The sequence below is a fragment of the Janthinobacterium fluminis genome, assembly GCF_028595325.1.
In the GTDB taxonomy this organism is placed as follows: Bacteria; Pseudomonadota; Gammaproteobacteria; order Burkholderiales; family Burkholderiaceae_D; genus Janthinobacterium; species Janthinobacterium fluminis.
On sequence record NZ_JAQQXR010000003.1, the window covers coordinates 340837 to 456179 of the forward strand.

The window sequence follows — 115343 nt, forward strand, 5'->3', positions numbered from 1 at the left end:
CAGCGTGTGCAGCGAACCGTCCCAGTCGTTCTTCGGCTGGTGCGGGTAGATCACGGCCGTGTCGACGACCTTGCCGGTGGCGTCGACGACGGCCACCTTGACGCCGGTGCGCAGGCCGGGGTCGAGGCCCATGGTGGCGCGCTGGCCGGCCGGCGCGGCCAGCAGCAGCGCCTTCAGGTTGGTGGCGAAGACGTTGATCGCGTCCAGCTCGGCGCGTTCGCGCAGCGCGCCCATCAGTTCGGTTTCCAGGTGCATGAAGCTCTTCACGCGCCAGGTCCAGCGGGCCGTGTCGGCCAGCCACTTGTCGGCCGGGCGGCCCTGGTTCTTGATGCCGAAACGGGCGGCGATGCGGCCTTCGCAGGGGTTGTGCGGCGCGTCCCATTTCGGCTTCTCGGCCTCCGTGTCGAGGCGCAGCGTGACGTCGAGGATCTGCTCGCGGCGGCCGCGCAGCAGGGCCAGGGCGCGGTGCGAGGGCACGGTGCCGATGGTTTCCGAGTAGTCGAAGTAGTCGGCGAATTTTTCGCCCTCGTCCTGCTTGCCCTCGACCACTTTCGATTCGACGATGCCGTGCTCCTGCACGTACTCGCGCAGCGCCTGCAGCAGCGTGGCGTCCTCGGCGAAGCGCTCCATGAGGATCTGGCGGGCGCCGTCCAGCGCCGCCTTGGTGTCGGCCACGCCGGGGTTGTTGCCGTCGGCCGAGGTGAAGGCTTCGCGCAGGAACTTGGCGGCCTCCACTTCCGGCTGCTGCCCGGGGTCGGCCAGCAGGCCCTCGGCCAGCGGCGCCAGGCCCGCCTCGATGGCGATCTGCGCCTTGGTGCGGCGCTTCTGCTTGTAGGGCAGGTACAGGTCTTCCAGGCGGGTCTTGTCTTCGGCGTGCATGACGGCGTCGAGCAGCTCCGGCGTCATCTTGTTCTGTTCGGTGATCGAGGCGACGATGGCGGCGCGGCGCTCTTCCAGCTCGCGTAGGTAGCGCAGGCGCTCTTCCAGCAGGCGCAGCTGGATGTCGTCCAGGCCGCCGGTGGCTTCCTTGCGGTAGCGGGCGATGAAGGGCACGGTGGCGCCCTCGTCGAGCAGGGCGATGGCGGCGGCGACTTGCACCGGCTTGGCGGCAAGTTCAAGGGCGAGACGTTGTTCGATAGAGGGCAGCATGGCGTTTTCCAAAGCGGTCAAGCGTGGAATGATACGCAATCGGCGCGAATGCGCCAGTCTTGACAGCGCAATAGGACTGTGGTTCCGCCGCCCGCCCGGCGGTTTACGGCCGCCGCGGCAGCACCGGCGCGGCCGGCGGCGGCGCCGGCCGCTGCGCCTGCACCGAGGTGCCGAACGTGTTGCCCATGCGGTGGCTGGTGGCCGACCAGTTGAACAGGCCCAGCTGGTTCGACGGCCGCTGCGCGATCGCCTCCGCCGCCATGCCGGCTTGCGGCGGCGCCGGCCGGGCCTTGGCCGGCGCCGGCAGCAGCTTTTCGCTCAGGCAGGACAGCGACTGCGTGCGCACGCCGTTGACTTCGACCTCGACGCAGCCGGCGCCCGGCTCGGGCGCGGGCGGCGGTTCCGGCGCGGCGGCGGCCAGATGGGCGGCGGCGGCGAGCACGGCAAACAATGGCCAGTGGCGCATGGAGGGCTCCTGTCGGTGGGGTGGCGTAACGCTTCAGTGTAGCAAATCTTTATGTCGCGAACATGACATAAAGTAAACCTTGCATGTCATACAGCCGTCATGTGGCGGCGCTACTATCCGGCCTTGCGACACCACGTCCGCATCGCAGCACGCGGCGCGTCTGGCTATTCACGTTCTCCCCCGTTGATCCCCTGGAAAATGACACGAACGACACGAACAAGGGCAAGCTGCGCCGCGGTGGCAATGTCGGCACGCCTGCTGATGGGCTCTTTGATGGCGGTGGCGCAACTGGTGTATGCCGGCCCCGCCGACGGGCCGGAAGCGGCGCCGGCGCAGCGCTTCGATCTGCCGGCGCAAGGGCTGGACGCGGCGCTGGTGGCCTTCGGCGAGTTGACCGGCTATTCCGTGCTGGTCAGCAGCACGCTGGCGGCCGGCCGCCAGTCGGCCGCCGTGCACGGCCAGTTCGCGCCGCGCGAAGCGTTGCAGCGCCTGCTGGCCGGCACCGAGCTGGACACCCGCTACGCCGGCGCGAAGGCGTTCACGCTGGCGCCCGCCGCGCCCGCGTCCGCGCCGGCCGCCGCCGGCCAGCCCCGCGCCGGCCTGGGCGCGTATGCGGCCGTGCTGCAAACGTCGATCACGCGCGCCCTGTGCCGGCTGCAGCCGGAAGCCTTCGGCCGCTACCGCGTCGCCTTCCAGCTGTGGCTGGACGAGGCCGGCCTGGTGCGCGACGCCCGCCTGCTCGAATCGAGCGGCGTGCCGCAGCGCGACGGCGCCCTGCTGCAGCGCATGCGCGCGCTGCTCATGGACGCGGCGCCGCCGCCCGGCCTGGCGCAGCCGCTGACGATCTTGCTGACGCCGCGCCCGGACCCGGGCGCCGACTGCCGGCCCTTCCTGCCGGCGACGGGCTGAGACGATGCCGGATTCGCTGAAAGCCTCGCTGCGCGCGCTGTTCCTGGAGCGCTACGCCCAGTTCCGCAGGCATTTGCAGGTGCGCCTGGGCTCGGAAGACCTGGCCAACGACGCGCTGCATGAAACCTATCTGCGCGTCGAGCGCATGAGCGCGCCGGAAAGCATCAGCTACCCGTCGGCCTACCTGTTGCGCATCGCCCTCAACATCGCCGAGGACCAGCGCCGCGACCAGGCGCGCCTGCTCAGCGTGCCCGATATCGAGGAGTTGTACGAACTGGCCGACGAGCTGGCCGACCCGGCCCGCACCGTCGCCGCCCGCGCCGAACTGGCGGCGCTCGAGCAGGCGCTGCAGGAACTGCCGCGGCGCCGCCGCGCCATCGTCGTGCTGGCCCGCGTCGACGAGATGGCGCACCGCGACATCGCCGCCCGCTTCGGCGTCTCGCTGCGCACCGTCGAGAAGGAATTGCGCGCCGGCCTGGAACACTGCTGCGCGCGGCTGGGGCGGGATTTCATCCAGCGCTTCGGTCCCGGCGCCGCAAAACCGTCTAAGCAACATGACTGAGAAATTCAAGGTGGATCCCGCTATGCGCGCAATTGAACGGCAGGCCCAGGCCTGGGTGGTGCGGCTCGACTCCGGCCAGGCGACGGAGGATGACGCGCGCGCGTTCCGGCGCTGGTGCGCGCACAGCCGCGCGCACGCGTCGGCCTTCGGCCGCGCCCGCGCCGTGTGGACGGCGATGGCGCCGGCGGCGCGCGCCGTCGCGCAGCGCGAACGCCGCGCCGAGGCGGCGGCGTCGGCCAAGCCCGGCCGCCGCGCCTTCCTCGGCGGCGCCGTCGCCGCCTCGCTGGCCTACCTGGTGGCGCGCCCGCCGCTGCAGCTGTGGCCGTCCGCGGCGGAGTGGGCGGCTGACTACCGCACCGGCACCGGCGAGCAGCGCGAGGTGGCGCTGGCCGACGGCGTGCTGGTGCAGATGAACACCCAGACGCGCCTGGACGTCGGCGCCCGCCGCGACGGTCGGGCGGCGCTGGAGCTGCTGGCCGGCGAGGCCGAGTTCCAGGCCGGCCTGCGCGGCGCCACCGGGGTGCGCGTGGCCGCCGGCGGCGGCGCCGTGACGGCCGCCAGCGCCCGCTTCAACATCCGCCACACGGGCGCCGCCGTGTGCGTCACCTGCCTGGCCGGGCGGCTGCGCGTGGCGCGGGCCGGCGACGACGCCGAGCTGGGCGCCGGCCAGCAGCTCAGCTACGGCCCGGACGGCTTCGGCATGACGCTGGCGGCCGACGCCGCCGCCGTCAGCGCCTGGCGCCAGCGCGTGCTGGTGTTCCGCCAGGCGACGCTGGCCGAGGTCGTGGCCGAGGTCAACCGCTACCGGCCCGGCAAGCTGATCTTGCGCCGCGACGCGCTGGCCGGCCACCGGGTGCAGGCCCGCGTCTCGCTCGACCGCCTCGACGACGTCATCGGCCTGATCCGCGACGCCTACGGCGCCGCCGTCACGCGCCTGCCGGGCGGCATCGTGCTGCTCGGCTGACGGGCTGGCGCCGCCCTCGCCCGCGGCAATTTTATGACATTTTGATGACCTCCTGCAGTCCCGCCCCGCCACTTCCGTCAAAGCAGCCGGAAGCCGCGCCAGGCCGCTTCGCGGTGCGCCGTTGCGGCCGCCGCGGCGCCGCGCGATATCGGTCAGCAGAACATCACAAGGAAATGTCTCCATGCAGCGAAGCAAGTCGGTCAAGATGCACCACACCTCCTCCGTCCCATGTGAACGGGATGCCGCGCCGGCGCGGACGCCGCGCCTGAAACCGCTGGCGCTGGCCGCCGCGCTGCTGCTGGCCAGCGGCGGCGGCCAGGCCCAGCAGGCGTTCAGCAGCGCCTGGTTCGCCGGCAAGGGCGTGCAACAGGGCGCCGCCGCCAGCAGCGGCCGCCTGCCGAACGGCCAGCCGGCGGCGGCGCTGAACAATCCGCAGGCGCAGCAGCAGCGCGCCAACGGCCAGTTGCAGCAGTCGCTGAACAATCTGCTGCTGGCCGCGCGCGGCATCGCCGCCGAACAGGCCGTGCAGGCGGCCGCGCGGCAGGCGGCGCCGGCCGGCGCCGGCGCGCCCGACGGCCTGGTCCAGGGCGGCTTGCGGGTCGACACGAACAGCCTGACGGCGGGCTGGCTCAACGCCAAGGCGCCGGTGCAGACCGAGGCCGGCGGCAAGACCGTCGTCAGCGTCGCGCAGACGGCCGAGAAGGCGATACTGAACTGGGAAAGCTTCAACGTCGGCAAGAACACGACGCTGCAGTTCGAGCAGAAGTCGAACTGGGCCGTGCTGAACCGCGTCAACGACCCGCTGGCCCGCCCCAGCCAGATCCAGGGCCAGATCAAGGCCGACGGCACGGTGATGATCGTCAACCGCAACGGCATCGTGTTTGCCGGCGGCAGCCAGGTCGACACGCGCAACCTGGCGGCCGCCGCGATGGGCATGAGCGACAGCCAGTTCGACGCCGGCCTGTACGGCAAGGCGCTGGGCAACGGCACCGTGCCGACCTTCGCCAACGCGCTGGCGCTGGCCGCCAAGGACTACAGCTACGGCAAGGCCGAGGCCGACGTCGTCGTCGCGGCCGGCGCCCGCATCGACACGCGCAAGCCGCAAACGGTGACGGAGGGCGGCGGCTATGTGCTGCTGGCCGGACGCGCCGTCGAGAACGCCGGCGCGATCAGCACGCCGAACGGCCAGACCACGCTGGCGGCCGGCGACGCCCTCATCGTGCGCAAGGGCATGGGCACGGAGACGAACCAGTATTCGAGCACGCGCGGCAACGAGGTGGCGCCGCTGCTGAAGGCCGGCGGCGCCGCCGGCGCCGTCGTCAACAGCGGCTTGATCCAGGCCGGCGGCGGCGACATCACCTTGAGCGGCAACGCCGTGCGCCAGGACGGCGTGCTCGTTTCGAGCAGCTCCGTGAACGGCCGCGGCAGCATCCACCTGGCCGGCGCCGGCGCCGACGCCAGCGTCACGCTGGGGCGCGGCAGCGTCAGCGCCGTGGTCCTCGACGACAACGGCGCCAGCGCCCTCGACGTCCAGCGCGAGACGCTGCTCAAGGAGTCCGCCAAGAGCGCCGAGGGGATACTGGAGCGGCGCGACCGCTCGCTGCTGCGCATCGCCTCGGCCGGCGACGTCGTCTTCGACGGCGACTCGCTGACGCTGGCCACGGGCGGCCAGGTGCTGGTCGACGCCGGCCGCCGCAGCCACGTGGCGCGCGGCGCCGTCATCGACGTCGCCGGCGCCGTCGGCGTCCGGGTGGCGATGGCGGCCAACAATGTGCTGGTCAACGTGCAGGGCAACGAGCAGCGCGACGCGCCCGGCAGCCGCGACGCCAAGTACCTGAACAACAGCGACGTCTGGGTCGACCGCCGCGAGCTGGTGCTGGTGCCGGCCGGCAGCAACGGCTATCCGACGGACCGCTGGTACACGGCCGGCGGCCTGCTCGAAGTGAGCGGCTACCTGAACACCAGCGGCCACGGCATCGGCGAATGGGCGGCCCAGGGCGGCACCGTCGCCTTCGGCGGCGCGGAACTGGTGACGCAGGCCGGTTCGCGCATCAACGTCGCCGGCGGTTCGCTGGACGTGCAGACGGGCCTGGTCAAGCAGACCTGGCTGAAGGGCGCCGACGGCCAGACCTACAAGCTGGGCACGGCGCCCGGCGACAATCTGTACACGGGCTTGTACCGGGGCTTCGAGAGCGCCCACGCGCGCTGGGGCGCGAACACGACGGAGGTCTACGCCAACCCCCTGGTGGCGCCGCGCGAACGCCTGGAGAACGGCTACACGGTGGGCCGCGACGCCGGCCGCGTCGTCGTCGCCACCGGCGCCGCCGTGCTGGAGGGCGACATCGACACGGCCGTGTTCCAGGGCGAGCGCCAGCAGCGCAAGCGCGACGCCGGCCAGGACGGCTACCGGCAGGCGCAGACGGCCGCCGCCCGCGCCGGCCAACTGCTCATCGGCAAGATCACGCCCATCTTCGACCCCAAGGCCGGCCTGCTGCGCGACAGCGTCGAAGCCGTGCTGAAGGAGGTCGAGATCGGCAAGGTGGCGGCGCTGGCGGACGGCTTGCTGCTGGCCGAGGCGCTGCCGGCGGAACGGCGCGGCGCGCTGCGGCTGGACGCGGGCTGGTTGAACGGCCTGCAGCTGGGCGCGCTCGCCGTCTACGCCTCCGAGCGCCTCGGCGTCGGCGCCGCGCTGCGCGTGGCCGACGGCGGCGCCATCGCGCTGCACGCCGGCGACGTGGCGCTGGACGCCGACCTGGTGGCGCGCGGCGGCGGCATCGCCGCCGGCAACCTGGCGCCGCGCTACAACCCGGCCGGCGCCGGCGTCTGGACCGACACGCCGGTGGCGCCGGCCGGCCCGGCCGGCGTGCGCGTGGCGCCCGGCGTGCGCCTGGACGCGCGCGGCGTGTGGAGCAACCTGGCGCTGGAGCCCGGCGCCGGCGCCGGCTTGCCGTATGTGGACGGCGGCGCCGTCAGCCTGCTCAGTTCGGGCAACATCACGCTGGCCGCCGGCAGCGTCATCGACGTCTCGTCCGGCGCCGCGCTGATGGGCAACGGCGCGCTGCAGGGCGGGCGCGGCGGCGACATCACGCTGGCCGTCGACATGCCGCGCGACAAGGCGCCGACGGGCGCCACGCTCAAGCTCGACGGCGAGCTGCGCGGCCACGGCGTCAAGGGCGGCGGCCGCCTCGTCATCGAGAACGGCAGCGCCGTCAGCGTCGGCGGCAAGCTGCTCGGCGGCGGCAACGTGCTGGCCGCCGGCGCCAGCGCCGGCGTCAATTTGCGCCTGGCCGACGAGCTGCTGATCGCCAAGGGCGAGAAAATCCCCTTCGACTTCGCGCTGACCGTCACGGTCATCAAGCCGGGCCTGACGCTGGGCGGCCCGCTGGAGGCGGACGTGACGCCGCAAAAGCCGCTGACGCTGGGCGCGCCCCTGCTGCTGCCGGCGGGCGCCTATGTATCGCTGGGCAACAACGGCTATTTCCAGGAGGGCGAGGTGGTGCCGGCCGGCAGCGTGGTGACGCAGATGGGCGGCCTGGGCGCCGGCTTCCTGGTCAGCGCCGAGGTCTTCCCGGGAGGCATTCCGGTGGCGCCGCTGACGACGCGCTACGCGGCCGGCGGCATCGCCGCCGACGATCTCCGCCTGCCGGCCGGCAGCGTGATGCCGGCCGGCGCGACGCTGCCGCGCGCCGTCGCCGTCCAGCCCCTGCTGGCGCTGGACGCCGGGCTGTTCCAGAGCGGCTTCGCCGGCTACGCCGTGACGGGCCGCGACGGCCTCGCCGTCGTCGACGGCGCCCGCATCGCCGTGGCGATGCCGCTGCTGCGCCTGAACGGCGCGGCCGGCCGCGCCCTTGCCGGCGGCGCCGAGCCGGGCGCCGCGCTGGAATTGTGGATGCCCGAGCTGTACCAGCACGACCCGCGCAAGGGCCGCCTGGCGCAGCGCGCCGGCGCCGACCTGGCGCTGACGGCCGGCAGCCCGCTGTCGCAGGCGCCGCTGGCGCTGGGCGGCGCGGCCGTCGTCGGCGTCGACCCGGGCCGCCAGATCACGCTGACGGGCACCGGCCAGATCAGCATCGACGGCCGGCTCGACGCCTGGGGCGGCAAGATCGCCGTGTTGCCCGGCACCCTGGGCGCGGGCATCGACGTCAACCTGCCGAACGGCAAGGGGCAGGCGACCTCGATCTGGATCGGCGCCGGCGCCGTGCTCGACGTGGCCGGCCGCGCCAGCGTCGCCCTGGACGCCCGCGGCGGCCGCTACGGCCGCGCCGACGGCGGCGGCAGCATCGAGATCGGCGCCCGCTACAAGGCCGACGCCGCCAGCGTCGACGCCGCCGACGCCTTTGTCGTGGTGCGCCCCGGCGCCCGCCTCGACGCCAGCGGCGCGGCGGCGACGCTGGACCTGGCCGGCCTGGGCGCCACGGCCGTCGCCGGCAACGGCGGCTTGATCGCCCTCAGCTCCTACAACGGCATCTTCGCCGACGGCAGCCTGCGCGCCGCCGCCGGCGGCGCCGGCGCGGCCGGCGGCACGCTGGCGCTGGCGCTGGACACGCCGAACTACGGCCAGGTGACGCGCTACACGATGGAGGGCGAGGCCGTCGACAACGCCGTGCGCCTGCCGCGCGAACTGCGGCTGGTCCAGGCGCAGGGCGACAGCGCCCTGCCTGCCGGCCTGCGCGCGGGCCAGGGGGACGCGGCGCTGCGCTACGGCAGCGCGCGGCTGGGCGCCGACCGGGTCCAGGCCGGCGGCTTCGACAACCTGGCCCTGCACGTCAACGGCCTGATCAGCTTCGACGGCGACCTCAGCCTGTCGCTCGGCCAGAGCCTGCGCCTGAACGCCAGCGCGCTGGCGCTGGCGCCGCGCGGCGCCGCGGCCGGCCGCGCCAGCCAGATCCATCTGGCGGCGCCGTATGTGCGCCTGGGCGGCGCCGTCCGCCACCAGAAGGAGGACTACATCGTGCCGAACCCGGTGAACGGCTCGAAGAACGCCGGCAGCGGCGGTGGCACGCTGGGCGTGCCGCTGGTGGCGGCCGGCTCGCTGCTGCAGGTCGACGCCGCCATGATCGACGTCGCCGGCGTCGTCAACACGGGCGTGCGCGGCGAGATCGTCCACAACGGCGGCAAGCCGCTGGCCGTCGAGCGCGAAGCCTTCGAGCAGCTGACGCTGCGCAGCAGCGGCGACTTGCGCCTGTCGGGCAAGGCGGCCCTGTACGCGCCCGGCAACCTGACGCTGGCGGCCGCGCAAATCTACCCGGCCGCCGGCGACAGCGGCACGGTCAGCGTCGGCAAGATCAGCAGCGTCGGCCCCGGCGGCAATGTGCGCGTCACGCTCGACCCGCTGCGCACGCTCAGCATCGAGCGCAGCGGCACGGCCACGCCGGCGCAACCGTATTCCGCGTTCGGCAGCCTGACCCTGGTGGCGCCGACCATCAACCAGGGCGGCGTGCTGCGCGCGCCGCTGGGCCAGATCACGCTCGGCAGCGAGTTCTGGGAAGCCTACACGGGCCACGTCAATCTGCTGCCCGGCAGCCTGACCTCGGTCAGCGCGCAGGGCTTGCTGATGCCCTACGGCGGCACGCTGGACGGCCTGAGCTATCTGTACAACGGCCTCGACGTCGCCTTCAAGGGCGCCGGCAGCGGCCCCGACATCGCCCTGGTGGGCGCCGCCATCGACGTGCGCCGCGGCGCCGTGCTTGACCTGTCGGGCGGCGGCGCGCTGGCCGGCGCCGCCTTCCTGGCAGGGCGCGGCGGCTCCACGGACGCGCGCCTGAACCCGCTGGTGCAATTGCAGCCGAACGGCGGTTTCACGCTGCCCGGCCTGGCCAGCAACCCCGTCTACGCCATCGTTCCCGGCGCGCAGCCGGGCGCCGCGCCGCTGCTGGCGGAAAACGGCGCCGGCGACCCCGCCGTGGGGCGCCAGATCAGCATCGGCGCCGGCGTGCCCGGGCTGGCGGCCGGCACCTACACGCTGCTGCCGTCGAGCTTCGCGCTGCTGCCGGGCGCCTTCCGGGTCGAGCTGAACGGCCTGGCCGGCGCCGTCGCGGCCGGCACCACCGTGGCCATGCGCAACGGCTCCTTCGCCACGGCGGCGCAGACCGGCGTGGCCGGCACGGCCATCCGCGACGCCGTGCCCGGCCAGGCCATCCTGACGCCGGCCGCCGTGCTGCGCAGCTATTCGCAATACAATGAAATGGATTACGCCGCGTTCGCGCTGGCCCAGGCCGGCCGCGACGGCGTGCCGCGCGCCGCGCTGGAGCGCGACGCCAAGGACTTGCGCGTGCAACTGGTCGCCCCGGCGCTGCTCAGCGTCAAGGACAACGCCATGCCGCTGCGCATGGACGGCAGCACCCTGTACGCGCCGGTCGAGGGCGGCTACGGCGGCGGGCTGCTGCTGGGCAGCGGCGGCAACGAATCGACGCAGTACCACGTGCTGGCCGACGGCGCGGCGCCGCAGCGCGACTTCGCCGGCGTGTCTGTGCACGCCTCCCAGTTGAACGCCTTCGGCGCCCAGCGCATCGGCATCGGCGGCCTGCCGCGCGTCGCCTACAACGAATACCGGACCGGCAGCAACCAGCGCGCCAACGTCGCCCAGTTTGTCGGCTCGGCCGGCAAGATCGTGCTGCGCGGCGGCGCCGTGCTGAAGGCGGCCGAGGTGTTCCTGGCGACGGGGCGGGCGAACGGCGGCATCGTCGTCGAGCAGGGCGCCGGCATCAATACCCTGGGCCGCGGCAAGGCGGCCTGGGATTCCCGCGACGGCTATGTCTACCAGCCCAGCGGCAGCGTGCTGGCCGTCTCCAACGGCTGGCTGGATATGCTGGCGGCGCTGCCGCCCGTCAGCTCGTCCGACGGCCCGGGCGTCATCGACATCGGCGCCTGCGCGGCGCCCGGCGGCTGCGCCGGCGCGACCCAGTTGTATTCCGATGGCAGCATCGCCGCCATCACGGACCGCAGTTTCACGCTGCGCGACAATGTGCGCTACGGCACCCGCAACCTGGTGCTGGCGATGAGCGCGATCAACATCGGCGGCGAGGCGGCCCTGGCGGCGGCCGCCGCCCGCGGCGCCCTGCCGGACGGCCTGGCGCTGGACCAGGGCTTGCTCGACCGCCTGCTGCACGGCGACACCGGCAGCGGCGCGCCGGCGCTGGAAAACCTGGCGCTGACGGCGCGCAACTCCTTCAACTTCTACGACTCGGCGCAGCTGTCGACGATAGACCCGGCCACCGGCAAGTCCTCGCTGGCGCGCCTGGTGCTGAACACGCCGGCCATCTACGGCTACGGCGGCGCCGACGCGCTGGCGCGCATCCACACGGATACGCTGGTGTGGCAGGGCGCCAGCAACGCGGCCGGCGCCGTCGCCCGCGACGGCGCCGGCACCGGCAGCGGCCGCCTGCAGGTCGACGCCAGGCGCATCGAGTTCGGCTTCACGCCGGACAGCCGGCCCGACACCGTCCACAGCATGGAGCGGCTGGTGCTGGGCTTCGGCCAGGTGGCCTTGAACGCCAGCGAGCGCGTCACGGCCAACAACAAGGGCGCGCTGAACGTCTACCAGGTCCAGGGGCCGTGGGATGCGGCGCTGAAGGATTTCACCTATAGCGGCGGCGAGCTGCGCATCGATACGCCGCTGCTGACGGGGGCGGCCGGTTCCGTGAACCGCATCACGGCCGGCGGCGCCATCACTGTCGGCGCGCCGGCCGGCGCCGCCGCGCCGGCGCCGGACAATGCGGCGCTGGCCGGCGCGCTGGGCGCCGAACTGCTCCTGGCCGGCCGCAGCGTGGCGCTGGACACGGCCGTGGTGCTGCCCAGCGGCAAACTGACGCTGTCGGCCGAGCGCGACGTGCTGCTCGGCGGCGCCGCCAGGCTGGACCTGGCGGGCCGCAAGATCGATTTCTACGACACCAGCAAATACAGCTGGGGCGGCGACGTGGTCCTCGCCAGCCGGGCCGGCGACGTGCGCCAGGCGGCCGGCTCGACGCTCGACCTGTCGGCCGTGAACAACCGCGCCGGCAAGCTCAGCGTCACGGCCACGGGCGCGGGCGCCGGCAACGTCGACCTGCGCGGCACGCTGGCCGGCGGCGCCAGCGGCCACTACGACGCCGGCGGCACGGCGCTGCCCTTCGCCGCCGGCGGCGCCGACATCCGCGCCCAGCGCGTCGGCGACTTCGCCGACTTGAACCAGCGCCTCAACAGCGGCAAGCTGTTCGGCAGCCGCAGCTTCCAGCTCAAGCAGGGCGACCTGCGCATCGGCGACGAAGTGAAGGCGCGCGAAGTGAGCGTCTCCGTCGACGCCGGCCATTTGACGGTGGCCGGGCGCATCGACGCCAGCGGCGAGCAGGTCGGCAGCATCCGCCTGGCCGGCCGCGACGGCGTCACCATCAAGGCCGGCGCCGTGCTGGACGCTCACGGCAGCGTGCTGCGCACCGACAGCTACGGCCAGGTGATCGAGGCGCCGAACCGCGCCGTCGTCGACCTCAGCGCCGGCAACGGCCGCCTGACGCTGGAGGGCGGCGCCCGCCTGGACTTGCGCAGCGGCGAACAGGGCGGCCGCTACGGCAGCGTCGACCTGAACGCGCGCCGCCTCGGCGGCGACGACGTCGACATCGACGCCGGCGCCGCCCTGCGCATCGACGGCGCCCGCCACGTCAACGTCAACGCCTTCCGCCAGTACCGCGACGCGCCGGCCGGCGCCGCCGTGGACGCGGCCGGCCGCGCCTACCAAAGCATCGACCAGGCCTACCTGGACGCCCGGCACGCCGACAGCACGGCCTTCATCGGCAAGGCGCTGGCCAACGCCGGCCTGATGGACGGCAAGCTGAAGGGCTTGCGCGGCGACGCCGCCGCCTTCCACCTGCGCCCCGGCGTCGAGATCGTCAGCGCGGCGCCGGACGGCGACCTGCACATCGACGGCGACGTCGACCTGTCCGGCCAGCGCTACGCCGGCGTCAACCCGCAGGCGCAGCTGGGGGCCGCGCACGGCTCCGGCGAGGCGGGCGTGCTGCTGGTGCGCGCCGGCGGCAAGCTCAGCGTCTTCGGCAGCGTCAACGACGGCTTCGACGGCGCCGCCCTGCCGGCCACGCCGGACGACGTCGGCTGGGTGCTGCACAAGGGCCGCCTGCCCTGGGGCGGCGACCTCGTCGTGCCCCAGGCCGGCATGGTGACGCTGGCGCCGGGCACTTACTTCAAGTCCGGCCGGGCCCTCAATTACGACTTGCCGATGCGGCCCATGAAGCTGCGCGGCGGCACGCTGCTGGCGGTCCGCGCGACGCTGACGGCGCCGCTGACGCTGCCGGCCGGCAGCGTGCTGGGCGGCGCCGTGCGCCGGGCCGACGGCAGCGTGCTGCACGCGGCCGGCAGCGTCGTCGGCCAGGCGCTGACGCTGGCCGCCGGCACGCAGCTCGACGCCGGCCTGCGCCTGCCCGGCGCCGCCGGCGTGGCGGCGATGCTGTGGCCGGCCGGCGTCGCGCTGCCCTTCCCCGAGGGCCAGCCGCGCGACTGGTCGGACGGCCAGAACAAGCTCAACGGCGTGTTCCTGGCGTACGCCCTGGCGCTGGACAAGGGCGCCCTGCTGCCCAGCGAAACCTCGGTCAAGCTGCCCGGCGACGCCGCGCTGGTGCGGCTGCGCCCGGCCGACGGCGCCGGCCGCCAGGGCCGCAACTGGGCGCTGGCGCCCATGCTGGCCCAGGGTTCGCAGTCCTGGTCGCTGCGCCTCGTCAGCGGCGCCGACACGGCCGCCGCCGACCCGCGGGCGCTGCGCCCGCAGGCCCGCGACGCCCACCTGCAACTGGCCGACACCCACTACGGCATGGGTTTCGAGCGCACGCTGGTGCCCGGCACGGGCTTGCCGGGCCAGTATGTGTGGAACGAGCTGGCGACGGCCGAGGGCTTTGTGCCGGGCCAGTCCGTCAATCTGGACGACATCGGCGGCGAGGCCGAGGCCGAGCAGGGCTACTACGCGCGCATGCTGGACAAGGTCGGCGCCGAGTACAGCTATGAGGCCAAGCCGGTGCGGCAACAGCTGTTCAGCGTGCTGCGCACCGGCACCGGCGACCTCGACCTGCTGGCCGGCGGCGATTTCGACATGCGCTCGCTGTACGGCGTCTACACGGCCGGCAGCCAGTCCGCCGCGCCGCCGGGTGAGGCCGCGCAACGCTTCGACCTGCCGCGCGCGCGCCCCTGGGTCGGCGCGCTGGAGGGCCTGGGCTTGAGCGTGCTGGGCGGCTATGGCGGCAATTTCGAGCACCTCGTCAGCGGCGCCCAGAGCCTGTACCGGGCCTGGTATCCCGAGCACGGCGGCAACCTGCTGCTGCGCGCCCAGGGCGCCGTCAAGGGCGACACCCTGGGCGACAAGGCCGGCGGGCGCCGCGCCGAAGCCTTCGGCTACCTGCGCGACCACCTCGACAGCAGCGCCATCGGCAGCTGGTTGTGGCGCCAGGGCTCGGGCAGCACGGGCGGCGGCGTGCCGACGGCCTGGTGGATCAACTTCGGCACCTATGTGCCTAGCACCGACAGCAACAATCTGTACAGCGGGACGCCCTTCCTGACGGGCTTCACCGGCATCGGCACCCTGGGCGGCGGCAACCTGCTGCTGCAGGCCGGCGGCGACGCCGGCATGCTGGAGTCGCGCGCCGACCCGGCCGGCAGCAACGCCCTGCGCAGCCAGGGTTTGAACGTGGCCGTCGCCAGCACCGGCCGGGTGACGCCGGACGGCACGCTGTGGCTGACGGGCGGCGGCGACCTCGACATCCGCGTCGGCGGCGCCCTCAACCCGGTGGCCGAGGTGCGCATGTTCGCCGCCGACTCCGACGCCGGCAACGCGCGTCTGCGCATGGATAGCCAGAAACTCAGCCTGAACGGCACCTTCACCAATCTGCGCGGCGCGCTGCGCCTGGAGGCCGGCGCCGTCGGCGGCGTCGAGCTGCGCTTCGACCGGGCCGACCCGAAGGAGTCGCGCCCGTATGCGACGTACACGGCGACGACGGCGATCGCCGGCGGCGGCCCCATGCTGGTGCCGGGCGACAGCGGCGTGCGCCTGGACGCCCGCGGCGACCTGGTGCTGGGCGGCGCCGCCGACGCCGGCCGCGTGCACCTGTATAACAACGGCACGCCCTTCAGCTACCGCGGCCAGGATTACGGCGGCGAGGGCTGGAGCTGGTTCTCGCTGTGGACGCCGGCCACGGCGATCGACCTGTTCAGCGCCGGCGGCCACCTGACGCCGACCTCGGCCTGGAGCGGCAATCAGCCGAGCAGCAACGCGGCGGCCTCGGACGGCCGCTTCCTGATGCCGTCCGTGCTGCGCGCCGTCGCCGCCAGCGGCAATCTGTACTATGGCAACGCCAGCCTGGGCATCTTGAACAACTCGGCCGTGGCCGTGGTCAGCAACGGCGTGACGCTGGCGCCGGCGCCGGTGGCGCCGCAATTCGTGCGCGCCGGCACCGGCCAGCTGGAAATGCTGGCGGCCGGCTCGATCTACGCGGCTGGCCTGCCGATCACCCAGTCGGGCGCCGACCCGCGGCGCCTGCCCAGCCCCTTCAATCCGGGCTTCCTCGGCGCCCTCGGCAAGACTTGGTTCGGCCCCCTGCCCCTGCACAATCTGCACCCCGACGCGCTGGCGCCGGCCGCGCTGTACAACTTCGCCTTGAACGGCGGCGGCGGCGCCATCGGCCAGACCTATCCGCTGTTCAGCATGACGCCGCCGACGGCCTCGGACTACGCGCCGGCCGGCCAGCCGCCGGCGCGCTTCTACGCGGTCGGCGGCGACATCGTCGGCCTGCGCACGGGCAGCATCGTCTACCGCGGCGACTTGCCGGGCCGCCCGGCCGCGCGCGGCCTCTGGTACGAGGGCGGCGGCGCCGTCGCCGTGCGCGCCGGCCGCGACATCGTCAACGCCGGCAGCACCCTGGGCGAGCTGGAAGACGGGCCGGCGGAGGCCGGAGGCTGGGTCAACGTCGCCCTGTTCGGCAGGCCGGACCAGCCGCCCAAGCCCGTCAAGGACAACGGCATCTCGGCCCGCGGCAACCTGATCGTCCACCGCCACGCCGACGACGTCTCCGTCGTCAGCGCCGGACGCGACATCCGCTACAGCAGCTTCTACGTGGCCGGCCCCGGCCAGCTCGACGTCAGCGCCGGGCGCGACCTGTACATGGCCGACAAGGCCGAGCTGCGCAGCCTGGGCGCCATCGTCAACGTCGGCCCGGGCGGGCGCGACAGCGGCGCCGGCATCGCCGTGGCCGCCGGCGTCGGCCGCCACGGCCCCGATTACGCGGCCTTCGCGGCCCGCTACCTGGACCCGGCCAGGCTGGCCGACCCGGGCCGGCCGCTGGCCGGGCAGGCCGGCAGCGCCGTCTACGTGTACGGCGGCGAGCTGACGCTGGCCGGCTGGCTGCGCGGCCAGTTCGGCTACGCCGGCGACGCGGCCGGCGCGCCGGCCTTCCTGCAGGGCAAGCAGGGCGAGCTGGAGCAAGCCGGCCGGCAGAGCGGCGCCGTGCGGCGCGACCTGGCGCGCGAGTACCACCAGGCCAGCCAGTTGCACCTGGTGAACTGGCTGGGCGCCCGTTTCGGCGCCGGCAACGGCCTGGGCCTGCGCTACGACGGCGCCACGGACGCCCGCGCCTTCTTCGCCGCGCTGCCGGCCGAGCAGCAGCACGTGTATCTGCGCCAGCTCTATTACGCCGAGCTGAAGGCGGCCGGGCGCGAGTACAACGACCCGGACGGCGCGCGCCGCGGCAGTTATCTGCGCGGCCGCGAAGCCATCGCCACGCTGTTCCCGGCCCAGGACAGGCAGGGCGGCAAGCTCGACTACCGGGGCGATTTGACGATGTTCAGCAGCGCCCTGTACACCACCGGCATCGGCGAAAGCGCTTACACCAAGCGGCCGCTGCCGGGCGTGCGCTACCTCAGCCCGCAGGAATGGGCCGAGGCCGGCTATCCGACCTACGAGGTGGCCCGCGCCGTCGTCAACGACGCCGGCATCCACAGCGACTTCGGCGGCGACATCGGCGCGCTGGCGCCGGGCGGGCGCCTGCTCGTCGGCGTCGACGGCGGCTATCCGCCGGGCGAGGGCTCGGGCATCCTGACCCAGGGCAGCGGCGAGGTGCAGCTGTACGCCCAGGGCAGCATCCTGCTGGGCCAGAGCCGCATCTTCACCACCTTCGGCGGCAACATCCTGGCCTGGTCGGCCGGCGGCGACATCAACGCCGGCCGCGGCGTCAAGTCCACCGTCGTCTACACGCCGCAGCGCCGCCTGTACAACGACATCGGCCTGGTCAGCCTGTCGCCCAGCGCGCCGACGACGGGGGCCGGCATCGCCACGCTGAACCCGATCCCGGAGGTGCCGCCCGGCGACATCGACCTGATCGCCCCGCTCGGCACCATCGACGCCGGCGAGGCCGGCATCCGCGTCTCGGGCAACGTCAACCTGGCGGCGCTGCGGGTGGTCAACGCGGAAAACATCCAGGTGCAGGGCAAGGCCGCCGGCATGCCCGTCGTCGCCGCCGTCAACGTGGCCGCGCTCAGCAACGCCAGCGCGGCCGCCGGCCAAGCCGCCGGCGCGGCCCAGGAGGCGCTGCAGCGCGAACGGGCGGCCACGCGCCAGGCGCAGCCCTCGGTGTTCACGGTGCGGGTGCTGGGCTTCGGCGCCGAGGCCGGCGCCGAAGCCGACGCCGCGCTGCGCGGCGGCGAGCCGCAGGCCTCGCTCTACCGGCCGAAGGGCGTGGTGCAGGTGCTGGGCGCCGGCGAGCTGGCGGCGCCGCAGCTGCAGGCCCTGACGCCGGGCGAGCGGCGCGGTTTGCAGCCGTGAGGGGGGCGGGCGCGGGAGATTTATGAAGATTTGATGACAAACGACGGTCGCGGCGCGCGCCGGCCGTCTAGTCATGTGTACGCGGCGGCCGCAGGTGCGGTTGCCGTCGCGCCCTTGGGCGCAACGCCTTGATTTCGACGTGAGTGGACGATATGCATGATTTGAAGAAGCATTCGAAGGGCCGGGCCGGCAGCGCCCCGGCAGCGGGATTGAGCGCCCTGTGCCTGGCGCTGCTGGGCCTGCACGGCGGCGCGGCCGCCCAGGAGGCCGCGGCCGCCGATGCGGCGCGCAAGGTCGACATCAGCGAATACCTGGTGCGCGGCAACACCGTGCTGGACGCGGCCACCATCGAGCAAGCCGTCACGCCCTTCCTCGGGCCGGGGCGCACGCTCAAGGACGTCGAGGGCGCCCGCGACGCGCTGCTGGCGGCCTACCAGGCCAAGGGCTACCAATCCGTGTATGTCGACCTGCCCGAGCAGCAGGTCGAGCAGGGCCTGGTCTTGCTGCAGGTCAGCGAAACCAAGGTCGGGCGGGTGCGCGTCGTCGGCGCCCAGTACCACTCGCCGCTGGACGTGCGCCGCCAGGTGCCGGCCCTGCGGGAGGGCCAGGTGCCGGACTTCGCCCAGGCCCAGGTGGAACTGGGGGCGCTGAACCGCAACCCGAAGCGCCAGGTGATGCCGCTGGTGCGCCAGGGCGCGCTGCCGGGCAGCATGGACGTCGACTTGAAGGTGGACGACAGTAGCCCGTGGCGCGCCAGCGCCGGCCTGAACAACGACTACAGCGCCGACACGAAGAAGTTGCGCGCCTCGGCCTCCGTCGGCCACGACAATCTGTGGCAGCTGGGCCACAGCGCCTCGCTGAGCTTCTTCGGCACGCCCGGCGATTTGAACCAGACCCGGGTGTTTTCCGCCTCCTACTCTGCGCCCGTCGGCAAGGGCGGCTGGAGCGTCGAGGCGAACGCCTATGTCTCGAACAGCAACGTCGCCAGCACGGGCGGCACGGCCGTCGTCGGCCGCGGCCACGCGCTGGGCCTGAAGGCCAACTACACGGTGCCGGACACGGGCAGCTGGTGGCACAGCTTCAGCGCCGGCGTCGACTTCAAGGACAACCGCGAGGCCTTGACGCTGAACGGCAGCGGCACCAAGGTGCCGCTGAAGTATGTGCCGTTCACGCTGGCCTACACGGCTTACCGGCAGGCCGAGCGCGGCAACTACGGCTTCGGCCTGTCGCTGGTGACGGGCACGCGGGCTTCCTTCGGCTACGCCAGCGGCTGGCAGGAATTCGACGACAAGCGCTACAAGGCTTCGCCCAGCTTCCTCGTGCTCAAGGGCGACGCCAACGCCAGCTACAACTTCGACAACGGCGTCCAGCTGGGCGGCCGGGCCGCCTGGCAGATGGCCGACGCGCCGCTGGTGTCGGGCGAGCAGATGGCCGCCGGCGGCAGCAACACGGTGCGCGGCTACCTGTCGGCCGAGGCCACCGGCGACTACGGCGCCAGCGCCGCGCTGGAAGTGCGCAGCAAGCCGCTCGACTACCTCGGCTCCTGGGTCGAGAACTGGCGCGTCTACGCCTTCGCCGACGGCGCCCGCCTGCGCCTGCGCGACCCGATGGTCGAGCAGCACGACTTGTTCATGCTGGCCTCGGTCGGCGTGGGCAGCCATTTCCAGCTGGCGCGCTACCTGAACGGGCGCATCGATTTCGGCTACCCGCTGAAGCAGGGGCCGCGCACCAAGCGCCACGAGCGGCGCATCAATTTCAGCCTGACGGCCACGTACTGAGCCGACCTTTTCACCTGACTCATTTTTTCTAGACGATCTTTCGGAGAACCCCTGTTATGCGACGCATTCTTTACCTGCTCACCCTTCTGGGCGCGTTTTTGCCCGGCCTGGCCCACGCGTGGTGGCAGCCCGACTGGGCCTACCGCAAGCCCGTCACCGTCGATGCCGGCCCGAAGGCCGGCGCCGTCGGCGGCGACCCGGGGCGCATCCCCGTGCTGCTGCGCCTGCATTCGGGCAATTTCAATTTTGACGGCGTCAGCGACAGCGGCGCCGACCTGCGCTTCGTCGGCGCCGACGACAAGACGGTGCTGAACCACCACATCGAGCAATTCAATCCGCTGCTGGGCATCGCCCTGATCTGGATCGACGTGCCGGCCCTGACGGCGGCCGCGCCGCAGCAGTTGTGGATGTACTACGGCAATCCGAAGGCGCCCGCGTCCGGCAACGGCCAGCGCAGCTTCGACCCCGACTACACCCTGGTCTACCATTTCGCCGAGGCGGGCGTGCCGGCGCGCGACAGCACGGCCTACGGCAACAACAGCCAGAGCGCCGTCGCCGGCGCCGACACGGCCGTCATCGGCAAGGGCGCCAAGCTGGGCGGCGCGCCGCTGATGCTGCCGGCCTCGCCGTCGCTGGCGCTGGCCGCCGGCGCGCCGTTCACGCTGTCCGTCTGGGTCAAGCCGGACGCCCTGGGCGCCCAGCAGATCGTCTACGCGCGCCGCGACGGCGCCGCTGAATTCTTGGTCGGCATGGACCAGGGCGTGCCCTTCGTCCAGGTGAACGGCCAGCGCAGCAAGCCGGGCCAGCCGGTCCAGGCCGGCCAGTGGTCGCACCTGGCCGTGAAGGCCGACAAGAGCAGCGTCACGCTGTATGTGGCCGGCCGTCCGGCCGCGTCGCTGGCGACCGGCTTGCCGGCGTTGAACACGGCGGCCGCGCTGGGCGCCGACGTCGCCGCGACGGCCGCCGCGGCCGCCGCCGCGCCGCTGGCGCCGTTCGCCGGCGCCATCGACGAGCTGCGCCTGTCGCGCAGCGCCCGTCCCGACGCCCTGCTGCTGGCCGACGCCAGCGCCCAGGGTTCCGATTCGCGCCTGGCCGTGTTCGGCGCCGACGAGCAGCAAGCCGGCAAGAGCCATTTCGGCTTCATCATCGCCGCCATGCCGCTGGACGCCTGGGTCGTGGTGGTGCTGCTGGGCCTGATGATGGCGATCTCCTGGACCATCATGATCGGCAAGAGCCGCAGCTACGGCGCCATCGCCCGCGCCAACGGCGCCTTCATGCTGGCCTTCCGCGAGGCGGCCGGCGCGCCCCTCGACCAGCTGGCCCGCAGCAACAAGGTGGCCGCCGGCGTGCGCGCCGATTCCTCGCTGTGGCGCCTGTATGACGTGGCCATCGACGAAATGCGCCGCCGCCACGAGCGCGGCTACGACTTGAACGCCGTCTCCAACGCCACCATCAACGCCATCCGCGCGGCCATGGACGGGGTCATGGTGCGCGAGAGCGAGCGCATGTCCAAGCGCATGATCTGGCTGTCGACGACCATCGAGGGCGCGCCCTACGTCGGCCTGTTCGGCACCGTGATCGGCATCATGCTGGTGTTCGTCGTCGCGGCGATGGCCGGCGCCGTCGACATCAACTCGGTGGCGCCGGGCATGGCGGCGGCGCTGCTGTGCACCGCCGCCGGCCTCGGCGTGGCGATCCCGGCGCTGTTCGGCTACAACTGGCTGAGCTCCCGTTCCGACGCGATCCTCGCCGATATGGCCGTCTTCGTCGACGAATTCGCCACCCGGCTGGCCGAAGAACAGGGTGACGGCCGGCAGTTGCGCGCCGTCGCCCAGCACGCTTGAAAGGCGGATGACCATGGCAAACGCAGCCAAGTTCGGCCCGCGCAAGCGTAGCGGCGGCATCAACATCACGCCCTTCGTCGACGTGCTGCTGGTGGTGCTGGTGATTTTCATCCTCACCAGCAACGCCAGCATCCCCGGCATCAAGGTCGACCTGCCCAAGGCCAGCTCGGCGATGGCGCTGGAAAAACCGAAGACCAAGGCGATCACCATCGACAACGCCGGCCAGGTCTTCCTGGACGCCTATCCGGTCACGCTGGCGGAGCTGGAAGAGCGCCTGCGCACGGAAAAGGCGCTGACGCCGGACTTCCCGGTGATCGTGCGCGGCGACGCGGCGGTGCAGTACGCCAAGGTCGTCGAGGTGCTCGACCTGTTGCGGCGCATCGAGCTGAACCAGGTCGGCCTGGTGACCGGCAAGCCGGCATGAGGGGGGCAGCGTGAACCTTGAGTCGACGATTTCCGCCGGCGCGCCGGACGCGCGGCAATGGTGGCGCCGCTGGGGCGGCGCGGCCACCGGCATGGTCCTGGCCGGCGCGCTCGGCGCGCTGCTGTGGTACGCGCTGTCGGACACGGCCGCCACGCGCCGCGAAGTGGCCGTGCCGCCGATGCTGATGCTGCCGCCGCCGCCACCGCCGCCGCCCGAGCCGGAAAAACTGCCCGAGCCGACGCCGGAGAAGGCCGTGCCGGAAGTGGCCGAGCCGCAGCCCAGCCCGGTCGAGCGGCCGGCCGAAGACAGCCCGCCCAGCCCGCAGCAAGAGGCGGGCGACCCGGTGACCATGGACGGCGCCGCCCAGGCCGGCTCGGACGCCTTCGGCATCCAGGCCGGGCGCGGCGGCGGCATGACGGGCGGCGGCGGCGGGGGCGGCCTGGGCGGCGCCACCTACGGCCGCTATGTCGCCAACGCGCTGCAGCAGGCGTTCGCGCGCGACCCGCGCACCCGCCAGCTGGCCTTCAACGAGCTGCGCGTCGACCTGTGGCTGGACGCCGACGGCAAGACGGCGCGGGTGCAACTGGTGCAGGGCACCGGCAACGCCCAGACCGACGAGCTGGTGCTGGCGATGGTGCGCGACTTCCGCGCCGACGAGCGGCCGCCGGCCTCGCTGCGCTTTCCGGCGCGCACCTCGATCAAGGGGCGGCGGCCGTGAGCGGCGCCACCCCGGTTTCCGAATCATTTAAATTATTGGACAAAGCGATGAACTCTTTACCCCTCCCCCCACACCGTCCGCGCCGCTTTGCCGCGCTGGCCGTTGCGTCGGCGCTGGCCCTGATGGCGGCGGGCGGCGCCGCCCATGCGCAAACGGCCGCGCCGGCCGAGAGCGCCATGGTGCAATTGATCCGCGGCCTGATCCAGAGCGGCGCCCTGGCCAAGGACGCCGGCGCGGCCCTGCTGGCGCAAGCCCAGACGGAGGCGCTGGCGGCGCAGCAGGCGCAGCGCCAGACGGCCGCCGCCGCGGCGCCGGGCGCCGTCAAGGCCCAGGCCGGCGACGTGCGCGTGCCGTATATTTCCGAGACGGTGCGCGGCCAGATCCGCGACGAGATCAAGGGCGAGGTGATGGCCCAGGCCCGCGCCGAGGGCTGGGCGGCGCCCAACGAGACGCCGGAATGGACCAAGCGCATCCGCGTCGAGGGCGACGTGCGGGCGCGCAGCGAATCGCGCTTCTATGCCGGCAACAACAGCGACATCGAGATCGACTGGCGCTCCCTGAACGCGGGCAGCGGCTACGACGTCAACCAGAATTCCAACCTGGCCCTGCCGGCCCTGCTGAACACCCGCCAGGACCGCAAGAACCTGCTGCGCGCGCGCGCCCGCCTGGGCGTGCTGGCCGACATTTCCCCGCGCACCCACGCCGGCATCCGCCTGGCCACGGGCAGCGACGACAGCGCCGTGTCGACCACGCAGACGCTGGGCGGCGGCCTGGGCAAGAAAAACATCTGGCTCGACCAGGCCTGGTTGTCCTACCAGGCGGCCGACTGGCTGAAGCTGACGGCGGGCCGTTTCGACAGCCCCTTCGTGGCCAGCGACGTGCTGTTTTCCGGCGACCTGAACTTCGACGGCGTGGCCGCCCGCGCCGAGCACAAGCTGGCGGGGCAGGACGTCAAGCTGTTCGGCACGCTGGGCTTGATCCCCCTCGAATACTCGTCCGACAGCGCGCCCAGCCGCAGCCGCAGCAAGCTGTCCAGCCAGAACAAATGGCTGCTCGGCGCGCAACTGGGCGCCCAGTGGAAGATCAACGCCGAGCACACGCTGCGCGCGGCGCTGGCCTATTACGACTTCAAGAACGTCAGCGGTGAATACTCGCTGCCGTGCGCGCTGTACGCGGGCGCCGACGGTTGCAGCACGGACTGGTCGCGCCCCGTGACCATGCAGAAGGGCAATTCGCTGATGTTGTTGCGGAATATCGCGCTGAACCCGCTCGACCCGGCGTCCACGCCGCAGCCGCAGTACACGGGGCTGGCGTCGAAGTTCCAGTTGCTCGACGTGAACCTGCGCTGGGACGGCAAGGTGGCCGGCGGCACCGACCTGCGCGTCGACGCCGACTACGTCTACAACCGCCGCTACAACAAGACCGACATGTGGGCGCGCGCGCCCGGCGGCATCATGAACAACTTTAACGGCACCGGCGGCGTCACGCAGGCCGACTTCCGCAGCGGCGGCAGGGCTTACATGGTGCAGGCGACGCTGGGCAAGGCCAGCCCGGCGCAGCGCGGCGACTGGAACGTGCTGGCCGGCTACAAGCGCATCGAACCGGACGCGCTGCCGGACGCCTACAACGATTCCACCTTCCACGGCGGCGGCACGAACGCGCGCGGCTACTACGTGGGCGGCGCCTATGCGCTCGACAAGAACACCTGGTTCGGCGGGCGCTGGATGGCGACGCGGGAAGTGTTCGGCCCGGCCCATTCGATCGACACGCTGCAGCTTGAGCTGAACACGCGCTTCTAAGGGGAACAGCATGCCGACACGATTGCTTAGCCCTATCGCCGTGGCCGCCGCCCTGCTGCTGGCGGCGCCGGCCCAGGCCCAGAAAGGCCCCAGCATGGAGGAGCGCCTGCGCGCCGAGCTGCGCAACACCATGGCCCAGTTGCAACAGGCGCAAAACCAGCTGGCCGAGCGCAAGGCGCCGGCGCCGGCCGCCGGCCCGTCGCAGGGCGAACTGGCCGGATTGAAGAAGGAACTGGCCCGCAGCCAGGCGCAACTGGCGCAGGAGCGCAAGGGCCGCGGCCAGCAGGACGAGGAGCGGCAGCGCGCCCAGGCGGCGGCCCAGGAGGCGGCCGCGCAGATCGCCCAGTACCGCGCGGCCCAGGAGGGCGCGCTGAAGCAGGCCAGGGCGGCCGAGGCCGAGCGCCAGCGCCTCGACGCCGACGCCGTGGCCCGGCGCGACGTGGTGGCGCGCTGCGAGGCGCAGAACGCGCGGCTGTACGCGGCCGGGCAGGACATCCTGCGCGCCTACGAAAGCCTGGACCTGCTCAGCGTGGCGAGGGCGCGCCAGCCCTTCGCCGCGCAAAGCCGGGTGCGCCTTGAGCAGATCGCCCAGCAGTACGGCGACCGCCTGTACGAAGGCCGTTTCGACGCCCGCGCCGGCGCGCCGGCGGCCCAGCCGGCGGCCCAGCCGGCGGCCCAGTAAGCCGGCATGCCGGCGGCGCGGCCGCCGGCAGTTTTTTTTATACGCACACAGATGAAAGAGAGCATTTCCATGACATTCCACGCGAAAACCCTGGCGCTGGCCGTGAGCGCCCTGTTCGCCTGCGCGGCGCACGCCGCGCCGGCCGCCGACCCGGTGCTGGCCAGCCTCGGGCCGGTGACGATAGGACAGGGCGAGATGGCGCAACTGCTGCAGGGCCTGTCCGACGCCGAGCGCGCCGCCATCAAGGCCGACCGCGCCGGCGTCGAAGCGTGGCTGCGCCAGCGCCTGACGGCTGAGGCGCTGCTGCGCGAAGCGCGCGCCAAGGGCTGGGGCGAGCGCCCCGAGATCAAGGCGCGCGTCGACAGCGCCACGCGCGAGCTGAGCGCCCGCCTGCTCGGCACCAGCTACCTGGAATCGGTGGCGGCGGTCGACGCCGCCTATCCGCCGGACGCCGAACTGGCCGCCGCCTATGAACAGGGCAAGGCCGACTTCGCGCTGCCGGCGCGCTACCGCGTCGCGCAAATCTTCCTGGCCGCGCCCGACGCGGGCGCGCAGGCGAAGCAGCGCGAGGCGGCGAAAAAGCTCGCCGCGCAAGCCCGCTCCGGCGATTTCGCGGCGCTGGCGCGCAGCCAGTCGCAGGAGGCGCGCAGCGCCGCCCAGGGCGGCGAAGTCGGCATGCTGCCGCTGGAGAGCCTGCTGCCGGAATTGCGCGACGGCGTGGCCAAGATGAAGGTCGGCCAGGTCGCCGAGCCGGTGCAGTCGCCGGCCGGCTTCCACATCGTCAAGCTGCTCGGCGTCGAGCCGGCGCGCACCGCGACGCTGGCGGAAATGACGCCGCGTCTGCGCGCGGCCCTGCGCCAGCAACGCCAGCAGCAACTGGCGCAAGCCTACCTGGCCAATCTGGCGCCGGCCGCCAGCCTGACGATAGACGGCGCCGCCCTCGACGCGGCCCTGCAGAAATTGAATTGACGGCGGCCGCACGCCGACGGCGCCCCTTTTTTACCCACCCCCACGACACTGAAAGATGGATATGGAACACACTACACACAGCACCGCCGCCGCCCCAGCCGACCTGTTGACGACGCTGAACGCGGACCAGGTGTCCGACGCGATCAAGGCGGCCGGCTGCGCCGTCACGCGCATCGAACAGGACGGCGTCGTGCACCTGCACAGCGCCAGCCACGGCGTCGGCTTCCAAGTACTGTGGGGCAACGTCGCGGTGCCTGGCCAGTACGCCGACCTGACGCTGAGCTGCCCGCTGCGCGTGCAGGGCGGCGAGCTGCCCGATGGCATCCTCGCCGAATGGCACCGCAGCAAGCGCTTCGCCCGCGTCGCCCAGCACGGCGACTTCCTCGTGCTGGAGATGGACGTGCTGGCGGCGGGCGGCGTCAGCCCGGCCTACCTGGACATCAGCCTGCAGCTGTGGACGCAGATGATGGGCCAGTTCTTCCTGCACCTGCGCAACTTCAGCGCCGCCGCGCCGGCCCCGGCCGCCGCCGCTGAAACGGCCGAAGCCCTGGCCGAAGCCGTTTAATTTCCTTCTGTAAGGCGGCTTGCCGGCCGCCGTCCGGCCTCCCCCCCGGCCCGGCCCGGGGGGCCGGGCCCGGCTTTTCCCCCCTTCTCCCCCCTCCAGCGGCGGCTTGCGAGCGGCCTGTGCGCCACGATCTTGCCAGAATTACATAAAAAACATCGCGCGAACGCGTTTGGATCAAACCAGGAAGTCCGTGATGGCGGATAATATTGCCTGTTGCCGATTTGGATACGACCTTTACACGATAATGCGCCCCATGGATTTGACCCGCGACGAGATCAGTGAACCCACCACCGCCCCGGCCAGCGTGCCGGCGCCGCCCCTGCCGTATGCGCTGGCCAACTGGCTGCAGCGGCTCGACGCGGCCGCGCACCCGAAAGCGCTGCTGACGGCCAGCGAGCCTGACCCCAAGCTGAGCCAGCACCGCCTGATCTATGTGCTGGCGCCGACCAGCGGCGGGCGCCATGTCGCGCTGTGCCTGTACAAGGCGCGTCTGCGGGCGAACGGCGACGTCGCCGCCGCCAGCCCCGTCAGCGAAGTGTTTTCGCTGCTGTCGGCGCCGCCCAGCTTTTTGCTGCCCGGCGACGAAGACCTGGTGCGCTTCTTCGTGGCGATGCGCAGCGGCCAGAATTCCCAGACCGGCAGCGCCACCGAGCCGAAGGGCAAGGTCGGCGCCGCCCTGCTGCAGATGCTGGCCGAGCAGGGCAAGTTGTTGTGGGCCAATTCCTGGGCGGACGTCGGCAACGGCCTCGTCTACCCGCTGCAGGGCGGGCCGCTGCGCCACGCCACGCTGGTGTGGCGCGACGAGGGCAAGCAGATGCGCCTGGGCTGGCAGGTCGAGCCGCCCGAGGGCGTCAAGCACCACGGCGCCGACCAGGTCGACTACATGCTGCCGACCGACCCGCCCTGGTATATCGACAATCTGTCCTGCGGCGTGCTGGCGCTGAACCGCGGCGGCGCCGACATCGCGCTGGCGGAGCTGCAGGCGCTGGTGGCGCAGGCGCCCTTGCTGAACGGCAACGACAAGGTGCGCGTGTCGCAATTGCTGCTGGCGCATGGCTTGCAGCACCTGATGCCGCTGCCGCAGCCGCTGCCGCAGCGCCTGCGCCAGGACGTGCCGGCGCGGCCGGTGCTGGCGCTCGACAGCGCCCTGCTGGCCGACGGCAGCCTGCAGCGCTGGCACGACTTCGCCGTGCTGTCCTACGATTACGACGGCGAGCGCGTCTCGTTCGACCCCTCGCAGCGCGTGGTGCGGCAAATCGGCAATGTCACGGAAATCATCCAGCGCAACGTCGCCGAGGAGGCGGCGGCGCTGGCGGCGCTGGCGGCGCGCGGCTTCGCCAAGCCGGCGGCCTTGCCGCTGAGCGCGCTGAAGGGGGCGCAACTGCTGGCCAGCCAGGCGGCCTGGCTGCGCTTCGCCGACGGCGGCATCGCCGCCCTGCAGGCCGAGGGCTGGCTGGTCGAGAAAAGCGCGAAGTACCGCTACGACGTCAGCGCCGTCGACGACTGGTACGCCGACATCGAGGCGCAGCCGGCCGACAGCGGCAACGCCTGGTTCGAGCTGGAGCTGGGCATCGTCGTCAACCAGAAGCGCGTGCCGCTGCTGCCCGTCCTGGTGCAATTGATACGCAACGCGCCCAACGATTTCAATCCGAAGACCCTGGAGGCGCACGGCGACGCCGACCAGATGCTGGCCACGCTGCCCGACGGCACCCGCGTCGCGCTGCCCTGGGGCCGCGTCAAGCCCATCCTGGCCACGCTGGGCGAATTGTATTTCAGCGACAAGATCAAGACCTCGGTGCGCATGTCGACGCTGGACGCGGCCCGCCTCGACGAGCTGGCGCGCGGGCTGGCGCTGCGCTGGAGCGGCGGCGAGCAGTTGCGCGAAATGGGCCGCAAGCTCAACCAGTTCGGCTCCGTGCAGAAGGTGGCGGCCCCGGCCGGCCTGCAGGCCACGCTGCGCGACTACCAGGCCGACGGCCTGGCATGGATGCAATTCCTGCGCCACTATGATCTGGCCGGCATCCTGGCCGACGACATGGGCCTGGGCAAGACGGTGCAGACGCTGGCCCACATCCTCGTCGAGAAGGAGGCCGGGCGCCTGACGAATCCGGCGCTGGTGATCGCGCCGACCAGCCTGATGGGCAACTGGCAGGACGAGGCGGCCCGCTTCGCCCCCGGCCTGCGCGTGTTGCTGCTGCAGGGCAAGGACCGTATGCAGCAGTTCGACCAGATCGCCGACTGCGACCTGGTGCTGACCACCTACGCGCTGCTGCCGCGCGACGAGGAAAAGCTGCGCGAGCACGACTTCCACCTGGTGATCCTGGACGAGTCGCACTACATCAAGAACACCCGCTCGAAGGCGGCGCAAAGCGCCGGCCTGCTGCGCGCGCGGCACCGCCTCTGCCTGTCCGGCACGCCGCTGGAAAACCACCTGGGCGAGCTGTGGTCGCAGTTCCACTTCCTGCTGCCCGGCCTGCTGGGCGACGAAAAAAGCTTCAACGGCCAGTTCCGCCACCCGATCGAGCGCCAGGACGACCCGCTGCGGCGGCAGTTGCTGAACCGCCGCATCAAGCCCTTCCTGCTGCGCCGCACCAAGGACAATGTCGCCAAGGAATTGCCGCCGAAGACGGAAATGGTGCGCAAGGTCGAACTGACGGGGCCGCAGCGCGACCTGTACGAGACGGTGCGGCTGGCGATGGACCAGAAGGTCCGCGAGGAAATCGACAAGAAGGGTGTGGCGCGCAGCCAGATCGTCATCCTGGAGGCGCTGCTGAAGCTGCGCCAGGTCTGTTGCGACCCGCGTCTGGTGAAGTCGCTGCCGTCGAAAAAGCAGACGGCCGGCTCGGCCAAGCTGATCGACCTGATGCAGATGGTCGAGGATTTGCTCGATGAAAACCGCAAGATCCTGGTCTTCTCGCAATTCACCAGCATGCTGGAATTGATAGAGGAAGAGCTGGACGCGCGCGACATCCCCTACGCCCTGCTGACCGGCGACACCAAGGACCGTTCGGCCCAGGTGGCGGCGTTCCAGCAGGGCGCCGTGCCGATCTTCCTGATCAGCCTGAAGGCGGGCGGCGTCGGCCTGAACTTGACGGCGGCCGACACCGTCATCCACTACGACCCGTGGTGGAACCCGGCGGCCGAGAACCAGGCCACCGACCGCGCCTGGCGCATCGGCCAGGACAAGCCCGTGTTCGTCTATAAGCTGATCGCCAAGGGCACGCTGGAAGAGAAGATACAGTTGCTGCAGCAAAAGAAATCGGAACTGGCGCAATCCATCCTGGTCGAGGGCGAAGCGCAGAAAATGGCCTTGACCCAGGAAGACTTGCAGCAAATTTTTGCGCCCCTGTCCGATTAACGGCTATGCTGGGGGGCGGCCGCGACAATAAGAGGCCGCCGGCGCCTCGACAAGCGGCCTGCGGAACGGGCCGGCGACTGCGGCGCCGGCCGCCGCATCCGGTTGCGGCGCGCCGTCCCTATCATGAAAGCGAATGCCCATGCCCTATTTGATCTTGTTGGCCGGTGCCGTCGCCCTGTTGCTGTGGCGCCTGGTGCAACTGCGCGCGGCGCTGCTGCGCGCGCGCGCCGGCGAGGCCCGTTTCCGCCTGCTGGCCGAGCATAGCGTCGACGCCGGCTGGATACTCGACTGCGCCAGCGCCGAGCTGCTGTACATCGGCCCGGCGGCGCAGCGCCTGCTCGGCTACGACGCCGGCGAACTGTCGGCGCTGGCGCGGCAGCTGGCCGCCGACCTGCCCGAGCGCATCCGACGCCTGGACGGCGGCGACGCCAGCCGCCGGCAATTGCTGCGCCGCCTGGAACAGGCGCACAAGGACGGCCATATGATGGCGCTGGAAGTGACGTCGACGCTGGTCGACGACGCGGCCGGCCGGCCCGCCACCCTGGTCGGCGTGATCCGCGACGCCAGCGCCGCGCGCGCCCAGGAGCAGGCCCAGCAACGCTTCGCCGCGATGCTGTCGCACGAGTTCCGCACGCCGCTGGCGACCATCGACGGCGCCATCCAGCGCCTGGAAATGAGCGCGGCCGCGGCCGACGAGCCCACCCGCAAGCGCTACCGCAAGATCCAGACGGCCGTCGAGCGCCTGCTGGCGCTGATCGACGAATACCTGTCGCCGGAGCGCATGGCCAGCATCGGCCGCCAGCGCCAGGCCGACAGCGTCGCGCCGCAGGCGCTGCTGGAGGCCGCCGCCGCCCAGTTCAACTCGGCGGCGCACCCGGTCACGCTGCGCACGGCCGGGCTGCCGGCCTTCCTGCGCTGCGACCCCGAAGGCATGCGCCTGTGCCTGAAAATTTTGCTCGACAATGCCTGCGCCTACACGCCGGCCGGTACGCCGGTCGAGCTGACGGGCCGGCCGGCGGCCGAGGGCGGCCTCGAATTCTGCGTGCTCGACAGCGGCCCCGGCGTGCCCGAGGACGAATTGGCGCGCATCTTCGACAAGGGTTTCCGCGGCAGCGGGGCCGGCGCGCGGCAAGGTTCCGGGCTGGGCCTGTATATGGCGCGGGCCGTGTTGGACGTGCATGGAGGCAATTTAACCGTACAGAACCGACCCGAAGGGGGCGCCGCTTTCCGTATTTGGCTGCCCTTCTCCAGCGATACCGGGAAAAACCTTGCGTCGGCCGATTGCAACAGTGATAATTCCTTGACGCAAACAGAGGCCGGCATCCATCAGAGCTGAGGCGGTTTGCTCACTAACCGAAAAATGGCGCAGCAATGACGAAAATATTGATCGTCGAAGACAATCTGGACTATGCCGAAGACATGGCAGAGTTTTTGACGGAGCTCGAACACGAAGTCCATATCACCAGCTCGGCCGGGGATATGTGGGCGGCCTTGAGCCAGGGCAATGTCGGTGTCGTCGTGCTCGATCTTGGCTTGCCCGACGAGGACGGCTTCAACGTGATTCCGCGCATGCGCCAACTGTATCCGCAGATCGGCGTGCTGGTGCTGACGGGCCGGGTGGCGTTCGACAGCCGCATCCTCGGCCTGCGTTTGGGCGCCGACCATTATCTGACCAAGCCGATCAAGTTCCCCGAGCTGGCCGCCCATATCGAGGCGCTGGACCGCCGCGTCGGGCCGCAAGACCCCCTGCCGATGCCGGGCAAGTGGACGCTGAAAGTGAGCGCGCGCCAGCTTGAGCTGATGGGGGCCGTCATCGCCCTGACGGAAAAAGAGTTCAACTTCCTGCACTTGCTGACGATTAATACCCGTCCCGTGCCGCGCGACGTCATCGTCGCCGGCATGGGCGGCGACGACCCGGACGCGGGGCGCCGCGTCGACATGCTGGTGTACCGGCTGCGCAAGAAGGCGCGCAGCGGGCTGGGCCAGGACTTGCCGCTGCGCAGCGCGTATGGCGAGGGCTACAGCCTGTCGACCAGCTTCAATCTGTCGTAGGCCAAAGGCGCAAGGCCGGCGGCCGGCGTCGTTTTCATGCCGCCGCCGTAAAAAGGGACAGAGTCGCGGCGTTTTTCCCCATCTGCAAATAAAATAGGGACAGAGTCGCATTTGTGCGTAAAATTGTGCCATCCACCGCTCATTTTTTACGCATATGGCCCGCCTTCCCCGCCTCATCCTGCCTGCCCAGCCGCATTACGTCGTACAACGCGGCAACAATGGCCAGTTCATCTTCTACGACGCCGCCGACTACGTCGCCTTCCTCGGCTGGCTGCGCACGGCCGCGAAAACCTTCAAGGTCGCCGTCCACGCCTATGTCTTGATGCCGGAACAGCTGCATTTGCTGGTGTCACCGGCCGACGCGGGCGGACTGGGCCAGATGATGCAGTGGCTGGGGCGCTATTACGTGCCCTACTTCAACCAGAAATACCAACGCAGCGGCACCCTGTGGCAGGGGCGCTATAAAACCTCGCTGATCGACCCGGAAAACTACCTGCTGAGCTGCAGCCGCTACCTGGAATTCACCCCCGTCGGCGCCGGCCTGGCGGCGCGCCCGCTCGATTACGCCTGGTCCAGCTACGCCCACCACGTCGGCGTGCGGCCCGACCCCATCATCACCGACCATCCCCTGTATTGGGCGCTGGGCAACACGCCGTTCGACCGCGAAGCGGCCTATCTGAGGCTGACGGAGCAGTCGCTGGGCGCCGACGCCGTGCGCACCGTGGAAAAAGCCGTGCTCAAGGGCTGGCCGCTGGGCTCCGAGCAGTTCAAGACGGCGCTGGAACAGCGCCTGAAGCGCCAGGTATTGCCGGCGAAACGGGGACGGCCATTCAAAACGGTTGAAAAAATCGCCGCGGACTGATTTTCAAGGACGCCGGACGGGCCGGATTTGTCAAAAAATCCGGTTTTTTTGAAAACCGCCTTACTCTGTCCCTATTTAATTTTTTGAGCGACGCGGCGTAAATTAATTCGACTCCGACCCTATTTATTCCGGTTGAGTTTTCTGCTGCATTGCACTAATCTAGTTTTTCGATTTCAGAACGCGGTGGAGAAACTCATGATTGCTCAAGGTTTGTACGATCCTTCCAACGAACACGATGCCTGCGGCGTCGGTTTCGTCGCCCATATCAAGGGCAACAAGACCCATTCCATCGTTGAGCAGGGCCTGCTGATCCTGAAGAACCTGGACCACCGGGGCGCCGTCGGCGCGGACGCGCTGATGGGCGACGGCGCCGGCATCCTGATCCAGATCCCCGACCAGTACTACCGCGACGAAATGGCGGCCCAGGGCGTGGAATTGCCGCCGCCCGGGGAATATGGCGTCGGCATGGTCTTCCTGCCGAAGGAAAACGCCTCGCGCATCGCCTGCGAGCAGGAAATCGAGCGCGCCGTGCGCATCGAAGGCCAGGTCGTGTTGGGCTGGCGCAACGTGCCGGTCGACTGCGACATGCCGATGTCGCCGACCGTGCGGGCGAAGGAGCCGGTGATACGCCAGATTTTCATCGGCCGCGGCCCGGACATCATGGTCACCGACGCGCTGGAGCGCAAACTGTATGTGATCCGCAAATCGTCGGGCCACGCCATCCAGGCCTTGAAACTGCTGCACGGCAAGGAATTCTTCGTGCCGTCGATGTCGGCGCGCACCATCGTGTACAAGGGCCTGCTGCTGGCCGACCAGGTCGGCGTCTATTACAAGGACTTGCAGGACGCCCGCTGCATTTCGGCGCTGGCGCTGGTGCACCAGCGCTTCTCGACCAATACCTTCCCCGAGTGGCCGCTGTCGCACCCCTACCGTTTGATCGCGCATAACGGCGAGATCAACACCGTCAAGGGCAATTTCAACTGGATGCGGGCGCGCGAGGGCGTCATGAAGTCGGCCGTGCTGGGCGACGACCTGCACAAGCTGTTCCCCTTGATCTACGAGGGCCAGTCCGACACGGCCTGCTTCGACAATGCGCTGGAACTGCTGTTGATGGCCGGCTATCCGATCGCCCAGGCGATGATGATGATGATCCCGGAGGCGTGGGAAAACCACACGACGATGGACGACAACCGCCGCGCCTTCTATGAATACCACGCGGCGATGATGGAGCCGTGGGACGGCCCGGCCGCGATGGCCTTCACGGACGGCCGCCACATCGGCGGCACGCTGGACCGCAACGGCCTGCGCCCGGCCCGCTACATCGTCACCGACGACGACCTGGTCGTGATGGCCTCGGAATCGGGCGTGCTGCCCATCCCGGAATCGAAGATCATCCAGAAATGGCGTTTGCAGCCGGGCAAGATGTTCTTGATCGACCTCGAAGCGGGCCGCATCATCGACGATAAAGAGCTCAAGGACATGTATTCGAACGCCAAGCCCTACAAGGCCTGGATCAATTCGGTGCGCATCAAGCTCAATGAAATCAAGCTCAGCGAAAGCCAGTTGGCGCACAACCGCGTCAAGTACGCCACGGCGCCCGGCGAGAAGGCCCTGCCCTCCGTGCTGGACCGCCAGCAGGCGTTCGGCTACACCCAGGAAGACTTGAAGTTCCTGATGGCGCCGATGGCCGTCGCCGGCGAGGAGGCGACCGGCTCGATGGGCAACGATTCGCCGCTGGCCGTGATGTCGAACAAGCTCAAGCCGCTGTACAACTACTTCAAGCAATTGTTCGCCCAGGTGACGAACCCGCCCATCGACCCGATCCGCGAGGCGATGGTGATGTCGCTGGTGTCCTTCATCGGGCCGAAGCCGAACCTGCTCGACACGAATAACGTGAACCCGCCGATGCGCCTGGAAGTGGCGCAGCCGGTGCTCGGTTTCGACGACATGGCGCGGCTGCGCAACATCAGCCTGCATACGGGCGGCAAGTTCAAGGCTTATGAGTTGAACATCTGCTATCCGCTGGCCTGGGGCAAGGAAGGCGTCGAAGCCTGCCTCGCCTCGCTGTGCGCCGAGGCGGTCGACGCGGTGAAGTCCGGCCACAACATCCTGATCGTCTCGGACCGCACGATCTGCGCCGATCAAGTCGCCATCCCCGCGCTTCTGGCGACATCGACCGTGCATCAGCACCTGGTCAGCAAGGGTTTGCGGGCTTCCACCGGGCTCGTCGTGGAAACCGGCTCGGCGCGCGAGACGCACCACTTCGCGCTGCTGGCCGGCTACGGCGCGGAAGCCGTCCACCCCTATCTGGCGATGGAAACGCTGATGGAGATGGCGCAGGGCTTGCCGGGCGACTTGTCGGGCGAGACGGCCGTCTACAACTACACGAAGGCCATCGGCAAGGGTTTGATGAAGGTGATGTCGAAGATGGGCATCTCGACCTATATGTCGTATTGCGGCGCGCAGATTTTCGAGGCGATCGGCTTGAACAAGTCGCTGGTCGACAAATACTTCCGCGGCACGGCCTCGAACGTCGAGGGCATCGGCGTGTTCGAGGTGGCCGAGGAGGCGCTGCGCCTGCACGCGCTGGCCTTCGGCGACGACCCCCTGCTGGCGAACCGGCTCGACGCCGGCGGCGAGTACGCCTTCCGCGTGCGCGGCGAGGAGCATATGTGGACGCCGGACGCGATCGCCAAGCTGCAGCATGCGACCCGCAGCAACAATTTCTCCAGCTATAAGGAGTACGCGCAGATCATCAACGACCAGAGCCGCCGCCACCTGACCTTGCGCGGCCTGTTCGAGTTCAAGCTCGACCCGTCCAAGGCCATCCCGCTCGACGAGGTCGAGCCGGCCAAGGAAATCGTCAAGCGTTTCGCCACCGGCGCCATGTCGCTGGGCTCGATCAGCACCGAGGCGCACGCCACGCTGGCCGTGGCGATGAACCGCATCGGCGGTAAGTCGAACACGGGCGAGGGCGGCGAAGACCCGAACCGCTATGTGATGGAATTGAAGGGCATTCCCATCAAGCAGGGCGAGACGATGGCCTCCGTCGTCGGCGCCGAGCAGATCGTCGTCGACATCCCCTTGCAGGCGGGCGACTCGCTGCGCTCGCGCATCAAGCAGGTGGCGTCCGGCCGCTTCGGCGTGACGGCGGCCTACCTGAACTCGGCCGACCAGATCCAGATCAAGATGGCGCAGGGCGCGAAACCGGGCGAAGGCGGCCAGTTGCCCGGCCATAAGGTGTCCGAATACATCGCCAGCCTGCGCTTCTCCGTGCCGGGCGTGGGGCTGATCTCGCCGCCGCCGCACCACGACATCTATTCGATCGAAGACCTGGCGCAACTGATCCATGATTTGAAGAACGCCAATCCGCGCGCCTCGATCTCCGTCAAGCTGGTGTCCGAGGTGGGCATCGGCACCGTCGCCGCCGGCGTCACCAAGGCCAAGGCCGACCACGTCGTCGTCGCCGGCCATGACGGCGGCACGGGCGCCTCGCCGCTGTCCTCGGTCAAGCACGCCGGCACGCCGTGGGAGCTGGGCCTGGCCGAAACCCAGCAGACGCTGGTGTTGAACGGCTTGCGCAGCCGCATCCGCGTGCAGGCCGACGGCCAGATGAAAACCGGCCGCGACGTCGTCATCGCCGCCCTGCTGGGCGCCGACGAGATCGGTTTTGCGACGGCGCCGCTGGTCGTCGAGGGTTGCATCATGATGCGCAAATGCCATCTGAACACCTGCCCCGTCGGCGTCGCCACGCAAGACCCCGTGCTGCGCGCCAAGTTCTCCGGCAAGCCGGAGTATGTCGTCAACTACTTCTTCTTCGTCGCCGAAGAGGCGCGCCAGTTGATGGCGCAGCTGGGCATCCGCAGTTACGACGAGCTGATCGGCCGGGTCGAGCTGCTCGACAAGTCGAAGGCCATCGCCCACTGGAAGGCCAAGGGCCTGGATTTCTCGGCCATCTTCCACAAGCCGGCCCTGGCCGCCGGGCAAGCCACGCGCCACGTCGAGCAGCAAGACCACGCGCTGGAAAAGGCCCTCGACCACAAGCTGATCGCGCAAGCCCGCGCGGCGCTGGAAAAAGGCGAGCGCGTCTCCTTCATCTCGCCGGTGCGCAACGTCAACCGCACCGTCGGCACCATGCTGTCGGGCGAGGTGGCGAAGAAGTACGGCCACGCCGGTTTGCCCGACGACACCATCCACATCCAGTTGCAAGGCACGGCCGGCCAGTCGGCCGCCGCCTTCCTGGCGCACGGCATCACGCTCGACCTGGTCGGCGAGGGCAACGACTATGTCGGCAAGGGCTTGTCGGGCGGCCGCATCATCGTGCGGCCGAACACCGAGTTCCGCGGCTGGGCGGTGGACAACATCATCGTCGGCAACACCGTGCTGTACGGCGCCATCGCCGGCGAAGCCTTCTTCAACGGCGTGGCCGGCGAGCGCTTCGCGGTGCGCAACTCGGGCGCGACGGCGGTCGTCGAGGGCCTGGGCGACCACGGCTGCGAATACATGACCGGCGGCACCGTCGTCGTGCTGGGCGCGACGGGGCGCAATTTCGCCGCCGGCATGTCGGGCGGCATCGCCTACGTCTACGACGCGCTGGGCGACTTCGCCAAGCGCTGCAACACCGCGATGGTCAGCCTGGAACCGGTGCTGAGCAGCGCCGAGCAGCAGCTCGACCGGGCCTCCTGGCACAGCCAGCACCGCGACGGCGAGCCGGAGGCGGACGAGGCGATCCTGAAACGCTTGATCGAGCGCCACTTCAAGCACACCGGCAGCACGCGCGCCCGCTTCCTGCTCGACGACTGGGGCCAGGCGCGCAGCAAATTCGTCAAGGTCTTCCCGAGCGAATACCAGCGCGCGCTGATCGAGATGGCCGAGAACGCCGGCATGGAAGTGCAGCCGATCGCCGCGTAAGCGAGCGCGACATTGACCTAGCAACAGATTAAAGGATTTATCGTGGGTAAAATCACCGGCTTTATGGAATTCAAGCGTCAGGAAGAGGGCTATCTGCCGCCTGCCGCGCGCCTCAAGAACTACCAGGAATTCGTGCTGCACCTGTCCAACGAGCAGGCGACGGCCCAGGGCGCCCGCTGCATGGATTGCGGCATCCCCTTCTGCACGACGGGCTGCCCGGTCAACAACATCATCCCGGACTGGAACGACCTGGTGTACCGCGGCAATTACCGCGAAGCCCTAGACGTGCTGCATTCGACCAATAACTTCCCCGAGTTCACGGGCCGCATCTGCCCGGCGCCCTGCGAGTCGGCCTGTACGCTGGGCATCAACGAAGACCCGGTCGGCATCAAGTCGATCGAGCACAAGATCATCGACATGGCTTGGGAGCACGGCTGGGTGGCGCCGCAGCCGGCCGGCTTCAGCACCGGCAAGAAAATCGCCGTCGTCGGCTCCGGCCCGGCCGGCCTGGCCGCGGCCCAGCAACTGGCGCGCGCCGGCCACGCCGTCACCGTGTTCGAGAAAAGCGATCGCGTCGGCGGTTTGCTGCGCTACGGCATTCCCGACTTCAAGATGGAGAAAGCGCATATCGACCTGCGCGTCAAGCAGATGGAGGCGGAGGGCGTGGTCTTCCGCACCAGCGTGCTGGTCGGCAAGGACTTCCCCGCCAACGTCAACAACTGGGCCAAGGAAACGATCTTCCCCGAGGATTTGGAAAAAGACTATGACGCCGTCATCATCGCCGGCGGCGCCGAGCAGCCGCGCGACCTGCCGGTGCCGGGGCGCGAGCTGAAGGGCGTGCATTTCGCGATGGACTTCCTGCCGCAGCAAAACAAGGTCAACGCCGGCGACAAGGTCAAGGAGCAGATCAAGGCCGGCGGCAAGCACGTCGTCGTCATCGGCGGCGGCGACACCGGCTCGGACTGCGTCGGCACGTCGAACCGCCACGGCGCCGCGTCGGTGGCCCAGTTCGAGCTGATGCCGCAACCGCCCGAGCGGGAAAACAAGCCGCTGGTGTGGCCGTACTGGCCGACCAAGCTGCGCACCTCGTCCTCGCACGAGGAGGGCTGCGAGCGCGACTGGGCCGTGGCGACCAAGCGTTTCGAGGGCAAGGGCGGCAAGGTGGAAAAGCTGATCGCCTGCCGCGTCGAATGGAAGGACGGCAAGATGAGCGAGGTGCCCGACTCGGAATTCGAGATGAAGGCCGACCTGGTCTTGCTGGCGATGGGCTTCGTGTCGCCGGTGCAACAGGTGCTGGATGCCTTCGGCGTGGAAAAAGATGCGCGCGGCAACGCCAAGGCCAGCACGGATGGCGCCGGCTGCTATCAAACCTCGGCGCCTAACGTGTTCGCGGCCGGCGACATGCGCCGCGGCCAGTCGCTGGTGGTCTGGGCCATCCGCGAGGGACGCCAGTGCGCCCGCGCCGTCGACGAGTTCCTGATGGGCGCCTCGCTGCTGCCGCGCTGATTGTTGTAAAAAAACGACGGCAACGGGGCGCGGCCGGACTTGTCCGGCCCGCCGCGCCGCCGTTGGGCTTGTCAAGGCGCCATGTTTGCCATATCCGCCTCCTTTCCGCGCTTTTTTCTTAAAAAATCGACAATTTCCCGTTTTTTCTTCCCGCGCGCGCCACTCGGCGCGCGAAATTGCGCTGTGGAAATTTAATGCCCGCATTGCGGCGCAACATTTTTTACGAAAAATATCTGACTTTTCGTTCATTAGTCCTGTATCCTGCGTCTTTCGACGGCCGGAAAAGCGGGGCCGTCAGCAGAGATTGGCGTTTCTGCACTACAATACGCCATTAAAAATAATGAGTCTCGTCGTGCCAAATCTTGTCGAAATACGCGATCTACACTTTGCCTATGGAGAGCGGGCCATCTTGTCCGGCCTCCAGATGGACTTTCCACGTGGAAAAGTTGTGGCCGTCATGGGCGGTTCCGGCAGCGGCAAGACGACGGTGTTGCGCCTGATCGGCGGCCAGTTGCGCCCCAGCTCGGGCGCCGTCAACGTCGACGGCCAGATCGTCCACGCGCTGGGCACGGCGCAGTTGTACCAGTTGCGCCGCAAGATGGGCATGCTGTTCCAGCACGGCGCCCTGTTCACCGACCTGACGGCCTTCGAGAACGTCGCCTTCCCGCTGCGCGAGCACACGGACTTGCCGGAAGAGTTGATCCGCAGCCTGGTGCTGATGAAATTGCACGCCGTCGGCCTGCGCAACGCCGCCCAGCTGAAGCCGGCCGAGATTTCCGGCGGCATGGGCCGGCGCGTCGCGCTGGCGCGCGCCATCGCCCTCGACCCGGAACTGATCATGTACGACGAGCCCTTCGCCGGCCTGGACCCGATTTCGATGGGCGTGGCGGCCAATCTGATCCGCAATCTGAACGACGCCCTCGGCTCCACGTCCATCCTGGTGTCGCACGACGTCAAGGAATGCTTCGCCATCGCCGACTATGTGTATTTCCTGTCGTCGGGGAAAATCGTCGCCCACGGCACGCCGGCCGAGATGGCCGCCTCGGACCACCCGTATGTCAAGCAATTCGTCCACGCCGAGGCCGACGGCCCCGTGCCCTTCCACTATCCGGGGCGCTCGCTGGCCGACGACCTGGGCCTGGGGAAACGCGCATGATCGTCAATTTCCTCGCCGCCATCGGCGCCTGGCTGCGCCACACCCTGGTCGAACTGGGTTTCACGACGCGCTTCTTCTTCACCCTGCTGGGCGCCTCGGGCGGCGTGCTGCGCCGGCCGCGCCTGCTGAGCGGGCAGTTGTTTTTTGTCGGTAACTATTCGCTGCTGATCATCGTTGTCTCCGGCCTGTTCGTCGGCATGGTGCTGGGCTTGCAGGGTTATTACACCTTGAATAAATACGGCTCCGAGCAGGCGCTGGGCCTGCTGGTGGCCCTGTCGCTGACGCGCGAACTGGGGCCCGTCGTCACCGGCCTGCTGTTCGCCGGCCGGGCCGGCACCTCGCTGACGACGGAAATCGGTTTGATGAAGGCCGGCGAGCAATTGTCGGCGATGGAAATGATGGCCGTGAATCCGATCCAGCGCGTGCTGGCGCCGCGTTTCTGGGCCGGCGTCATCGCCATGCCCTTGTTGCAGGGCATTTTCACGGCGGTCGGCATCTTCGGCGCCTACCTGGTCGGCGTGCAATTGATCGGCGTCGACGAGGGCTCGTTCTGGTCGCAGATGCAAAGCGGCGTGGATATCTGGAAAGATATCGCCAACGGCTTCGTCAAGAGCCTGGTGTTCGGCATCGCCATCACCTTTATCGCGCTGTACCAGGGTTACCAGGCCCAGCCGACGCCGGAAGACGTCGCCGGCGCGACCACGCGCACGGTGGTGATTTCCTCGCTGATGGTGTGGTGGCTGGATTTCGTGATGACGGCGTTGATGTTCAGCAAGTAATCGAATCGGATGGCAGCCACGCGAGGCTGTGGATGCAAAAAATCATTTAGGATAGCTTTATGCAACGTAAATCATTGGATGTGTGGGTGGGCCTGTTTGTCGTGCTCGGCGTCGTGGCGCTGATGTTCCTGGCCCTGAAGGCGGGCAATATGAGCACGCTCTCCTTCGCCAAGACCTATGCCGTGACGGCCAAGTTCGACAACATCGGCGGCCTGCGCCCCCAGGCGGCCGTCAAGGGCGCCGGCGTCGTCGTCGGCCGTGTGGCGAAGATCAGCTTCGACGACAAGCATTACCAGGCCCTCGTGACGCTGAACCTCGAAGAGGGGTATAAATTCCCCAAGGATAGCTCGGCGAAGATCTTGACGGCCGGTCTGTTGGGCGAGCAATACATCGGCATCGAGGCGGGCGGCGACGTCAACAATCTGGTCGCCGGCGACAAAATCAGCAGGACGCAATCGGCCACGGTGCTGGAAGACCTGATCAATCAGTTCATCTATAGCAAGGCGGCCGAGGGAAAGGATAGCAAATGAGCCATATCATGACAGTTTCCGGGCTGCGCAGTCTCGGCCTGGCCGTGGCCGCCGCCGCCGCGCTGAGCGGTTGCGCCACCTCGGGCAACCCGCGCGACCCCCTGGAGGGCTTCAACCGCGCCATGTTCAAGTTCAACGACACGGTCGACCAGGCTGCCCTGAAGCCGGCCGCCACCGTCTACAAGTCGGTGCTGCCGTCCTTCGTGCAAACGGGCGTGGGCAACTTCTTCGGCAACCTGGCCGACGTCTGGAGCGCCGCCAACAACCTGATGCAGGGCAAGGGCGAGGCCGGCATGTCCGATTTCACCCGTGTGATGCTCAATTCCAGTTTTGGTATACTGGGCTTGCTGGACATCGCCTCGGAAGCCGGTTTGCCCAAGCACAGCGAGGATTTCGGCCAGACCCTCGGTTACTGGGGCGTCAAATCCGGTCCCTACCTGATGTTGCCGCTGCTGGGGCCGTCGACCCTGCGCGACACGGCCGGTTTGCCGCTCGATATCATGGCCGACCCCTGGCGCTACAAGGAGCCGAATTATTTGCGCAACATCGGCATCGCCACGCGCGTCGTCGACAAGCGCGCCTATCTGTTGGACGCCTCGAACCTGATGGAAGAGGCGGCGCTGGACCGTTACGAATTTGTCCGCGACAGCTTCCTGCAACTGCGTGAAAGCAAGGTCTTCGACGGCGAAGGCAATCCGCGCACCCGCAAGAACGCCAAGCAGGCCGCGGTCGAGGCGCCCGAGCCGATTGCCGATGCGGCGGCGCCCTTGTCGTCCGAAGCGCTCCCCGAGGAGTTAACCACGGACACGCCGGCCGAGCACAACGCCGGCCTGTGAGCCGGCAGACTATTACATTTAAGGTAAATACATGAAATTACTCAAACAACTCATCAGCGCCGCCGCGATGGCCCTCGCCTTCGGCGCGCAGGCCGCCGCCCCCGCGGCCGAGGCGCCGGACGCCCTGGTCAAACGCATCAGCCAGGAAGTGATCGACACGGCCAAGTCCGACAAGGAAATCCAGGCCGGCAACCAGAAGCGCGTGATGGATCTGGTCGAATCGAAGATCCTGCCCTACGTGGATTTCCAGCGCATGACGGCGCTGGCGGCCGGCCGCTACTGGCGCGACGCCAGCCCCGAGCAGCAGAAGCAGCTGGCCGCGGAATTCCGCACCCTGCTCGTCTTCACCTACTCGGGCGCGCTGTCGCAGATCAAGAATGAAACCGTGGAATTCAAGCCCCTGCGCGCCGATCCGGGCGACACGGAAGTGGAAGTGCGTTCCCAGGTGAACGTGGCGCGCGGCGAGCCGGTCGTGCTGAACTACCGCGTCGCCAAGGCGCCGACGGGCTGGAAGATCTACGACATCAACGTGCTGGGCGCCTGGCTGGTCGAGACCTACAAAGGCAGTTTTGCCAGCGAAATCAGCAAATCCGGCATCGACGGCTTGATCAAGACCTTGTCCGAAAAGAACAAGAAACTGGCCAGCCGCCCAGCCAAAACCAACGCCAAATAATTCTTCGCCATGCCAGACTCCCTCGATACCCTGCAATCGCTGACTTCGCTTACCGTGCACAACGCCAAAGCGGCCCTGGCGCAGGGCGTCGACGCCATCCAGTCGGGGCAGACCGTGTTTGACCTGCGCAACGTCAAGCAGGTCGACTCGGCCGCCGTGTCGGTGCTGCTGGCGTGGCAGCGCGCCGCCGTCAAGGCCGGCGCGAAGCTGGACGTGCGCAACCTGCCGGACAAGCTGCAGAGCCTGACCAAACTGTATGGCGTATGCGCGCTGGTTTCCAGCGCCCAGGACGGCGCCCAGGCCAGCCCGGCCGATCTGCACCACCATTGACCCCCGCCCCACTCCCCGCTCCACGCCGGTAATTGCCGGTTCGACTCTGACGGGTCGGATTTCAAATATAATTGACTGTTGCACCGCAGGCGGCCGCGTTTAGGCTGGCCATGCCGGCTGATGCCGCGCGTACCTGGCCGGGCGACCTTGCATCACTCCACACTGAAGCCAAGCATGACTGCAATCCAAATTACGAATGTCGAAAAGAGCTATCAATCGCTGAAGGCGCTGGGCGGCGTCTCGCTGGCGATCGAGGAGGGCGAATTCTTCGGCCTGCTCGGCCCCAACGGCGCCGGCAAGACCACGCTCATTTCCATCATCGCCGGCCTGATCCGGCCCGACGCCGGCAGCGTCGCCATCCACGGCCATGACGTCGTCGGCGACTTCCGCCGCGCCCGCAAGCAACTCGGCGTGGTGCCGCAGGAGCTGGTGTTCGACCCCTTTTTCACGGTGCGCGAGACGCTGCGCCTGCAGTCGGGCTATTTCGGCTTGCCGAACAACGACCGCTGGATCGACGAGGTCATGGAAAACCTCGACCTGACCAGCAAGGCCGACACGAATATGCGCGCGTTGTCGGGCGGCATGAAGCGCCGCGTGCTGGTGGCGCAGGCGCTGGTGCACAAGCCGCCCGTGATCGTGCTCGACGAGCCGACGGCCGGCGTCGACGTGGAGCTGCGCCAGACGCTGTGGAAATTCATCTCGCGCCTGAACCGCGAGGGCCACACGGTGGTGCTGACGACCCATTACCTGGAAGAGGCGCAGGCCATGTGCCAGCGCGTCGCCATGCTGAAAAGCGGCAAGGTGGTGGCGCTGGACACGATGTCGGCCCTGATACGCCGCATCTCCGGCTCGCAACTGCTGTTGCACCTGAAGAGCGGCACGCTGCCGGCCGACCTGCGCCACCTGATCAACCACGTCGACGAGGCGCCGCGGCCGAACAAGTTCAGCCTGCGCGTGAACGAGTACGCCGAAGTCGAGAAAATCCTCGCCCGGCTGCGCGAGGCCGGCGTGGTCCTCGACGAAATGCAATTGCAACAAGCCGATCTGGAAGACATCTTCCTGCAGATCATGGATAAGGGCACATTATGATATCGACGGGCTTCCGCACCCTCGTCTACAAAGAGACGCTGCGCTTCTGGAAGGTGGCGACCCAGACCGTGGCCGCGCCGGTGCTGACGGCCATGCTGTACCTGCTGGTGTTCGGCCACGTGCTCGACGGCCGCGTCCAGGTCCACCAGGGCGTCAGCTACACGGCCTTCCTGATTCCCGGCCTGGTGATGATGAGCGTGCTGCAAAACGCCTTCGCCAACTCCTCGTCGTCGCTGATCCAGTCCAAGATCACCGGCAACCTGGTGTTCATTCTGCTCACGCCGCTGTCGCACTGGGAGATCTTCTCCGCCTACGTGCTGGCCTCGGTGGTGCGCGGCCTGGCCGTCGGCAGCGGCGTCTTCCTGATCACCGTCTGGTTCGCCGACCTGTCGTTCGCGGCGCCGCTGTGGATCGCCGTGTTCGCCTTCCTCGGCGCCGCCATGCTCGGCACGATGGGCTTGATCGCCGGCATCTGGGCGGAGAAGTTCGACCAGTTGGCGGCCTTCCAGAATTTCCTGATCATGCCGGCCACCTTCCTGTCCGGGGTGTTCTATTCGATCCACTCGCTGCCGCCGTTCTGGCAGTCGGTGTCGCACCTGAACCCCTTCTTTTACATGATAGACGGCTTCCGCTACGGCTTCTTCGGCAAGTCCGACGTAGCCCCGGCGCTGAGCCTGGCCATCGTCGGCAGCTTCCTGGTTCTGCTGGCGCTGCTGTCGATCCGCCTGCTGAAAAGCGGCTACCGGCTGCGCCATTGATTTACCATAGCAGCGGCCAGCCCATTTAACTATTCCATTACGCCACACGCACCAAGGACTTATCGTGACCACGACCCCAGAACTGATCCACGGCTACCTCGCCGCCGGCCTCGAATGCACCCACCTGGAAGTGGAGGGCGACGGCCAGCACTTCAGCGCCCTCATCGTCTCGCCCGCCTTCGCCGGCAAGCGCCTGATCCAGCGCCACCAGCTGGTCTACGCGGCCCTGGGCGAGCGCATGCGCGAGGAAATCCACGCGCTGTCGATGAAAACCCTCACCCCCGAAGAATTCCAAGGATAAGCACGCATGGATAAGCTCCTCATTCAAGGCGGCCAGCGCCTGTCCGGCGACATCGCCATCTCCGGCGCGAAAAACGCCGCCCTGCCCATCCTGTGCGCCGGCCTGCTGACCAGCGGCGACCTGGAGCTGAGCAATGTGCCGAAGCTGCACGACGTCAAGACCATCCTCAAGCTGCTCGGCCAGACCGGCTTGAAGGTCGAGCAGGACGGCGAGCGCGTCGTGCTCAACGGCGGCGCCATCGACACGCTGGAAGCGCCCTACGAGCTGGTGAAGACCATGCGCGCCTCGATCCTGGTGCTGGGCCCGCTGCTGGCCCGCTTCGGCCAGGCCAAGGTGTCGCTGCCGGGCGGCTGCGCGATCGGTTCGCGCCCCGTCGACCAGCACATCAAGGGCTTGCAGGCGCTCGGCGCCGAGATCACCGTCGAGGGCGGCTACATCTACGCCAAGTGCAAGAAGCTCAAGGGCACGCGCATCGTCACCGACATGATCACCGTCACCGGCACCGAGAACCTGCTGATGGCGGCCACGCTGGCCGAGGGCGAAACCATCCTGGAAAACGCCGCCCGCGAACCGGAAGTGACCGACCTGGCGCACCTGCTGGTGAAGATGGGCGCGAAGATCGAGGGCATCGGCAGCGACCGCCTGGTGATCCAGGGCGTCGCCGAGCTGCACGGCGCCAGCCACGCGGTGATCGCCGACCGCATCGAAACCGGCACCTTCCTGTGCGCCGTGGCGGCCACCGGCGGCGACATCACGCTGACCAACACCCGCGTCGACATCCTCGACGCCGCGCTCGACAAGCTGCGCGACATGGGCCTGGTGATGACCTTCGGCGCCGACTGGATACGCGCGCAGATGTCGCGCCGGCCGACCCCGGTGAGCTTCCGCACCACCGAATATCCGGGCTTCCCGACCGACATGCAGGCGCAGTTCATGGCGGTGAACGCCATCGCCGGCGGCGCCAGCCGCGTCACCGAGACGATCTTCGAGAACCGCTTCATGCACGTGCAGGAGATGAACCGCCTGGGCGCCGCCATCACCATCGAAGGCAAGACGGCGATCATCGCCGGCGTCGAGCGCCTGCGCGGCGCGCCCGTGATGGCCACCGACCTGCGCGCCTCGGCTTCGCTGGTGATCGCCGCCATGGCCGCCGAGGGCGAAACCGTGATCGACCGCATCTACCACCTCGACCGCGGCTACGACCGCATGGAAGTGAAGCTGTCGGCCGTCGGCGCGAATATTTCGCGCCTCAAGTAAGGATGAACATCATGAATGGATCGAACAGCGGCGCCAATTCCCAGTTGATTCTGGCGCTGTCGAAAGGCCGCATTTTCGACGACACGCTGCCGCTGCTGGAGGCGGCCGGCATCACCGTCAAGGACAATCCGGAAACCTCGCGCAAGCTGATCCTGGCGACCAACGACCCGAACGTGCGCGTCATCATCGTCCGCGCCACCGACGTGCCGACCTATGTGCAGTACGGCGCCGCCGACTTCGGCGTGGCCGGCAAGGACGTGCTGCTGGAGCACGGCGGCGAGGGCCTGTACCAGCCGATCGACCTGAACATCGCGGCCTGCCGCATGGCCGTCGCCGTGCAAGCCGGCTTCGACTACGCGACGGCCGTGCGCCAGGGCGCGCGCCTGCGCGTGGCGACCAAGTTCGTCGAGACGGCGCGCGAGCATTTCGCCGCCAAGGGCGTGCACGTCGACTTGATCAAGCTGTACGGCTCGATGGAGCTGGCGCCGCTGGTCGGCCTGTCCGACGCCATCGTCGACGTCGTCAGCACCGGCAACACGCTGCGCGCCAACAACCTCGTCGAGGTCGAGCACATCATGGAGATCTCCTCGCGCCTGGTGGTCAACCAGGCCGCGCTGAAGCTGAAACGCGAGCGTCTGCAACCGATCATCGAAGCATTCGAACGCGCCTCGAAAAACCAAGGCTAGTCCGCTGGAACCCATTATGTCGATTACGATACGCAAGCTCGATTCAACCCAAGCCGACTTCAAGCAAGCACTGGACGCGCTGCTGGCGTTCGAGGCCGGCACCGACGCGGCCATTGAGACGGCGGTGGCGGCCATCCTGGCCGACGTCAAGGCGCGCGGCGACGCCGCCGTGCTGGAATACACCAACCGCTTCGACCGCATTCCGAACGGCGGCGCGGCCAACGTGGCGGCCTTCGACATCACGCAGCAGGAGCTGCAGGCGGCGCTGGCCGCCCTGCCCGCCGCCCAGCGCGAGGCGCTGCAGACGGCGGCCGCGCGCGTGCGCGCCTTCCACGAACGGCAGAAGCGGGAGCTGCAGGGCTTCAGCTACACGGAGCCGGACGGCACCGTGCTGGGCCAGAAGATCACGCCGCTGGACCGGGTCGGCATCTACGTCCCCGGCGGCAAGGCCGCCTATCCCTCGTCGGTGCTGATGAACGCGATCCCGGCCCAGGTCGCCGGCGTCGCCGAGATCGTCATGGTGGTGCCGACCCCGGACGGCGTGAAGAACCAGATGGTGCTGGCGGCCGCGGCGATTGCCGGCGTCACCCGCGTCATCACCATAGGCGGCGCGCAAGCCGTCGGCGCGCTGGCCTACGGCACGGCGAGCATCGCCCCGGTCGACAAGATCGTCGGCCCCGGCAACGCCTATGTGGCCGCCGCCAAGCGCCGCGTCTTCGGCATCGTCGGCATCGACATGATCGCCGGCCCGTCGGAAATCCTCATCCTCTGCGACGGCACGACCGAGCCGGACTGGGTGGCGATGGACCTGTTTTCCCAGGCCGAGCACGACGAGCTGGCGCAGGCCATCCTGCTGTGCCCGGACGCCGCCTACCTCGCCCGCGTCGAGGCCAGCATCGAGCGGCTGCTGCCGACGATGCCGCGGCGCGACACCATCCGCACCTCGCTGCGGGACCGCGGCGCGCTGATCAAGGTGCGCGACATGGCCGAGGCTTGCGCCATCGCCAACGCCATCGCCGCCGAGCACCTGGAAATCTCCGCCGAGGAGCCGCAGCAGTACGCCGAGCAGATCCGCCACGCCGGCGCCATGTTCCTCGGCCGCTTCTCGTCGGAGTCGCTGGGCGACTATTGCTGCGGCCCGAACCACGTGCTGCCGACCTCGCGCACGGCGCGCTTCTCGTCGCCGCTGGGCGTGTACGACTTCCAGAAGCGCTCGTCGATCATCCACGTCAGCGAGGCCGGCGCGCAAACCCTGGGCAAGGTGGCCGCCGAACTGGCTTACGGCGAAGGCTTGCAGGCGCACGCGCGCAGCGCCGAACTGCGCCTGAAGCCGCGGCCATGAGCGACAGCCGGGCCTGGCTCGACCAGGTCTACTGCGAGGATGCGCTGGCCGGCCTGGCGCGCATCCCCGACGGCGCCGTCGACCTGATCCTGACCGACCCGCCCTACAACCTCGGCAAGGACTACGGCAACGCCTCGGACCAGCAGACGGTGGAGGAATACCTGCGCTGGACCGAGGAGTGGATCGCCGCCGCGCTGCCCAAGCTGAAGCCGAACGGCAGCCTGTACATCTTCCTGACCTGGCGTTTTTCGCCGGAGATCTTCGTCATGCTGAAGCGGCGCATGACGATGATGAACGAAATCATCTGGGACCGCCGGGTGCCGTCGATGGGCGGCAGCGTGCGCAGCTACTCGTCGGTGCACGACACGATAGGCTTTTTCGTCAAGCGCAAGGATTACTATTTCGACCTGGACGCCGTGCGCATCGCCTACGACGCGGCCACCAAGAAGGCCCGTTCGCGCTCGATTTTCGTCGGCGCCAAGTGGCTGGAAATCGGCTACAACCCGAAGGACTTGTGGAGCGTCTCGCGGCTGCACAAGGAGCATCCGGAGCGGGCCGACCACCCGACCCAGAAGCCGCTGGAAATCATCGAGCGCATGGTCAAGGCGTCCTGCCCGCCGGACGGCGTGGTGCTCGACCTGTTCATGGGCAGCGGCACCACGGCGCTGGCGGCGAAGCGCTGCGGGCGCCGCTTCGTCGGCTTCGAGCTGAACCAGGACTATTGCGACATCATCCACGCCCGCCTGGCGGCGCTGGATGCGGCGCCGGCCGGGGCCGGGGCCAAGGCCGGGGCGAAGCCGCCGGCCAAGCGCGCGCCCGCCAAGCGCGCCGGCACAGCGGCGGTCAAGAAGGCGGCAGCCAAGCCCGGGGCCAAGAAGCCAAAACCGGAAACAGTCACACTTTAGGAGCGTTCGCAGCATGTCTTTCATCGAAAACCTCATCAGCAATACGATCCGCGCCGACGTCCGTGACATCGGCGGCTACCACGTGCCCGATGCGAGCGGTTACATCAAACTGGACGCGATGGAAAACCCCTACGAGCTGCCGGAGCATCTGCGCGCCGAGCTGGGCCGGCGTCTGGCCGCGGCGATGCTGAACCGCTACCCGGTGGCGTCCTACGCGACGCTGAAGGCCAAGGTGTGCCAGCAACTGGGCGTGCCGGCCGGTTACGACGTCCTGCTCGGCAACGGCTCCGACGAACTCATTTCCATCATGGCGATGGCCTGCGCGCGCCAGGACCGCCGCGCCGTGATGATGGCGCCGGTGCCGGCCTTCGTCATGTTCGCCCGCTCGGCGCAGTTCGCCGGCATGGATTTCGTCGGCGTGCCGCTGCGGGCCGACTTCACGCTGGACCGCGCGGCGATGCTGGCGGCGATCGCCGAGCATCGGCCGGCGCTGCTGTTCCTGGCCTATCCGAACAACCCGACCGGCAATCTGTACGACGCCGACGACATGCTGGCCATCATCGCGGCGATGGGCGAGAACGGCATCGTCGTCGTCGACGAGGCGTATGGCCCGTTCGCCCAGCACAGCTTCATGGGGCGGCTGCCGGCGTGCCCGAACCTGGTGGTGATGCGCACGCTGTCCAAGCTGGGCCTGGCCGGCATCCGCCTCGGCTATATGTCGGCCGCGCCGGCGCTGCTGGAGCAGTTCGAGAAGGTGCGCCCGCCCTACAACGTCAATGTGTTGACGCAGACGGCGGCCGAGTTTGCGCTCGATCACATCGCGGTGCTCAACGAGCAGGCGGCCGTGCTGCGCGCCGCGCGCGGCGAACTGGCCGCCAGCCTGGCGGCCCTGCCCGGCGTCGAGGTGTTTCCGTCGGCCGCGAATTTCCTCTTGATCCGTGTGCCGGATTCAGACGAAGTGTGCGCAAAACTGCACGCCCGCAAGGTCTTGGTCAGAAATATGAGTAAAATGCATGGTGTGCTGACAAATTGCATACGCGTCACCGTCAGCACCCCGGAAGAGAATTCCGTATTTTTCGATGTTGTAAAAGCATCGCTCGCATAGCCAATCGCCAGAGCCTCCCCATGAACCGCACCGCAGAAATCACGCGCAGTACCAATGAGACGCACATTCGCGTCGCCATCAACCTCGACGGCACGGGCTTGCAAAAGCTCAACACCGGCGTGCCTTTCCTCGACCATATGCTCGACCAGATCGCCCGCCACGGCTTGATCGACCTCGACATCGAAGCCAACGGCGATCTGCATATCGATGCCCACCACACGGTGGAAGACGTCGGCATCACGCTGGGCATGGCCGTGGCCAAGGCCATGGGCGACAAGAAGGGCATCCGCCGCTACGGCCACGCCTACGTGCCGCTGGACGAGGCGCTGTCGCGCGTGGTGCTGGATTTCTCCGGCCGGCCCGGCCTGGAATACCATGTGCCGTTCAGCCGCTCGATGATAGGCGGCTTCGACGTCGACCTGGCGCACGAGTTTTTCCAGGGCTTCGTCAACCACGCGCTGGTGTCGCTGCACATCGACAACCTGCGCGGAGTGAACGCTCACCATCAATGCGAGACCGTGTTCAAGGCTTTCGGCCGCGCGCTGCGCATGGCCGCCGAACTCGACGCGCGCGCCGCCGGCACGATCCCGTCGACCAAGGGCAGCCTGTAAGCGCGGCGGGAGCGGGGCGGCGTCCCGGCCGCCGCCGGATTGATTTCAGATTTGATTGCTACTATGAATAAAATTGTTGTGCTTGACTACGGCATGGGCAACCTGCGCTCGGTGGCGCAGGCGCTGCGCGCCGTCGCGCCGGAGGCGGACGTGCGCATTTCCGGCGCCGTCGCCGATATCGACAGCGCCGACCGCATCGTGCTGCCCGGCCAGGGCGCGATGCCCGACTGCATGCGCAGCCTGCGCGAATCGGGCGTGCTCGAAGCGCTGCTGCGCGCCGCCGCCAGCAAGCCGCTGATGGGCGTGTGCATCGGCGAGCAGATGCTGTTCGACGGCAGCGAGGAAGGCGAGGCGGCCGGCCTCGGTCTGTTGCCGGGCAAGGTGGTGCGCTTCCAGCTCGACGGCCAGGTGCAGGAGGACGGCTCGCGCTTCAAGGTGCCGCAGATGGGCTGGAACCAAGTGCGGCAAACGGCGTCCCATGCTTTGTGGTCCGGCGTCCCCGACGACGCGTATTTTTACTTTGTGCACAGTTATTTCGCCCGGCCGGAAGTGGCCGCGCACACGGTCGGCCAGACCGTGTACGGCGCGCCGTTCAGCTGCGCCGTGGCGCGCGACAATATCTTCGCGACCCAGTTCCACCCTGAAAAAAGCGCCGCCGCGGGCTTGCAACTGTATAAGAACTTCGTTCATTGGCAGCCTTAATGCCGCCATTTGCTGACTTCTCCACCCATTCACTCATACATTACATCCGACCATGCTGCTCATTCCCGCCATCGACCTGAAAGACGGTCACTGCGTACGCCTGAAACAGGGCGATATGGAACTCGCCACCGTGTTCTCCGAAGATCCCGCCGACATGGCGCGTCATTGGCTGCAACAGGGCGCGCGGCGTTTGCATCTGGTCGACCTGAACGGCGCGTTCGCCGGCAAGCCGAAAAACGAGGGCGCCGTGAAGGCCATCCTGAAGGCGGTGCAGGACTTCGCGCTGGAAAACGACCTCGATGAAATCCCCGTGCAACTGGGCGGCGGCATCCGCGACCTCGACACGATCGAGCGCTACCTCGACGCCGGCATCAGCTACATCATCATCGGCACGGCCGCCGTCAAAAGCCCCGGCTTCCTGCACGACGCCTGCAGCGCCTTCCCCGGCCACATCATCGTCGGCCTCGACGCCAAGGACGGCAAGGTGGCCACCGACGGCTGGAGCAAGATGTCGGGCCACGAGGTGATCGACCTGGCCAAGAAATTCGAGGCCTATGGCGTCGAATCCATCATCTACACGGACATCGGCCGCGACGGCATGATGGGCGGCATCAACATCGAGGCCACCGTCAAGCTGGCGCAGGCCGTGAAGATCCCCGTCATCGCCTCCGGCGGCCTGCACAACCTGGGCGACGTCGAGGCCCTGTGCGCCGTGCAGGGCGAGGGCATCGAGGGCGTCATCTGCGGCCGCTCGATCTACGAGGGCACGATCGACCTGAACGCGGCGCAACTGCGCGCCGACGAACTGAGCGACGCCGCTTAAACGGGCCGCCCGCCGGCTTATCCGGGGCCGCGCGCCCCGGCCTTATATTGGTTCTATCATGCTTGCTAAACGAATTATCCCCTGCCTGGACGTGACCGACGGCCGCGTCGTCAAAGGCGTCAACTTCACCGAGCTGCGCGACGCCGGCGACCCGGTCGAGATCGCGCGCCGCTACGACGAGCAGGGCGCCGACGAGATCACCTTCCTCGACATCACGGCGTCGAGCGACAACCGCGGCCTGATTTTCGACATCATCGAGGCCGTCGCCGCGCAAGTGTTCATTCCGCTGACGGTGGGCGGCGGCGTGCGCGTCGTCGCGGACGTGCGCCGCCTGCTCAACGCCGGCGCCGACAAGGTCAGCATCAACACCTCGGCGGTGAACAATCCGCAACTGGTGTTCGAGGCCTCGCAGAAGCACGGCTCGCAATGCATCGTCGTGGCGATCGACGCCAAGCAGGTGGCGCCGGGCAAGTGGGAGGTGTTCACCCACGGCGGCCGCAAGGCCACCGGCCTGGACGCCATTGAGTGGGCGCAGAAGATGGAGCGCATGGGCGCCGGAGAAATCCTGCTCACCAGCATGGACCGCGACGGCACCAAGGTCGGCTTCGACCTGGGCCTGACGCGCGGCGTCTCGGACGCCGTCGGCATTCCCGTCATCGCCTCGGGCGGCGTGGGCGGCTTGCAAGACCTGGCCGACGGCATCAAGATCGGCAAGGCGGACGCGGTGCTGGCGGCCAGCATCTTCCACTATGGCCAGCACACGGTGCAGGAAGCCAAGCGCTTCATGGCGCAGCAGGGCATTCCGATGCGCCTGGCATAGGGCCGGCAGCGGCCCAGTTTGACGAGGATTGAGAATGCAAAACGGAACGACAAGCGCAAGCAATGCCAAATGGCTCAAGAAGGTGAAATGGGACGAGCACGGCCTGGTGCCGGTGATCGCCCAGGAGGCCGGCAGCAAGGACGTGCTGATGTTCGCCTGGATGAACCGCGACGCGCTGGCGCGCACGGTCGAACTGGGCGAGGCCGTCTACTGGAGCCGCTCGCGCAAGAAGCTGTGGCACAAGGGCGAGGAATCGGGCCACACCCAGAAGGTGCTGGAAATCCGCCTCGACTGCGACGAGGACGTGGTGCTGCTGACCATCGAGCAGAGCGGCGGCATCGCCTGCCACACGGGGCGCCATTCCTGCTTCTTCCAGAAATTCGACGGCGACGAGAAAACCGGCGAGTGGCAGGTCGCCGACCCCGTGCTGCAAGACCCCGCAACGATTTACCCTGAAACGGCAAAAACAAAATGAGCGACACCTTGAACCGCCTGGCCCAGATCATCGAGTCGCGCAAGCTGGCCAACGGCGGCGACCCGGAAACCTCGTATGTGGCGCGGCTGTTCGCCAAGGGCGACGACGCGATCCTGAAGAAAATCGGCGAGGAAGCCACCGAAACCGTGATGGCGGCGAAGGACGCGCGCCGCGACAAGGACAGCGCCAAGGTGCTCTACGAGTGCGCCGACCTGTGGTTCCACTCGCTGGTGATGCTGGCCCAGTTCGACCTGACGCCGCAGCAGGTGCTCGACGAGCTGGCGCGGCGCGAGGGCATCTCGGGCATTGAAGAAAAAGCGGCGCGCAAGGATGTGCTGCGCGACGCCGACGAATCGAATCGACACTGAATCTGGAGCCACTGTGGAAAATTGCATTTTCTGTAAAATCGCCGCGAAACAAATTCCCGCCAGCGTGGTCTACGAGGATGACGAGCTGCTGGCCTTCAAGGACATCAACCCGGCCGCGCCGGTGCACCTGCTGGTGATCCCGAAGCGCCACGTGGCGACCCTGTCCGACTGCGGCGCCGGCGACGCGCCGCTGCTGGGCAAGATGCTGGGCCTGGTGCCGAAACTGGCGGCCGAATTCGGCTGCGCCGTGTCCTACGGGGCCGACGGTACGCCGAATGGGGGATACAAGACCCTCATTAATAGCGGTCCCGACGGCGGCCAAGAGGTGTACCATTTGCACCTGCATCTATATGGCGGTCCGCGCCCCTGGCGCGGCCAGCGTTAGGACGAGTATGACGGGCACATGACATGCGCGCATCGCGTATACTCTGTGCCGTGCTGTTTGAAACGATTTCGGGCGCTATCCGCCCGTCAAGGAGAAGATTATGGGTTCATTGAGTATTTGGCATTGGCTGATTGTGCTGGTGGTGGTGATGCTGGTGTTCGGCACGAAGAAAATCGGTAACATCGGCGGCGACATCGGCAAGGCCGTCAAGGGCTTCAAGGATGGCGTGCGCGGCGAGGAAGAGAAGCCGGCGCAAAGCGTCGCGCAGTCCCAGCTTGGCGGCGAGAAGAGCGCGATCGACATCGACGCGAAAGAGAAAAGCAAGCTCTGATGCGCTGGCCGGGGCGGTCCGCCCCGGCCGGTTCAGACTTGCCTAAGCTATGATCGATCTCGGTCTCTCTAAACTCGCCATCATCGGCGTCGTCGCGCTGGTCGTCATCGGTCCGGAAAAGCTGCCGAAGGTGGCGCGCATGGCCGGCTCGCTGTACGGCCGCGCCCAGCGTTACCTGAACAGCGTCAAGGCCGAGGTCAGCCGCGAGATTGAACTCGACGAGCTGAAGAACCTGCAGAAGGAAGTGCAGGACGCCGCCCACACGTTCAAGGACGACGTCGAAAACAGCATCGCGCAAAACCTCGCCGACGTCGACAATGCCTGGCGCGACGACGTGCCGCTGCCGCTGGCGACGACGGACGACCTGGCGCGCAAGGCGCGCGAGTTCCGCCGCAAGAAGCTGGTGCGCAGCTCGGCCATTCCAGCCTGGTACAAACAGCGCAACGGCGGCAAGATGCACGTGCTGTCCGGCGCGGCGCGGGTCGCGAAATTCCGCCCCGGCGGCAAATCCCAGGGATCGTTTTACTAAATGACAAGCAAAACCCCGGTTGAAGAAACCTTTGTATCCCACCTGATCGAATTGCGCGACCGTTTGGTCAAGGCCTCGATCGGCATCGCGCTGGTGTGCGCGGCGCTGATGTTCTGGCCGGGGCCGTCGCACATCTACGACTTCATCGCCCAGCCGATGATCGCGGCGCTGCCGGCCGGCTCGAAAATGATCGCCACCGGCGTCATCTCGCCCTTCCTCGTGCCGATGAAGGTGACGCTGGTGGTCGCCTTCATCCTGTCGCTGCCGTGGGTGCTGTACCAGTTGTGGGCCTTCATCGCGCCCGGCCTGTACACGCATGAAAAGCGCCTGATCGCGCCGCTGGTGATTTCCTCGTCGCTGCTGTTCATGGCGGGCGTGGCGTTCTGCTATTTCTTCGTCTTTGGCCGCGTCTTCAGCTTCATCAGCGAATTTTCGCCGACCTCGATTGCCGTCACGCCGGACATCGAGAACTACCTCGACTTCGTCATGTCGATGTGCCTGGCCTTCGGCGCCACGTTCGAGGTGCCCGTCGTCGTCGTCATCCTGGTGCGCATGGGGCTGGTCAGCGTCAACAAGCTCAAGGAAGTGCGCCCCTACGTCATCGTCGGCGCCTTCGTCATCGCCGCCATCGTCACGCCGCCGGACGTGGTCAGCCAGTTCTCGCTGGCCATCCCGATGTGCCTGTTGTTCGAGCTGGGGCTGCTGGTGGCGCCCGTCTTCGTCAAGGTCACGCAGGCGCCCGAAGAGTTGTCCTGAGACGGGTGGCGCAAAGCGGCGGCCGGGGCTGGCGGCGTGCGCACCTCAAGTCTGGATCAGTTTGACAAATGTGCCTATGGATAGGACGATGAGCGTGCCCATCATCCACTGAATGAGCTGGAACTTGCTGTTGATTTTTTGTTCAAGCGCATTGAACTTTGTCTCCAGCATCTCGAACTTTGTCTCCAGCATATTGAACTTTGCCTCCAGCATATTGAACTTGCTGTCGAATTTTTGTTCAAGCGCAATGAACTTGCCGTCGAATTTTTGTTCCAGTGCAATGAACTTGCTATCGAATTTCTGTTCCAGCGCGCTGAATTTACTGTCGAATTTTTGTTCCAGCGCCTTAAATTTGATATCCCATTTCTGCTCAAGCGCCTCGAACCTGGCGTCGATGTTTATTGCAAGCGCATCAAGCTTGGCAAAAACTCTATTTTCGACCGCCTGCAGCTCGCCGTGCACGACAATGGATTTGCCGAGGACTTCGCCGAGCGCCGACGCGTGCGCCTCGGCCTGCGCCGTGGGCACCCCGGCGTTTTCCAGTTTCTTCGCGTAGTCGAGGGTGTCGAATTGGATAGGCATTTTCATCTCCGCTCCCTGCCATCAGCTTAGCAGACAAACCGGGGAATTCCAGCTTGTCCCGCGCGCAAAACGCCGCCACACAAGCATGCTACAAGACGGCCGACGGCCCCGGTTGAGGTGCGACAAGCGGAGGTAAACAAGCGCCGGGCGCGGCGGTGGCGCCCGGCGCCGCCTGTTATTGCATCAGCTCTTTGATGACGCGCACGGGCGCGCTGCCGTAGCTGAGGAATTGCTCGTGGAAGTCCTTCAGCACGAATTTACTGCCCAGCGCCTGCTTGCGCTGTTCGCGCAATTCCATGATTTCGCTGTAGCCGCTGAAGTAGCTGGTCAGTTGCACCGAGGTCAGCTGCACGCGCCGCCATTTTTCCGACGCCTCGCGCGGCGTCTGGAAGGCCTGTTTCGTCAGCAGGTCGATGGCCTCCTCCTTCTTCATGCCGAGCACGTGGACGCTATAGTCGAGGATGGTGTTGGTGACGCTGCGCAAATTCCACTTGGAATACATCAGCCACATTTCCGGCGCGTTGTCGCCATAGCCCGATTCCAGCATCATCCGCTCGCCGTACACGGCCCAGCCCTCGATCATCGCGCCGTTGCCGAAGATGGACTTGACGATGGACGGCGATTTGTTGGCGTAGACCAGTTGCGTGTAGTGGCCGGGAATCGCTTCGTGGATGTTCAGGATCTGCAAAATCCAGTGGTTGTATTCGCGCAGATTGCTTTCCGCCTGTTCCGCCGTTTCGCTGTCGAGCGGCGTCACGTTGTAGTAGGTGCGGTCCTGCGGACGGTAGGGGCCGGGCGCCTCGATGCTGGCGCCGGCGACGCCGCGCTGGTACAGCGGCGTCTCGCGCACGACCAGCGGTTTTTTCGGGTCCATCGTCAGCAGGTTGTGGCTGCTGACCCAGTCTTGCAGCAGCGGAATCTGGCGGCGGATTTCCGGGAAGAAGTCGGCGCGCGCCACGTGCTTGCTCGACAGCTTGTCGATCACCATGCCGATCTTCTGGTTGCGGTCGGACGGCTTGGCGGCCTCGCCCATGGTCTTGGCCCACAGCTCGTCGGACAGCTTGTCCATGTTCTGCAGCAGTTGCTCGCGGGCCGACAGGGCCTTCTGGTAGGTCTGCTCGGCGCTGCTGCCGGACTGGATGTCATAGCCGAATTTCTGCTCGTACAGTTCCTTGCCGATGCGGAAAGGCCGGGCGCCGCCCTGCTCCATCGACTTGTCCAGCTCGCCCAACCAGGCCGCGTAGCCGTTCACGGCCGTGCGGGCGGCGGCGATGCGCTGGGTGTAGAGCTGCTTCTCGGCCGGGGTCAGGATGGACGCCTGGGCCGCGCGGTCGAGGTCGCCCAGCACGGTCAGCACGCCAGCGCTTTGCGCCACCGCCAGTTGGGTGTGCTCGCGGGTCGGCGTGGCGATGCTCTCGCGCGCCGCCGCGTAGTATTGCGGCACGCCGGCGATGCGCTTGAGCAGGGTGCGCAGGCGCTGCGGCTGGGCCGCGTATTCCGTGTTGAGGATGAAGTCGAGCGAACCGGCGATGTTGTAGTTGGCCGGGTTCCATTCGAATTCGCGGAAGGTGGTCAGATACCAGCGGTCGGCGTTCAGCTTGTTGCTGAGCAGGGCCAGGTCGGTGCGCTGCTTGTCGGACAATTGGCGCGCGTCGATCTTGCCGAAGCGGGCCAGCCAGTCGTCGATGAAGGCCAGTTGTTTGGCGCGGCCGGCCTGGTCGGGGATGCTCAGCGTGGCAGCGTTGTCGTATTTGCCGGCGGCGATAGCGCTTTCCGGGTCGATGCGCCACAGCGCCGTCAGGAACTGGCCGCTGAGCGTGTCCATGGCCTTGTCCTGGCGCCGCTCGGACACGGCCGGCTTGGCCGCCGGCGCGGCGGCGGCCGCCACGGCCGGCCCTTGCGCGGCCTTGGGCGCCGCGGCGCCTTTTTTCTTCGCGGTCTTGCCGGCCTTGGCCGTGCTGGCCGCCTTGCCGTGTTTCTGGGTTTTCTTGGCGGCGCCGGCCGGGGCCAGCGCGAACGCCATCAACAGGGCGCCCAGAGCAATTTTTGTTTTCATCATCGTGACTAGTCTCTTGAATAAGTTGCAATAACGGGACGACGAGGTGGCCTGTCCGATCGCAGCGCCCCTTGACGAGGCCGCAAGATTATCATCAATCGGCCGCGCCGGCGCGGCTGTTACGCTAGCTGACGGTGCCCTTGCGTATCAGTTCCTGCTGGCGGGCGTTGACGGCGATGGCGACGTCCTTGCCGCGCGCCATGCTGGTGAGCGTGATTTCGCTGGCTTTCGTGAAGCGGTGGCCGATGCGTATCGTGTAGGACCGGCACATCCAGCTGAGGAAGCCCGGCTCGAACGTCGCCTCGTCCATGTCGCGCCATTTGACGCCGGCCACGCCCCTGCTCCACGGCAGGATGCCGGAGCTGAGCCAGACGCCGACGTCGTCGTAGTACAGGCGGTAGCTGCGGATCAGCAGCACGCGGTAGGCCAGCGGCAGCGCCGCCAGCGCCAGCACGCCGGCCGCCAGCGGGTGGAACTGGAACGCCAGCGGCAGCAGGCCGGCCAGCAGCAGCGCGGCGGCGGCCGTGCCGGCGTAGGCGGTCCAGGCCTTGCCGCACAGCGGCGTGGCGGATGGGCTGATGGCGGTGGCGTTGTCTTCTTCCATGGCGTTTTTCCAGTTGTGCGCAGCGCTCATGATGGCATGGATCGCCGCGCCGCTGTGTTAATCACGGTTGCAAGCCTTCCTGCAGCATGCCCAGCATGTCGGCGGCCGACATGCGCGCCGCCGCGTCGCTGCCCTCGAGCAGGCTGTCGGCCAGGTCGCGCTTGTGCTGGTGCAGTGCGACGATGCTTTCCTCTATCGTGTGGCGGGCCACGAGGCGGTAGATGGTCACCGGGCGCAGCTGGCCCATGCGGTGGGCCCGGTCCGAGGCCTGGTCTTCGACGGCCGGGTTCCACCACGGGTCCATGTGGATCACATAGTCGGCGGCCGTCAGGTTGATGCCCATGCCGCCCGCCTTCAGGCTGATCAGGAAGACCTCGCCGTCGCCGGCCTGGAAGGCGTCGACGCGCACCTTGCGCTCCTGCATGGGGGTGGCGCCGTCCAGGTACTGGTAGCGCACGCCGTGCGCGTCGAGGTGGCGGCGGATCAGGCTCAGGTGGTCGACGAACTGGCTGAAGACGAGCACCTTGTGGCGGTTTTCCAGCAGGCCCGAGAGCAGTTCGGCAAAGGCCGCCAGCTTGCTGCTGGCCAGGCCCAGCTCCGGCGCCACCAGATGCGGGTTGCAGCAGGCGCGCCGCAGTTTCATGATCTCGGCGAGGATCTGGATCGCCTTCTTCGCCGCCGGCCCCTCGACCATCGCCAGCTTTTCCAGCGCGGCGCGGCGCAGCGACTCGTACAGCGCCGTTTCCTGCGGCGACAGCTCGACCTGCATGACGATTTCCGTGCGCGGCGGCAGCTCGGCCAGCACCTGCGCCTTGGTGCGGCGCAGGATGAAGGGCTGGATCAGGCGGCGCAGGCGCAGCCGCGCGCCGGCCTCGGCGCGCTTGTCCTGGGCCCGCTCGATGGGGCCGGCGAAGCGCAGGTTGAACTGGTCGAGGGTGCCGAGCAGGCCGGGGTTGATGAAGCGGAACAGGTTCCACAGCTCGCCCAGGTGGTTTTCCAGCGGCGTGCCGGTGGCCACCATGCGGAAGTCGGCCTGCAGCGCCATCACGGCCTGCGAGCGCTTGGTGGCGCCGTTTTTGATGGCCTGCGCCTCGTCGAGCACGACGGTGTGCCATTGGACGTCGGCGAACAGCTGCGCCTCCTGCTGCAGCAGGCCGTAGCTGGCGACGACGAGGTCGAAGGCTTGCGCGCCGGCCAGCGTCTCTTTGCGGTCGCCGGCGCCGAACAGTTTCAGGTTCAGGGTCGGGGCGAAGCGGGCCGCCTCGCTGAGCCAGTTCATGCACACCGAGGTGGGCGCGATCACCAGCGTCGGGCCGTGCGGCGCGCGCGCCAGGATCAGCGCCAGCGCCTGCAGCGTCTTGCCCAGGCCCATGTCGTCGGCCAGGCAGGCGCCGACGCCCCAGTGGGCCAGCCGCGCCAGCCACTCGAAGCCGGCCAGCTGGTAGTCGCGCAGCTCGGCTTGCAGGGTGCTCGGCAGTTGCGGCACGAAGTCGCTCTGGGCGCGCAGCCGCGCCATGTGCTCTTTCCAGCGCTTGTCGGACTTGACGCCGCCGGCGTCGCTGGCCAGCTCCTCCAGCGCGAACGAGGCCAGCGGGTGCACGCGCACGCCGTCGCCGTGTTCCTGGCCGTAGGCGGCCAGCTCGGCGAGGCGCCGGTGCAGCTCGTCGCTGAGGGCGAGGAACTGGTTGTCGCCCAGCGCGATGAAGCGGCCCTGATTGTTTCGCATCAGTTCCAGCAGCGCGCGCAGGTCCAGCACCTGGTCCTCGTCGACCTGCAGCTCGCCGCTGGCGGCGAACCAGTCGCGCTCGCTCTTGATGGCCAGGCGGAATTGCTGGCTGTCGATGCGCTTGCTGACGCGGAAGGATTCGCCCTCGGGCCAGGCCAGCACGATGCTGTCGGGGTCCAGCTCTTGCAGCTCGACCAGCAATTGCAGGCAGGTGGCCGGCTGGCCCAGCAGCCATTCGCCGTGCTCCTCCCCGGCCGCCTCCAGCGCCAGGCATTTGCCGACCAGCTGGCGCTGTGCCTCGCGCTCGCCGTTCAAGTCGCGGCGCGCCTGCACCGGCTTGCCGGCGACGTCGGCGAAGACGCTTTCGGCGCCGCTGCCGGGCGCGTAGTAGGCGCCGCCCCCGCTCAGGGGGCGCACCAGGATCTGCATCTTCAAGCCTTGCTGGTAGGGCAGCAAATGCACGTGCAGGCGGGCGTCGGCGTCGATCTGCTCGGCGTGGGCGGCGCCGCCGATGTCCGATTGCACGGTGACCAGCGAGGAAATCGCGCCGATCGCCTGCAGCACCTGCTTTTCCGCGTGCAGCGGCACGGCCAGGCCGGCGCCGACGATGGCGCCGATGCGCCGGTGCTCGTCGAGGATCTGGATGACGCGCAGCCGCGTCGGGGTTTCCTTGGCGACGACGACGTTGCTGCCGTGGCCGGGAAGCGCCGGCTGCAGCGTCATCCACAACTGGCCGCCGTTGGCCTTGATCAGCAGTTCCGGCTCGCCGGCCAGCAATTCGACGCGCGTCTCGGGCGCGTCCAGCCAGAACAGCAGCGGGTGGCCGATCAGCGCGACGGCCGCCGCGTCGCGCTCGATTTCATAGCGCGGCGACGACGAGTAGTATTGCTGGAACGGCGCCACGGAGGCGGCCGCGCGCACGTCCTGCGGCGTCAGGAAGTCGATCGTGGCGGCTTCCTCGAACAAGCGCTTCATGCCCATTGCCCGGCCCTTGCTCCAGGCGCCGCGGGCGTCGCGCTTCTGCTCGCGCGGCTCCAGCTCGGTGATGCCGTAGCGGGCATCGTGGCCGACCAGCCAGACCAGCCGCGAATTCTTGCCGTCGGCGACGGCGGGGGCGGCCCCCTGCTGCAGGTTGATCAGCGCCGTCAGCTGGCGCTGCCACGCTTCCTGGCGCTCGAACCACGGCGCCAGGTCGACGAAGCCGTATTGCTTGCGCAGCGAGACGGCGTAGTCTTCCGCCGCCGCGTCGCCCATCTGGCCCAGCAGGCCGGCGGCCTGGGCCGCGATGAAGTAAAAGCCGGCGGCGCCGGCCTGGCGCACCAGTTCCTGCAACTGCGGCTTGCGCTCGGCCAGTTGCGGCAGCGCCAGCCAGTAGTACAGCAGGGCCTGGAACATCTGCGCCTGCAAGCCCGTCTCCCAGTTGCGCGAGGGGATCACGTCGGCTTGCAGGGTGCCGGCGCGGATTTGCCGCAGCATGCTCAGTTGCTGGTAGACGATACTGTCGGGGTTGTGCTGGGCCCGCAGCGCCTGGTCGAGGTAGGTTTCGGCGGCGCGCAGCAGCTTCGGGTCGTCGCTGCGCAGCAGGGCCAGCACGTACAAATGGCCGCTGATGCCGGCGAAGCACAGCTTGCGCTTGCCCGTCTCGCGGCGCAGCAGCTTCAGCGCCTCGTCGTAGCCGGCGATGGCGCCGTCCCGGTCGCCGCGCAATTGCGCGGCGGCGCTGCGGAAGCAGTGCGCCAGGCCGCCCTGGGCCGATGCCAGCAGCGCGTCGGCCTGTTCCAGCCGGCCGCTGACGATGGCGTGTTCGGCCAGCGCCATGACGAGCGTGCCGGCGACGTCGGCGCGGGCCGCGAGGCGGCGCTGCACGTGCTCGAGGCAGTATTGCTGCAGCGTGGGCGCCATGTCCGGCTCGCGCTGGGTGTTGCCCAGCAAGACGGCGAGGATGTCGTCCTGCAGTTGCGGGTGGATGCGCGCCAGCAGCTCCGGCTCGAACGGGCGGGCGCAGACTTCGATCAGGGGGGGCAACTGGGCCGCCTCGTAGCAGGCCGCGCAGGCGCTCAGGATGGGCAGCACCTGTTGCGGCGCCTGGCCGCGCAGCAGCGCGATGCGCAGGCGCGCGACGCCCTGGCGGTAGCTGCGCAGTTCGACGAAGCCGTCCCAGTTGCGCCGCACCGGGCTGATGGCTTCGATGGCCTCGCACAGGTCGTTGAAGCGGCAGGCGTCGATGGCGGCGCGCATCGCCGGCCAGCGCAGTTTCGAGCCGATGCTGAAGCCGCGCCCGACCGCCTCGCTGGCCATCGCCAGCCGCACCAGCCTTTGCAGGGCCTCCAGCACGGTGGCCAGGCGGAAGTGGCTGCCGTCCGCCTCGTTGATGTGGGCGCGCTGCAAATGCTCGTACACCGCGTGCTTGCCGAGGGGCTCGCCGACGATGGCCAGCAGGGCCATGATCATTTTTTCGTGTTCGTCGAGCGCGTCAAATTCGGCAAGCAATTGCGGGTCTGTCATGCAGTTTCCATCTGTCTCGGCGGCGCCGCGGCGGCGCCGGCCTGTGGTTCAGTTCAAATTGTCGATGCGCACCGCCGCGGCGTCGGGCGCGCACAGGCCGAACACGCGCAGGTAGAAATACAGCTCCGCCTGCAGCGTGCGGACGATGTTTTCCGCCTGGCGGAAACCGTGGCCCTCGCCCTCGATCTCGACATAGGCGACCGGCACGCCGCGCGCCTTCAGCGCCGCCGCCATCCGCGCCGACTGCGGCGGCGGCACCACCTTGTCGTCCAGGCCCTGGAAGAAAATCATCGGCCGCGACAGGCGGTCGGTGTGGTGGATCGGCGAGCGCGCCAGATACAGGGCCTCGGCCTGCGGCTGCGGCGCGATCAGGTAGGCATTGTAATGCGATTCGAACTTGTGCGAGTCCAGATCCAGCCCCTTCAGGTCGGACACGCCGTAGTAACTGGCGCCGGCCTTGAACAGATCGTGGAAGGTCAGCGCGCACAGCGTCGTCAGGCCGCCGGCGCTGCCGCCGCGTATCAGCAGGCGCTCAGGGTCGGCCAGGCCGCGCTCGACCAGGTGGCGGGCGCCGGCCACGCAGTCGTCGACGTCGACGATGCCCCACTGGCCCTGCAGCGCGTCGCGGTAGGCGCGGCCGAAACCGCTGCTGCCGCCGTAGTTGACGTCGAGTACGCCGAAGCCGCGGCTGGTCCAGAATTGCGTGGCCAGCTTCAGCGTGCTGGTCGCCATGCCGGTCGGGCCGCCGTGGCTGATGACGATCACCGGCGGCTTGGCGCCGGCCGGGCCGGCGTAGTCGGCGCTGTGCGGCGGATAGTAGAAGGCGTGGGCGCGGCGTCCGCCGCCGCTCGGGTAGTTGAGGCTCTCGGGCACGGACAGGGCGGCGTCGGGCGGCGGCTCGGCCAGCGAGCGGGCCAGCACCTCCAGCTCGCCGTTGGCGAAGTCGATGCGCGCCAGTTCCAGCGCGATGGTGGGGCTGCCGCCCAGCAGCGCGACAAAGCCGGGGCCGACGCGCAGCTCGCGGATTTCCCGGTAGGGGTTGGCGATCGGCTCCAGCCTGGCGCTGCCGGCGCGCAGCCGGCCCAGGCGGCTGACGCCGTCCTCGATATACGTGCAGATGATCTCGCTGGCCGAGCGGAAGCCGTACATGGACACGCCGAAGGTCCAGTGCGGGCCGGCGAACTCGGCGCGCATCGGGCACAGGGCTTCGGCGGCGCCGCCGCGCAGGCGGTACAGATTCCACCAGCCGCTGCTGTCGGAAACGAAATGCAGCACACCGTCGGGCGACCACTCGGGCTGGCAGACGGATTCGGCGGGGCCGCCGGCGACCCGGCGCGGCGTGGCCAGCGCGCCGTCGTCGCCGACCTCGGCCAGCCACAGCTCGGTGCCCTGCCACGGCATGCGCGGATGGTCCCAGCTCAGCCAAGCCAGCGCGCGGCCGTCCGGCGACAGGCGCGGCGCGGCGAAGAAATCGTGGCCCCCGGCCAGCACCGTCTCCGTACCGTCGGCGGCGATGGCGCACAGCGTGTTGACGGGATGGGCGTGGCCTTCGGCCGGGTGCAGCTCGCGCACGCCGATCAGGCGCCCGCGCCGCGCGTCGACGATGAAATCGGCGTGGCGCTGGGTGCCGGGCAGGCTCAGCGGCTCGGCCGCGGCGTCGCCGCGCTTGACGTAGACGCGGTTGTCGGCAAAATGCGAAAAATACACGGTGTCGCCGGCCACCGCATACGCGCCGCCGCCGTATTCGTGGACGCGGGAGCGCACATTCAGCGGCGCCGGCGTCAGCTCGGCGACGCTGGAGCAGTGCCGGCGCAGCAGGGTATTGCGGCCGGCCTCGCTGGCGCGGCCGGCCAGCCAGAACACATCGCCGCCGTCGGCCCCGCCCAGCGCCAGTTGCGACAGCGGCGCGGCGCCGGCCGCCACCAGCGCGGCGCTGATCGGCGAAGGCCACAGGCCGAAGGGGGCGGTCGTGCGGGAAGGGCTTGACGTCATGCTGACTCCGGTAAGGTGAGGAAAGCCGTGAAGAAACGCGGGACGGCGGGCGTTAATCATAATGAAAGTGTGGCAAATCATCCAGACAAACTTGCACATCGGGGCCTGGCCTGTGGCCCCGGGGCGCCGCCGGCGAAAACCGCCATGTCTAGACCTGACCCCAAAGTTGGGAATGGGAAAACCGTCATGTCTAGACCTGACCCCAAAGTTGGGTATAGGTATTCCGGGGGGATGAATCTGCGGCCATTGGGTGCGATAATAGCGCTTTCCCCAAGCTATTGATTGCCTTCCATGCCACAATTCGCTCCGCTTCAGAATGATACTTTCCTGCGCGCGCTGCTGCGCCAGCCCACCGATTACACGCCTGTGTGGTTGATGCGGCAGGCCGGGCGGTATTTGCCGGAGTACCGCGCCACGCGCGAGCGCGCCGGTTCTTTCCTCGGCCTGGCGAAGAATCCCGATTTCGCCACCGAGGTGACGCTGCAGCCGATCGACCGTTTCCCGCTCGACGCGGCGATCCTGTTTTCGGATATTTTGACGGTGCCCGATGCGATGGGCCTGGGCCTGTATTTCGTCGACGGCGAGGGGCCGAAGTTCGAGCGCCCGCTGCGCACGGAGCAGGAGGTGCTGGCGCTGCGCGCGCCCGACCTCGCTTCGCTCGATTATGTGTTCAAGGCCGTCACGCAGATCCGCACGGAGTTGAACGGCCGCGTGCCGCTGATCGGCTTTTCCGGCAGCCCGTGGACGCTGGCCTGTTATATGGTCGAGGGCGGCGGTTCGAAGGAGTTTCACACCATTAAGAAGATGCTGTACGGCCGCCCCGATTTGATGCACCACATTTTGGCGACGAACGCGACGGCCGTGGCGCAGTATTTGAACGCGCAGATCGACGCCGGCGCCCAGGCCGTGATGGTGTTCGATTCCTGGGGCGGCGCGCTGGCCGACGGCGCCTACCAGGAGTTTTCGCTGCGCTATATGCAGCAGGTCGTTGCCCAGCTGAAGCGCGACAAGGACGGCGCGAAGGTGCCCGCCATTGTCTTCACCAAGGGCGGCGGCCAGTGGGTCGAGCAGATCGCCGATATCGGCGCCGACGCCGTCGGCCTGGATTGGACCGTGAATCTGGCCCGCGCGCGCGAACTGGTCGGCCATAAGGTCGGTTTGCAGGGGAATCTGGACCCGGCCATCCTGTTCGCCAGCCCGGAGCAGATCGGCGCCGAGGTGGCCAAGGTGTTGCAGGCCTTCGGCGCGCCGGCCGCCGGCAGCGGCCATGTGTTCAATCTGGGCCACGGCATTTCCCAGTTCACGCCGCCGGAATCGGTGGCGGCGATGGTCGAGGCCGTGCATAGCCAGAGCCGGGCCATGCGCGCCGCCTGAGGCGGCGCGGCGGCGCCCGCCGGGCGCCCGTGAAAAGGGCAGGTTTCGCCGCGAAACCTGCCCTTTTTCTTTTTGCCGGCGTCAAGAAAAAACCGACTTATGCACAATTTTTTTTGCTGCGGAAATAAGAGGCAGCCTGTTTTCTCCGCCCCGGGGCATTCTCCAAGTGCTTGATTTGTAAGGGATTAAATTGCCGCCTCGATGCCGCTATTTTGATTCTCGGCAATGTTTTTCCCCATGACTAGCGGCTTGCCAGTTCATTGTCCACAAAGTTATCAACAGTTTCTGTGGATAAAAATGAAAAGTGCTGTGTTTACCGCCACTTAGCGGCGCGGCGGCGCGGCGCGCGGGGACGGCTGGACGGCGCGGGCGTCCGCGCGGCCTTTCCGGCGGCGCCGCCGCTTTCCCCCGCCGGGGCGCCATTTCGGTGCAAAAATGGTCGCTATTACCTCACTTATGCACAGAGAGCAAGAGGATTTGCGAAGTTTTCTCTGCGCTGGGAGGCTATTTTTAAGTGCTTGATTTTATGCGGATATATTTCGCCGATTTGCGCCATCTCCAGTTTTGCCCGTGTGAGAATGTGATGCTTTCTTTCTGTTAATTTCGCTTTGTCCACAAAGTTATCCACAGAGGGCGGCCGCGGGCGCGGACGGCACCGGCATGGTGCGCCGGCACTGGTATATACCGGTGGACAAGCATAAATTCTGTGCGTACACTTCTGCATTGCTCTGAGTGCAAACATGTATTTTTGAACATGAAGATTGTCTGGAGATTCGGTGAAGGATGAGAGCGCATTGTGCGCGCGGCTGGCTGGCAATACCGCGGAGGCGTCGATGGTGAGCGGGATTCGCCTGCTGCTGGCGGTGGCGGCGGTGTTGACGCTCTTCATCAATCCCCAGGGTATCGGCAAGCTCACCGGTTTCACCTGGCTGGTCTTTTTCGGCTACGCCCTCAACAGCGTCACGCTGTTCCTGCTGGCCCAGGTCCAGCACTCGCTATTGCACCAACGAAAAATCTACTGGTTCGACGTGGCCTGGTGCGGCCTCATCGTGTATTGCACGGGCGCGCAAAACAGTTATTTCTTCCTGTTCTTTTTCTTCGCCATCCTGGCCGCCTCCTTCCACTGGGGTTTCCGCGAGGGCGCCCGCATCACGCTGGCCTCGGCCGCGCTGCTGGCCCTGGTGGTCGTGCTGGCCGGCGCCGCGATGGCGCTGTCGCATCTGCTGTGGTGCGTCACCTTCCTGCTGGCGCTCGGCTATATGATCGCCTATTGGGGCGGCCTCGGCCTGCAGCAGAAGCGCCGGCTGGCGCTGCTGCGCGACGTCAGCCGCATGGCCAATCCGCGTTTCGGCGTCGACCAGTCGATCGCCTCCGTGCTGGAGAAGACGCGGCGCTTTTTCCACGCCAGCAGTTGCATCCTGATCATGCGCGACAACGAGCCGGACAGTTGGCTCTTGCGCAGCGCCGTGGCCGCCAACGCCGGCCGCGCCATCAGCGCCGGCCGCATCAGCGCCGCCGCCGCCGCGCCGCTGCTGGCGTTTTCACCCGAGCAAACCGTCATCTATGCGCGCCGGCGCGTGGCCGCGCTGGCCTGGAGCGGCGAGTCGCGCGTGCTGATGCGCGGCGGCGCCCGCTGGCGCCCGCTGGCCGACGGCGCCGGCGCCGCGCTGGCCGAGTTGATGGAGGCGCGCGCCTTCATCAGCGTGCCGCTGCGCCTGCGCAAGGGCGACGGCCGGGTGTATGTGATGGCGCCGCGCGGTTTCAACCGGGCCGACGCGCTGTTCCTCAAGCACATAGCGGCGCAAGCCTTCCCCGTCATCGAAAACATCGAGTTGCTGGACCGCCTGGCCTCCGACGCCGCCTACCGCGAGCGCCAGAAGATAGGCCGCGACTTGCACGACAGTACGATCCAGCCGTATATCGGCTTGCGCCACGGCATCAGCGCGCTGCGCCACGCGGCGGCCGCCGCCGGCAATCCCCTGGTCGGCGACCTCGACAAGCTGATCGCCATGGCCACGGCCGTGATCGGCGACATGCGCCATTTCGCGAAAAGCTTTAACAGCGGCCTGGTGCGCGACGAGCCGGAGTTGCTGGTGGCGCTGCGCCGGCAAATCGCCCAGGTCAAGGAGTTTTACGGCATCGACATCGGCTTGCGCGCCGCCGCCGACCTCGACGTCAGCGACCGCCTGGCGGCCGAGGTGTTCCAGATCGTCACCGAGGGCGTCAGCAATATCCGCAAGCATACCGGCGCGCGCCGCGGTTCCATCGAGCTCGGCTGCGCCGACGGCTGGTTCCGCATCGTCATCGAGAACGAGGCCGACGCCCGGCCGGCGCGGCAGTTCCTGCCCTCGTCGATCGCCGGGCGCGCGGCCGCGCTGGGCGGCCGGCTCCATGTTGCGCAAAAAACCGACGGCAGCACCGTCGTGCAGATTGCGATACCCGTTTAAGTGTGAGGACAAGCATGACGACATCCGAGCGTGCCATCCGTGTGATGCTGGTGGACGACCACAAGACCATGTTGTGGGGTCTGGAAAAATTGATCGACGGCGAGTATCCGCGCATGAACGTGGTCGGCACGGCCGGCGACGGCGACACGGCGCTGGCCCTGGTCGACATGCTGGTGCCCGACATCATCGTGCTCGACCTCGACCTGGGCGGCCGCTCGTCGATCGACATCTTGCCGGCGCTGCTGGCGAACGGCGTGTCGCGCATCGTCGTGCTCAGCGGCACGCGCGACCAGGACTTGCTGGGCGTGGCCGTGCGCGGCGGCGCCCGCGGCGTGCTGGGCAAGGACGCCTCGGCCGAACTGGTGCTGCATGCGATCAAGAAGGTGCATCAGGGCGAGTTGTGGCTGGACCAGGCCGTGCTGGGCACGGTGCTGGGCGAGCTGATGTGCGCGAAGGCGCCGCCGGCCGACCCGGAGTCGCTGCGCATCGCCACGCTGACGGCCAAGGAGAGGAAGATCGTCGGCATGATCGCCATGGGCAGCGGCGCGCTCAACAAGGCCATCGCCCAGCGCGCGCTGATCGCCGAAAACACCCTGCGCAACCACCTGACGTCGATTTACCAGAAGCTGGGCGTGAGCAACCGCCTGGAGTTGTACGTGTACGCCACCCGCCACGGCCTCGGCGACGGCGCCTGAGCCGCCCTCACTCGGACACGGCCACCGCGGCGCCGCTGAAGGCGGGGTTGTACACGGGGTTCTTGAAGTTCGATTCCATGCCGCCCGTGAAGGACATGGTGTCGGCGATCAGCATCAGGTAGGGCTCGCCCTTGAGGCCGCCGCTGCCGACGATGCTCAGTTTGCTCGACGGGAAGTACAGCGTGCCGGCCAGCGTCCAGGCGCTGCTGCCGACGAGGTTGTTGTCGTCCTTGGCCAGCGCGCGGTCGCCGTAGAACAGGATGCCGGCCATCGGCCCCGTCGCCGGCGCCGCCAGTTGCACGACGCCGCTGCCGCGGATGTCGACCGGCCCCTGGGTGTAGAAGGCGACGCCGGCGCCGTCCAGGTTGACGGCGCCGTTCACGCTGAAGCCGCCCTGCAGCACGTAGATGCCGGGCTGGAAGACGACGCTGGCGCTGCCGCTGATGTGGATGCCGCCGGGGTAGGTGCCCGGCGCCAGCGTGGTGTTGCCGCGGATGTTGGCGCCGTTGCGCAGCGGGCCGCCGGCGGGCGTGGCCAGCCTCGCCAGCGGGTCGGCCTCGGCCGGCTGCCCGGTCTGCGGCGCCGGCTTGAAGTTGCCGCCCTCGGCCCGGCTGGCGCTGGGGCCCTGCAGGCCGATGCGCCGGCCGCTGACGGTGATGGCGCCGGTGGCCGCCAGCGTGCCGGCCACACTGCCGTTGACGAAGACGTCGCAGTTGTTGGCGGCCACCTCGCCGGCGCCGGTCACTTCCATGGCGTTGCCGACATTGTTGCGGTTCAGCGCCAGGAAGCAGTTGCCGCCCGGCCGGGCGCCGGCCACGGCGCGCGCCGACACGGCGACGCTGGGCGTGCCGAGCAGGCCCATGAAGGGGGTCGGCACGGCCTGGGCAACCAGCACTTCCACATAGCCGCTGCGGGCCGGCGACGGGCCGGGGCCGCTGAGCAGCCTGACGCTGACGCTGCCGGCCGGGAAGCCGTTCAGGGCGGCGTCGCCGCGGGCCGCCGCGATGACGTCGGCATCGGCCGCCTGGCGGCGCAGCTCCAGCGCGGCCGAGCGGGCGCCGGCGTCGGCGGCCGTTTGCATCTGCCGGCGCGCCAGATACACCTGGCCGCTGTCGTTGGCCAGGCCGGCGCAGCCGATCAGCACCGGCAGCAGCAGCGCCACGGCGACGGGAACGCTGCCACGCTGGCGCGGCAAGGTGGGGAAGGTAAGCATGGTGGTGGCCTCGGCGGGGAGCGGCGCGCCGCTCAGTGGGAAATGGTCATGCTGGCCGTGCTGCTCAGCGGGATGGCGAGCGGGCCGATGAAGGGCATGGTCGAACTGAACTGGTAGCGCAGCGTCACGGTGACCGTGCTGCCGGGCGAGTTCTCGCCCGTGTCCCAGCTCACCGTCGCCTCGTCGAAGGGCATGCCCATCGAGAAGGCGCGGACTTTTTCGCGGATGCGCTGGCGCGCGCTGGCCGTCGTGTGGACGCCGTCGCTGTTGCCCAGCACGCTGCCATAGCGGGCGCCCTCGCGCGCCGCCTCCGACAGCGTGTTGTAGGACCACGCGGCCAGGCCGAAATTGACGATGCCGAAGACGATGACGAGCAAGAGCGTCAGCACCAGGGAGAATTCGACGAGGTAGGAGCCGCGCCGGCGGCGCTGTGCGGGAAGATGGTGGGGTTTCATTTAATTCAGGCGAAAAATGGCGGTTTGACGGAGGTTCAGCACGGCGGGAAAGCCGGGCAGCATGCCGAAGGTGTCGCTGGCGAAGGGGTAGTCGGCGCTGACCTCGACATAGGTCCACGGCGCCGGCGCGTGGCCGGGGCAGGCGCCGCCGCCGTGGGGGCTGCCGTCGGCGCAGCGGCGCACGATGCGCACGCTCGGCGCCGCCATGCGGGGCAGGTCGTGGCGGCCGTCGCGCAGCGCGGCGGCGGCGATGGCGCCGCGGTCTTCGCTGTTGGCGGTGACGGCGTACTGGGCGCCGGCGTGGGCGGCGTTGAGCAGGGCCATGTTGACGTAGTACAGGCGCAGCACGGCGCCGGTGCCGAGGAACAGCAGCAGCAGCAGCGGCAGCAGCAGGGCCAGTTCGACGGCGGCGACGCCGCGCTGGCGGTGTGGGGTGGGCGCCGCCATGCTCAGCCCGCGCCGAGCATGGCCGGCAGCAGTTGCCGGTAGATCTGGATCACCGCCGGCCCCATCAGCACCACCATCAGGGCCGGGAAGATGAAGAAAATCAGCGGGAACAGCAGTTTCAGCGAGATTTTCGCGGCCTGTTCCTCGGCCCGCTGGCGGCGCTTGGTGCGCAACTGCTCGGACTGCACGCGCAGGGCCACGCCGATGCCGGTGCCGAAGCGCTCGGCCTGGATCAGCATCGTCACGAGGGCGTTGACGTCGTCGACGCCGGTGCGCAGCGCCAGGTTGCGCAGGGCTTTTTCCTTGCCGCTGCCGGCGCGCAATTCCAGCGTCACCAGTTGCAGCTCCTCGGCCAGCACGGCGCTCTTCAAGCCGATTTCGCCGGCCACGCGGGCCAGCGCCGCGTCCATCGCCAGGCCGGCCTCGACGCAGACGGTCATCAAGTCGAGCGCGTCGGGGAGGCTGTCGAAGATGTCGCGCTGGCGCCGCCGGGCCAGGCGGCCCAGCAGCAGGTTGGGCAGGTAGTAGCCGGCGGCGGCGGCGGCGAGCGGCCAGAACAGGCGCGCCGCGCCGGCGCCGGCGCCGCCGCCGAGGAAGAAGCAGGCCGCCGGCAGCGCCGCGCTGAGCGCCGTCTTGGCGCCGTAGAACAGGGCCGGCGCGGCCGCCGTGCGCAGGCCGGCGTGCAGGAAGCGCAGGCGCAGCGAGGAGCCGTCGGCGGGGTCTTGCGGCGCCGACAGCTTGCCCAGCGGGATGGCCATGCGCAGCAGGCCGGCCAGCCAGCGCCGCCGCCGGCCGCCGGCGTCGGCGCCGTTGCCGGCGGCCGCGTGCAGGCGGTAGTGCAGCGCGCGGGGGGCGAACGGCCGCGTCAGCAGCAGCACGGCGCCGAAGACGGCGAAAAACAGCAGCGCCAGGTAGAGGTAGGTGGAAGTGTGCATGCGGCTCCTGCGGGTTGGGGGGCGCGTCTCAGACGCGGATGCGGGTGACGGCGCGTATCGTCGCTATGCCGATGAGCATCATCAGCGCGGCGACGCCGAGCATCTTGCGGCCGCCCGGGTCCGTGTACAGCAGGCCGAGGAAGTCAGGATTGCTCAGTTGCATCAGCAGCGCGGCGCCGAAGGGCAGCAGCGACAGCACCCAGGCCGACATCCTGCCCTCGGCCGAGAGCACGCGGATCTGGCCGAGCAGCTTGAGGCGGTCGCGGACGATGCCGCTGATGCTGGTCAGCAGCTCGGCCAGGTTGCCGCCCGTTTCGCGCTGGATCAGCACGGCGACGACGAAGTAGCGCAAGTCCGTGCTGGGCACGCGCGCGGCCAGGTTCAGCAGGGCGTCGGCCAGGGCGACGCCGAAATTGACTTCGTCGAAGACGCCGCGGAACTCGCCGGCCAGCGGCTCGGGCAGCTCGTCGCCGGCCATCTTCAGCGCCGTCGGGAAGGCGTGGCCGGCGCGCATGGCGCGGCCCATCAGGTCCAGCGCCTCGGGCAGTTGCAGCTCGATGCGCCGCAGGCGCCGCGCCTTGGCGCGCAACACGCCCAGCAGGGGCAGCGCGGCGGCGGCGGCGCCGGCCGGGCGCAGCGGCCACGGCAGGTTGGCGGCGCTGGCCAGCGCCAGGCCCAGCAGCAGCGCCAGCAGCGACAGGCCGGCCAGGCGGGCCACGCTCCAGCTGAGCCCCGATTGCAGCAGCAGGCGGTCGGCGGCGGCCGTGCCCGGCAGCGCTTGCAGCAGGCGCTGCAGCGGCGGGCTGCGGCTCAGCAGGCGGGTCTTGGTGATGGAGACGGGGGCCTCGGCGGCGCCGCCGCCGTGGCTGCGCAGGCGCCGGGCGATGCGGGCGGCGCCGCCGCCGCGGGCGGCGCGCCACAGCAGCCAGAGGCCGCCGCACAGCAGCGCCGTGGCGCCGAAGACCAGCGTGACGAAGGCGTGGTACATCCAGTCCATCGTCTCAGCCCTCGCGCCGCTGCGGCTCGAACAGCGCGCCGGCGACGCTGATGCCGAAGGTGTGCAGGCGCTCGACGAAGCGGGGGCGGATGCCGGTCGAGACGAAATGGCCGAGCACGGCGCCGGCGTCGCCGACGCCCGTTTGCCTGAAGCTGAAAATTTCCTGCATGGTGATCATCTCGCCCTCCATGCCGGTGATTTCCTGGATCGAGGTGACCTTGCGCTTGCCGTCCATCAGGCGGGCGACCTGGACGACGACGCCGATGGCCGAGCTGATCTGCTGGCGCATGGCCTTGCTGGGCAGGCTGGCGGCGGCCATGCTGATCATGTTTTCCAGCCGCGTCAGGGCGTCGCGCGGCGTGTTGGCGTGGATCGTCGCCATCGAGCCCTCGTGGCCCGTGTTCATCGCCTGCAGCATGTCGAGCGCCTCGCCGCCGCGCACCTCGCCGAGGATGATGCGGTCGGGGCGCATGCGCAGGGCGTTGCGCACCAGGGCCCGCTGCGTCACCTCGCCCTTGCCCTCGATGTTGGGCGGGCGCGTCTCCAGGCGCACGACGTGGGGTTGCTGCAATTGCAGCTCGGCCGCGTCCTCGACGGTGACGATGCGCTCGGTGGCGCCGATGAAGCCGGACAGCACGTTGAGCATGGTGGTCTTGCCGCTGCCGGTGCCGCCGGAGATGAGGATGTTGATCTTGGCCTTGCCCAGGCCCTGCAGGATCTCGGCCATGTCGGCCGTCAGGCTGTGGTAGGCCACCAGGTCGGCCAGGCGCAGCGGGTCGGCCGAGAAGCGGCGGATCGACATGATGGGGCCGTCGATGGCCAGCGGCGGGATGATGGCGTTGACGCGCGAGCCGTCCGGCAGGCGGGCGTCGACCATGGGGCTCGATTCGTCGATGCGCCGGCCGACGCGCGAGACGATCTTGTCGATGATCTTCATCAGGTGGGCGTCGTCGCTGAAGCTGACGTCGGTCAGCTCCAGCTTGCCGCGGCGCTCGACGTAGACGCGCTTGTGGGTGTTGACGAGGATGTCGGAGACGCTGGGGTCGGCCAGCAGCGGCTCCAGGGGGCCGAAGCCGAGCATCTCGTTCTGGATGTCGCGCGTCAGGTTGCGCCGCTCCTGCTCGTTGATGGCGACGGCCTCCTCGTCGAGCAGGCGCTCGACCAGGGCGCGCAATTCCTCGCGGACCTGCTGCTGGCTCAGGCGCTGCATGCCTTCCAGGTCGACCCGCTCCAGCAGCATCTGGTGGATGCGCTGCTGCAGCGCCTGGTAGCCGCGGTTGTCGATGGTGGCGGCGCGCGGCGCGGCGGCCGGGGCCGGGGCGGCGCTGCCCAGGCGTTCCCTGATGGATATGCTTGCTGTTGCCATGTGTTCTCTCCGTGCTGCGCTGTTGCGAAAAAAGGGCGGCCTCAGGCGGCGCGCTGGAATAGCCGCGCCATCCAGCCCTGGCCGGCCGGCGCGGCCTCGCCCGTCAAGCCCTGGGCGAAGTCCTGCAGGGCCCGCGTCAGCGGGCTGCCGGGGTCCAGCTTGAGGATGGGCACGCCCTGGTTGACGGAGGCGGCGGCCGCCTCGTAGTGGTTGGGGATGGCCTTGAAGATGGCGCTGCCGTAGGCGCCCTCCAGGTCTTGCAGGCGGATGTCGCTGCCCTTGTCGTGGCGGTTGACGACCAGCTGGATTTTCTTCTTCGGGTAGCCGAGCGCGCGGAAGGCGTCGAGCAGGCGGCGGCCGTCGCGGATGTAGGGCAGCGTCGTCTGCAGGATGGGGTAGATGGTGTCGGCCTGGTCGAGCGCGCGGATGCTGATGGCGTCGAGGCTGCGGCCGATGTCGAGGATGACGAAATCGTAGTGGCGCCGCGCCAGGTGCAGGATGGCGTCGACGTGCTCGGGCAGCACGTCGTTGGCGTGGGCCGGGTCTTCCGGCGCGGCCAGCACGCCGTAGTTGGGGGTGATGCTGAGCATGCTGGAGGCGAGGAAGGACGGGTCCAGGCGGTGGATCTGCTGGGCCACGTCGGCCAGCGTGGCCAGCGGCTTGTGCTCGGAGACGAACAGCGAGGCGTCGCCGAACTGCAGGTTGAGGTCGATCAAGGCGACGCGCTTGCTGCCGGACGCGGCCAGCGCGTAGCCGAGGTTGGTGGCGAGGAAGGTGGCGCCGCTGCCGCCCTTGCAGGAGATGAAGGCCAGCACCTGGCCGCCGGCCGGCTGGCGCTGCTCGCGCTTGTGCTCGACCCGCTCGACGGCGGCCGCCAGGCTGGCCGGCGGCGCCGGCGAGGCCAGCACTTCGCGCACGCCGGCGCGCATGGCTTGCAGCAGCAGTTGCGGCGTGTGGTTGCGGCACAGCAGGATGACGGCCAGCTGGGGCTGGCCATTGCCCAGGCGTTCGAGCTGGGCCAGCTCGGCCTCGGCGACGTCGGGCTGGTCGAGCACCAGCACGTCGGGCGGCGTGCCGCCCGGCAGTTGCGCCAGCGTGCCGGCGACGGCCGCGACGGTGTCGGACGGCTTGCGCTGGCGCAGCAGCGCGGCCATGTCGGCCAGCGCGCTGGCGTCCTTGGAGATGACGGCGATTTTCAATGTGGTTCCCGGTTGCGTGTGGGGCGGCGCGTCAGCGGCCGCCGACGCCGATGGTGAGCACGTTCGGCTGCGCCTCGGGCGTCTGGTTGGATTGCTGGTAGCGCTCGTAGGCGCCCAGCGCGGCCCTGGCGTCGAGGCCGGCGTCGCGCTGGGCGCGGGCGCCGGCGTCCGGGTGCAGCGTCTGGCGGGCCATCGCCAGCCTGACGCTGTGGCCGAACTGGCGGTCCAGGTTCGGCGTCGCCGGGGCGCAGCCGGCCAGGGCGATGGCGCACAGCAGGGCGGCGTGGGGGAGGTGGCGTGGGCGCATGGTGTGGCTCCTAGTTGGGGGTGGCGGACGGCGCGGCGGCGCCCTCCTGTTTGCCGTGCAGGAAGAACTCGGCCCGCGACGGCGCCACATAGCCGTCCGTCGGCAGCGCCGGCTTTTGCGCCAGCGGCTTGACCAGGTGGGGCGTGACGATGAAGACCAGCTCGCTGCGGTCGTTCTGGAAGTCGCTGCTGCGGAACAGTGCGCCCAGCACCGGCACCTCGCCGAGCAGCGGCAGGGCCTTGATGTTGGAGGTGACGTTGTTCTTGATCAGGCCGCCGATGGCGAAGCTCTGGCCGTCGAACAGTTGCACCGTCGTGGTCGCCCGCCGCGTCGTGAACGAGGGCAGGATGGCCGTCGCGTTCAGACCGGCGGCGGCGACGCCTATGCCCTCCTTGTTGAGCTCCGACACTTCGGGCGCCACCTTCAGGTTGATGCGTCCGCCGTCCAGCACGGTGGGGGTGAATTTGACGGCGACGCCGAATTCCTTTTCCTCCAGCGTGATCGTGGGAATGCCGTTGTTGTGGTTCTGGCTGACGGGGATGAAGACCTTGCCGCCGGCCAGGAAGCTGGCCTCCTGGCCGCTGATGGCCATGATGGTCGGCTCGGCCAGCACCTTCACCAGGCCGTCGCGCTTTTGCGCGTCTATCCTGACGTTGTTGCCGTTCGTCGTGTCGCGCGTGCCGACCATGCTGGGATTGCCGCTGAGCAGGTTCGACAGCAGCGCGTGGTTCCAGTTGCCGGCCTTGATGTTGATGCCCAGGCTGGCGCCGAGCTGGTCCACCAGGCTCTTCGACACTTCGGCGATCTGCACTTCCAGCATCACCTGTTGCGGCGCGGCGATGCCGAGCATGTTGACGACCTTCAGCGGGGCGGTCCCGGCCGGCGCCGCCGGGTTGGCCGCCGCGCCGGCGCCGGCGCGCTGCACATAGACGCCGGCCAGCGCGGCGATCTGGCTGGCCTTGACGACGTCGGACACGGTGCCGGACAGGATCAGGGTGTCGGCCGCCGCCGTGATGACGATGTCTTTTTCGCCGCCGAACAGGCGCTCCAGCTGCTGGCGCAGCCCGACCGTGTCGACGTTGACGGCGATGTCGACGATGCTGGCCTGGTTGGCCTTGTTCCACAGGATCAGGTTGGTGGCGCCGGCGCGCTTGCCGAGCAGGTAGACCTCGGTCGGGTTGAGCAGGATGACGTCGGCCACGTCGGCGTTGCCGACGGCCACGCGCGCGGCCGCATACGGCAGGTGCAGCAGTTTCGACTTGCCCTCGGCCAGCGTGATCAGCGCCGCCAGCTCGGGGGCGGCCGGCGCGGCCGCGGCCGGTTCCGGGGCGGGCCGGCGCGCCGCCCTGGCGGGGGCTTTCGGCGCCGGCCGCGGCGCCGCTTTCTGCTGGGCCGGGCTGGCCAGCGCCATGTCGCCATACGCGAAGACCGACAGCGCCACGACGCCGGCGGCCGCCAGCGTTCCGCGTAGCGCGGCGCGCAGCGCGGAACGCTGGGCGCGCTGGGCCACGGTGTAATATTTACGCATCAAATGCTTCCTTGTTCATCGACTTAAAATTGTTGCTGGCTGCGGTCCAGGCCCTTGATGACCTCGATCTGTTCGCGCCGCGGCGCGGCGCGCAGGGCCGCCACGCGGGGCGCCTGCTGCGGGGCCGCCGCCCGCTGCGGCGCCGCCTTGACGTCGAGCAGGCTGGTTTTCGTCGCGCCGTCCGTGTTGACGGGGCCGGGGTCGATCTGGTTGCGCAGCACCAGCGACAGCGTGCCGACGCTGCGCGCCAGGTCCAGCTTTTCCGTCTGTTCCGGCGTCAGTTCCAGCGTCACGGCGTTGACCACCTTCGGCTTGGTGTCGTCGCGGCTGGATTCCTGGGCGATGGCCAGCACGAGTATGCGTTCCAGCACGATCTTCGAGATGGCGGGATCCTTGTGCGCGCTCTTCTCCGCCTCGCCCTGGGTGTTGACGAGGATGTCGACGAAGTTGCCGGGCAGGGCGAAGCCGGCCACGCCGACGACGTCGTTGACGCGCACCGTCATGGCGCGCTTGCCGTCGGCGACGATGGCCGACAGGCCGCCTATCGTGCCGGCCGGCGCCAGCTTGCTGTCCATGAGCGGCTCGCCGCGCTGGATGCTGCTGCGCGTGACGCGGTTCGCCAGCAGCGCCGGGTCGCCGATGGCGCCGGGCGGCAGCGCGTTGGCGGGCCAGTCGACCAGGTGCACCATGTCGGCGCCGAGGCGCGCGCCCAGGCCGATGTCGACGCTGGCGACGGCGACCTTGCTGCTGCTGCCGGCCGCCTGGGCGCCGATCCAGCGGGCCGCCACCATGACGGCGGCAAAGGCGAGCACGCAGGCCAGCGCGATCATCGTCACTGCACGGGTATTTCTCATAGCATTTCCTCGGTGTGGCGCGGCGCCGGCGCTCGGCGCGGACCGGTTGGGGTGTGGGCGGCGCGCGCGCGGCGCGCCAATGCGCCGGCGGCTTCGGCGCGCATCAGAAGCGGCCCCCGGCGTCGGCGGCGAGCGAACCCAGCGTGCCGGCGGCGATCGCCACCGCATACGCCAGCTTGCCGGTGGGGGCGGAGGGGGCGGCGATGCGCGCGCCCTCGCCGGCGGCGCCGCGCATCAGGCTCAGCACCAGCATCTCGTGCAGATTGCCGAGCACCTTGGCCAGCTTGCCCTGCCACAGGGCGACGGCGAGGGCCAGCACGCCGCCGGCCAGCACGCTGCCCAGCGCCGCGCCGACGATGGCGTGCGGGCCGAGGAAGGCGCCGACCATCGCCAGCAGCTTGACGTCGCCGGCGCCCATGGCGCGCAGCATGTACATGGGCAGCAGCGCGGCCAGGCCCAGCGCCATGCCGGCCAGCGCCGCCAGCGGGCCGAGCCCGCCGAAGGGCGCGCCGAACAGGCCGCCGCCGGCGGGCAGCAGCGTGTGCAGCGCCAGCGCGGCCAGCGCGCCGGGAAACACCAGGCGGTTCGGAATGCGGCGGCTGCGCAGGTCGTGCCACACGGCGGCGGCCAGCAGGGCGCACAGCAGCAGCGCGGGCAGGATCATCAATAAATGGCTGGGCATGGCGGGTGCGGACGCTGTGTCGGATCGTTCATGTGGGGAGGGTGCGCGCGGGTATCGCGGCAAGGTGGCGGGCCGGGGGCCGGCCCTTGCGTGGCGCCAGCCGCGGCGCGCGGGCGCTGCCGCCGGCGCGTCATGGCCGCTGTCAGGCGGCCGGCGTGTTTATTTCGGCGCAGCTATTTTGTCGCCGATCGATTTGAATAAATCGCTGATTTTGCCGCCCAGCGCACTGGCGCCGACGGCGATGGCGACACCGATCAGCGCGGCGATCAGACCGTATTCGATCGCGGTCACGCCGTCTTCTTCGGCGATAAAGTGTTTAATCGAGTTCATGGTGTTGTCCTTGTTGAGTTGGTGGAAAGTGCCCTACTTCTGCGCCACGCGGCGTTTGCGGCGGAATCTGTTCTAAATGCCAACAATGCAGAAGCGCAAACTATAGGCGCGGCGCCAATGATATGCATCAGAGAAACGTCATTTTCTGACTGGTACAATCCGCACTTTCTTTGGGACATGAACTAGTACATATGTCTTGCTTTTCCTGGTCGGAATATGCCGCGCAAGGGGCCGATGCGGCGCCAGGCCAGGGCCGCCCCCATGCCGGCTTAGGCGTTTTGTAACAAGTCGAAGTATGATGGGCCCGGTAGACCGCCCCGCCCCGGGCGGGGATAATTCCGCCAGCCTCGGCGCGCGCGCCGCGCCGCGTTTTTTTTCAGATTGGTAGCATCGATGCCGCAGTGCATTCTTAACATCGCCCTCGACACCCCGCTGAACGCCTGTTTCGACTACCGCTGGCCGTGCGCGGACGGGGCGCGGCCGCAGGTGGGGCAGCTGGCGCTGGTGCCCTTCGGCCGGCGCGAGGTGGTCGGCCTGATCGTCGGCGTGGCCGACACCAGTACCGTGCCGGCGGACAAGCTGAAGGACGCGCTGGCCGTGCGCGGCCAGCTGGCGCCGCTGTCGCCGCAGTGGCTGGCGCTGGCCGGCTTCGCCGCCGACTACTACCAGCGCCCGCTGGGCGAGGTGGCCTTGCCTGGCCTGCCGAAGAATTTGCGCGTGCTGACGACGGTGGCGCTGGACCGCGCCATCAAGAAGCTGGCCAAGGACGCCAGCGTGCACGACGGCACGCCGCTGGACATGCCGCGCCTGAACGAGGCCCAGCAGCGCGCGGCCGACGCCATCGGCGGCGCGCGCGGCTTCGCGCCGACGCTGCTGTACGGCGTCACCGGCAGCGGCAAGACCGAGGTGTATCTGCAAGCCTGCGCCCAGGTGCTGGCGCGCGAGGCGGACGGGCAGATCCTGATCCTCGTGCCGGAGATCAATCTGACGCCCCAGTTGGAGGGCAATATCCGCGCGCGCTTTCCCGGCGTCATGCTGGCGACGCTGCACAGCAGCCTGTCCGAGGGCGAGCGCATGCTGCACTGGCTGGCCGCCCACGAGGGCAAGGCGCGCATCGTGCTGGGCACCCGGCTGGCCATCCTCGCCTCGCTGCCGCACTTGCAACTGATCGTCATCGACGAGGAGCACGACCCGTCCTACAAGCAGCAGGAAGGCTTGCGCTATTCGGCGCGCGACCTGGCCGTGTGGCGCGCCTGGCAACTGGGCATCCCCATCGTGCTGGGCTCGGCCACGCCCTCGCTGGAAAGCTGGCACCACGCCCAGTCGGGGCGCTACCGCAAGCTGGAGTTGCGCGAGCGGGCCGTCAAGAACGCCGTGCTGCCGCGCGTCAAGCTGCTCGACATGGAGCGCGACCGCCCCAAGGACGGGCTGACCTCGCACCTGGTGGCGGCGCTGAAGCTGCGCATGGAGCGCGGCGAGCAGTCGCTGCTGTTCCTGAACCGGCGCGGCTACTCGCCGGTGATTTGCTGCGAATCGTGCGGCTGGATCAGCAACTGCACGCGCTGCACCTCGTTCATGGTGCTGCACAAGCCGGAGCACCGGCTGCGCTGTCACCACTGCAGCCTGGAGCTGCGCATCCCGCGCCATTGCCCCACTTGCGGCAACGTCGACCTGCAGCCGCTGGGGCGCGGCACCCAGCGCGTCGAGGAAGGCTTGCAGCAACTGTTCCCCGAGGCGCGCATCCTGCGCATCGACGCCGATTCGACGCGCCGCAAGGGCAGCGCGCAGGCCGCGTTCGACAGCGTGCACCGGGGCGAGGTCGACATCCTGATCGGCACGCAGATGGTGGCGAAGGGCCACGATTTTAAAAAATTGACGCTGGTCGGCATCCTGAACCCGGACACGGCCCTGTTTTCCCAGGACTACCGGGCCAGCGAGCGCCTGTTCGCGCAATTGATGCAGGTGGCGGGCCGGGCCGGGCGGGCCGCGCAGAGCGAGGGCGGCAGCGTCAGCGAGGTGCTGATACAGACCCGCTACGCGCGCCATCCCCTGTACGACGCCGTCGTCAACCACGACTACGACCACTTCGCCGGCGCCTTGCTGGAAGAGCGCGCCCAGGCGGCGCTGCCGCCCTATCTGTTCCAGGCGCTGCTGCGCGCCGAGGCGCCCGAGCTGGCCACGGCGATCGCGTTTTTGCAGGCGGCGCAGGCTTGCCTGGCGCACCCGGCCATCACGATCAACGACCCGATACCGATGAGCATGACGCGGGTCCACAACGTCGACCGCGCGCAGTTGCTGGTCGAGTCGGCGTCGCGCCCGGCCCTGCAGGCGTTTTTGAAGGAATGGCTGGCGGCGCTGCGCGACATGAAAAGCCGCGTCAAATGGTCGCTGGAAGTGGACCCGCTGGATATCTGAGCCGCGTCCGCGGCGGGTTCAGGCGACGGCGTTCTGCAAGAGGTAGCGCCGGGCGCTGCTGACGATTTGTTCCGACAGCAATTTGGTGAACGGCGCGTCGAGCGTCCAGGCGTGCCAGCTGAGCGGCACGTCCAGCGTGCGCCCCGGCAGCAGGTCGACCAGGCGCTCCGCCGCCAGCGCTGCGGCGGCCTGCCGCTGCGGCATCAAACCATACGCCAGGCTGCCGAGGATGCAGTCGCCCAGGGCCGCCGACACGGGCACGGTGTGGTGCGGGAACTGCGCCTGCATGTCGAGTTCCTGGTGCAGGAAGCGCGCCAGCAGGCGGCGGTCGCTGACGGCGGCCGGCGCCAGTTGCACGGCGTCGGCGGAAAAGCCGTCGCCGAACCAGTGGCCGGCGAACACCGGCGTGGCGACGCAGACATAGCGCAGCACGCCCAGCGCCGTCACGGTGGTGCCGGCGGCGTTGTCGGCCGGCACTTCCGGCGCGCCGGCGACGCAGCCGAACACGCTGCCCTGGCGCACCAGTTGCAGGGCCGTGTCGCTGTCGGCCAGGCGCACGTCGAGCTGGCAGCGCGGCGGCGCCAGCAGCGCCGGCAGGCTGGCGTGGAACCAGGTGGCCAGGCTGTCGGCGTCGACCGCCAGCGCGATTTCCGGCATGCTGACGCTGTTGCCCAGGTCGATGTCGAGCGAAGCCTCCATCAATTTCACGTTGCGGTGGTGGGCGATCAGGCGCTGCCCCAGGCCGGTCGGCACAGCCGGCTGGCCGCGCACGATCAGCAGCCGCCCGCTGGCGTCTTCCAGCGCCTTGATGCGCTGCGACACGGCCGACTGGGTGATGCCCAGCGCCAGCGCGGCCTTCTCGAAACTGCCGTGGCTGGCAACGGCCTCCAGGACGGCGAGCGCGCGATAATCCAGGTTAGCCATAAGCTGCACTTATATGAAGTTGAAAGGGATTAGCCATACTAATGCTTTCTTGCCGGCAAGTAAAACCTAATTTACGGCAGAAGAGTAGTATTCATGAGGGGCGATACGCGGCCGCGGCCTGGCGCGGCGTTGATGCAAATCAAAAGGAGCGCAATGGAAACGCTACAAGTGGACGTCGCCATCATCGGCGCCGGTACGGCGGGCATGACGGCTTACCGGGCCGCGCGCGCCCACGGCAAGCGCGTCGTGATGATAGAGGGCGGCCCCTACGGCACCACCTGCGCGCGCGTCGGCTGCATGCCCAGCAAGCTGCTGATCGCCGCGGCCGAGGCGGCCCACGCCGTGGCCGCCGCGCCGGCCTTCGGCGTGCATGCCGGCCCCGCGCGCATCGACGGCGCGGCCGTGATGGCGCGCGTGCGCGGCGAGCGCGACCGCTTTGTCGGCTTCGTCGTCGACAGCGTCGAGGCCATGCCGGCCGGGGACAGGCTGCGCGGCCACGCCCGCTTTCTCGGCCCGCGGCGCCTGCAGGTGGACCGGCACACCGTGGTCGAGGCCGGCAGCATCGTCATCGCCACCGGCTCCAGCGCCATCGTGCCGGAGGCGTGGCGGGCGGCCGGCGAGCGCGTCATCGTCAGCGACGCCGTGTTCGACTGGACCGGCCTGCCGGCCTCGCTGGCCGTCGTCGGCAGCGGCGTCATCGGCCTGGAGCTGGGCCAGGCCCTGCACCGGCTGGGCGTGCGCGTGAGCGTGTTCGCGCGCGGCTCCAGCGTGGCCCAGCTCAGCGACCCGCTGCTGCTGCAGACGGCCGCGCGCACCCTGTCCGGCGAGCTGGACCTGCGTTTCCAGACCCGCATCGCCGGCGTCGGCCGCGACGGCGACGCGGCCGTGGTGCGCAGCGTCGACGCCGGCGGCGCGGAGCGCAGCGAGCGCTTCGACTATGTGCTGGCGGCCATGGGACGGCGCCCGAACGTCGGCCAGCTGGACCTGGAGCTGGCCGGGCTGGCGCTGGACCGGCGCGGCGTGCCGCTGTACGACCGCGCCACCATGCAATGCGGCGACAGCGCCATCTTCATCGCCGGCGACGCCGACGACGAGCGCCCCGTCTTGCCGGAGGCGGCCGACCAGGGCCGCATCGCCGGCGACAACGCGGCCCGCTACCCGGCGCCGCGGGCGGGCCTGCGGCGCACGCCGCTGGCGGTGGCCTTTTGCGAGCCGCAGATCGCCACCGTGGGGGCGCGCCACAAGGAGCTGTGCCACAGCCACGCCGGCCGCTTCGCCATTGGCTCCGTGTCGTTCGAGGACCAGGGCCGCAGCCGCGTCATGCTGCAAAACCGCGGCATGCTGCGCGTCTACGGCGAATTCGGCAGCGGCCGCTTCCTCGGCGCCGAGATGATCGGCCCCCGTGCCGAGCACATCGGCCACCTGCTGGCCTGGGCCCACCAGGCCGGGCTGAGCGTCGCCGCCATGCTCGACATGCCCTTCTACCACCCGGTCGTCGAGGAGGGCGTGCGCACGGCGCTGCGCGAGCTGGCCGTCCACCTGGCCAGGGAGGACGGGGCGCAACCGTGTCAGGATTGCACGCCGGGCGCATAAATGTAGACGCCGCCGCCATATTCGGCGATCATCTGTGGCACTGTAAATATTGTCTTGCAGTAAGTAGTATTAAAACTTGCATATGTTGCCAGACACCGTATTCTAAAAATGCAAGCAGGCTGCGGCAAATGGCGGGAGCTGGGACACAGAGATGGCATTGAAAATACGACGCATTACCGTGAGCGAGCTCGCGGTGGGGCAGGCGCTGGCCTGGGACGTGCATGGCGAAAGCGGCGGCCTGCTGGTCAAGAAAGGCCATGTGGTCGCCAGCGACAGCCAGCTCGACCTGTTGCTGGAGCGCGGCTTCATCGAGGCCGACGACGGCCATGCCACGCTGACCTTCGCCGACCCGCCGTCGGCGCTGCGCATGTTGAACCTGGCGCGCGGCCAGTTGCACCTGGTGCTGGACGACATCGTCGGCGGCGGCCGCGACGCCATCCACGCCAGGCTGGACGCCGTGGCCGGCCTGGTCGAGGAGGCCGTCGAACTGGACCGGGACGTGGCGCTGGCCTGCATACTGCTGAACCAGGAAGTGGGCCAGTACGCGACGCGCCACAGCGTCGACACGGCCGTCGTCGCGCTGCTGATGGCGCGCGCGCTGAAACTGCCGGCGGCCGAGGCGCGCAGCCTGGTGCTGGCCGCGCTGACGATGAACGTCGGCATGTTGCAGCACCACGAGCGCTTCCAGTGCACGGCCGCGCCGCTGGCCGGGCCGGACCTGGCCTATCTGCGCGCCCACCCGCAGGCCGGCGTGGATCTGCTGCGGGCGGCCGGCATCGACGACGCGGCCTGGCTCGACTGCGTGCTGCAACACCATGAAAACGACGACGGCAGCGGCTACCCGCACGGCCGGACGGCGGTGCAGATCGGCGGCGCCGCGAAGATCGTCATGCTGGCCGACCGCTACTGCGCCCGCGTGTCGGCGCGCAACTACCGCAAGACCATGCTGCCGAACGCGGCCCTGCGCGATATTCTGCTGGAGGGGAAGGAAACGGTGGACGCGCATCTGGCCTCGGTGCTGCTGCACGAGCTGGGCATCTACCCGATCGGCACCCACGTCAAGCTGCTGTGCGGCGAAGTGGGCGTGGTGACGCGCCAGGGCGTCAATTCCACCACGCCGCACGTGCTGACCCTGCTCAACCCCTGGGGCAGCAAGCTCGACGTGCCGCTGCGCCGCGACACCAAGAGCGAGCGCCACGGCATACGCGAAGTGCTGGGCGCCGAACAGGCCGCGCTGAGCTTCCGCCTCGACCAGTTGTGGGGCCGCTCCGCCAGCCTGTAGCGCGGCTAGTTCAGCAAGCCGTCCAGGCGGCCCTGGGCGGCCAGTTCGCGCAGGATGCGGATCGTGTCGATGTCGGACTCCTGGTAGGCCGAGCGGCGGAAATCGTCATACATGGCGTTGGCCGCGTCGGCCGCCGCGTCGTGGCCGTCGTCGTACTGGAAGCGCACCCACAGCGTGTCCGGCGTCGGCGTCTCTATCGTCATCACCAGGCTGGACGGGCTGATGTCCTTCTGCGCCGCCACCTCGTAGCGCACCTGCTGCTGCGGCGACAGCAGCACGCGGTCTTCGATGCGCAGCTCGCCGTAGCGCAGGCTGCGGCTGAAGCCCGTCTCGTCGCGCGCCGTGATGGCGCACTCGTCCAGATGCGGCACGAACAGCATCGGCGACTCGGCGCGCAACACCAGGCCGCGCCACAGTTGCTCGTGGCTGAGGGAGTCGATCAGCGGATTGAGGGGATCGTTAATTTCGATCAAATGTTCAAATTTCATTGGAGTGCCGTCATAGAAGTGGGAGCGCGCAGCGCCCGTCAGGGCGAATGGTAACGCACAGGCGGGCGGGTCCGGAAGTCGGGACCGGCGAGGCGCAGCCTGTCCGGCCCACGCCGATTGTATCAACGATGGCGTGGGCGCCGCTTGCGCCAGCTCTGCGGCCGCGTCCGCAGACTATTTGAAGCGCAGGGAATCGCGCATATTGGACAGATTGTGGCCGATGCCGCCGGCCACGGCGACCAGCACAAAACCGATTTTTTCAGGGGCGACCTGGAAATACAGCATGGCCAGGATCGACAGGCCGCAGGCGATAATCGGCAGCCACAAGGTGCTGACCATGGCATGCGCTTCGAATCGGGAGTCGCCTATTTTTTCTTTTCCCGATTCCCTGCCGAATACATGCTTGGAGAGTAATTGCGAGCTGACGTAGCCGAAAATCAGCGTGGCGGCCGCGGCCCCCGCCCATTTGCGCGCCATCGCATCGGATATGGCGGGGAAAAATGCCAATCCGAAGGCAAGCAAGGCCAGCACGGAAACCAGCAGGCATAGACGGTCGTGGGATTTCAGGGTCATGGGTCGGCTTGGCGAAATAGTTGAAGTGAGGGCGGTGCCGCCAGCGACACTGTACACCGCTTGCCGTGTCCTGGCGGTGTAAAGGTCGCTGCGGTCAGTCAATTCCGGGAATATGCGAGCGCGTAAAAGAAACGCGCCGGCATATATTAATTACAAGAATATAACTTTTTTCATCAATTCGTCGTTGCCGCCGATGTAGCCGCCGACGATGCCGCCGGCCGACTGGCCATATTTCCCGCCAATGGCGCCACCCCAGACCGCGCCAATGACGGCGCCGCCCGGACCAAATGCGGAACCGACAAACGCGCCGATGGTGCCGCCCAATGCCCGCCCGCCCATTTGACCAGCGACCATGCCCACGGCGGCGCCCACTGCGGCGCCTTCTGCGCTTGCGCCGGAGACAGCGTCAATTTCTTGTAAGGTCAATGTTTGCATAAAATATTCCTCTATATAGTTATTAAATATCCAAGATGGCTTATTAAATAAGCCTGGGAATATCTTATGGCAATATTCTAAAAAAGAAAACATTTATTTTTTATCAAATCCGGCGCCGCGCGAACGCGCCCCCGAACGATTTGGCGGCCGGCTATTTCCGCCCTGCGGGCGCGCCGCGCCGCCGGCCCCGGCCGGGACGCTGATACAATGCCCCGTCGTCCGCCCTCCCCGAAAACCATCCCCGATGTCCAAAGCACCCCAGTTCGGCCTGAACATACCGCAAAGCGAAGCCGTGACCTATCTGGACGGCCCCTGCCTCGTGCTGGCCGGCGCCGGCTCGGGCAAGACGCGGGTGATCACGCAGAAAATCGCCCACCTGATCGAGGACCGCGGCTACGACCCCCGCTCGATCGCCGCCCTGACCTTCACCAACAAGGCCGCGCTGGAGATGCAGGAGCGCATCGCCAAGCTGCTCAAGCAGCCGCGCCAAGCCAAGCAACTGACGGTGTCGACCTTCCACTCGCTGGGCGTGAAAATCCTGCGCCAGGAAGCCAACGGCGTCGGCCTGAAGGACCGCTTCTCGATCATGGATAGCGACGACTGTTACGCGCTGGTGCAAGACCTGGCGTTGACGACGGACAAGCAACTGGTCCGGCGCATCCAGAACGACATGTCGCTGTGGAAAAACGGCCTGGTCGACCCGGAGATGGCGCTGAACCAGGCCAAGGACGAGGACGAGGCCCAGTCCGCGCGCATCTACCGCAGTTATGTGGCGACGCTGGCGGCCTACCAGGCCGTCGATTTCGACGATCTGATCCGCCTGCCTGTGGAATTATTCCGCAACAACGAGGCGGTGCGCGACCGTTGGCAGCGGCGCCTGCGCTACCTGCTCGTCGACGAATACCAGGACACCAACACCTGCCAGTACGAGCTGGTCAAGCTGATGGTCACCGGCATCGGCAAGAAACCGATGTTCACGGCCGTGGGTGACGACGACCAGGCCATCTACGCCTGGCGCGGCGCCACCGTGGAAAACCTGAAGACGCTGGAAGTGGACTTCCCCGACCTGCGCGTCATCAAGCTGGAGCAGAACTACCGCTCGACGATGCGCATCTTGAACGCGGCCAACGCCGTCATCGGCAACAACCCCAAGCTGTTCGAGAAATCGCTGTGGTCCGAGCACGGCTTGGGCGAGCCCATCCAGGTGATGGGCATGCAGAACGACGACCAGGAGGCCGAGCAGGTGGCCATCATGATCTCGGCCGACCGCTTCGAGCGCAAGAACAAGTATTCCGACTACGCCATCCTGTACCGCGGCAACCACCAGGCCCGCGTCATCGAACAGTCGCTGCGCAAGGAGCGCATTCCCTACACGATCTCCGGCGGCCAGAGCTTCTTCGACAAGGCCGAGATCAAGGACATCATCAGCTACCTGCGCCTGCTGGCCAACGAGGACGACGACCCGGCCTTCATCCGCGCCGTGACGACGCCGCGGCGCGGCGTCGGCCAGGCCACGCTGGAAGTGCTGGGATCGTTCTCGGGCAAGTGGCAGTGCTCGCTGTTCCAGGCCGTCTTCAAGGGCGGCATCGAGGCGCTGCTGACGGACCGCCAATTGCTGCCGCTGCGGCAGTTCTGTACCTTCATCAACCAGCTGGAGGCGCGCGCCAGCCGCCCCGGCCCGTCCGGCAGCGGCGAGAACGCCGCCGAGGTGCTCGACGACATGATGAAGGAGATCAACTACGAGTCGTATTTGTACGACAGTTTCGAGGAGCGCCAGGCGCAAAGCCGCTGGCAGAACGTGCTCGACTTCACGATGTGGCTCAAGGAGCGCGGCTGCGGCGGCAAGGACAAGTCCGGGCCGGAGAAAAACCTGCTGGAACTGACGCAGATGGTGGCCCTGATGACCATGCTGGAGGGCAAGGACGAAGAGCCGGACGCCGTGCGCATGTCGACCCTGCACGCCTCGAAGGGGCTGGAGTTTCCCCACGTCTTCCTGGTCGGCGTCGAAGAAGGCATCCTGCCGCACAAGGGCGACCCGGACGCGCCGGCCGAGACCATGGGCGCGCGCATCGAGGAAGAGCGGCGCCTGATGTACGTGGGCATCACGCGGGCCCAGCGCACGCTGCGCATCACCTGGTGCAAGAAGCGCAAGCGCGCCGGCGAGCAAGTGCATTGCGACGTGTCCCGCTTCATCAAGGAAATGCAGCTCGACGTCGGCGACGCCGTGCCGACCGAAGCCGAAACCATCTCGCCGAAGGAGCGGCTGGCGCGCATGAAGGCGCTGCTGGCGGCGCCCAAGGCGTGACAGCCCAAGGCGTGACAAATATCCTACTATTAAACTGAAAATTGTCGTGCTAGCATGGGTATCAGCCAATCCGGCTTGAACTCATGGAGGTGACAGTGACTGTACATACCAGACTTCTTTGCCGGATCGCCGGCGCCGCCCTGCTGGGCGCCCTGCTGGCACCCACATTCGCGGCCGAGCTGGTCAGCAAGCCGGAGGCGGAAACGATGGTCAAGAAAACCGTCGCCTACCTGAAGGCCAACGGCAAGGACAAAACCTACACCGAAATCGGCAACAAGACGGGCCAGTTCACCGACCGCGACCTGTACATGGTCGTGTACGGCCTCGACGGCGTTGTCCACGCGCACGGCGCGAACGCGAAAATGGTCGGCAAGAACCTCATGGAAATCAAGGACGTCGACGGCAAGGCCTTCGTCAAGGAGCGCGTCGACATGGCGAAGAAAAAAGTCCCGTTCTGGCAGGAATATAAATTCACCAATCCCGTCAGCGGCAAAATCGAGCCGAAGGCCATGTACTGCCAGCCGCACGAAGACCTGATCGTCTGCGGCGGCGTCTACATCAAATAAACCGGGTGCCGGGGGCCAGCATGCGACGTCGCGGCATGCCGACACGCCCCCAGTTGCTCGCCGGCCGCCCCGGGCGGTTAAAATGCCCGTTTTACCGCCCCGGAGCACCTTGTGAGCAATGAAGAACGTTTTATCGATATCGAAATCAAACTTGCGCACCAGGAAGACCTGGTCGAGTCGCTGAACCAGATGGTCTACCAGCAAGGGCGCCGCATCGACCAGCTCGAAGCGATGCTGAACAAACTGGGCGAGCACATGCGCAACAATGCCCAGTCCGGCGCCGGCCCGGTCAACGAACCGCCCCCCCATTACTGATCGCGGCAAGCCGTCCCGGACGGCAGTTCAGCGGCACCGCATGAGCGGCATCAATATCCTGTAGGGGGCGCCACAATCTGGCATCGCCGCCCATGTTCGTCCCGTATAATAAATTGGCGGAAAGCGAGGTCCGCCCGCGACATCACTCCGGGAGCAGGTGCCAGCGCGTAAATTTGTCTCCCGTGAGCACAGTCCGGCCTCGGATGAGCGGACGAAAGGGGAACAAACATGCGCACTTTCGCACACCGTTTGGGACAACACCGCCAGTCGCACCCCGGCCCGGGATGGGAGCCCGCCCTCGGCAAGCCAGCCGCACAGCGGCTGCGGCAAAGTGACGGCGGCAATGAACAAGAACACGCCCCTGGCGCCGGCCTGTGCCGGGGCGGCCACGACTTCAGCCACATCCCCACCCACTGCGCCGCACCGGCCCGCATACAAACGAAGCTGACGGTCAGCGCGCCCGGCGACCGCGACGAACAAGAAGCGGACCGCGTCGCCGACATGGTGATGCAGGCGCCCGGGCAGGACAAGCGCGCCGGCCTGAAAGGAATCGAAGACGAAGACGAACCCATGAAGTCGATGGCCGCCGAAAAGGCGCTGGTCCAGCGCAGCACAAGCCGGGGCGCCGCCGGCCCCGCCCTCGACGCGCACACCGCCAACCGGATCGAGGCAATGCGCGGCGGCGGGCGGGCCTTGAGCGCAGCCGAACGGGGCTTCATGGAACCGCGCTTCGGCGCCGATTTCAGCGCCATAAAAATCCACACCAACCACGAGGCCGACGCCCACAGCCGCGCGCTGCGGGCGCGCGCCTTCACGCTGGGCCAGGACATCTTCTTTCGCGGCGGCGCCTACACGCCGGGCAACGCCGACAGCCGGCGGCTACTGGCGCACGAACTGACCCATACCATCCAGCAAGGCGCGGCGGGTTCGCGGCACAGCGGCGCGCGCGACACGGCCGCGCGCCAATTGCAGCGGCAAGCCGACGCCGGCGTCCCCGCTGTCGCCCCCGTTGGCCTCGCGGCGTTGAATTTCCTCCCGGTCATCATGGACCAGATTCCGGCGGGCTGGGGCGTCACGGCGGAGGACGACGCCGTCATCGACATCACCGCATTCGCCAGCGGCGCCAGCTGGAAATGCGTCATCACGACGGCGAACCAACAGGCCCGCCAGGGCGTCCGGCTGCTGCCGGGCGTCACCGAAGTCACGGCCGCGAGCGTCGCCGCCGAAGCCAGTTGCGCCACGCTGCAAACGATGATTACCAGCCTCAACACTGTGGCCAACCAGGGCGCCCATTCCGGCTTCTACATGCTGTCGGCGGTCCAGGCGCACGAAAACCTGCACATCACGCAATACCGTGGCGACATCGCGCCCCACTACGCCACGCTGAAGACGGCCGTCGAAGCCTTGAGCGTGCCGGCAGCCGGCATTGCCGACGCGGCGGCGGCCAAGGCGGCCATCAAGGCCCTGCCGGCTTTCACGGCGGCAATGGCGACCTTCCACGCGGGCGACGTGGCCGCCAACAACAAGACGGCCGCGCACACCTTGGCGGCATCCTTCAACGTGGTCGAGCACGCCGTCGTCGACCCGATGATCGCGACGATCCGGACGCGCAAGACGGCGCTGGCATGTCCGCCCTAAGCGGTGCCCTGCTCGCATGCGCGCTGACTTTCTCAAACTGCATAGCGGCCCCCCAGACCAAAGAGGCAAACATGTTTCCAGACCATGCACATTGCGTTACCGACCCGGAGAGCAATCTCGAAGCCAGCCTGAGCGTAGCGCAAGGGAGCGATGGCGGCGCTGCCGCAGTCGACGTCGAGCTGCGCAATCCGTCCGCAGACGAGGTGGTACTGAAGGTCAACGCCGAAACGTCGGCCTTCATCATGCTGACGGTAACCGACGGGCAAGGGACGGTACTGTCCAAACCTGCCAAGAAATTTAACTCGTCGGAAACCCAGCGCTATGAAACGGTGCGCATCGGGGGCGGGGGATCGCATCGCTGGCGCGTGCCGCTGGCCGCCCAGCTCGACGCGGGCGCGCTACCGGAGGCCGGGCTGAAGGGGCGGCTGGTCGTCAACGTCGCGCTGCTCTTCAATAAAGCTGGTGGCGGCCGAGGCGCCGATAACGGATATCAGAGCGCCCTGCTGACGCTGTTCGACATGGACATTTTCTTCACGCCGACGGCGCTGCGCGGCTTTTAAACTGGACAAGACCAGACCCCGTTTGGTTTTCTCTCAGTCGAGAATCGCACGAAGACGCGCGAGGGTATCTTCAACGACAAATTCAGGGGCAGTCTCGATTCGCTTTGCGCCACGGGCCTCAAGATCGAGCATGCGAATTTGGTTCACGAGCGCCACCCCTTGCGTCTTGGTTCCGGCCCCGCTCAACGAGGCGGCAAATCCGGTTCTAAACCAACCATCACAATGTCGCCCCACGCGAACTTGACGGGCCTCACCATGCTTCACGGCCTACCGGAGGCGCGTTACCCCATGCTGCCATATCCGCAGGCTCCCGTGCGCTGTTGTCGCACTGGGCAAGCAGATCATTCAAGGAAAACGCAGGGCGCTTTGCTTTCAGGAGAACACCATCTGCCCTGACATCAACGGTCAATTTATCGCCCAATGTAACTTTGAGCACACCCAGGAGTTCAGTCGGCAACCGCACCGCCGCACTGTTGCCCCACTTTTGAACTGACAATTCCATAGATCCTCCAATGTTTATTCATTGTAGATTCGCCCTGTCCGCGAAGCCAAGAAAAGAGGAAAAAAGTGCACTAAGGTCTGGTTATGCTGGACAATGTAGAAAATAAGATACTGCCAATGACGGGAAGGGGCTGAGTCAAGGTTTGCGATTTCGATATCAATCCGATATGGTTTGCGCATAGACCCAAGCAGTCAAGAGTTTGATATGTGGACCCATGTCCGCTGTGTCGTCGGAGAACACTTGTTTTACGAAAGCTTGCTATCGGCCAGGTGCGGGCTTTGTTGAGTTCGTGGAGTGGCCTACGCACCGCAATTGACAAGTCGAAGAGGTGCTGCAAATGAAATTGCTACGTCGAACTGCTGCCTTAGTCGAGCATGAGGCAATAGAGGGAGAGTTTGTTCGATTAGAGCTTTTGGATGATGCTGCATTCCAAATTGCACGGGGCCGACATTTGGCTCGACGTCCTATGCCGGCGAGGACCGACAATGCAGGCGTAACCTTTGTGCTTTCACTGTTTGGTGCCCCAACATGCCTTCTTTTTGGCCTGATTAAGGGGGACAGCGTACTTTTGAGTTTATCAATCTTCTGGCTAATCGTAGGCTTTGTCCTGTTTTTCTACTTGGCGCTAGCCGCAAGATACTGGCGTGAGCACCGCGCTATCATCTCGGAAGAGTTGCGGCGCTACGGGGCGGCTTCATTCGGATGAAGTCTAGGACTTGCTGATGGTGGGTAACAAATGGTGCCTATCCGCCATTCCAGCGAGCGGCTTATGGCAATCGCTGAATCAAATGTTGAAGTCCATCCATCGCATCACCCCAACGTCTACTTCGGAGCGTAAGCTGTCAGTCAAACAACGTTCATATACAAGGTTAACAAGGATAAAAACGATGGGTAAGGGAAGACTGGAAGCATTCAGCGATGGCGTCATCGCGATCATCATCACCATCATGGTGCTGGAACTGAAAGTACCGCATGTGGCTGACTGGGCGGCGTTGCAGCCGCTGATTCCGGTGTTCCTCAGCTATTTGCTGAGCTTCATCTACGTCGGTATTTACTGGAACAACCACCACCACATGCTGCACGCGGTCACGCGCGTGGACGGCCGCATTTTGTGGGCCAATCTGCACCTGCTGTTCTGGCTGTCGCTGATCCCCTTCGTGACCGGCTGGGTCGGCGAGAACCACGTCGCATCGGTGCCGGTGGCCCTGTACGGCGTCGTGCTGTTGATGTGCGGCCTGGCGTACAAGCTGCTGGCGCTCGCCTTGGTCGCCCACCACGGCAAGGATTCGTCGCTGGCGTTGGCGTTGGGAAAAGACCGCAAGGGTCTGGTGTCCGTCGCCGCCTACGCGCTGGCGATTCCGCTGTCGATGCTGCACGCGTGGATAGGCGTCGCCTTCTATGTCGGCGTCGCCGTGCTGTGGTTCATCCCCGACCGCCGCATCGAGAGTCGGTTGGCGCCTTGAGCCGGCCCCAGGCAGATCGCCGCAATGCCGAAGCAAGGGCCGCTCCGGCGCCGCCGACATCGCCGGCGAACCGTTTATATCGTTGCTGATGACTCAATGGTTCTCTGCTGCTATGATCTGGCGCTTAGCCCGCCATAGTCCGCCACTATCGCGACCTCTGTTGTACTACCATTGAAAGATGTTATGGCCCGTCCTCAAATGCTCGTCCTCGCCGCCAGTATTTTGCTGGCCCATGTCGCCCACGCCGCACCAGCGGCCCCAGCCGCCATGATTGCCGCCGTCAATCCCTTCTTCCAGGCCAGCCCGCTGCCGCTGCATATGCCGCAGTTCGACAAGATCCGCAACGAGCACTATGCGCCGGCGTTTGCCGAGGGCATGAAGCGCCAGTTGGCCGAGGTCGAGGCCATCGCCAACAACGCCAAGCCGGCCACCTTCGACAACACCATCGTCGCGCTGGAGCGCAGCGGCCAGTTGCTGGGCCGGGTGCGCGCCGTGTTCGAGAACATGTCGGGCGCCAACACGAACGAGGCGATGGAGGAGATCGAGCGCGACCTGTCGCCGAAGCTGGCCGCGCACAGCGACAGCGTCTTGTTGAACGACAAGCTGTACCGGCGCATCGCCACACTGTACGCGAAGCGCGACAAGCTGGGCCTGAACGCCGAGGCGAAGCGCCTGCTGGAACGCTATAACACCGATTTCGTCCGCGCCGGCGCCAAGCTGTCCGCCGCCGACAAGGAAACGCTGAAGGGCTACAACGGCGAACTGGCCGCGCTGGCGACGGCGTTCAGCCAGAACCTGTTGAAGGAAACTAATGCGCTGGGCTTGCTGGTGGACACCCGCGCCGAGCTGGACGGCATGACGGCGAACGCCATCGACACGGCCGCCGCCGCCGCCAAGGCCGCCGGCCAGGACGGCAAGTTCCTGATCGCGCTGACCAACACGACGGGCCAGGCGCCGCTGGCGGTGCTGACGAACCGCGCCGTGCGCCAGCGCCTGATGGAGGCGTCGATGACGCGCGGCAGCCGCGGCGGCGAGTTCGACAACCGCGCCGCCGTCGTCAAGCTGGCCAAGCTGCGCGCCGAACGGGCCTTGCTGCTCGGTTACCCGAATTACGCCGCCTACGCGCTGGAAGACCAGACGGCGAAGACGACGCTGGCCGTCAATACGCTGTTGTCGGACCTGGCCAAGCCGGCCGTGGCCAACGCGCGCCGCGAGGCGGCCGACCTGCAGGCCCTGGTCGACGCGGAAAAAGGCGGTTTCCAGGTCGGCGCCGCCGACTGGGCCTTCTACACGGACAAGCTGCGCGCCTCGCGCTTCAATTTCGACGAGAACCAGTTGAAACCGTATTTCGAGTTGAACAGCGTGCTGAACAATGGCGTCTTCTACGCCGCCACAAAGTTGTACGGCATCACCTTCAAGGAGCGCAAGGATTTGCCGGTCTACAACCCGGACGTGCGCGTGTATGACGTCATCGACGCCAACGGCAAGCCGCTGGCCCTGTTCATCGCCGACTTCTATGCGCGCAGCAACAAGCGCGGCGGCGCCTGGATGAACGAATATGTGTCGCAGTCGAAGTTGCTGGGCACGCATTCGGTGGTGGCGAACCACTTGAACATTCCTAAGCCGCCGGCCGGCGAGCCGACCTTGATGACCTTCGACGAGGTCACGACCCTGTTCCACGAGTTCGGCCACGCGCTGCACGGCATGTTCTCGGACGTGACCTATCCGCGCTTCTCCGGCACCAGCGTGCCGAGCGACTTCGTCGAGTATCCGTCGCAGGTCAACGAGATGTGGGCCGTGTGGCCGGAAGTGCTGCAGAACTACGGCAAGCATTACCAGACGGGCGCGCCGATGCCGAAGGAGTTGCTGGACAAGGTGATGGGCACGAAGAAGTTCAACCAGGGTTTCATGACGACGGAATACCTGGCTGCGTCGCTGGTCGACCAGCGCTGGCATCAATTGACGCCGGCGCAGGTGCCGTCCGACGTGCTGGCGTTCGAGGCGGCCGCGCTGAAGGAGGCCGGCGTCGATTTCGCGCCGGTGCCGCCGCGCTACCGCACGACGTATTTCTCGCACAGTTTCTCGGGCGGCTATTCGGCCGCCTACTATGCCTACCTGTGGAGCGAGAAGCTGGACGCGGAATCGGTTAACTGGTTCAAGGAAAACGGCGGCTTGCTGCGCAAGAACGGCGACTGGTTCCGCCAGAAGCTGCTGGCGCGCGGCGGCACCGACGACGCGCTGCAGTTGTTCCGCAACTTCCGCGGCCGCGACGCCAAGGTCGATGCGCTGCTGGAGCGCCGCGGCCTGGCCGGCAAGTAAGCCGTCCGCCAGCCGCGCCTGTGCGCCGCCCGCCGGCGGCGGTGCACAGGCGGGGCCGGACTCCGGGGGCCGGCCCCGGTCCTTGCTATCATGCCGTAGTGCGCCGCTTGGATTTTTGCCAAACTAGTGCTTCGGCAGTATGTGCGTTATCAATAAATATGAGTAAGATGTAACTATGAACGAGCAGGATTTACATGGCGTGACGCTGGAGGCGATCGTAACGCGCTTGCAGGCGCATTACGGCTGGGCCGAGTTGGCCAAGCGTATCGATATCAATTGCTTTATCAGCGAGCCCAGCGTCAAGTCTAGCCTGAAGTTTTTACGCAAGACCCCGTGGGCCAGGGCCAAGGTGGAGCAGCTCTACCTCGTGACGCAGTTTACCAATTGACGGGAAATAGCATGGACAGCAATCTGAAGGCATCGTTAAAAAACCTGCGCGCCAAATTGGCGCTCACCGGTCCTGTCGATGAGGAGTTGCAGGAATTGTTGTTGCAGCTGGACGGGGACATCAAGCAGTTGCTGGAGCGCCGCGTCGAGGATACGCAGGACAGCACCACCTACGGCCTGGCCGAGCGCACCCAGGAAATCTCTGCCAAGTTCGCGGTCCAGCACCCGCAGCTGGAGCCGGCGCTGCGCGAGCTGGGCACGATCCTGGCGAACATGGGCATCTGAACCGCTGCGGGGCCGCCGGCCCCGCTGGCCTGATCGTCAAGGGAACGCCAGCATAGGCGGTTCCTCGCCGCCGAAGCTCACTTCCGGATGGCGCCGCTCTATCATCGACTCGATTTCCTTCACGCGCCGCACCGGCACGTCGACGATCAGCAACACCTGCCCGCGCGAAATGCGCTCGGCGAAGCGCGCCAGGCGCGTGTTCGGCACGGCCGCCGCGTTCATGCCGGAGGCCCAGGCGCCGAAGATGGCGCCGCCCAGCGCGGCCACCAGGATGGCCACGGTGCGCAGCGTCAGGCCGTCGGGCGGGAACATCACCAGGAAGATGCCGGCGCCCAACCCGGCCACGCCGCCGATCAGCATGCCCAGTTGGGCGCCATGCACGAGGTCGGTTTTCTCCAGCGCGTTCAAGTCCGGCATGTCGGGCAGCAAGGTGCCTTCGCGCGCCAGGAAATGCATGTGGCGCTCCTCTATCCGGGCCAGCAACAGTTCGTCGAGCATGGCGCGTCCGCTCGCCACGCTGGGTAACATAAAGTACAGTCTGCGACGCATGGCGTTCTCCTCGTTGCGATGGTGGTCTCTTAGTTATAGTAGGCGCGATAATAAAATGCAAACGCCATTTGCGGATGGCGCCGCCATCGCCCGTTTTTCTTGGGTAAACTTCACAAGTGATTGAAAAATAAACGTTTTTTTTCATAAAATTGTGCCGTAAAGGCGCTGGCTTGAGGCCGCGCCTTGACATTTCCGGTACAATTCGTTCCATATGAGCTCCCCTACCAATTTATTTGCGACCGTTCCTAAACGGTCTGCCCGCGCTGCCGTCGCGCCTTTCCTGCCCATGTCCCGCGCCGAAATGGACGCGCTGGGCTGGGACAGTTGCGACGTCATCCTCGTCACCGGCGACGCCTACATCGACCACCCCAGCTTCGGCATGGCCCTGGTCGGCCGCCTGCTGGAGGCGCAAGGCTTCCGCGTCGGCATCATCAGCCAGCCGGACTGGCTGTCGGCGGACGCCTTCCGCGTGCTGGGCAAGCCGAAGCTGTATTTCGGCATCACCGCCGGCAATATGGATTCGATGGTCAACCGCTACACGGCCGACCGCAAGATCCGCTCCGACGACGCCTACACGGCCAACGCCGAGCCGAACAAGCGCCCCGACCGCGCCGTCACCGTGTACGCCCAGCGCGCCCGCGAGGCGTATGCGGACACGCCCATCGTCATCGGCAGCATCGAGGCCTCGCTGCGCCGCATCGCCCACTACGATTACTGGTCGGACAAGGTGCGGCGCTCCGTGCTGCCCGATTCCAAGGCCGATATTTTGCTGTTCGGTAACGCCGAGCGGGCCCTGGTCGACCTGAGCCACCGCCTCGCCGCCGGCGAGGACATCAAGGACATCCGCAACCTGCGCGGCACCGCCTTCATGGTGGCGCCGGGCTGGCTGCCGGCCGAGGACTGGTCGGTGGCCAATTCGACCCGGGTCGACGTGCCCGGCAAGGTCGACGCCCACCACAACCCCTACGCGATGGCGCAGGAGGACAAGACGGCCTGCGCCACCGACAACGCGGCCGCCGCGCCGGAAGTCGTCAAGCCGATCCGCATCATGTCGCGCGAGGAGCGCCTGGCGCAGGCCAAGGAGCAGCACGACAAGACCGTCGTGCGCCTGCCGGCCTACGACGTCGTCAAGGACGACCCGGTGATGTACGCCCACGCCTCGCGCGTGTTCCACCTGGAATCGAACCCCGGCAACGCCCGCGCCATGGTGCAGGCGCACGGCGAGCGCGACGTCTGGATCAACCCGCCGCCGCTGCCGCTGGCGATGGACGAGATGGACGGCGTCTACGACATGAACTACGCGCGCGCCCCCCACCCCAGTTACGGCAAGGCGCACATCCCGGCCTGGGAAATGATACGTTTCTCGGTCAACATCATGCGCGGCTGCTTCGGCGGCTGCACCTTCTGCTCGATCACCGAGCACGAGGGCCGCATCATCCAGAGCCGCTCGGAACCGTCCATCCTGCGCGAAATCGAGCATATCAGGGACAAGACCAAAGGCTTCACCGGCACCATTTCCGATATGGGCGGCCCGACGGCGAATATGTACCGGCTGGCCTGCAAGGACAAGTCCATCGAAGTGTCGTGCCGCCGCCTGTCCTGCGTCTACCCGTCGATCTGCGTCAACCTCGGCACCGACCACAGCAAGCTGATTTCCTTGTACCGCAAGGCGCGCGCGATTCCCGGCATCAAGAAAGTGCTGATCAGCTCGGGCCTGCGCTACGACCTGGCCGTGCGCTCGCCCGAGTACGTGAAGGAGCTGGTCACCCACCACGTAGGCGGCCTGCTGAAGATCGCCCCCGAGCACACCGAGGAAGGCACGCTGTCGAAGATGATGAAGCCGGGCATAGGCGCCTACGACGAGTTCAAGGAAATGTTCGACCGCTTCTCGCTGGAAGCCGGCAAGAAGCAATACCTGATCCCGTACTTCATCGCGGCCCACCCGGGCACGACCGACGTCGACATGCTGAACCTGGCGCTGTGGCTGAAGAAGAACAACTTCAAGCTGGACCAGGTGCAAACCTTCATGCCGACGCCGATGGCGATGGCGACGACGATGTATCACACGCGCAAGAATCCGCTGCGCAAGGTGACGGCCGAGTCGGAAGTCGTCGAAACGGCCCGCAGCGGCAAGATCCGCCGCACCCACAAGGCTTTCCTGCGTTACCAGGACCCGGCCAACTGGCCGATCCTGCGCGAGGCGCTGGTGGCCATGGGCCGCGGCGACCTGATCGGCAATGGCGACAAGCACCTGATCCCGGCCTGGACCTCGTCCGAGGCGGGCGGCCTGGCCGCCGGCGAGCGCAGCCGCCAGACCTCCGGCGCGGGCACGCCCGACAAGTTCAAGGCGGCGCCGGGCAAGAGCCGTATCGCGCTCGGCGGCACGGCCGCCGCGCCGAAGGTGACGGCCGTGGAGTCGAAGGTGCGGCCATCCATCCTGTCGACGATCAAGACCAAGGCCAAGCCGGCCGCGCTGCCGCCCGGCGGCAAGCCGGGCGCCAAGTCGGCGCGTGGCGGCGCCGGCGCCGGCGCCGGCGCCGCCCGCGGCGGCCGCAAGTAAGCGCCGCCCGCTGCCGCTTCGCCGGGGGCGGCAGCACAAGGCGCCTTGAAAAAATGGCGCGCGGCCCAATCTTTCCTCTGAGGTAGGCGCCCCGCGCCTACGCTCGCCTTTCCTCTGCGCAAGCCCCGCCCCCGGCGGTGATGTCCAGACGTATATTTCCTCCTGCAGAGGCTTCATCCACATCACTTTTTCCGAGGTGCTTTATGGGTATGCTCAGCAATATTTTCAACAAGATCTTCCACCGCGATGCGCCCGCCGAGGCCGCGCCTGCGGCCGCCGCGCCGGCCGCCGAAGCCAGCGCCGCCAGCCCGGCCGCCGCGCCGGTGGCGATGCAAGAAGTCGACGTCGAGGCCCTGCTCAACGACAAGGCGCAGCAGCACGCCGAAAAGCTCAATTGGCGCAGCTCCATCGTCGACCTGCTCAAGTTGCTTGAACTCGACAGCAGCCTGGCCGCCCGCAAGGAGCTGGCGCAGGAATTGCATTTCAGCGGGGACAGCAACGACTCGGCGTCGATGAACATCTGGCTGCACAAGCAGGTGATGAACAAGCTCGCGGCCAATGGCGGCAAGGTGCCCGCCGAGCTGAAGGACTGATCCCCCACCGCGGCCGGCCGGCGTTTCCGGCGGCCGCTCCCGAAACGGCAGGAACAGGGATAATACTGTTCTTCTTATGCACGGCGCGATAGTCAAAATGTATCAAAACTATTGCAACAATCAATTTTGCATATGAACGAAAACACCGTAAACTACGTTTCATTGATTCACCACACCACGAGGAAACTACTATGTCTCTGATCAACACCCAAGTTAAACCATTCAAAGCAACCGCCTTCCACAACGGCAAATTCGTCGACGTCAGCGAAGCATCGCTGAAGGGCAAATGGTCGGTGTTCGTGTTCTACCCAGCCGACTTCACCTTCGTTTGCCCGACCGAACTGGAAGACCTGGCCAACAACTACGCCGAATTCCAAAAACTGGGCGTGGAAATCTACGGCATTTCGACCGACACCCATTTCGCCCACAAGGCATGGCACGACACCTCGGACGCGATCAAGAAAGTGAACTACCCGCTGATCGGCGACCCGACCACCATTCTGTCGCGCAACTTTGAAGTGCTGATCGAAGAAGAAGGTCTGGCACTGCGCGGCACCTTCGTCATCAATCCGGAAGGCCAGATCAAAGTGCTGGAAGTGCATGACAACGGCATCGGCCGCGACGCTTCCGAGCTGCTGCGCAAAGTCAAGGCAGCGCAATACGTGGCCTCGCATCCGGGCGAAGTGTGCCCAGCGAAATGGACCGAAGGCGCCGCCACGCTGACCCCGTCGCTGGACCTGGTCGGCAAGATCTAAGTCGTTGTAAGCAGTCATCGATGCCGGACCGGCCGGTCCGCTCCGGCATCCGCTCTTCTGTAAAAATAAGGAAAAAATCATGTTAGACGCTACTCTCAAAACCCAGTTGAAAGCCTATTTGGACAAGGTCGTGCAGCCGATTGAGATCGTCGCGTCTCTCGATGACAGCGCCAAGTCGGTGGAATTGCGCGAACTGCTCCAGGAAATCGAACTGTTGAGCGAGCGCATCACGCTGGTGGAAAGCGGCGGCGACGCCGAGCGCAAACCCTCGTTTAGCATCAACCGTGCCGGATCCGATGTGGGCGTGCGTTTCGCCGGCATCCCGATGGGCCATGAATTCACGTCGCTGGTGCTGGCGCTGCTGCAAGTGGGCGGCCACCCGGTCAAGCTGGATGAGGCGGTGATCGAACAGATCCGCAATCTGGACGGCGACTACGCGTTTGAAACCTATATTTCCCTGAGCTGCCAGAACTGCCCGGAAGTGGTGCAGGCGCTGAATGTGATGTCGATCATCAATCCGCGCATCCGCAGCGTGACCATCGACGGCGGCGTCTTCCCGGCCGAGGTCGAGGAGCGCCAGATCATGGCCGTGCCGACGATCTACCTGAACGGCGCCGTGTTCGGCCAGGGCCGCTCCGGCGTCGAAGAGATACTCGCCAAGCTGGACAGCAATGCCGGCGCCCGCCAGGCCGAGCAACTGAGCAAGAAAGACGTCTTCGACGTGCTCATCGTCGGCGGCGGCCCGGCCGGCGCGGCGGCGGCCATCTACGCGGCGCGCAAGGGCATCCGCACCGGCGTGCTGGCCGAGCGCTTCGGCGGCCAGGTGCTCGACACCCTGGCGATCGAGAACTTCGTCTCCGTCAAGGAAACCGACGGCCCGCATTTCGCCGCCGCGCTGGAACAGCACGTCAAGTCGTATGAAGTCGACATCATGAATATGCAGCGCGCCGCCAAGCTGGTGCCGGGCAAGCTGATCGAAATCACCACGGCCGGCGGCGCCGTGCTGAAGGCGAAGTCGGTGGTGCTGGCGACGGGCGCGCGCTGGCGCGAAATCAACGTGCCGGGCGAGAAGGAATACCGCAACCACGGCGTGGCCTATTGCCCGCACTGCGACGGCCCCCTGTTCAAGGGCAAGCGCGTGGCGGTCATCGGCGGCGGCAACTCCGGCGTCGAGGCGGCGATCGACCTGGCCGGTCTGGTCAGCCACGTGACCTTGATCGAATTCGGCGCCGAACTGCGCGCCGACGCGGTGCTGCAGCGCAAATTGCACAGCCTGCGCAACGTCACCGTCATCACCTCGGCGCAAACGACGGAGATCCACGGCGACGGCAAGAAGGTCAGCGGCCTGAGCTACAAGGAGCGGAACACGGACGCGCTCAAGCAAGTCGAACTGGAAGGCGTGTTTGTGCAGATCGGCCTGGTGCCGAACAGCGAATGGCTGAAGGGCACGCTGGCCCTGTCGCGCCACGGCGAGATTGAAGTGGACGCCCGCGGCCAGACCTCGATCCCCGGCGTGTTCGCGGCCGGCGACGTGACGACGGTGCCGTACAAACAAATCGTCATCGCCGTCGGCGAGGGCGCGAAGGCCGCGCTGAGCGCCTTCGACCACCTGATCCGCTCGGACGACGAGGAGCTTGTCGCAGAGCCGGCGGAAAACCTCGCGCTGACGGCGTAAAACAGCCGGTAAAGCTGGGGACAGACCACGATTTCCGAGAAAGTATTTCTCGGAAATCGTGGTCTGTCCCCAGCTGTTTTATGTGGTCTGTCCCCAGCTTTATAGCTGGACCGTGCGCGCCAGCGGCACGCCGGGGTCGATGTGGCTGGTCAGCAGGATGCATTGGCGCGCCAGCCGCTGCGGCTGCGCCAGTTCGCCGCGCAGGTGGGCCAGCGCCGCCGCATCGAGGCCGTTGAACGGTTCGTCGATCAGCAGCAGGCGCACCGGCAGCGCCAGGCCCAGCGCCAGTTGCAATTTCTTGTGCTGCCCCAGCGATAGCGTGGTGATGCCTTGCGCCAGCGCCGGCATGAGCAACATGGCGTCGAGCTGCCGGTTCAGCAGGGCCTTGTCGAGCGCCGGGTACAGGGCCGCGTGCAGGTCGAGCACTTCGCGCACCGTCAGCCACGGCAGTTGCGGCAGGTCGCCGCCGCAGTAGAAGCTTTGCAGGCGGTAGGCCAGCGCCGCCGCCGCGCTGTCGACGCCGTCCAGGCGGATGCTGCCGGCCAGCGGCGCCAGCGCGCCCCCCGCCAGTTTCAGCAGGGTGGTTTTGCCGGCGCCATTGGCGCCGCGCAGCCAGGTGATGCCGGCCTCCAGTTGCAGCGCGAATTGCGTGAACAGGGCGCGCGTTGCGAACTGGAAGTCCAGGCCGTCGATCTGCAATACCGGTTTCAATTCCATAGTTCGCTTCCAATTGCGCTTAATACCAGGATGGAGACGGCCACCAGCGCGACGCGCGCGCGCGGGTTCAGGCCGGGCAGGCCGACGATGGCGAGGTGGGCCATGCCACCCGCGCCCAGGTAGATGGCGGCGACTTTGTGGCTGTAGCCGCCGGGCAGGCCGCGCAGGACGGCGCCGAACAGGGCTTGCACGGACAGCGCCGGCAACAGGCTGAACAGGCGGGCGCAGCATGCGACGCGGCGCGCCGCCACCGGCCAGGCGGCGGTGGCGGTGCGCAGCAGGGCGATGTGCGCGCGCACGGCCTGGTCGCCGCGGTCGGTCAGCATCAGCAGCAGCACGGTGGTGGCCAGGCCGAACACGGGCGCCGGCACGGCGGCCGGCCGCCACAGCCATAGCAGCGCGCTGGCCGCCGCGCCCAGCCACAGCAGGCTTTGCTGGATGCCGACGGCGCTGTCGCCGCGCCAGAACGGCAGCCAGTACAGGCGGTGCCACAGGAACAGGATGCGCGGGCGTTGCGGCCGCGCCGTGTAGATGCCGGCCTGGGCGGCCCGCCGGCGCTGTCGGGCCGGCGCGGCCGGGCGGGCGCGCCGCGCCAGGACCGCGCCGGCGCAGATCCAGCTCAGCAGCAGCGACAGCAGCGTCGCGGCGATGCCTTGCGGCGCCACCGGGCGCAGCCAGGCCGGCCATTGGTAGAGCCAGATGGACAGGGAAACGGCATAGGCCAGCGCCAGCGGCGCCGTCAGCAGGGCGGCGACGGCGGCGTCGGCGCGCCAGCGCAGCGCGGCCGGCAGCGGCAGCGCCGGCAGCCACGCGGCGACGTCGGGCGGCAGCAGGCGCTTGCGCAGCAGCCAGGCCGGCGCCGCCGTCAGCAGGGCTTGGGCCAGCACGACGGCGCAGGCCGCCGGCCAGGCCAGCGTGGCCGCGTACAGGCCGGGCAGGGCGATCATGGCCAGCAGCCCGAACAGGCCGATGCCGGCCAGCGGCAGGACGATTTCGAGGGTGCTGCGCAGGCTGGCGGCGCACTGGGCCAGGCCGTGGCGCGCCAGGCGCAGGCGGAAAGCGATATACGGGTGGGAGGGCGGCATTGTCGTCGAACAGATCCGGCGCTGGAGGTGCGGTTGAAAACGGACGTACCAATGGAATAAGGGCCCGACGAATCGGGCCCTTATAAATGCTGGCGGAGTGGACGGGACTCGAACCCGCGACCCCCGACGTGACAGGCCGGTATTCTAACCAACTGAACTACCACTCCAAGCTTACTATGATCTGTACTTCGATCCATAAAGCATGAACGATTTTCTGAACTGGTGGGTGCTGAGAGGCTCGAACTCCCGACCTACGCCTTGTAAGGGCGCCGCTCTACCAACTGAGCTAAGCACCCATGTCGCTTACCTCAGAAAACCATCCGACGTTTGTCACCACGTCTGAAGAGGCCGTATTATAGGACGCGGCCCGCGGCCCCCGCAAGGGCTTTTTTCAAATTATCTGCAAAAGCCCAAACGGTTTACTCCTTAATGCCCCACTGCGACAGCATCCACGCCATCTGGAAGGCTTTTTCGCCGATGGCGTTGTAGCGCCCGGACGCGCCGCCGTGGCCGGCGCCCATATTCGTTTTCAGCAGCAGCGGCTGGCTGTCCGTCTTGAAGGCGCGCAGCTTGGCGACATACTTGGCCGGTTCCCAGTACATCACCTGGCTGTCGTTCAGGCCGGTGGTGACCAGCATCGCCGGGTAGGCTTTGCGCTCGATGTTGTCATATGGCGAGTAGCTGCGCATGTAGTCGTAGGCCGCCTTCTGGTTCGGGTTGCCCCATTCCAGATATTCGCCGGTCGTCAGCGGCAGCGTCGCGTCCATCATCGTGTTCATCACGTCGACGAAGGGCACGGCCGCGTGCACGGCGCGGAACAGCTCGGGGCGCATGTTGACGACGGCGCCCATCAGCAGGCCGCCGGCGCTGCCGCCCTCGATGATCAGGCGCTCCGGGCTGGTCCATTTTTCCTTGACCAGGTAGTCGGCGCTGTCGATGAAGTCGTTGAAGGTGTTTTTCTTCTTCATCAACATGCCGTCGTCATGCCAGGCCTCGCCCAGGTCGGTGCCGCCGCGGATGTGCGCCTGGACGTAGACGACGCCCCGCTCCAGCAGGCTGATGCGGTTGAGCGCGAAGGTCGCCTCGGTCGAGATGCCGTAGGAGCCGTAGGAGTACAGCAGCAGCGGCGCCGAGCCGTCCAGCTTGACGCCCTTCTTGTAGACGGTCCACAGCGGCACCTTGACGCCGTCGCGCGCGGTGATCCACAGGCGCCGGCTCTCATAGCGGCTGGCGTCGTAGCCGCCGACCACTTCCTGCTGCTTGAGCACGGTGCGCGCGCCGCTGGCCATGTCGACGTCCATCACCATCGGCGGCGTCACCGGCGACTGGTAGGACAGGCGGTAGCGGGTCGCCGCGTAGTCCGGCGTGCCGGCGGCGCGGGCCAGGTAGACGGGGTCGTCGAACTGCACGGTTTTCCAGCTCTTCTTGGCGAAGTCGTAGATGCGCGAACGGTTCAGCGCGCTGGATTTTTCGTTGACGACGAGGTAGTCGCGGAACACGTCGATGCCGTGCAGCAGCACGTTCTTGTCGTGCGGAACCAGCTCGACCCAGTTCTTTTCCTGCGGCGCCTTGAGCGGCGCGCTGACCAGGCGGAAGTTCTTGGCGTGCTTGTTGCTGACGATGTAGAGCGTGCCGTCGCGGTGCTCGACGAGGTAGCGATGGCCCGTCTCGCGTTTGAGCACGCTGCGGAAGGCGGCCGTCGGCCGTTCGGCCGGCAGCAGCCGCACTTCGCTGGTGTCGGTGCTGCCGATGTTCAATTCAATGAACTTTTTGTCGCGCGAACTGCCTACCTGTAGAGCGAACTGTTCGACGGCCTCGTGGTAGACGGGGACGGGCTTGCCGCCCAGCGTCAGGCGCAGCAGGCGGTCCGAGCGCTTGGTCGTCGCGTCTTCCTGGACCAGGAAGACGGTCCGGTTGTCGGCGGCCCAGGCCAGCGAGGTCACGCGCGGCAGCGTGTCGCTCAGCAGCTTGCCCGTCTGCAGGTCGAGCACATGCAATTGGTACTGGCGGAAGCCGGTCGTGTCGGTCGTGTAGGCGAGCAGGCGGTCGTTCGGGCTGACGGAGAAGCCGCCGATGGAGAAGAATTTGAGCCCCTGGGCCAGCTTGTTCTGGTCCAGCAGGATTTCCTCGGCGGCCTTATCGTCGTAGGCCAGGTCGGCGCCGGCGCGGCGGCGGCAGTTGATCGGGTACTGCTGGCCCGCCTCGGTGCGGGTGTAGTAATAGTAGGCGCCGCGGCGGGTCGGCACGGACAGGTCGACGTCCTGCATGCGGCCCTTGATTTCCGCGTACAGCTTGTCGGCCAGCGGCTTGATGTCGGCCGTCATCGCCTCGGTATAGGCGTTTTCCGCGTTCAGGTAGTCGATGACTTCCGGTTTATCTTTTTTATGCAACCAGCGGTAGTCGTCGGTGACGACTTCGCCGTGGCGGGTTTCCTGCCAGGCCGTCTTGGCGGCGACGGGCGGCGCCGGGTTCAGGCCGGCCGCGGCGGCCGGGCCGGCGGCCGCGATGGCCATGGCGAGGGCCGAGATGGTGCTGGTAGAAATTTTTAACGAAGGCACGTGTACTCCTTAAATAATTTTGTATCAATATTGTATGGCGCGCATCCTGAAAAACGAAGCTGTTTCGGATGTACACTGGAATCGACAACGCACACGGGGGGAAAATCATGGGCAGCGGTGAAAATGCGATTTACGCGAAGGTCAGCCGGCGCCTCGTGCCCTTCCTCTTCCTCTGCTACGTGGTCGCCTACCTGGACCGCGTCAACGTCGGCTTCGCCAAACTGCAAATGCAGGCCGACCTGCACTTCAGCGACACCGTCTACGGCTTGGGCGCCGGCATCTTCTTCATCGGCTACTTCCTCTTCGAGGTGCCGTCGAACCTGCTGCTGACGAAGACGGGGGCGCGCATCTGGATCGCCCGCATCATGGTCACCTGGGGCCTGATTTCCTCGGCAATGCTGTTCGTCGACAATGCCGCCACCTTCTACCTGCTGCGCTTCCTGCTGGGCGTGGCCGAGGCGGGCTTCTTCCCCGGCATCATCCTATACCTGACCTACTGGTATCCGGCGCAGCGGCGCGCCCGCATCGTCGCCCTGTTCATGAGCGCCGTGGCGGTGGCCGGCATCGTCGGCGGGCCGCTGTCGGGCTGGATCATGCAAGCCTTCGCCGGCCGGGCCGGCCTGGCCGGATGGCAATGGCTGTTCCTGCTGGAAGGCTTGCCCTCCGTGCTGGTCGGCGTCTGGACCCTGTACTACCTCGACGACGGCATCCGCGCCGCCGCCTGGCTGACGGAAGAGGAAAAGAGCGTGCTGGAGCGCGGCATCGCCGCCGAGGCGCGCGGCAAGCCGGCCATGAAACTGGGCCAGGTATTCAGCAGCGCCCGCGTGTGGCTGCTGGCGCTGGTCTACTTCTGCTTCGTCATGGGCTTATACGGCGTCAGCTTCTGGCTGCCGCAACTGATCAAAAGCACCGGCGTCAAAGACGTCCTCGACGTCGGGCTGCTGACGGCGATCCCCTACACGGTGGCGGCGCTGACGATGGTGCTGGTGGCGCGCCACTCGGACCGCACGGGCGAGCGGCGCTGGCACACGGCCTGGTCCGCCGTGGCCGGCTGCGCCGGGCTGATCGTCTCGACCATCTACGCCGACGACACCGTCATCGCGATGGTGGCGCTGAGCGTCGGCACGGCCGGCATCCTGTCGACGCTGCCGCTGTTCTGGAGCCTGCCGACGGCGCTGCTGACGGGCACGGCGGCGGCGGCCGGCATCGCCATGATCAACTCGATCGGCAACCTGGCCGGCTTCGCCAGCCCCTACCTGGTGGGCGCCATCAAAGACGCCACCCACAGCACGGCGACGGGCATGTACCTGCTGGCCGCCAGCCTGCTGCTGGGCGGCATGCTCGTCGTCTGCGCAGTCAAGCGCGCCCAGCCCGACCTGGCCGTCGAACCGGCTTGAACTGCAACAATGGGGTCAGGTCTAGACATGGCGGTTTTTTCTAGCCGCAAGGAAAATGCGCGGCCGCTTGACGGCGCCGCGGCGCGGTGCTACGCTCGGGCTCCCTTTCACATCCACAGGAGATTACACCATGCGCACCAATGAGCTTGTCCTCCTGTCGGCTGCCTGATCACGCTCGAATCCCCCCGCTGCACCGCTGTACCCAGCTTCGTGTGTTGATGCGCGCCTGATCGTGCGCCGACCGCCGTTTTCTCTTGCCTGCGCGCCTGGCGCGCGGGATGTGCTCGCGCGCGCCGCGAGCGTTACGAATCCGGAAACACACAAGCACCATGATCAACTTCGATTTCGAATCGCTGAAACAAATCGGCCTGACGCACGCCATCGCCAGCCAACTCGCCACCTTTAACGACACCGAGGCTACGCTGGCGCGCGTCACCGCCGTGCACCGCGAATGGATCGCCGTGCACGACGGCGCCGCCGCCTTCGAGGCCCGCATCCACCCCAAACTCATGCAGGCGCTGCAGGAGCGCGACGTCAGCCTGGCGGTCGGCGACTGGGTGCTCGCCGAGGCCCACGCCCACGACGAATACTGGCTCAGCGAACGGCTGGAGCCGAGCAGCCACCTGAGCCGCCGCAGCGACGACGGCCGCCGCCAGTCGCTGGCCAGCAACGTCGACACGGCGCTGCTGGTCATGGGGCTGGACCGCGACTTCAAGCTGCGCCGCATGGAACGCTATATCGCCCTCGTCGAGGCGGCCGGGGTGGCCGCCGTCGCCGTGCTGACCAAGGCCGACATCGGCGACGACGTCGCGGCCCGCATGGAACAACTGCGGCAGCGCCTGCCGCCGCGCGTGCCGGCCTTCGCCGTCAACGCTCTGGACGAGGCCGTGGCGGCGTCGCTGGCGCCGTGGCTGGCAGCGGGGCAGACGCTGATACTGCTGGGCACTTCGGGCGTCGGCAAGTCGACGCTGACGAACACGCTCACGGCCAGCGCCCAGGCGACCGGCGGCGTGCGCCGCGGCGACGGCCGCGGCCGCCACACGACGACGGCGCGCTCGCTGCACCAGTGCGCGGGCGGCGCCTGCATCATCGACACGCCGGGCCTGCGCGCGTGGCGGCCGGACGCCGACGCCGACGCGCTGGCGGCCTCGTTCGACGACATCGACGCGCTGGCGCGGCAGTGCCAGTTCCGCGACTGCCGCCACGAGGCCGAGCCGGGTTGCGCGGTGCGCGGCGGCGTCGACGCCGACCGCCTGTTCAACTACAACAAACTGCTGCGCGAGCACAGGCGCGCCGAACAGACGCCGCTTGAGCGCATCGCGGCGCGCTCGAAGTGGAAGGTGCTGATGAAGGCGGTGAAGGCGCGCGACCGGCACAAGTAAAGCGGCAAAGCTGGGGACAGACCACGATTTTCGAGAAATAATTTCTCGAAAATTGTGGTCTGTCCCCGGTTGCGCCAATTTGTTTTTCGGGTAATACTGTATGTATTTACAGTATTTTCAGCCGCCCTATGCATGCACCCGAGCGCCGTATCGCCCATCTGGACATGGACGCGTTCTACGCTTCCGTCGAGCTGCTGCGCTACCCGGAGTTGCGCGGCCTGCCGCTGGTGATCGGCGGCGGCGCCCACCAGCCCGTCAGCGCGGCCGACGGCAGCCGCCGTTTCGCCCGCCTGCGCGACTACGTCGGCCGCGGCGTCATCACCACCGCCACCTACGAGGCGCGGGCGCTGGGCGCCGGTTCCGGCATGGGCTTGATGAAGGCGGCGCGGCTGGCGCCGGAGGCGATCCTGTTGCCCGTCAATTTCGACGCCTACCGGCATTGCTCGCGCCTGTTCAAGGCCGCCGTCGCCGGCGTCGCCGCGACCATCGAGGACCGCGGCATCGACGAGATCTACATCGACTTGACGGACGAGCCGGGCGAGACGCGCGCGCTGGCGACGCGGATCAAGCAGGCCGTCAAGGACGCCACGGGCCTGAGCTGCTCGATCGGCGTGACGCCCAACAAGCTGCTGTCGAAAATCTGCTCGGACCTCGACAAGCCGGACGGCTTGACCATCCTCGGCATGGACGGGCTGGCGGAGCGCATCTGGCCGCTGCCGGTCAGGAAAATCAATGGCATCGGGCCGAAGGCGACGGCCAAGCTGGCCGCGCTGGAGATCCACACGATAGGCGAGCTGGCCGGCGCCGACCCGGTGCTGCTGCAGGAGCATTTCGGCCGCACCTACGCGCTCTGGCTCAAGGACGCCGCGCACGGCGTCGACGCGCGCGCCATCGCGACCAGCTCGGAGCCGCAGTCGATCAGCCGCGAAACCACCTTCGAGCGCGACCTGCACGCCCGCGGCGACCGCGCCGCGCTGTCGGCGATCCTGATGGAGCTGTGCGCGCAACTGGCCGCCGACGTGCGCCGCAAGGGCTACGCCAGCCGCGGCATCGGCGTCAAGCTGCGCTTCGACGATTTCCAGATCGTCACGCGCAATCTGACGCTGGCCGAGCCGACCGACGACGCCGCGGCGATCCTGCGCGCGGCGCGCGAATGCCTGAAGCGCGTGCCGCTGGAACGGCGCCTGCGCCTGTTGGGCGTGCGCGCCAGCGCGCTGTCGCCGCGGCTGCCCGAGGCGGCCGGCGCGCCGCGCGGACAGGGCGAACTGTTATTGTGGGGCGAGGGCGCCTGAGGGCGCCGCGCCGTGCTATATTTCACGCGGCCGGCGGCGCCTCGCCGCCGGCTCCCGCAGACCGGAGAGCAGCCCATGAATGTACTGTTGGTGGAAGACGACCTCGCGCTCGGCGACGCGCTCGGCCAGGCCTTGCGCCAGGCCGGCCTGCGCGCCGTCTGGGTGCGGCGCCTGAAGGAGGCCCGCGCCTTCCTCGACAACGAGGCGCAGGACGTGCTGCTGCTCGACCTGAGCCTGCCGGACGGCGACGGCTTCGACCTGCTGCGCGAATTGCGCGCGCGCGGCAGCACCATGCCGATCATCGTGCTGACGGCCCGCGACGCCCTGGAAAGCCGGCTGGCCGGCCTGCGCGACGGCGCCGACGATTACCTCGTCAAGCCTTTCGCCATCCCCGAATTGCTGGCGCGGCTGCAGGTGGTGACGCGGCGCAGCAGCGGCTTCCTGTCGGCGCTGTGGCAAATCGGCCCGCTGGCGATCGACACGGAAACCCGCACCGTCACGCTGGACGGCGTGGCCGTCTCGCTGTCGCCGTCGGAGTTCGCGCTGTTGTTCGAGCTGGTGCGCAAGGGCGGCAAGGTGATCGGCCGCGAATCCCTGGTCGAGCACCTGTGCTGCGAGTCGGACAACGCGCTGGAGGTGCACGTGTCGAACCTGCGCCGCAAGCTCGGTGCCGACTGGGTGCGCACGATACGCGGCGTCGGCTATCTGCTGCCGAAACCCTGAGGGCGGCGCCGATGAGCATGCCCGCCGTGGCCAGGCGCTCGCTGTACCGCCGCCTGATGTGGGTCAGCCTGGCGTCGATCATGCTGGTCTGGTCGCTGCTGCTGGCCTGGTTTTACATCGAGGTGACGCAGGTCGGCTCCGGCTATTTCGACCGCGACCTGCGCGGCCTGGGCGACACCATCGCCGACATGTACAGCGTCGATTTTCCCGAGCCGGCGCGGGCCCGCCTGATCGAGCGGCAAATCCTCCAGTTCAGCCGCTCGTACAGCGAGTCGGCGCTGCGCGAGCGGGAAATCACCTACCGCATCAGCAACCGCGCCGGCCAGGTGCTGGGGCAGTCGCCCGGCTGGCCGATGCTGGCCATCCAGCTGCCGGGCGCGGCGCCCGTCAACGACCGGGGCTGGCGCAGCCTGGCCACGGCCAGCGAGGACGGCAATGTGTATGTGCAGCTGTGCGTGGCGCGCAGCTTCGTGCAGCGGGCCGTGGCGGAAATCCTGGTATTTTTCCTGTTGCCGCTGGTGGCGGCGATGCCGATCTTCATCGTGCTGCTGCAGCTCGGTTTCGGCCGGGCGCTGACGCCGCTGCGCCGGCTGGCCGGCGCCATCAGCGAACGCGACCCGTATTCGGACCAGCCGCTGGCCTGCAACGACGTCGCCTACCGCGAGCTGAAGCCGCTGTTCAATTCCGTCAATGATTTGCTGGCGCGCCTGGCCGTCCACCGCGAGAGCGAGCAGCGCCTGTTCGCCGACGCCGCCCACGAGCTGCGCACGCCGCTGGCGGCCCTCGGCGCCCAGGTGCATCTGCTGCAGCAGGCCGAATCGGCGCCCGAGCGGGCCGGCATCGCCGCGCTGCTGCACGAGAG

At 67.9% G+C, this 115343-nt stretch carries 94 protein-coding genes, 2 tRNA genes and 1 pseudogene (2 of these 97 only partly in view); 66 read left to right on the forward strand and 31 right to left on the reverse strand.

What is annotated here, in order from left to right:
• On the reverse strand, positions 1–1149 hold the 5' end (the start) of the coding sequence (locus OIK44_RS10230; protein WP_273670639.1) for a Tex family protein. It extends 1197 nt beyond the left edge of the window; only the first 1149 of its 2346 coding nucleotides appear in the window; the start codon lies at positions 1147–1149; the stop codon falls past the left edge of the window.
• A gap of 103 nt (positions 1150–1252) precedes the next feature.
• Positions 1253–1615, reverse strand: a complete 363-nt coding sequence (locus OIK44_RS10235; protein WP_273670640.1) for a hypothetical protein — start codon at positions 1613–1615, stop codon at positions 1253–1255.
• Between the two features lie 243 nt (positions 1616–1858).
• On the opposite strand from OIK44_RS10235, the gene OIK44_RS10240 reads away from it, so the two are divergent.
• The 42 genes from OIK44_RS10240 (at position 1859) to tatC (ending at position 56851) form a co-directional block, all read left to right on the forward strand.
• A complete protein-coding gene (locus OIK44_RS10240) occupies positions 1859–2524 on the forward strand; it encodes a TonB family protein (RefSeq protein WP_273670641.1) in 666 nt (221 codons plus the stop codon).
• A 4-nt stretch (positions 2525–2528) separates the two neighbouring features.
• Positions 2529–3086, forward strand: a complete 558-nt coding sequence (locus OIK44_RS10245; RefSeq protein WP_273670642.1) for an RNA polymerase sigma factor — start codon at positions 2529–2531, stop codon at positions 3084–3086.
• Positions 3087–3108: 22 nt separating this feature from the next.
• Complete coding sequence (locus OIK44_RS10250) at positions 3109–4050, forward strand: FecR family protein (RefSeq protein ID WP_273670643.1); 942 nt, start codon at positions 3109–3111, stop codon at positions 4048–4050.
• Positions 4051–4231: 181 nt separating this feature from the next.
• The gene (locus tag OIK44_RS10255) at positions 4232–17836 is read left to right on the forward strand and encodes a filamentous haemagglutinin family protein (protein ID WP_273670644.1); all 13605 of its coding nucleotides are present in this window, start codon (positions 4232–4234) and stop codon (positions 17834–17836) included.
• Between the two features lie 152 nt (positions 17837–17988).
• Positions 17989–19614 carry a ShlB/FhaC/HecB family hemolysin secretion/activation protein gene (locus tag OIK44_RS10260; RefSeq protein WP_273670645.1) on the forward strand — a complete coding sequence of 542 codons (1626 nt, stop codon included), beginning with the start codon at positions 17989–17991 and terminating at the stop codon, positions 19612–19614.
• 56 nt (positions 19615–19670) lie between these two features.
• Positions 19671–21458 carry a DUF2341 domain-containing protein gene (locus tag OIK44_RS10265; RefSeq protein WP_273670646.1) on the forward strand — a complete coding sequence of 596 codons (1788 nt, stop codon included), beginning with the start codon at positions 19671–19673 and terminating at the stop codon, positions 21456–21458.
• Positions 21459–21471: 13 nt separating this feature from the next.
• A complete protein-coding gene (locus OIK44_RS10270) occupies positions 21472–21882 on the forward strand; it encodes an ExbD/TolR family protein (RefSeq protein ID WP_273670647.1) in 411 nt (136 codons plus the stop codon).
• A gap of 10 nt (positions 21883–21892) precedes the next feature.
• Positions 21893–22600: a TonB C-terminal domain-containing protein gene (locus tag OIK44_RS10275; RefSeq protein WP_273670648.1), complete on the forward strand. Its 708-nt coding sequence runs from the start codon at positions 21893–21895 to the stop codon at positions 22598–22600.
• A 47-nt stretch (positions 22601–22647) separates the two neighbouring features.
• A complete protein-coding gene (locus tag OIK44_RS10280; protein ID WP_273670649.1) occupies positions 22648–24399 on the forward strand; it encodes a putative porin in 1752 nt (583 codons plus the stop codon).
• Positions 24400–24409: 10 nt separating this feature from the next.
• On the forward strand, positions 24410–25081 hold the full coding sequence (locus OIK44_RS10285) for a hypothetical protein (protein WP_273670650.1): 672 nt from the start codon (positions 24410–24412) through the stop codon (positions 25079–25081).
• Between the two features lie 69 nt (positions 25082–25150).
• Positions 25151–26050 (forward strand): peptidylprolyl isomerase, encoded by a 900-nt coding sequence (locus OIK44_RS10290; protein ID WP_273670651.1) that lies wholly within the window; start codon positions 25151–25153, stop codon positions 26048–26050.
• A 61-nt stretch (positions 26051–26111) separates the two neighbouring features.
• Positions 26112–26615: a YbjN domain-containing protein gene (locus OIK44_RS10295; protein ID WP_273670652.1), complete on the forward strand. Its 504-nt coding sequence runs from the start codon at positions 26112–26114 to the stop codon at positions 26613–26615.
• Positions 26616–26868: 253 nt separating this feature from the next.
• Positions 26869–29973, forward strand: coding sequence for a DEAD/DEAH box helicase (locus tag OIK44_RS10300; protein WP_273670653.1), 3105 nt, complete (start codon positions 26869–26871; stop codon positions 29971–29973).
• A gap of 139 nt (positions 29974–30112) precedes the next feature.
• A complete protein-coding gene (locus OIK44_RS10305) occupies positions 30113–31309 on the forward strand; it encodes a PAS domain-containing sensor histidine kinase (protein ID WP_273670654.1) in 1197 nt (398 codons plus the stop codon).
• Positions 31310–31344: 35 nt separating this feature from the next.
• Positions 31345–32025 (forward strand): response regulator transcription factor, encoded by a 681-nt coding sequence (locus OIK44_RS10310; protein WP_273670655.1) that lies wholly within the window; start codon positions 31345–31347, stop codon positions 32023–32025.
• Between the two features lie 154 nt (positions 32026–32179).
• On the forward strand, positions 32180–32887 hold the full coding sequence (locus OIK44_RS10315) for a transposase (protein ID WP_273670656.1): 708 nt from the start codon (positions 32180–32182) through the stop codon (positions 32885–32887).
• A 195-nt stretch (positions 32888–33082) separates the two neighbouring features.
• Positions 33083–37798 carry a glutamate synthase-related protein gene (locus OIK44_RS10320; RefSeq protein WP_273670657.1) on the forward strand — a complete coding sequence of 1572 codons (4716 nt, stop codon included), beginning with the start codon at positions 33083–33085 and terminating at the stop codon, positions 37796–37798.
• A 42-nt stretch (positions 37799–37840) separates the two neighbouring features.
• Positions 37841–39304: a glutamate synthase subunit beta gene (locus tag OIK44_RS10325; protein WP_273670658.1), complete on the forward strand. Its 1464-nt coding sequence runs from the start codon at positions 37841–37843 to the stop codon at positions 39302–39304.
• A 352-nt stretch (positions 39305–39656) separates the two neighbouring features.
• Positions 39657–40460: an ABC transporter ATP-binding protein gene (locus OIK44_RS10330; protein ID WP_273670659.1), complete on the forward strand. Its 804-nt coding sequence runs from the start codon at positions 39657–39659 to the stop codon at positions 40458–40460.
• The gene (gene mlaE, locus OIK44_RS10335) at positions 40457–41239 is read left to right on the forward strand and encodes a lipid asymmetry maintenance ABC transporter permease subunit MlaE (RefSeq protein ID WP_273670660.1); all 783 of its coding nucleotides are present in this window, start codon (positions 40457–40459) and stop codon (positions 41237–41239) included. Before OIK44_RS10330 ends, mlaE begins: the two co-directional genes overlap by 4 nt.
• Positions 41240–41298: 59 nt before the next feature.
• The gene (gene mlaD, locus OIK44_RS10340) at positions 41299–41769 is read left to right on the forward strand and encodes an outer membrane lipid asymmetry maintenance protein MlaD (RefSeq protein ID WP_273670661.1); all 471 of its coding nucleotides are present in this window, start codon (positions 41299–41301) and stop codon (positions 41767–41769) included.
• 8 nt (positions 41770–41777) lie between these two features.
• Complete coding sequence (locus OIK44_RS10345; protein WP_273670662.1) at positions 41778–42605, forward strand: MlaA family lipoprotein; 828 nt, start codon at positions 41778–41780, stop codon at positions 42603–42605.
• Positions 42606–42636: 31 nt separating this feature from the next.
• Positions 42637–43278 (forward strand): MlaC/ttg2D family ABC transporter substrate-binding protein, encoded by a 642-nt coding sequence (locus tag OIK44_RS10350; protein WP_273670663.1) that lies wholly within the window; start codon positions 42637–42639, stop codon positions 43276–43278.
• A 9-nt stretch (positions 43279–43287) separates the two neighbouring features.
• On the forward strand, positions 43288–43608 hold the full coding sequence (locus OIK44_RS10355; RefSeq protein WP_273670664.1) for an STAS domain-containing protein: 321 nt from the start codon (positions 43288–43290) through the stop codon (positions 43606–43608).
• A gap of 174 nt (positions 43609–43782) precedes the next feature.
• Complete coding sequence (locus OIK44_RS10360; RefSeq protein WP_273670665.1) at positions 43783–44697, forward strand: ABC transporter ATP-binding protein; 915 nt, start codon at positions 43783–43785, stop codon at positions 44695–44697.
• Positions 44694–45455: an ABC transporter permease gene (locus tag OIK44_RS10365; protein WP_273670666.1), complete on the forward strand. Its 762-nt coding sequence runs from the start codon at positions 44694–44696 to the stop codon at positions 45453–45455. The genes OIK44_RS10360 and OIK44_RS10365 overlap by 4 nt, the downstream gene beginning before the upstream one ends.
• A gap of 64 nt (positions 45456–45519) precedes the next feature.
• Positions 45520–45756 carry a BolA family protein gene (locus tag OIK44_RS10370; RefSeq protein ID WP_273670667.1) on the forward strand — a complete coding sequence of 79 codons (237 nt, stop codon included), beginning with the start codon at positions 45520–45522 and terminating at the stop codon, positions 45754–45756.
• Positions 45757–45762: 6 nt separating this feature from the next.
• Positions 45763–47013 carry a UDP-N-acetylglucosamine 1-carboxyvinyltransferase gene (gene murA / locus OIK44_RS10375; RefSeq protein ID WP_273670668.1) on the forward strand — a complete coding sequence of 417 codons (1251 nt, stop codon included), beginning with the start codon at positions 45763–45765 and terminating at the stop codon, positions 47011–47013.
• Between the two features lie 11 nt (positions 47014–47024).
• Positions 47025–47699 carry an ATP phosphoribosyltransferase gene (gene hisG, locus OIK44_RS10380; RefSeq protein WP_273670669.1) on the forward strand — a complete coding sequence of 225 codons (675 nt, stop codon included), beginning with the start codon at positions 47025–47027 and terminating at the stop codon, positions 47697–47699.
• Between the two features lie 16 nt (positions 47700–47715).
• A complete protein-coding gene (gene hisD / locus OIK44_RS10385) occupies positions 47716–49041 on the forward strand; it encodes a histidinol dehydrogenase (RefSeq protein WP_273670670.1) in 1326 nt (441 codons plus the stop codon).
• Positions 49038–49946 carry a DNA-methyltransferase gene (locus OIK44_RS10390; protein WP_273670671.1) on the forward strand — a complete coding sequence of 303 codons (909 nt, stop codon included), beginning with the start codon at positions 49038–49040 and terminating at the stop codon, positions 49944–49946. The genes hisD and OIK44_RS10390 overlap by 4 nt, the downstream gene beginning before the upstream one ends.
• Before the next feature lie 13 nt (positions 49947–49959).
• The gene (hisC, locus tag OIK44_RS10395) at positions 49960–51051 is read left to right on the forward strand and encodes a histidinol-phosphate transaminase (RefSeq protein WP_273670672.1); all 1092 of its coding nucleotides are present in this window, start codon (positions 49960–49962) and stop codon (positions 51049–51051) included.
• A gap of 20 nt (positions 51052–51071) precedes the next feature.
• Positions 51072–51662 (forward strand): imidazoleglycerol-phosphate dehydratase HisB, encoded by a 591-nt coding sequence (gene hisB, locus OIK44_RS10400; protein ID WP_273670673.1) that lies wholly within the window; start codon positions 51072–51074, stop codon positions 51660–51662.
• Between the two features lie 63 nt (positions 51663–51725).
• Positions 51726–52364: an imidazole glycerol phosphate synthase subunit HisH gene (hisH, locus tag OIK44_RS10405; RefSeq protein ID WP_273670674.1), complete on the forward strand. Its 639-nt coding sequence runs from the start codon at positions 51726–51728 to the stop codon at positions 52362–52364.
• Positions 52365–52416: 52 nt separating this feature from the next.
• Positions 52417–53187: a 1-(5-phosphoribosyl)-5-[(5-phosphoribosylamino)methylideneamino]imidazole-4-carboxamide isomerase gene (gene hisA, locus OIK44_RS10410; protein ID WP_273670675.1), complete on the forward strand. Its 771-nt coding sequence runs from the start codon at positions 52417–52419 to the stop codon at positions 53185–53187.
• Positions 53188–53245: 58 nt separating this feature from the next.
• Entirely contained in the window at positions 53246–54007 is a 762-nt protein-coding gene (hisF, locus tag OIK44_RS10415) for an imidazole glycerol phosphate synthase subunit HisF (RefSeq protein WP_273670676.1), read from the forward strand.
• A 34-nt stretch (positions 54008–54041) separates the two neighbouring features.
• Positions 54042–54482 carry a phosphoribosyl-AMP cyclohydrolase gene (gene hisI, locus OIK44_RS10420; RefSeq protein WP_273670677.1) on the forward strand — a complete coding sequence of 147 codons (441 nt, stop codon included), beginning with the start codon at positions 54042–54044 and terminating at the stop codon, positions 54480–54482.
• The gene (locus OIK44_RS10425; RefSeq protein ID WP_273670678.1) at positions 54479–54850 is read left to right on the forward strand and encodes a phosphoribosyl-ATP diphosphatase; all 372 of its coding nucleotides are present in this window, start codon (positions 54479–54481) and stop codon (positions 54848–54850) included. Before hisI ends, OIK44_RS10425 begins: the two co-directional genes overlap by 4 nt.
• Positions 54851–54863: 13 nt before the next feature.
• Positions 54864–55235: a histidine triad nucleotide-binding protein gene (locus tag OIK44_RS10430; RefSeq protein ID WP_273670679.1), complete on the forward strand. Its 372-nt coding sequence runs from the start codon at positions 54864–54866 to the stop codon at positions 55233–55235.
• Positions 55236–55335: 100 nt separating this feature from the next.
• Positions 55336–55566: a Sec-independent protein translocase subunit TatA gene (tatA, locus tag OIK44_RS10435; RefSeq protein ID WP_273670680.1), complete on the forward strand. Its 231-nt coding sequence runs from the start codon at positions 55336–55338 to the stop codon at positions 55564–55566.
• Between the two features lie 49 nt (positions 55567–55615).
• Entirely contained in the window at positions 55616–56095 is a 480-nt protein-coding gene (gene tatB / locus OIK44_RS10440) for a Sec-independent protein translocase protein TatB (RefSeq protein WP_273670681.1), read from the forward strand.
• The gene (tatC, locus tag OIK44_RS10445; RefSeq protein ID WP_273670682.1) at positions 56096–56851 is read left to right on the forward strand and encodes a twin-arginine translocase subunit TatC; all 756 of its coding nucleotides are present in this window, start codon (positions 56096–56098) and stop codon (positions 56849–56851) included.
• Between the two features lie 45 nt (positions 56852–56896).
• Here tatC and OIK44_RS10450 read toward each other — a convergent pair whose 3' ends face one another.
• From OIK44_RS10450 to OIK44_RS10470, 5 genes are all read right to left on the reverse strand, one after another.
• Positions 56897–57439, reverse strand: coding sequence for a hypothetical protein (locus tag OIK44_RS10450; RefSeq protein WP_273670683.1), 543 nt, complete (start codon positions 57437–57439; stop codon positions 56897–56899).
• A gap of 169 nt (positions 57440–57608) precedes the next feature.
• Positions 57609–59492 (reverse strand): DUF885 domain-containing protein, encoded by a 1884-nt coding sequence (locus tag OIK44_RS10455; RefSeq protein ID WP_273670684.1) that lies wholly within the window; start codon positions 59490–59492, stop codon positions 57609–57611.
• Positions 59493–59613: 121 nt separating this feature from the next.
• The gene (locus tag OIK44_RS10460) at positions 59614–60123 is read right to left on the reverse strand and encodes a hypothetical protein (RefSeq protein WP_273670685.1); all 510 of its coding nucleotides are present in this window, start codon (positions 60121–60123) and stop codon (positions 59614–59616) included.
• 31 nt (positions 60124–60154) lie between these two features.
• Complete coding sequence (locus OIK44_RS10465; protein WP_273670686.1) at positions 60155–64324, reverse strand: DEAD/DEAH box helicase; 4170 nt, start codon at positions 64322–64324, stop codon at positions 60155–60157.
• A 48-nt stretch (positions 64325–64372) separates the two neighbouring features.
• Complete coding sequence (locus OIK44_RS10470) at positions 64373–66316, reverse strand: dipeptidyl-peptidase 5 (protein ID WP_273670687.1); 1944 nt, start codon at positions 66314–66316, stop codon at positions 64373–64375.
• Between the two features lie 291 nt (positions 66317–66607).
• On the opposite strand from OIK44_RS10470, the gene hemE reads away from it, so the two are divergent.
• The 3 genes from hemE to OIK44_RS10485 all read left to right on the forward strand — a co-directional run bounded on the left by hemE (position 66608) and on the right by OIK44_RS10485 (position 70832).
• Complete coding sequence (gene hemE / locus OIK44_RS10475) at positions 66608–67690, forward strand: uroporphyrinogen decarboxylase (RefSeq protein ID WP_273670688.1); 1083 nt, start codon at positions 66608–66610, stop codon at positions 67688–67690.
• A gap of 833 nt (positions 67691–68523) precedes the next feature.
• Positions 68524–70137, forward strand: coding sequence for a sensor histidine kinase (locus tag OIK44_RS10480; RefSeq protein ID WP_273670689.1), 1614 nt, complete (start codon positions 68524–68526; stop codon positions 70135–70137).
• Between the two features lie 14 nt (positions 70138–70151).
• Positions 70152–70832, forward strand: a complete 681-nt coding sequence (locus tag OIK44_RS10485; RefSeq protein ID WP_273670690.1) for a response regulator — start codon at positions 70152–70154, stop codon at positions 70830–70832.
• A 7-nt stretch (positions 70833–70839) separates the two neighbouring features.
• Here OIK44_RS10485 and OIK44_RS10490 read toward each other — a convergent pair whose 3' ends face one another.
• The 12 genes from OIK44_RS10490 to OIK44_RS10545 form a co-directional block, all read right to left on the reverse strand.
• Entirely contained in the window at positions 70840–72045 is a 1206-nt protein-coding gene (locus tag OIK44_RS10490) for a pilus assembly protein TadG-related protein (protein WP_273670691.1), read from the reverse strand.
• Positions 72046–72077: 32 nt separating this feature from the next.
• A complete protein-coding gene (locus tag OIK44_RS10495; RefSeq protein WP_273670692.1) occupies positions 72078–72500 on the reverse strand; it encodes a TadE/TadG family type IV pilus assembly protein in 423 nt (140 codons plus the stop codon).
• Entirely contained in the window at positions 72501–72947 is a 447-nt protein-coding gene (locus tag OIK44_RS10500) for a TadE/TadG family type IV pilus assembly protein (RefSeq protein WP_273670693.1), read from the reverse strand. It abuts the gene before it with no gap.
• A 2-nt stretch (positions 72948–72949) separates the two neighbouring features.
• Entirely contained in the window at positions 72950–73882 is a 933-nt protein-coding gene (locus OIK44_RS10505) for a type II secretion system F family protein (protein ID WP_273670694.1), read from the reverse strand.
• Between the two features lie 28 nt (positions 73883–73910).
• Positions 73911–74879, reverse strand: coding sequence for a type II secretion system F family protein (locus OIK44_RS10510; RefSeq protein ID WP_273670695.1), 969 nt, complete (start codon positions 74877–74879; stop codon positions 73911–73913).
• A 4-nt stretch (positions 74880–74883) separates the two neighbouring features.
• Positions 74884–76245 carry a TadA family conjugal transfer-associated ATPase gene (locus OIK44_RS10515; protein ID WP_273670696.1) on the reverse strand — a complete coding sequence of 454 codons (1362 nt, stop codon included), beginning with the start codon at positions 76243–76245 and terminating at the stop codon, positions 74884–74886.
• A gap of 41 nt (positions 76246–76286) precedes the next feature.
• The gene (locus OIK44_RS10520; protein WP_273670697.1) at positions 76287–77444 is read right to left on the reverse strand and encodes a CpaE/TadZ family protein; all 1158 of its coding nucleotides are present in this window, start codon (positions 77442–77444) and stop codon (positions 76287–76289) included.
• Between the two features lie 31 nt (positions 77445–77475).
• Complete coding sequence (locus OIK44_RS10525; RefSeq protein ID WP_273670698.1) at positions 77476–77751, reverse strand: hypothetical protein; 276 nt, start codon at positions 77749–77751, stop codon at positions 77476–77478.
• Between the two features lie 10 nt (positions 77752–77761).
• Positions 77762–79279 carry a type II and III secretion system protein family protein gene (locus OIK44_RS10530; RefSeq protein WP_273670699.1) on the reverse strand — a complete coding sequence of 506 codons (1518 nt, stop codon included), beginning with the start codon at positions 79277–79279 and terminating at the stop codon, positions 77762–77764.
• Positions 79280–79302: 23 nt separating this feature from the next.
• Positions 79303–80133: a Flp pilus assembly protein CpaB gene (gene cpaB, locus OIK44_RS10535; protein WP_273670700.1), complete on the reverse strand. Its 831-nt coding sequence runs from the start codon at positions 80131–80133 to the stop codon at positions 79303–79305.
• Between the two features lie 103 nt (positions 80134–80236).
• A complete protein-coding gene (locus tag OIK44_RS10540; protein WP_273670701.1) occupies positions 80237–80815 on the reverse strand; it encodes an A24 family peptidase in 579 nt (192 codons plus the stop codon).
• A gap of 159 nt (positions 80816–80974) precedes the next feature.
• The gene (locus tag OIK44_RS10545) at positions 80975–81145 is read right to left on the reverse strand and encodes a Flp family type IVb pilin (protein ID WP_273670702.1); all 171 of its coding nucleotides are present in this window, start codon (positions 81143–81145) and stop codon (positions 80975–80977) included.
• Between the two features lie 393 nt (positions 81146–81538).
• Between OIK44_RS10545 and OIK44_RS10550 the strand changes: the two genes are divergently transcribed.
• Complete coding sequence (locus OIK44_RS10550) at positions 81539–83560, forward strand: primosomal protein N' (RefSeq protein ID WP_273670703.1); 2022 nt, start codon at positions 81539–81541, stop codon at positions 83558–83560.
• Positions 83561–83578: 18 nt separating this feature from the next.
• Here OIK44_RS10550 and OIK44_RS10555 read toward each other — a convergent pair whose 3' ends face one another.
• On the reverse strand, positions 83579–84484 hold the full coding sequence (locus OIK44_RS10555; protein WP_273670704.1) for an ArgP/LysG family DNA-binding transcriptional regulator: 906 nt from the start codon (positions 84482–84484) through the stop codon (positions 83579–83581).
• A 153-nt stretch (positions 84485–84637) separates the two neighbouring features.
• Here OIK44_RS10555 and OIK44_RS10560 point away from each other — a divergent pair, with 153 nt between their 5' ends.
• Positions 84638–86077, forward strand: a complete 1440-nt coding sequence (locus OIK44_RS10560; RefSeq protein ID WP_273670705.1) for a dihydrolipoyl dehydrogenase — start codon at positions 84638–84640, stop codon at positions 86075–86077.
• A gap of 178 nt (positions 86078–86255) precedes the next feature.
• Entirely contained in the window at positions 86256–87359 is a 1104-nt protein-coding gene (locus OIK44_RS10565; RefSeq protein WP_273670706.1) for an HD-GYP domain-containing protein, read from the forward strand.
• A 5-nt stretch (positions 87360–87364) separates the two neighbouring features.
• On the opposite strand, the gene OIK44_RS10570 is transcribed toward OIK44_RS10565, so the two are convergent.
• The 3 genes from OIK44_RS10570 to OIK44_RS10580 form a co-directional block, all read right to left on the reverse strand.
• Positions 87365–87847, reverse strand: a complete 483-nt coding sequence (locus tag OIK44_RS10570) for an SRPBCC family protein (RefSeq protein ID WP_273670707.1) — start codon at positions 87845–87847, stop codon at positions 87365–87367.
• A 174-nt stretch (positions 87848–88021) separates the two neighbouring features.
• Positions 88022–88522, reverse strand: coding sequence for a hypothetical protein (locus tag OIK44_RS10575; RefSeq protein WP_273670708.1), 501 nt, complete (start codon positions 88520–88522; stop codon positions 88022–88024).
• A 48-nt stretch (positions 88523–88570) separates the two neighbouring features.
• Complete coding sequence (locus OIK44_RS10580) at positions 88571–88948, reverse strand: hypothetical protein (RefSeq protein WP_273670709.1); 378 nt, start codon at positions 88946–88948, stop codon at positions 88571–88573.
• 151 nt (positions 88949–89099) lie between these two features.
• Here OIK44_RS10580 and OIK44_RS10585 point away from each other — a divergent pair, with 151 nt between their 5' ends.
• From OIK44_RS10585 to OIK44_RS10605, 5 genes are all read left to right on the forward strand, one after another.
• A complete protein-coding gene (locus tag OIK44_RS10585; RefSeq protein WP_273670710.1) occupies positions 89100–91160 on the forward strand; it encodes a UvrD-helicase domain-containing protein in 2061 nt (686 codons plus the stop codon).
• Between the two features lie 95 nt (positions 91161–91255).
• Positions 91256–91726 (forward strand): cache domain-containing protein, encoded by a 471-nt coding sequence (locus OIK44_RS10590; RefSeq protein WP_273670711.1) that lies wholly within the window; start codon positions 91256–91258, stop codon positions 91724–91726.
• Positions 91727–91837: 111 nt separating this feature from the next.
• On the forward strand, positions 91838–92041 hold the full coding sequence (locus OIK44_RS10595; protein ID WP_273670712.1) for a SlyX family protein: 204 nt from the start codon (positions 91838–91840) through the stop codon (positions 92039–92041).
• Positions 92042–92269: 228 nt separating this feature from the next.
• A complete protein-coding gene (locus OIK44_RS10600; RefSeq protein ID WP_273670713.1) occupies positions 92270–93679 on the forward strand; it encodes an eCIS core domain-containing protein in 1410 nt (469 codons plus the stop codon).
• Positions 93680–93750: 71 nt separating this feature from the next.
• Entirely contained in the window at positions 93751–94239 is a 489-nt protein-coding gene (locus OIK44_RS10605) for a hypothetical protein (RefSeq protein WP_273670714.1), read from the forward strand.
• 33 nt (positions 94240–94272) lie between these two features.
• Here OIK44_RS10605 and OIK44_RS10610 read toward each other — a convergent pair.
• Both OIK44_RS10610 and OIK44_RS10615 read right to left on the reverse strand, forming a co-directional pair.
• A pseudogene (locus OIK44_RS10610) lies at positions 94273–94440 on the reverse strand (type II toxin-antitoxin system PemK/MazF family toxin); the annotation flags it as partial.
• Positions 94441–94489: 49 nt separating this feature from the next.
• Positions 94490–94741, reverse strand: coding sequence for an AbrB/MazE/SpoVT family DNA-binding domain-containing protein (locus OIK44_RS10615; protein ID WP_273670715.1), 252 nt, complete (start codon positions 94739–94741; stop codon positions 94490–94492).
• Positions 94742–95628: 887 nt separating this feature from the next.
• Here OIK44_RS10615 and OIK44_RS10620 point away from each other — a divergent pair.
• The 4 genes from OIK44_RS10620 (at position 95629) to OIK44_RS10635 (ending at position 99195) form a co-directional block, all read left to right on the forward strand.
• Complete coding sequence (locus OIK44_RS10620; RefSeq protein WP_273670716.1) at positions 95629–96204, forward strand: TMEM175 family protein; 576 nt, start codon at positions 95629–95631, stop codon at positions 96202–96204.
• 183 nt (positions 96205–96387) lie between these two features.
• The gene (locus OIK44_RS10625) at positions 96388–98523 is read left to right on the forward strand and encodes a M3 family metallopeptidase (RefSeq protein WP_273670717.1); all 2136 of its coding nucleotides are present in this window, start codon (positions 96388–96390) and stop codon (positions 98521–98523) included.
• A gap of 175 nt (positions 98524–98698) precedes the next feature.
• Positions 98699–98911, forward strand: coding sequence for a VF530 family protein (locus tag OIK44_RS10630; RefSeq protein ID WP_273670718.1), 213 nt, complete (start codon positions 98699–98701; stop codon positions 98909–98911).
• 11 nt (positions 98912–98922) lie between these two features.
• Positions 98923–99195, forward strand: coding sequence for a DUF4404 family protein (locus OIK44_RS10635; RefSeq protein WP_273670719.1), 273 nt, complete (start codon positions 98923–98925; stop codon positions 99193–99195).
• Between the two features lie 36 nt (positions 99196–99231).
• On the opposite strand, the gene OIK44_RS10640 is transcribed toward OIK44_RS10635, so the two are convergent.
• The gene (locus tag OIK44_RS10640; protein WP_273670720.1) at positions 99232–99744 is read right to left on the reverse strand and encodes a DUF1269 domain-containing protein; all 513 of its coding nucleotides are present in this window, start codon (positions 99742–99744) and stop codon (positions 99232–99234) included.
• 286 nt (positions 99745–100030) lie between these two features.
• Here OIK44_RS10640 and OIK44_RS10645 point away from each other — a divergent pair, with 286 nt between their 5' ends.
• From OIK44_RS10645 to ahpF, 4 genes are all read left to right on the forward strand, one after another.
• Positions 100031–102304 (forward strand): YgiQ family radical SAM protein, encoded by a 2274-nt coding sequence (locus OIK44_RS10645; RefSeq protein WP_273670721.1) that lies wholly within the window; start codon positions 100031–100033, stop codon positions 102302–102304.
• Positions 102305–102507: 203 nt separating this feature from the next.
• Positions 102508–102897, forward strand: coding sequence for a DUF3597 domain-containing protein (locus tag OIK44_RS10650; protein ID WP_273670722.1), 390 nt, complete (start codon positions 102508–102510; stop codon positions 102895–102897).
• Positions 102898–103088: 191 nt separating this feature from the next.
• Positions 103089–103652, forward strand: coding sequence for an alkyl hydroperoxide reductase subunit C (ahpC, locus tag OIK44_RS10655; RefSeq protein ID WP_273670723.1), 564 nt, complete (start codon positions 103089–103091; stop codon positions 103650–103652).
• 79 nt (positions 103653–103731) lie between these two features.
• Positions 103732–105327: an alkyl hydroperoxide reductase subunit F gene (gene ahpF, locus OIK44_RS10660; protein WP_273670724.1), complete on the forward strand. Its 1596-nt coding sequence runs from the start codon at positions 103732–103734 to the stop codon at positions 105325–105327.
• Positions 105328–105426: 99 nt separating this feature from the next.
• Here the strand turns inward: ahpF and OIK44_RS10665 are convergent, their stop codons facing one another.
• From OIK44_RS10665 to OIK44_RS10685, 5 genes are all read right to left on the reverse strand, one after another.
• Positions 105427–106044, reverse strand: a complete 618-nt coding sequence (locus tag OIK44_RS10665) for an ABC transporter ATP-binding protein (RefSeq protein ID WP_273670725.1) — start codon at positions 106042–106044, stop codon at positions 105427–105429.
• On the reverse strand, positions 106035–107129 hold the full coding sequence (locus OIK44_RS10670; protein WP_273670726.1) for a hypothetical protein: 1095 nt from the start codon (positions 107127–107129) through the stop codon (positions 106035–106037). The genes OIK44_RS10665 and OIK44_RS10670 overlap by 10 nt, the downstream gene beginning before the upstream one ends.
• A gap of 90 nt (positions 107130–107219) precedes the next feature.
• A tRNA-Asp gene (locus tag OIK44_RS10675) sits at positions 107220–107296 on the reverse strand.
• Positions 107297–107349: 53 nt separating this feature from the next.
• Positions 107350–107425 (reverse strand) — tRNA-Val (locus tag OIK44_RS10680).
• A gap of 123 nt (positions 107426–107548) precedes the next feature.
• Positions 107549–109687 carry a S9 family peptidase gene (locus tag OIK44_RS10685; RefSeq protein WP_273670727.1) on the reverse strand — a complete coding sequence of 713 codons (2139 nt, stop codon included), beginning with the start codon at positions 109685–109687 and terminating at the stop codon, positions 107549–107551.
• A 107-nt stretch (positions 109688–109794) separates the two neighbouring features.
• Between OIK44_RS10685 and OIK44_RS10690 the strand changes: the two genes are divergently transcribed.
• The 5 genes from OIK44_RS10690 to OIK44_RS10710 form a co-directional block, all read left to right on the forward strand.
• Positions 109795–111084 carry an MFS transporter gene (locus OIK44_RS10690; protein ID WP_273670728.1) on the forward strand — a complete coding sequence of 430 codons (1290 nt, stop codon included), beginning with the start codon at positions 109795–109797 and terminating at the stop codon, positions 111082–111084.
• Positions 111085–111413: 329 nt separating this feature from the next.
• Complete coding sequence (rsgA, locus tag OIK44_RS10695) at positions 111414–112466, forward strand: ribosome small subunit-dependent GTPase A (RefSeq protein WP_273670729.1); 1053 nt, start codon at positions 111414–111416, stop codon at positions 112464–112466.
• Positions 112467–112594: 128 nt separating this feature from the next.
• Positions 112595–113758, forward strand: coding sequence for a DNA polymerase IV (gene dinB, locus OIK44_RS10700; RefSeq protein ID WP_273670730.1), 1164 nt, complete (start codon positions 112595–112597; stop codon positions 113756–113758).
• A 75-nt stretch (positions 113759–113833) separates the two neighbouring features.
• Positions 113834–114481, forward strand: coding sequence for a response regulator (locus OIK44_RS10705; protein WP_273670731.1), 648 nt, complete (start codon positions 113834–113836; stop codon positions 114479–114481).
• An 11-nt stretch (positions 114482–114492) separates the two neighbouring features.
• A protein-coding gene (locus OIK44_RS10710) for an ATP-binding protein (protein WP_273670732.1) crosses the window boundary here: on the forward strand, positions 114493–115343 show its 5' portion. 547 nt of this gene lie beyond the right edge of the window; only the first 851 of its 1398 coding nucleotides appear in the window; its start codon is at positions 114493–114495; the stop codon falls past the right edge of the window.

Excerpts from the sequence above, each read along its gene's own strand:
- OIK44_RS10625 (WP_273670717.1), top strand. The coding sequence starts at position 96,388 with ATGGCCCGTCCTCAAATGCTCGTCCTCGCCGCCAGTATTTTGCTGGCC.
- cpaB (WP_273670700.1), bottom strand. The coding sequence starts at position 80,133 with ATGAGAAATACCCGTGCAGTGACGATGATCGCGCTGGCCTGCGTGCTC.
- OIK44_RS10635 (WP_273670719.1), top strand. The coding sequence starts at position 98,923 with ATGGACAGCAATCTGAAGGCATCGTTAAAAAACCTGCGCGCCAAATTG.
- OIK44_RS10245 (WP_273670642.1), top strand. The coding sequence starts at position 2,529 with ATGCCGGATTCGCTGAAAGCCTCGCTGCGCGCGCTGTTCCTGGAGCGC.
- OIK44_RS10600 (WP_273670713.1), top strand. The coding sequence starts at position 92,270 with ATGCGCACTTTCGCACACCGTTTGGGACAACACCGCCAGTCGCACCCC.
- hisG (WP_273670669.1), top strand. The coding sequence starts at position 47,025 with ATGAATGGATCGAACAGCGGCGCCAATTCCCAGTTGATTCTGGCGCTG.
- mlaD (WP_273670661.1), top strand. The coding sequence starts at position 41,299 with ATGCAACGTAAATCATTGGATGTGTGGGTGGGCCTGTTTGTCGTGCTC.
- hisD (WP_273670670.1), top strand. The coding sequence starts at position 47,716 with ATGTCGATTACGATACGCAAGCTCGATTCAACCCAAGCCGACTTCAAG.
- OIK44_RS10360 (WP_273670665.1), top strand. The coding sequence starts at position 43,783 with ATGACTGCAATCCAAATTACGAATGTCGAAAAGAGCTATCAATCGCTG.
- OIK44_RS10320 (WP_273670657.1), top strand. The coding sequence starts at position 33,083 with ATGATTGCTCAAGGTTTGTACGATCCTTCCAACGAACACGATGCCTGC.
- OIK44_RS10665 (WP_273670725.1), bottom strand. The coding sequence starts at position 106,044 with ATGGAATTGAAACCGGTATTGCAGATCGACGGCCTGGACTTCCAGTTC.
- hisF (WP_273670676.1), top strand. The coding sequence starts at position 53,246 with ATGCTTGCTAAACGAATTATCCCCTGCCTGGACGTGACCGACGGCCGC.
- OIK44_RS10690 (WP_273670728.1), top strand. The coding sequence starts at position 109,795 with ATGGGCAGCGGTGAAAATGCGATTTACGCGAAGGTCAGCCGGCGCCTC.
- hisC (WP_273670672.1), top strand. The coding sequence starts at position 49,960 with ATGTCTTTCATCGAAAACCTCATCAGCAATACGATCCGCGCCGACGTC.
- OIK44_RS10240 (WP_273670641.1), top strand. The coding sequence starts at position 1,859 with ATGTCGGCACGCCTGCTGATGGGCTCTTTGATGGCGGTGGCGCAACTG.
- OIK44_RS10550 (WP_273670703.1), top strand. The coding sequence starts at position 81,539 with ATGCCGCAGTGCATTCTTAACATCGCCCTCGACACCCCGCTGAACGCC.
- OIK44_RS10460 (WP_273670685.1), bottom strand. The coding sequence starts at position 60,123 with ATGAGCGCTGCGCACAACTGGAAAAACGCCATGGAAGAAGACAACGCC.
- OIK44_RS10515 (WP_273670696.1), bottom strand. The coding sequence starts at position 76,245 with ATGGCAACAGCAAGCATATCCATCAGGGAACGCCTGGGCAGCGCCGCC.
- hemE (WP_273670688.1), top strand. The coding sequence starts at position 66,608 with ATGCCACAATTCGCTCCGCTTCAGAATGATACTTTCCTGCGCGCGCTG.
- mlaE (WP_273670660.1), top strand. The coding sequence starts at position 40,457 with ATGATCGTCAATTTCCTCGCCGCCATCGGCGCCTGGCTGCGCCACACC.
- murA (WP_273670668.1), top strand. The coding sequence starts at position 45,763 with ATGGATAAGCTCCTCATTCAAGGCGGCCAGCGCCTGTCCGGCGACATC.
- OIK44_RS10495 (WP_273670692.1), bottom strand. The coding sequence starts at position 72,500 with ATGAAACCCCACCATCTTCCCGCACAGCGCCGCCGGCGCGGCTCCTAC.
- rsgA (WP_273670729.1), top strand. The coding sequence starts at position 111,414 with ATGATCAACTTCGATTTCGAATCGCTGAAACAAATCGGCCTGACGCAC.
- OIK44_RS10295 (WP_273670652.1), top strand. The coding sequence starts at position 26,112 with ATGGAACACACTACACACAGCACCGCCGCCGCCCCAGCCGACCTGTTG.
- OIK44_RS10580 (WP_273670709.1), bottom strand. The coding sequence starts at position 88,948 with ATGTTTTCTTTTTTAGAATATTGCCATAAGATATTCCCAGGCTTATTT.
- OIK44_RS10345 (WP_273670662.1), top strand. The coding sequence starts at position 41,778 with ATGACAGTTTCCGGGCTGCGCAGTCTCGGCCTGGCCGTGGCCGCCGCC.
- OIK44_RS10500 (WP_273670693.1), bottom strand. The coding sequence starts at position 72,947 with ATGGCGGCGCCCACCCCACACCGCCAGCGCGGCGTCGCCGCCGTCGAA.
- OIK44_RS10270 (WP_273670647.1), top strand. The coding sequence starts at position 21,472 with ATGGCAAACGCAGCCAAGTTCGGCCCGCGCAAGCGTAGCGGCGGCATC.
- OIK44_RS10470 (WP_273670687.1), bottom strand. The coding sequence starts at position 66,316 with ATGACGTCAAGCCCTTCCCGCACGACCGCCCCCTTCGGCCTGTGGCCT.
- OIK44_RS10510 (WP_273670695.1), bottom strand. The coding sequence starts at position 74,879 with ATGGACTGGATGTACCACGCCTTCGTCACGCTGGTCTTCGGCGCCACG.
- OIK44_RS10365 (WP_273670666.1), top strand. The coding sequence starts at position 44,694 with ATGATATCGACGGGCTTCCGCACCCTCGTCTACAAAGAGACGCTGCGC.
- OIK44_RS10300 (WP_273670653.1), top strand. The coding sequence starts at position 26,869 with ATGGATTTGACCCGCGACGAGATCAGTGAACCCACCACCGCCCCGGCC.
- OIK44_RS10490 (WP_273670691.1), bottom strand. The coding sequence starts at position 72,045 with ATGCTTACCTTCCCCACCTTGCCGCGCCAGCGTGGCAGCGTTCCCGTC.
- OIK44_RS10545 (WP_273670702.1), bottom strand. The coding sequence starts at position 81,145 with ATGAACTCGATTAAACACTTTATCGCCGAAGAAGACGGCGTGACCGCG.
- ahpF (WP_273670724.1), top strand. The coding sequence starts at position 103,732 with ATGTTAGACGCTACTCTCAAAACCCAGTTGAAAGCCTATTTGGACAAG.
- OIK44_RS10425 (WP_273670678.1), top strand. The coding sequence starts at position 54,479 with ATGAGCGACACCTTGAACCGCCTGGCCCAGATCATCGAGTCGCGCAAG.
- OIK44_RS10455 (WP_273670684.1), bottom strand. The coding sequence starts at position 59,492 with ATGATGAAAACAAAAATTGCTCTGGGCGCCCTGTTGATGGCGTTCGCG.
- OIK44_RS10505 (WP_273670694.1), bottom strand. The coding sequence starts at position 73,882 with ATGCACACTTCCACCTACCTCTACCTGGCGCTGCTGTTTTTCGCCGTC.
- hisH (WP_273670674.1), top strand. The coding sequence starts at position 51,726 with ATGAATAAAATTGTTGTGCTTGACTACGGCATGGGCAACCTGCGCTCG.
- OIK44_RS10390 (WP_273670671.1), top strand. The coding sequence starts at position 49,038 with ATGAGCGACAGCCGGGCCTGGCTCGACCAGGTCTACTGCGAGGATGCG.
- OIK44_RS10615 (WP_273670715.1), bottom strand. The coding sequence starts at position 94,741 with ATGGAATTGTCAGTTCAAAAGTGGGGCAACAGTGCGGCGGTGCGGTTG.
- tatA (WP_273670680.1), top strand. The coding sequence starts at position 55,336 with ATGGGTTCATTGAGTATTTGGCATTGGCTGATTGTGCTGGTGGTGGTG.
- hisI (WP_273670677.1), top strand. The coding sequence starts at position 54,042 with ATGCAAAACGGAACGACAAGCGCAAGCAATGCCAAATGGCTCAAGAAG.
- OIK44_RS10250 (WP_273670643.1), top strand. The coding sequence starts at position 3,109 with ATGCGCGCAATTGAACGGCAGGCCCAGGCCTGGGTGGTGCGGCTCGAC.
- OIK44_RS10650 (WP_273670722.1), top strand. The coding sequence starts at position 102,508 with ATGGGTATGCTCAGCAATATTTTCAACAAGATCTTCCACCGCGATGCG.
- OIK44_RS10640 (WP_273670720.1), bottom strand. The coding sequence starts at position 99,744 with ATGCGTCGCAGACTGTACTTTATGTTACCCAGCGTGGCGAGCGGACGC.
- OIK44_RS10485 (WP_273670690.1), top strand. The coding sequence starts at position 70,152 with ATGACGACATCCGAGCGTGCCATCCGTGTGATGCTGGTGGACGACCAC.
- ahpC (WP_273670723.1), top strand. The coding sequence starts at position 103,089 with ATGTCTCTGATCAACACCCAAGTTAAACCATTCAAAGCAACCGCCTTC.
- OIK44_RS10705 (WP_273670731.1), top strand. The coding sequence starts at position 113,834 with ATGAATGTACTGTTGGTGGAAGACGACCTCGCGCTCGGCGACGCGCTC.
- hisB (WP_273670673.1), top strand. The coding sequence starts at position 51,072 with ATGAACCGCACCGCAGAAATCACGCGCAGTACCAATGAGACGCACATT.
- hisA (WP_273670675.1), top strand. The coding sequence starts at position 52,417 with ATGCTGCTCATTCCCGCCATCGACCTGAAAGACGGTCACTGCGTACGC.
- tatC (WP_273670682.1), top strand. The coding sequence starts at position 56,096 with ATGACAAGCAAAACCCCGGTTGAAGAAACCTTTGTATCCCACCTGATC.
- OIK44_RS10350 (WP_273670663.1), top strand. The coding sequence starts at position 42,637 with ATGAAATTACTCAAACAACTCATCAGCGCCGCCGCGATGGCCCTCGCC.
- OIK44_RS10570 (WP_273670707.1), bottom strand. The coding sequence starts at position 87,847 with ATGAAATTTGAACATTTGATCGAAATTAACGATCCCCTCAATCCGCTG.
- OIK44_RS10620 (WP_273670716.1), top strand. The coding sequence starts at position 95,629 with ATGGGTAAGGGAAGACTGGAAGCATTCAGCGATGGCGTCATCGCGATC.
- OIK44_RS10310 (WP_273670655.1), top strand. The coding sequence starts at position 31,345 with ATGACGAAAATATTGATCGTCGAAGACAATCTGGACTATGCCGAAGAC.
- OIK44_RS10260 (WP_273670645.1), top strand. The coding sequence starts at position 17,989 with ATGCATGATTTGAAGAAGCATTCGAAGGGCCGGGCCGGCAGCGCCCCG.
- OIK44_RS10235 (WP_273670640.1), bottom strand. The coding sequence starts at position 1,615 with ATGCGCCACTGGCCATTGTTTGCCGTGCTCGCCGCCGCCGCCCATCTG.
- OIK44_RS10530 (WP_273670699.1), bottom strand. The coding sequence starts at position 79,279 with ATGCGTAAATATTACACCGTGGCCCAGCGCGCCCAGCGTTCCGCGCTG.
- OIK44_RS10670 (WP_273670726.1), bottom strand. The coding sequence starts at position 107,129 with ATGCCGCCCTCCCACCCGTATATCGCTTTCCGCCTGCGCCTGGCGCGC.
- OIK44_RS10355 (WP_273670664.1), top strand. The coding sequence starts at position 43,288 with ATGCCAGACTCCCTCGATACCCTGCAATCGCTGACTTCGCTTACCGTG.
- OIK44_RS10555 (WP_273670704.1), bottom strand. The coding sequence starts at position 84,484 with ATGGCTAACCTGGATTATCGCGCGCTCGCCGTCCTGGAGGCCGTTGCC.
- tatB (WP_273670681.1), top strand. The coding sequence starts at position 55,616 with ATGATCGATCTCGGTCTCTCTAAACTCGCCATCATCGGCGTCGTCGCG.
- OIK44_RS10525 (WP_273670698.1), bottom strand. The coding sequence starts at position 77,751 with ATGCGCCCACGCCACCTCCCCCACGCCGCCCTGCTGTGCGCCATCGCC.
- OIK44_RS10305 (WP_273670654.1), top strand. The coding sequence starts at position 30,113 with ATGCCCTATTTGATCTTGTTGGCCGGTGCCGTCGCCCTGTTGCTGTGG.
- OIK44_RS10540 (WP_273670701.1), bottom strand. The coding sequence starts at position 80,815 with ATGCCCAGCCATTTATTGATGATCCTGCCCGCGCTGCTGCTGTGCGCC.
- OIK44_RS10265 (WP_273670646.1), top strand. The coding sequence starts at position 19,671 with ATGCGACGCATTCTTTACCTGCTCACCCTTCTGGGCGCGTTTTTGCCC.
- OIK44_RS10285 (WP_273670650.1), top strand. The coding sequence starts at position 24,410 with ATGCCGACACGATTGCTTAGCCCTATCGCCGTGGCCGCCGCCCTGCTG.
- OIK44_RS10585 (WP_273670710.1), top strand. The coding sequence starts at position 89,100 with ATGTCCAAAGCACCCCAGTTCGGCCTGAACATACCGCAAAGCGAAGCC.
- OIK44_RS10255 (WP_273670644.1), top strand. The coding sequence starts at position 4,232 with ATGCAGCGAAGCAAGTCGGTCAAGATGCACCACACCTCCTCCGTCCCA.
- OIK44_RS10290 (WP_273670651.1), top strand. The coding sequence starts at position 25,151 with ATGACATTCCACGCGAAAACCCTGGCGCTGGCCGTGAGCGCCCTGTTC.
- dinB (WP_273670730.1), top strand. The coding sequence starts at position 112,595 with ATGCATGCACCCGAGCGCCGTATCGCCCATCTGGACATGGACGCGTTC.
- OIK44_RS10315 (WP_273670656.1), top strand. The coding sequence starts at position 32,180 with ATGGCCCGCCTTCCCCGCCTCATCCTGCCTGCCCAGCCGCATTACGTC.
- OIK44_RS10560 (WP_273670705.1), top strand. The coding sequence starts at position 84,638 with ATGGAAACGCTACAAGTGGACGTCGCCATCATCGGCGCCGGTACGGCG.
- OIK44_RS10645 (WP_273670721.1), top strand. The coding sequence starts at position 100,031 with ATGTCCCGCGCCGAAATGGACGCGCTGGGCTGGGACAGTTGCGACGTC.
- OIK44_RS10630 (WP_273670718.1), top strand. The coding sequence starts at position 98,699 with ATGAACGAGCAGGATTTACATGGCGTGACGCTGGAGGCGATCGTAACG.
- OIK44_RS10605 (WP_273670714.1), top strand. The coding sequence starts at position 93,751 with ATGTTTCCAGACCATGCACATTGCGTTACCGACCCGGAGAGCAATCTC.
- OIK44_RS10480 (WP_273670689.1), top strand. The coding sequence starts at position 68,524 with ATGGTGAGCGGGATTCGCCTGCTGCTGGCGGTGGCGGCGGTGTTGACG.
- OIK44_RS10280 (WP_273670649.1), top strand. The coding sequence starts at position 22,648 with ATGAACTCTTTACCCCTCCCCCCACACCGTCCGCGCCGCTTTGCCGCG.
- OIK44_RS10450 (WP_273670683.1), bottom strand. The coding sequence starts at position 57,439 with ATGAAAATGCCTATCCAATTCGACACCCTCGACTACGCGAAGAAACTG.
- OIK44_RS10465 (WP_273670686.1), bottom strand. The coding sequence starts at position 64,324 with ATGACAGACCCGCAATTGCTTGCCGAATTTGACGCGCTCGACGAACAC.